Source organism: Bacillus sp. FSL H8-0516, from assembly GCF_038635285.1.
Taxonomy (GTDB): Bacteria; Bacillota; Bacilli; order Bacillales; family Bacillaceae; genus Bacillus; species Bacillus safensis.
Map to the genome: position 1 here is coordinate 1435653 of NZ_CP152051.1, position 115343 is coordinate 1550995.

Genomic DNA, 115343 nt, shown 5'->3' on the forward strand with positions numbered 1-115343 from the left:
TTTATTCACTGTTTCTCTTACTGACGCTCGTTTTGGCGGGCTGTGGTGAACCATACTTATCAACACTCAAGCCTGTTGGGGAAGTAGCAGATAAACAGTTTTTCCTAACGGTACTGAGTACACTCATTATGGTTCTTGTCGTCATTGTTGTATCGATCATTTTCTTTTACGTCATCATTAAATTCAAACGTTCTAAAGTGGGAGAAGATACGATTCCAAAGCAGGTGGAAGGGAACCGCAACCTGGAAATCACATGGACAGCGATTCCGATTCTTCTACTCATTATTCTCGTTGTACCTGTTGTGGCATACACGCTTGAACTAGGGGATACAAGCGCTATGGATAAGAAAAAACGAGATCCTGAAAAGACACTTGTTGTTAATGTAAGAGCCAGCTTATATTGGTGGGAATTTGAATACCCTGATTATGGGATTGTCACAAGTCAGGAATTGATCGTACCAACAGATCAAAAGGTATATTTTAAGCTGAAAGCGTCCGATGTCAAACACTCATTCTGGGTTCCATCGGCTGGCGGTAAAATTGATACAAACACAGATAATGAAAACAAATTTTATTTAACCTTTGACTCGAAACGAACGAAAGATGCAGGGGAATATTTCTACGGGAAATGTGCGGAGCTGTGCGGGCCGTCACATGCTTTAATGGACTTTAAAGTTAAAACGCTTTCTCAAGATGAGTTTTTAGGATGGACGAAAAAGATGGCTGATTACAAGAAGCCTGAATCCACAAAGGATCTCGCTTTAGAGGGTGAAAAGCTATTTAAAGAGAAAAATTGCTTAAGCTGTCACGCAGTAGAGCCTGGTGACGAACGGCCGGAAGCAGCAAGAACTGCACCAAACCTTGCGACCTTCGGAGAGCGGACGAAAGTAGCTGGAATTAAAGACATGAACAAAGAAAATGTGAAAGCATGGCTGAAAGATCCAGAAAGCTTTAAACCAGGTAATAAGATGACAGGAACGTACCCTAAATTAAATGACTCAGAAGCAGATGCACTTTACGAGTATTTAAAAGGTCTTAAAATCGAGTAACAACTAGAGCAGATATTCAAGAGGGTATGTGATCGATGTGAAGTTTTTGTTAAGAGCTCCCGAATATGTCTCTACAACCGAGAAGTCGTCATCTGTCAGACATAGTCTGCTTAAAGGATCGTGAAGAAAGACATCTATATGAAAAGGGGCAAATGGGAGATAAGAGGGGGATTTCATGGTGAGTACAATAGCTAAAAAGCGGGGGTTTGGCGCTGTCTTATGGGATTACTTGACAACGGTTGACCACAAAAAAATTGCCATATTATATTTAGTGGCAGGGGGATTTTTCTTTTTGGTTGGCGGCCTAGAAGCGATGTTTATCCGTATTCAGCTAGCCATCCCTGAAAATGATTTTGTCAGTGCAGGGGTTTACAATGAAATCATGACGATGCATGGAACGACAATGATTTTCCTTGCAGCTATGCCGCTGTTATTTGCATTAATGAATGCGGTAGTACCAATTCAAATTGGTGCACGTGACGTAGCATTTCCGTTTGTGAATTCACTTGGTTTTTGGTTATTCTTTTTCGGAGGAATTTTCTTAAACCTTGGATGGTTTATGGGCGGAGCACCTGATGCAGGCTGGACTGCATACGCTTCGCTCACGCTGAATTCAGAAGGTCATGGAATGGATTTCTACATTTTAGGTTTACAGATCGCGGGTATTGGTACGCTGATTGCAGGAATTAACTTTCTTGCAACGATTATTAATATGAGAGCGCCTGGTATGACGTATATGAGAATGCCGCTCTTTACTTGGACGACATTTGTCGCCTCCGCACTTATTTTATTCGCATTCCCTCCGCTGACAGCAGGGCTTGCGATGCTGATGCTTGATAGAATGTTTGACACGAGCTTTTTCAATCCAGAGCTTGGAGGAAATACAATCATCTGGGAGCATTTGTTCTGGATTTTCGGACACCCGGAAGTATATATCTTGATCCTGCCGGCATTCGGAATCTTCTCTGAGATCATTCCGGTGTTTGCAAGAAAAAGATTGTTTGGTTACTCGTCCATGGTGTTCGCTACTGTATTGATTGGTTTCCTTGGATTCATGGTGTGGGCGCATCACATGTTCACTACGGGGCTTGGACCTATCGCCAATGCGATCTTTGCTGTAGCGACCATGGCAATTGCGGTGCCAACAGGAATTAAAGTATTCAACTGGCTGCTCACGATATGGGGCGGTAATGTGAAGTTTACAACGCCGATGCTTTATTCTGTTGCCTTTATTCCGTCGTTCTTACTTGGCGGGGTAACTGGGGTCATGCTTGCAGCAGCTGCAGCGGATTATCAGTTCCATGATACGTATTTTGTTGTCGCGCATTTCCATTACGTCATTATCGGCGGGGTTGTATTCGGTATTCTAGCAGGTGTGCATTACTGGTGGCCGAAGATGTTTGGAAAAATACTGAATGAGAAGCTTGGGAAAATTGGCTTTGTGCTGTTTTTCGTCGGTTTCCATTTAACTTTCTTTATCCAGCATTTTCTCGGTTTATGGGGCATGCCGCGCCGGGTCTTTACATTCCTGCCAGGTCAGGGTCTCGAGCTTGGGAACTTAGTCAGTACGATTGGAGCACTGTTTATGTTTGTAGCTGTTGTGATCATGCTGATTAACATCATCTGGACAACAGCAAAAGGAGAGCGGGTATCGAGCGATCCTTGGGGAGATGGAAGAACACTTGAATGGGCAGTTTCTTCGCCTCCGCCAGAATACAACTTTAAACAGCTGCCGCTTGTGAGAGGACTAGATCCATTATGGATTGAAAAAATGGATGGTAAAAAAGGAATGACAGCATCTGAACCGCTCGATGATATTCACATGCCGAATAACTCCATTTTGCCTGTCATTATCTCATTCGGTCTATTTGTGTCAGCGTTTGGTTTCATGTATCGTCAAGAGCACAGCTGGGGGCTTCCGGTGATCTTCATTGGTCTTGGTATTACGTTTGCGACTATGCTCGTTAGGTCTTTGAAAGATGATCATGGATACCATATTCACAAAGAAGATTTGACTGACGACGATGATAAAGGGGTGAAAGCATAATGGAACCACAAAAAATGACGGCGGAAACCTTTCCGGCTTCTCCTGAGAAGGCCACGTTAGAAGGGAAGAATAAGTTTGTCGGGTTCTGGCTGTTTCTTGGAGGAGAAACCGTTCTGTTTGCATCGCTTTTTGCCACTTATTTGGCGCTGAAAAACTCAAATGCAGGCGGAGCAAAAACAACTGATATGTTTGACCTCACACTTGTCTTTATTGCCACAATGCTTCTATTAACGAGCAGTTTAACGAGTGTGTATGCCATGTATCATATGAAAAACTTTGCCTTTAAAAAAATGCAGCTTTGGCTTGGTATCACGGTCCTTTTAGGTGCTGGATTTTTAGGGGTTGAGATATATGAGTTTTATCACTATGTGCATGCGTATGAATTTACGATTACCAGCTCTGCTCTTGGTTCTTCCTTCTATACACTTGTAGGAACTCACGGAGCTCACGTCGCCTTCGGACTTTGCTGGATTACCGCTCTTATGATTCGAAATATGAGACGCGGACTCGATTTATACAATGCGCCGAAATATTATGTGGCTAGTCTCTATTGGCACTTCATTGATGTTGTGTGGGTCTTCATCTTTACCGTTGTATATTTAATGGGAATGGTGGGATAAGAATGGGAAATAAAAACACAAATCAGTCTAAAGTCGACCTTGTATATCGTAAAAAGAAAAATGCCGAAGAAATGAAGCATCAGCTCATTTCTTTCGGCTTGATGATTGGATTAACATTTGTTGCGTTTTTAACGATCGCCTCAGAAGACGTTGGAAATTGGTTCGCAGTACCATTTATTTTACTGCTTGCAGGCATTCAGGTGGCTTTTCAGCTTTATTATTTTATGCACATGAACCAAAAAGGGCATGAAACACCCGCCTTGTTTCTATACTCAGGTGTGTTTGTTGCGTTTATTACCGTATTAGCCTTTTTGACCATTATATGGTGGTAAACCCGCTTTGCCCTTGAAGGAGGCGCAGCAATGGAGAACTTAGAAATTTTCGGATTTCGGGCTTTATGGAGCCCTTATTATTTGACTTGTATTGTGATAGCAGCTGCTCTTTATCTGCTTCTTGTGACAAAGGGAAAGCACCGTGCGACGGTGAAAGAGAAGACGTTGTTTCTGACAGGGCTTGTTCTGTTATATGCTGTGAAAGGGAGCCCAATTGATTTAATGGGGCATATTATGTTTAGTGCACATATGGCGCAAATGGCGGTGCTGTACTTAGTCATCCCGCCTCTCCTTATTACAGGATTGCCTCCAGCCATTTGGGAGCGGATTATTCAAACACCAGGTATTCAAGCTGTTTTCCGTTTGTTTTCCAAACCTTTAATTGCACTGCTTGGGTTTAACGGCTTGTTTTCGCTGTATCACATTCCGCTTGTGTTTGATTTTGTGAAAACAGATCCGTTTTACCACGCAGTGATGACGGTGGTTATTTTTATCGCTGCCTTTTTCATGTGGTGGCCGCTTGTTCATAAAGTTCAAAGTCAGCCGCAGATCACAGGTATTTTGAAGCTTGGATATATCATGGCAGACGGGATATTGATGACACCGGCCTGTGCACTCATCATGTTTAGTGAAGCACCGATCTATGCAACCTATTCAGATGCCGGCGCATGGATACAAGCACTGCATTTATGTGTGCCAAGTGATATGCTTGCAGGCCTTGCTCTCACTGGCCCTGATATGTTCCATACCTTGCCGCTGCTAGAGGACCAGCAGCTAGGTGCGATTTTGATGAAAATTATTCAGGAGATTGTGTACGGCTCTATTCTTGCTGTTGTCTTTTTTGACTGGGCAAGAAAAGAAAGAGCAAAAGATGCCGTACCAGATGCGCTTATTCCGAAATATGAATAAAAAAAGCACAGCCATCTGGCTGTGCTTTCATCTTAGAAAAAGGGCTAAAATAAAGAATATTTCAGCCCTTTGTTTTATGCTTCAGCCGTCATGGCTTCTAGTTTTTCCTTCAGCTGTGCAAGTGTTTTTTTGCTTGATTGGATGAGAGACTTAGGGAATTCTTCGCCTTCGCCGTATTCAACGCCATGTGGATAATAGTGTTTTCCTAGTAACGGTGTTAGAAGCTGAATGTGTGCCTTTTTGGAACCGACATCTCCTTCAGTAGCGTAGCCGGAAATCCGTAAATAAAAGGTTCCCTCTACCATGCTGTACTTTCTGTCGTATGTCACACGCTCATAATCCCATTGATCGGCTCGTACAAATCCTTCACTTTCCATAATGAAATCTAATTTATTTAAGTCAGCTGATACCTTTTCAATCCCCGTACCTTCAAATTTCACCCAAAACCCCTCCTTATAAAATTTCCCTTTACTGACAATCATAGTATGAAAGCGTTAAACTTTCAACTGTGAAAGGTATGTTCTTTTATAAGCTGGTTACAGTAATAAAGAAAATAACGGATGGAGGAATCAACGTGAAAACGAAAAAAATCAAAGATATTATGACCAAAAAAGTAGTGACATGTAATCAAGATGACAATACGTATGAAGCAGCAGTCAAAATGAGAGATGCTGATATTGGTGCCATTCCAGTGGTTGACGGAGATCAGCTCGTAGGAATAGTGACAGACCGTGACCTTGTGCTTAGAGGCATTGCAGAAAAAAAGCCAAACTCACAGGAAGTAGGCTCGCTGATGACAAAGGAAGTATTAACAGCTGAAGAAGATGCAACACTTGAAGAAATTGTCCGGCTCATGTCAGAGCATCAGCTCCGCCGCATTCCCGTTGTGAAAAACGGCGCATTAACAGGGATTGTCGCTCTTGGAGATTTATCAGTCGAAGATTTATCAAATGATCGCGCGGGAGAGGCACTGACAGAAATCTCTCAACAGGATCAAGATCATGGACAAGGATTTCTTCATTAAGAGGGGCATATTTTAAATTCGTGTTAAATAGGCTGTATTGTCGTTGATAAATGGAGCAAGTTTTGTTTAAATGACAGTAGAAGGTACTTTTTGTACCTTGCCAATTTAACGGAGGTGTTTATTTGAAAACTGTGCTCAAAACACTCCTCATCCTCCTGATTATATCTGGAACGTACGTTCTGTTTATTCAATATGGATCTTCACCAGAAAAAGAAAACAGCAATGAACCGAAGGTGTCTAATGAAGAAACATCTAGCGATAAGCCGATCAACATCCCAAAAAAGGGGCTCATGTCCTTTATGGGGAAATCTTCAAACGAAGTGCTTAAACAGCTGGGAGAACCAGATCGAATTGATCCTTCCGCATATGATTATGACTGGTGGATTTACAACCAATCGAAGAAGCACTATATTCAAGTAGGGGTAAAGGATAGTAAAGTGGTGACCTTGTTTGCAACAGGAGACGGTCTGAATGTAGAACCGTTTAAAATCGGTCAAGCCACGAGTGAAGTATTTAAGAAAACACAAATTGCACCTTACATTCATGTGGAGGATGAACAAAATTCATACCGCTTTGAATTCTCAGAAGATGATATGAATACAAGACCTACTGTGAAAGTGGGAGATGATGTGTATGTTCAGCTTTACATGGATAAGTTTGAAAGCACCCTTTCAAGTATCAGGGCCTTCAACGCAGATACATTTGTGAAACAAAAGCCGTATGAGGTGGTCTACCGAGGTCAATTGGTAGAACCTGAAGCGATATCAGGCGAAAAGTGGAAAGATATCGAAGCTTCCAGTCAAAAACAAATTTTTGATATGACCAATATTATCCGCCATAAGTACAACCTGCCGATCTTAAAGTGGGATGATGAAACCTCTGAAGTGGCATTCATGCATAGTGAGGACATGAAAGAGAATCATTATTTCTCCCATGAATCTAAAAAATACGGTACGCTGAAAGATCGGTTAGAAAGAGGCGAGGTGGGCTTTCAGCTCGCAGGTGAAAACATTGCCTATAACTATGTCGATGGACCTGCAGCGGTAGAGGGCTGGCTCAATAGTGAAGGTCACAGGAAGGCGTTATTAAATAAAGATTACACGCATCTTGGCGTAGGGGTGAAAGAAAAATATTACACCCAAAATTTCATCAAGAAAACTTCTTAAACGAAAGCAGCTGCATGGTCGCAGCTGTTTTTTTGATGGTTAAAAAGAGGCTCACCAAAACAGATGCTGGTGTATATAGTATAGTAGGCATTTGTATGGGGGGTGAGGATATGACAAACAAGCATAAACAAACATCCATTGATGAATTTAAACAATTCGTCAGACGCCATCCGAAGTTAATTCAAGAAGTGCAAACGCAAGAAAAAAGCTGGCAAAGTGTATACGAGAATTGGGTCATGTTTGGTGAGGAAGATGAGATGTGGTCACCTTACCGGCAATCGAAATCAGAAGATGCGAAAGAAGAAAAAGTCTCTAAGCCAAGTGAAGCAGGAAAAGCAGATTTTATGTCTAAAATGGTTTCTGCTGTGAAAAAAATGGACGCTGATCAAATGAATGAACAGATTAACAAAATGAGCCAGTCTATTTCCTCTTTACAAAGCTTGCTCGGCCAATTTTCATCCAATGGTTCAAAGAAAGGTTCATCTGGAGGCAGTCAGCACCCATTCTCCTTCAGGAAAGATTAAGTGAAAGGGGATGCTTCTGGTGCGAAAAGAAGTACAGGAATTTGTCATGGCCGAAGAGGAGCGAATCAAATTCATAAGGCAGCGTCCTATCTGGTACAGACAGCTGACGCGACATCCTGAAAATCTAACGTCCTTTGAATTAGATAAAATGAACTTTTACGAAAAAACCATTCCTCATCGTGTGAGTCAGTTGAGCAATAGCGTCCAAATGGCTGAAATGATGATTCAAATGTTCCAAGCAATGCGCAATCAAAATGGAGCCGGTTGAGGCTTTTTTTGAGTTGATTAAGATGTCTATTTCCTGAGCATCCTATAAAAGTAGATGAAAGGAGAATCAGATGATGAAATGGATGCTGTCAATAGGCGCATTGCTTTTTCTTGTCACCGGGTGTCAAAGTCAACATGGAGAAGAGCAAGTGATTAAGCATGACCGAGCAGTACCAGTCATGCAGCAAGCCCAAAGCGAAATGAAGCAGCAAGGCTTTTTGAAATACAAAGTGCAAGGGTCGTCTGTCTATATAGAAAGTACACTTCAAGATTTTCATCTTCAGCCAGAGCGTCTGAAAAAGAACGAGAAGGCGGGATATTTTACAGTGTATGTAGACGGGAAACGTGCAGGGAATGAGTATACCGCGGCATTTGTGGTCAAGCATCTTTCAAAAGGAAAGCATAAAATGACTGTTGTGCTGAATTCCCGTCATCCAGAATATAAACAGAAAAGAGAAACATGGGATGTATTTGTCACGTAAAAGCATTTTCTGATCCATAGGTTTCGTGGTAAACTATGAATTGGAGGTGCAACATTTATGTATGCGACAATCGAATCTGTGGAGCTCCAAGAGGAAGCAAATCAATTGGCTGCCATGATTCTTCAGTCGGAGGAGGCTGAACATTACCGCAACTGCTTTAAGCGTCTCCAGCAAGACGAAGAAGCCCAACAAATTATTGCCCATTTTACAAAAGTAAAAGAGCAGTATGAGGATGTGCAGCGGTTCGGCAAATATCATCCGGACTATAGAACGATCTCAAAGGAAATGCGTGAGGTCAAAAGAAAGCTAGATCTTCACGATACAGTGGTTGATTTCAAAAAAGCAGAAACAGCGATTCAATCCATCTTAGATGAGATTAGTATTGAAATCGGTCAAGCTGTATCAGCATATATTAAAGTTCCAACAGGGAACCCATATTTTGATGGTCTATCATCATGCGGCGGTGGCTGTGGATCAGGTGGCAGCTGCGGCTGTAAAGTATCTTGACGAGACTTGAATGTCTCGTCTTTTACATAATGAATGAAAAGAATTGAAAAGCGGCAGGTGAAAAGATGGAAACCAAACGTCAAGGGATGGTCGTCTGGCTGCATTCGTTAAAGCAGTCAAAAGCGCTAAGAAAATTCGGGAATGTTCACTATATTTCAAGGAAAATGAAATATGCTGTGATCTATTGTGATATGGATGATCTTGAGCGCCATATGGCTAAACTCAGCTCGTTACCATTTGTGAAACGTGTTGAGCCTTCATATAAACCTTTTATTAAATTAGAGTACGAATCCAAATTGGACAAAGCAAAAGAGTATGATTATAAGGTGGGCTTTTAAAGACACAAAAAAATCCCCGCGGCATCACCCGCGGGGTCCTTCTATTCTTAATGATTCATTAAGGAGAAGGCAAAGGGAGAGGAGAAACCGGAGGAAGAACTTATGGGGAAACGTAAGTCTTCTCCGCGGTTGGCAACAGCACCACATCAGATGCTGTTATAAATAGTATGACCCCGGATTTCTTGATCTATACATAGAAAATGAATGAATATCAGTGCATTGTTCCTTGAGGAGTGATGTGGTAAGATAATGTTGAATTTTTTGTCATAAACAATGACGAATAGAAGCAAGTAGAAAAAGTGGTGGAAAAATGAGAGTCATCTCTGGAACGAGAAAAGGCCGCACACTTAAAGCGGTACCAGGTCAATCAACAAGACCGACGACAGATAAAGTAAAAGAATCAATATTTAATATGATCGGCCCGTATTTTGATGGCGGATGGGCTCTTGATTTATTTGCAGGAAGCGGTGGTTTAGGGATTGAAGCGCTTTCTAGAGGATTCGATCATTGCATATTTGTTGATCGAGATATAAAGGCGATTCAGACGATTAAAGGAAACCTGAATCAATTGTCGCTAATGGATCAAAGTGAAGTGTTTCGAAATGAAGCAAAGCGTGCACTTGCAGCTGTTGTGAAACGAGAGGAATCCTTTCAAGCCATTTTCCTTGATCCGCCCTATAAAGATCAACAGCTAAAAGCACTTCTTGAAATGATTGACGAGCACGCCTTGTTAACAGATGACGGCGTGATCGTGTGTGAGCATGATAAAGATGTGAAGCTGCCAGAAGAAGCAGGGCAGCTCCACATCACAAGACAGGAACTGTACGGATTGACTGGTATTACGATCTATAGAAAGCGGGGAAATTAGCATGGGGAACATAGCCGTTTGTCCGGGCAGCTTCGATCCAGTTACATTGGGGCATTTGGATATCATCAAAAGAGGTGCAAAGATTTTTGATGAAGTGTATGTATGTGTACTAAATAATTCATCTAAAAAACCATTATTTACTGTTGAAGAACGGTGTGAGCTTATTCGCCAAGCAACGAAGGAGCTGCCAAATATCAAAGTTGAATCGTTTCACGGCCTGCTTGTTGATTATGCGAAGCAAAAAGAAGCCAAAGTCATTTTACGCGGACTAAGAGCTGTGACGGACTTTGAGTATGAGATGCAAGGCACCTCAATGAACAAAGTGTTAGACGATGAAATTGAAACGTTTTTTATGATGACCAACAATCAATATTCTTTCTTAAGCTCCAGCATTGTCAAAGAAGTAGCGAAATATCATGGAGCAGTCAACGATCTTGTACCAAAAGAGGTAGAAGCAGCGCTGAAGGAAAAATTTAATGGATGAGTGCACCCGGCACTCATCCATTTTTTAATTTCCGATAGTATAGCGCGATATACACTATCATACTGCAAAGTGTGATGAAGGGACCGGCTTTCACAAGCTGATTCCAAAGCACGCTGCTGAACATGACGACCTGCTGGCTTGCATCAAAGGCACCCGCTGGGAGAGCCATGTCTGATCGAGAGACATAAAGAGGCTTGAATAATAAAAAGGCAAAAACAGCTGCATAAATTCCGTGAAGCAAACGGGCGAAGAAAAACGGTTTAAAGCGGATATCGGTTGCCGCTAAAATGCCGGCGACTTGGGCTTGAACAGAAAACCCGCTGAATCCTAAAATAAAGCTGACGACAATGGTTTTAGCGAGAAGGGTGACTTCCTGTGACCCCGTCATCTGGCTTCCTAATGTGATTTCAAATAAACCGGCAATCATGGCAAGGTCTAATTCTGGCGGAAGATGCATCGTTTGCAGCATATATCCGAGCCCGATGGATAAAAGGTCTGTCACATGGACAACTGACAGCATTTTGCTAAACACAGAAAATAAGATAATAAAGCCGCCAATCATAAAGAGTGTTTGGACTGATGACATGACTGCATCACTTAAAATTTGGCCGAGCGGTCTTTTCTCTGCGAGTCTTGCTGTATGAAGAGCATTGAATGCCTCTTTAAACGGCGGGAATAAAAACTTCTTTCGGCTTCTTAGGTGTGCATCATGCCGCGCTTTATATCCCCTCATCGTCACACCAACAGCGAGATTCCCTAAATAATGAGCGCTGGCCAATACAATGCCTAAAGCTGGATGATGAAAAAAACCAACAGCCACTGCACCGAAAATAAACAATGGATTCGATGAATTTGTAAAGGAAACGAGACGCTCTGCTTCGATCCGCGTCAGCTGCCTTTCCTGCCTCAGTCTTGTCGTTAATTTCGCACCAGAAGGAAACCCTGAAGCCATTCCCATAGCCAGTACAAATCCCCCTACACCCGGCACCCGGAAGATGGGGCGCATAAATGGCTCTAATAATACCCCGACAAATCTGACAATCCCAAAACTAATTAATAGCTCGGACAAAATAAAAAAAGGAAGCAATGATGGAAATACAACCTCCCACCACATTGCAAGTCCATTTTTCGATGCTTGCAAAGAGGCTTGTGGGTGTGTAATCACAGTGGCTGTTAAGAAAATAAAAAAAGCAGCGATGAACAGAGTGTTCCATTTTTTCATGGAGATTTCGCCCCTTGCCGTTATGATCTATTGGCGAGCTCGTGATTATAGAAAAAGAAACTAGCCGAGCCTGTCTTCTATTACTATACGAGCAGTAGGGGCATGTTTAGACCTATAGATTCGTATATATGCATAGAAAGAGGAGGGTGGATTTTCATGAAGCGACCGATCATCGGGCTTGCACTAGGCTCCGGGGGTGCGAGGGGAATGGCGCATATCGGGGTTTTGTCTAGTCTTGAGAAGCAAGGGATACAGGTAGATATGATCGCTGGAAGCAGTATTGGCGCACTTGTTGGGAGCTTTTATGCGGCAGGACAAGACGTAGAAAAAATGAAAAAACTTGCACTTGTCTTCAGAAGAAAGTATTATGCTGACTATACACTGCCAAAAATCGGTCTTTTAAAAGGAAATCGAATTTTGCAGCTGATTCACACGTTTACATATGGGAAAAAATTCGAAGAATTAAGAATGCCCCTTGCGGTGGTTGCCTGTGACCTCGAGACAGGGGAAAAGGTTGTGTTTAAAGAAGGGTCTGTCTCACAAGCAGTCAGAGCAAGCATCAGCATTCCAGGCGTGTTTGTTCCTCACGAAATGGGCGGCAGACAGCTAGTGGATGGAGCGGTTGTTGACCGCATTCCTGTGTCTGTTTTAAAAGAAATGGGCGCAGACTTTATTATCGCCTCTGATGTATCTAGGGTGAAAAAAACAGAAAAGGCGACGAGATTATCGGATGTGATTATGCAAAGTTTGGACATCCTTCAAAATGAATTGGTCCGTCATCAAACCATTCATGCAGATCTCATGATTCGGCCGAGGCTTGAAACATTCAGCTCCAGTTCATTCACACAGGTTCAGGAGATGATTGAGGCCGGTGAGCTCGCCGCAGACCAATTAGCAGGTGAACTGAAAGATGTCATTGATAAATGGGAGTGTTAATCGAATGAAAAAATTGAATATTCGCTGGCTCAGCTTTTTTATCGTTGTTCTTGTCTTATTTGGCTTAACTTTTGTTAAACTGCCATATTACGTGACAAAGCCGGGTGATGCAACAGAGATTGCCCCTCACATTCAAGTGGATGGTGGATACGGCGAGAAGGGCAGCTTCTCTCTTATGACGATAAAAGTAGGTCCAGCCAATCCGTATACGTATTTGCTTGCGAAAATGAATAAATATGACGAAATCGTCCCAGAAGAAAATATTAAAGCGGACGGAGAGTCGGATGAAGATTATATGAAAAGACAGCTTCAGCTGATGAAAAGCTCTCAAGAAAATGCCATGATTGCAGCGTATACAAAAGCAGGCAAAAAAGTAGATTATACGTTTAATGGGGTATATGCGAGCTACGTCATGAAAGGCATGCCTGCTTACGGCAAAATTGAAGTGGGCGACCGGATTAAAAGCGTTGATGGCAAGACGTATGATTCTGCTGATAAAATGGTGTCGTATATCAGCCGTCAAAAAGCTGGTACATCTGTCCGTTTTGTCCTTGAACGCAACGGCAAGGATATCACGCAGAAAGTGAAGTTGAAGCCTTTTAAAGAAGAGCCGAATCGAGTCGGAATTGGCGTATCTTTATTTACAGACCGAGATGTGAAAGTGTCGCCATCTATTAAGGTGGATATTGAAAATATCGGCGGCCCGTCGGCAGGTTTAATGATGTCACTTGAAATTTATAATCAGCTGACAAAAGAAGACGAAACACATGGCTATGCGATTGCAGGGACTGGAACGATAGACGCTGATGGTACGGTCGGGCCAATTGGCGGAATTGATCAAAAGGTTGTTGCAGCAGATAAAGCAGGAAAAGATATCTTCTTTGCACCAAACGATAAAGGTGATCCAAATTCAGACTACAAAAATGCAGTGAAAACAGCGAAAGATATTAAAAGTAATATGAAAATCGTTCCTGTGGACACAATGCAGGACGCACTGAACTATTTAAACAAGTTAAAAGAGAAATCATCTTAAGTGAAAAAAGAGCAGCCTTAGGCTGCTCTCAGCGTGTAGACAAACCCTCGCATTCGGTGTCAGGTCTCTGCGCCGGTACTCACGAATGTCAAATTCGCTCCGTTCCGGTGCTCGCCCTTCCTAGACTTCAAAGGTTTTCTATCACGCTGAAAAGAAGACAAAGGGATAAAATAAAGATCATTTTAGCCCTTTGTCAACAATCAGAGAGCAGCCTTCATCAAAGGCTGCTCTTTTTATCGAGATTGGAAGAGACCAGTCTCTTCATCATAGCGGATCGGTGAGGTTTTAAATTCTGCTTCTGTTAACTTTGTTTGCATTGGTTCGCTGATGGGAAGGCTGAAGACGCGGGAAGCGCGAATGTCAAGATCAAGGGCAGGGTGTGAAAAGGAAGACAGCTTGCTGACAAGCGGTACGTCCAATTCTTTTTTGACAAGTGATAAGTATTGCTGTCCTTTCTTTGACATACCAAGTAAACGAATGTATGGCGTGTGTTTCTTCTTTAGCAGCTCATGCATAACAGTTTTCTTCACCCTCATTAAAAGGTGTGTATTCATCCGCTGCAGCCTTGTCCACGTATATCGTTTTGTTTTCACAAGTGATAGATATTCCTCGTAGGTGGACGCATGTGTGATCGCCTTTTGCATGCGGTGTTCGATGCCTTCTTCAATTTCATAGATGCCTTCTAATTCTGCTGTATCCATGGTGTGAAACATATGTTTTAAGAAGCTGAAATAGTCTTCTTGCGTATGTAAAAGACCATAAGAAGAATAATAGTCATGCAATTGCTTAAGCGAAGCTTCCGGGAGATAAGAGGCGACAGTTTCAAATGACCCGTTCTCTTTTAAGGCTTTTCGGATGCTTGTCGCGCTTGCAATTTTCTGATGTTTAGGAAGCTCTTGATCATGATAACCGGATGCAATTCTTTGAGAGGTAAAGGGCTCTATGTGAGGAGATCTCTCTAAGATGGCTTTGACATAGTGGAAGCCTAAAATGTTATTGGGCTTAGACAGATCCAGTAAGTGTTTAGGATCAATGATCTTTTGAAACGCAGCGGCAGAGGCTGCCGGATAACTAAGCCCTTCTTTGACCTTTGCTTTTGTGAAAAGGTCAATTTCTTCTTTTTTTTCATGCCAAGCGTGCGCTGTTCGCTCAAATGCTTTAATGTCCCCATCCTCGCTTCCGAAAAAAAGGGAGCGGCATTTTAAAGCGTCTAAAATGGACACAGCGCCATTTGCAAAGGTTTCTGCCTTTTGCACTGCATAGATGTATGGAAGCTCACATACGATGTCTACACCGTTTTGCAATGCCATTTTTGTACGTGCCCATTTGGAGACGATAGCAGGTTCTCCGCGCTGGAGGAAAGATCCGCTCATGACGGCAATGGCTACATCTGAGGAGGTATGTGTTTTCGCCTGGCGAACATGATAGGCATGCCCATAATGAAATGGATTGTACTCGACAACGACTCCTGTTGCTTTCAATAGATGTTCCGCCTTTCTTGCTATGGTTAAATGGTCTATGCTACAGTAGCATAAGGGAAAAATGAAGCCCATTTTTTTCAGTGTAGGCATTCCGTGAACTGATGTCAAACAACGCTCTGACATCACAAAGGACTGTAAAGAAAAAATATTGACAAATAGCATGATGAAAGCTATAATCATGTTTGTTGCTCTTAGAGGTGATACAATTGAAATGGACAGTTTATCAGTTACATCAAAAAGCTAAAAACAGCTTCGATTTTCATGAGACGGTTGACTTAAATGAACTTACTAGCCTTCATTCAGATATACGTCGCATTTCACCAGTAGAGGTGAAAGGGACTGGAGTGATCGAATCAAAGCAAGTCGCATTTGATTTAACCATCACAGGTGAAATGACATTGCCTTGTTCAAGAACGCTTGTTGATGTAAATTATCCATTTGCGATTTCAACGAAAGAACTATTTGTACTTCATAAGACAGACGATATAGAAGATGAAGACGTATCTGTTGTAGAAGACGATATCATCGACTTAACGCCTATAGTCAAGGAAGAAATTCTTCTTGAAGTGCCGATGCAAATCTTTTGCGACCAAACAGACGTAAAAGGTGCTGCACCACAGGAAGGGAATGACTGGGCGGTCATTTCGGAAGATGCACATCAAAACCGAATTGATCCGCGTCTGGAAGGCTTGAAGAAGCTCTTAGAAGAAAATAATGAATCTTAACTCTTTAAGGAGGTGGGAATAATGGCTGTACCTTTTAGAAGAACTTCTAAAATGAAAAAAAGATTGCGTCGTACGCATTTCAAACTACAAGTACCTGGTATGGTAGCTTGCCCAGAATGCGGTGAAATGAAAATTTCTCATCGTGTCTGCAAATCTTGCGGAACATACAAAGGCAAAGACGTAAAAAGCAACTAATGCTTGATAAAAAAGCGTAAGGGAATCTTCCCTTGCGTTTTTTTATTTGTCTATTTTTTAGGTTTCTCTCCTGCAAATAGTCTATCTACTCTAGTAAGCGCATATGATGTGGTATTCAGATTCAGGGGGGATGATCAATTGACGATTACAAGGCAGGACGCATGGACGCAAGATGAAGATTTACTTTTAGCAGAAGTCGTCTTAAGACACATTCGAGATGGAGGAACGCAGCTTTCCGCATTTGAAGAAGTCGGAAAAGCGTTGTCAAGAACGGCTGCAGCATGTGGATTCAGGTGGAATTCATACGTCAGAAAACAATATCAGGCAGGCATTGAGCTGGCGAAAAAACAGCGGAAAGAACTGCGTAAAAAGATTGGGATTCATTCCTCGGGTTTACCACAAAATACGTTAACGATAGAAGAAAAGGCAACTTCAGTTCAGGCTGAATTGACCTTGCGAGAAGTGATTCAGTTCTTAGAGCAGCTTGAAAAAGAACCTGCTGGCTCTGCTGATTTACGCGAAGAACTAGCGGACACGCAGCATCAACTGAAGTCGCTCACGGAAGAAAATGAACACTTGAAGCGGCAATTAAAAATGACAGAAGAAGATTACCGGGCACTCATTGGGATTGTTGAAAGAGTCAAACAGAATATCAACTTAAAAGAATATGCTAAATAAGAAAACGCCCCTCACAGAGAAAGGAGGGGCGTTTTGCCGTCAGTATTAAGCAGATTCACCTGTATTTTTTTGGATATGGGCAGGTTCCCAGATGAGTGGATTTTCACCTTTGTCGCGTTCCATATCATATTTGACCGCTTCAAAGCCCATTTTATCCCAAAAACCGGCAGATTTGACGCGAGGATTGGTCCGGATTGGCAATCCGAAAGATTTGGCGAAATCAACAAGTGCCTCGCCGTACCCTTTACGCTGATACCCAGGAAGCACTTCCAGCTTCCACAGCTCTAAATAATCATGATTGTGGTCAAAATACGTTGTCGTCGAACCGTCCACTTGATAAAGGCTCATACGTGCGACCAGCTTATCTCCAAAATAAATCCCGTAAAATGGAGAATTGCTGTCATTTTCAATCATATTACTTTCAAGGTCTTCAAGCATGGATAGTTCTTGTATGCCATATTCTTTAAATTGTTTAAATTCCTCTAAAGTTTTGTAATTGATTAGAAGTCGTTTTACTTGTGTCATATGATCTTCCCCCTTACACACATAATGTCGACAGTGATGTCATTGAAGGCGTTTTCATCCCATCCGCCTTAAAAAGTTTTTACACTTATTATTATAGTTTTTAAATTAAAAAAATTCAATCACGGCGCGCTATCTGCTTTTTGCATCGCGGCTTGAAACTGTTAAAATGGTTGATATGATGAAGTAAACAGAAAAAGGGAAGTGCGGCAGTTGAACATTGGAATCATTGGCGGCGGTGCGATTGGTCTGCTTTGTGCCAGTTATTTATCACAGCATCATGACATCACTGTTTTGACAAGAAGAAAAGAACAAGCAGAGGAGATTCGAACATCAGGAATTAAGCGAACGGTAAAAGGAGAGACATTCCGGGCGTCTGTGGAGGCAAGGGCAGGGATTACAGGAGTATTTGATCTGCTGATTGTGACAGTGAAATATCACCATCTGCAAGAGGTGCTTGATGAACTATCAACATTACCTCGTCAGCGAATCTTATTTTTACAAAATGGCATGGCCCACTTATTAGATTTAGAAAACTGGGACACGTCGCATTCGATATATATAGGTGTCGTAGAGCACGGCGCCATGAAGGTATCAGACCATGCAGTGAACCATACAGGGATCGGTGTCATCAAGTGGGGAGCTTTTCATCCTGAGGATACAGATGATGTGAGAAATGATTTGAATGAAACGCCGGCCCATTTTCAGATGATTTATACGGATGAATGGAAAAAAGTGCTGGAGGAAAAACTGCTAGTCAATGTATGCATTAACCCGCTCACGGCTTTATTGCATGTGAAAAATGGAGAATTGATCGCAAATCCTTCATATGAATACATGATGAAATGTGCATTTGAAGAAGCAATGTCCATTTTAGGTCTGGCTGAAAAAGAGCAGCTCTGGTCACACGTCGTTTCAATTTGTAAAAAAACGGCCGCCAATCAATCGTCGATGCTTCAAGATATCGTCAAAGGCCGTGAAACCGAAAGAAAAGCCATCGTTGGCTATCTTTTAAAAAAGGCTCAAGCTCAAGAGATTCTGGCGCCACATCTTACTTTCTTCAATCGAAGCTTGGAAGTATTGGAAAAAAAGCAAACAAAATCTTTTGAGTGAGCTCATTTACATGCTATACTTTTTTCGGGAAACTAACTATTTATTGAAGAAAGGAAGTTCTAAACATGCAATTGACTGAACTTTCCATCCGAAGTCAGAATTTATTCATACGTGATTATATAGAAGAAAAAAAAGAGATGACTGCTTTTTTTGATTATGATATACATTCTGAAGGCACATGGAAAAAGAGATACGACGATCTCATGGAAATGAGCTTCCCGCGCGAGGCTTTAGCAGATTATATGAGCGCATACCACGCAAAGTTTGAATCGGCAGCGATGCGTCAGAACATTGAAAAGATCCGTGACAAGCGGAGTGTCATGGTGGTTGGAGGACAGCAGGCAGGCCTACTTTCAGGACCGCTTTATACCATACATAAAATCATATCCATTATTCAGTTCGCAAAAGAAAAAGAATCAGCGCTTGGCGTTCCTGTGATTCCAGTCTTTTGGGTAGCAGGTGAGGATCATGACGTAGATGAAATTAATTTTGTCTACACATCCGGCGAAAAAGGTCCAGTCAAGCAAAAGCTGCCATTACATAACGTCAAAAAAACTGCGGCCAAAAGAACACCTCTGCATCAAGAAAAAACAGAGAAATGGCTCCGCGATGTGTTTTCAACGTATGAAGAATCTGCGTATACTAATGACTTGCTTGGTAAGCTTCTTCGATGTTTACGCAAATCACAAACGTTTACGGATTTCTTTGAATGGATTGTATGCGACCTTTTTGAAGAAGATGGACTGCTTCTATTTAATTCAGGAGACTTAGGCGTCAAACCACTTGAGCGTACGTTATTCAAGCACATTGTCGAGACAAATGATGCAGTCACAGCTCGTTTGAATGAAACGCAGGCTGCCATGAAACGAGCGGGATATCAGCCGATCATTGAAGCTGGTGACAATCAAGCGAACCTGTTTTACGAATATGATGAAGAGCGTTTCCTTATTGAAAAAGAAAACGGCCAGTTTTCTATATCAGAAGTGGGGCTTACGTGGACAAAAGAAGAGCTTTTGCAGGAAATTGAGGAGCACCCAGAACGGTTTAGCAACAATGTGGTGACGCGTCCCTTAATGCAGGAAACCCTTCTCCCAACACTTGCTTTTATGGCAGGACACGGTGAAGTCAACTATTGGGGAGAACTGAAAGGAATCTTTGAGCATTTTGAATTAAAGATGGCACCTGTTCTTCCAAGACTGCACGTGACCATTCTTGAAAGGCACATCGATAAGAAGCTGCCGGTCAGAGAACTTTCTCTAGAAGAAGTGCTCACAAACGGAGTAAAAGAAAAGAAAGAGGCTCACTTTGAGCAAAGCCTTCCAGACAGCTTTGTTCAAGCCGTTGATCAAGCGAAACGTGAATTAGCGAATGCTCATGGTGTATTGAGGCAAGAAGCACTGAAGGTTGAACCAAACTTCGAGCAGCTGCTAGATAAAAATGCCAAATTTATCGAAGATCAGCTTCAATTTGTTTATCAAAAGGTGGCGCAGCGTGTGGAAGAAAAGGAAGGTTATATCCTTCGAGATTTTGAACGGATTGAAAACAGCTTAAAACCATTAGATGCCCCGCAAGAAAGAATTTGGAATATCATGTACTTTTTAAACAAATATGGTCCAGAATTCTTCAAAACGTTCAAAAATCTGCCATTTTCATTTCAAAACAAGCAGCAAATTGTCAAACTTTGAAATAAAGTTTTAATGAACCCTGACTAGTTCAGGGTTTTTTTTTATGTAGAAACAGTGTAAAATAAGTTTTGTGGAGAGAAGTGGTGGATAGTGGAGAGTAAGGGTGAGAAAGTGGGGCTCTGATTATCATGTTCATGGGTGAATACCAACATACGATTGATACAAAAGGGCGCATGATCATCCCTGCTAAATTTAGAGACGGTCTCGGAGAACAGTTTGTGCTGACGAGAGGGCTTGATCAATGTTTATTTGGCTACCCTATGAGTGAGTGGAAACTAATTGAAGAGAAACTCAAAGCACTGCCGCTAACGAAAAAAGATGCACGTGCGTTTACCCGGTTCTTCTTCTCCGGCGCAGTTGAATGTGATCTGGACAAGCAGGGGCGCATTAACATCGCATCAAACCTACTCCAATATGCAAAACTCGAAAAAGAATGTGTGGTCATCGGCGTTTCAAATCGAATTGAGTTGTGGAGTAAGTCGATCTGGGAACAATATACAGAAGAGCAAGAAGATTCTTTTGCTGAAATTGCTGAAAACATGATTGGGTTTGATATATAATAATCCCTTGTGCAGCAAGCTTTCTACACATTCATTTCTATTTGAAAAAGGTGGGACCATAACATCATGTTTCAACATGAGACAGTATTATTAAAAGAAACAGTTGACGGTTTAAACGTCAAAGAAGACGGTACATATGTAGACTGCACGCTGGGCGGAGCAGGTCATAGCTCATATTTACTATCTCAACTATCAGAAAAAGGTACATTGATTGGATTTGACCAAGACGATGCTGCACTGGATCATGCACGAGAGAAGCTCGCAGATTCAAAAGCGAACATTCTTTTCATAAAGAGCAACTTCCGATATTTAAAAGAACGTCTGAATGAACAAGGCATTACAAGCGTAGACGGTGTGATTTTTGATCTTGGGGTTTCATCTCCTCAGCTCGACACACCAGAGAGGGGCTTTAGTTATCACCATGATGCACCTCTTGACATGCGAATGGATCAAACAGCCGCATTGTCGGCAAAACAAGTGGTGAATGAATGGCCATTTGAAGATCTAGTTCGGATTTTCTACAAATATGGGGAAGAAAAATTCAGCAAGCAAATCGCACGCAAAATTGAAGAAGCTAGAAAAAAAGCACCAATTGAAACAACAGGTGAGCTTGTCGACATTATCAAAGAAGGAATTCCCGCACCTGCAAGACGAACTGGCGGACATCCAGCAAAAAGAGTGTTTCAAGCGATCCGAATTGCCGTCAATGATGAATTGAAAGTTTTTGAAGAAGCACTAGAACAAGCAATAGAGTTACTCAATCCGAAGGGGAGGATTTCTGTCATTACATTCCATTCACTTGAAGACCGGATTTGTAAAAGTACATTTAAAGAAATGTCTTCTCTTCCAGAACTTCCGCACGGACTACCAGTGATTCCAGAAGGACTTGAACCAAAGCTGAAGCTGATCACGAGAAAACCAATCGTTGCATCAGAACAAGAGCTGGAACATAACAACCGTGCCCGTTCAGCGAAGCTCCGAATTGCAGAAAAAAAGTAAAACGACACCATAGATGATGATAAAAAGGAGGTTTCTTATGAGTAATTTGGCTTACCAAAGAGAAGTAAAACAATATCAAACAGAGCAGCAAGGCCAATCGGTTGTTATTAAAAGAAGAGGTTCTATCACACTTGGTGAAAAAATCTTACTTGTCATGTTTGTCATGGCTCTTATGTGCAGCTCCATTCTCATCATTTCTAAAGCCTTTGCTGTCTATCACGCCAATATCGAAGTCCAGAAATTAGAGCAGCAAGTATCTTTAGAATCGAAGAAGATCACTGAGCTTCAAAAAGAAAAAGACTTGCTGAGTGAACCAGAGAGAGTCATTGATACTGCGAAAAAAGCAGGCTTAAGAATTTCGAAAGATGTTAAGAAGGTCGATTAAGATGGCGATGCCTAAAAAGAATAAAATGATGAACAGAGGCGCGGCAATTGCGAGTATTTGCTTCGCCCTGTTTTTCTTTATCATCCTTGCACGTTTTATCTATATTCAGATTACAGGAACGGTCGATGGCCAAGTGTTAGCCGCAAAGGCAAATGAACAATATCAATCGAAGAAAACACTTGAAGCGAAAAGAGGGTCTATTTTAGACCGAAATGGGAATGTGATTGCCGAGGATACGTCTGTCTATAAGCTCATTGCGATCATGAGCAAGAAAATGACGGTCGATCCAAAGCACCCAATGCATGTCGTTGACAAAGAAAAGACAGCAAAAGAGCTGTCAAAAGTCATTGATATGAGTGAAAGCGAAATTTTAAAGCGTCTGAATACTAAAGGTGCGTTCCAAGTGGAGTTTGGTAAAGCTGGGAAAGACATCAGTTTTTCAACAAAGGAAAAAATTGAAAAGCTAAAGCTTCCAGGGATCGCATTTGAAAAAGACACGAAGCGATATTATCCAAACGGCATGTTTGCATCGAATCTGATCGGTTATGCAAGATTAGATGAGGCAACGAAGGACATGTCAGGCGCGATGGGACTTGAGAAGGCGCTGAACAAATTTTTAAAAGAAAAAGACGGCTATGTGACATATAACAGTGACAGAAGCGGATGGGCTCTTCCAAATAGTAAAGAAGACATTGTCGCTCCGAAGGATGGAAAAAATGTCACGCTGACCATCGATCAAAAAATCCAAGCGTTCCTTGAAGAAAGTATGACGCAGGTTGCCAAAAAATATAAACCGAAGAAAATCATTGCCACAGTCGTTGATCCAAAAACGGGAAAGGTGCTCGCGATGGGACAGCGGCCAAGCTTTAATTTAAATGAATTAGACATTACGAATTATAACAATGATGTCATTTCATATGCGTTTGAACCAGGTTCAACGATGAAAATCTTTACACTTGCTGCGGCAATCCAAGAAGGGGTCTATCAAGGCAATGATAAATATCAATCTGGTACTTATAAAGTAGGAGGCGGCCTTGTAAGAGATCACAACAATGGAAATGGCTGGGGAAAAATTGACTTTCATGAAGGGGTTCTCCGTTCGTCTAACGTAGCTTTTGCAAAGCTGGCAAAAGAAAAATTAGGCTTCACGCGCTACGAACAATATTTGCAGAAGTTCCATTTCTATGACAAAACAGGTATTGACTTACCGAACGAAGCGTCTAGTAAAATCAATTACAGATACGAATATGACAAAGCATCGACGGCTTACGGTCAAGCGTCTGCCATTACACCGATTCAACAAATCGAAGCAGCGACAGCGATAGCAAACGGCGGAACGATGATGAAGCCATATGTCATTGATCATATTACAGACCCGAACACAAACAAAACGATTTTACAGCACGAACCAACAGTAGCTGGAAAACCAATTTCCTCTGATACAGCAAAGCAAGTCCGTGACATTTTAGGTGAGGTGGTTTCCTCGAAGATTGGAACAGGCCAGCCTTACCAAATCAAAGGATTTGATGTTGCTGGGAAAACAGGAACAGGACAAATTGGCGGTGCCGGCGGTTATCTCAAAGGAAGAAACGATTACGTCTTTTCATTTATGGGAATGGCGCCAAAAGATGATCCGAAGCTGCTCGTTTATGTAGCTGTACAGCAGCCGCAGCTGTCTGATACAGAAACTGGCTCTGCCCCAGTTGCACAAATCTTTAACCCAGTGATGAAAAATAGTCTGCTATATTTAAATATTGCACCAACAAAAACAGACGATAAAAAATCAGGCGAACAAAAAGTGAAGCAAGAAACAATGCCTTCATTCTTAGATTTAGAAGTGAAGCAGGCGGAAACAGAAGCCAAAAACAAAAACTTAACGCCTGTTGTCATCGGCGACGGCCTCTCCATTAAACGACAGTGGCCAAGTGCAGGCTCTGAATTCTCTGAAAGCCAGAAAGTTTTCTTGAAAACAGCAGGAAAAACGATAAAAATGCCTGATATGACAGGCTGGTCGAGACGGGAAGTCCTTCAATATGCATCCATTTCCGGTGTGCATATCGAAACAAAAGGACAAGGATATGCTGTCAAACAAAGTGTGAAAAATGGAGCGGAGATTTCAGATAAAGTCGTCACTGTGACATTTAAAAGCCCGAATTAACTGCAAAACCTAGCAAACGACTTGCTAGGTTTTTTCTTTTGCCGAGCCAAGCGGGATAGACGAGACGTTCTACATAAGGACGGGCCTGCATATGATGGAAACAAGCCATATGTATGTAAGGAGTGAACCGGGCGTGCGAGTATCAAGTGTAACAGTGAGAAAACGATTGCTTTTCGTGCTGCTGTTTGGGGTGATCATTTTTTTCATCATAGATACTAGATTAGGATATGTACAGTTTATTATGGGCGAGAAGCTCACAAGCTTAGCAAAAGATTCATGGAGCCGGAACCTCCCGTTCGAACCAGAAAGGGGAGATATTTTGGACCGAAATGGGGTAGAGCTTGCGACGAACAAAAGTGCCCCATCTATATTGGTCGTCCCGCGGCAAATTAAAGATCCGGCAGAAACAAGCAAAAAACTGGCGGCAGTACTGAATATGTCTGAAGAGAAAGCGTACAAGCACGTCACAAAGAAAACATCCATCGAACGAATTTCTCCAGAAGGCAGAAAAGTATCTCATGAAAAAGCAAAAGAAGTTAGAGAGCTTGATTTAGATGGCGTTTATGTTGCGGAAGACAGCATCAGACACTATCCGTTTGGCAGTTTTCTTTCTCATGTGCTGGGCTTCGCTGGAATTGATAATCAAGGGTTACTTGGACTGGAAGCCTATTATGATGATGACCTAAAAGGTGAAAAAGGCTCTGTCAAGTTCTATTCCGATGCAAAAGGGCAGAAAATGCCAGATGAAGCAGATGATTATACACCGCCTAAAGATGGTCTTGATATGAAGTTAACTGTCGATGCGAAGGTGCAAACCATTATAGAACGGGAATTAGACAATGCGCAGGCAAAATATAACCCAGATGGGATGATTGCAATTGCGATGAACCCGAAGAACGGTGAAGTGCTTGGGATGTCGAGCAGACCGGATTTTGATCCAGCGGATTATCAATCAGTTGACTCGAAAGTGTTTAACCGAAATTTACCGGTGTGGAGCACATATGAGCCAGGTTCGACGTTTAAAATTATTACGCTTGCAGCAGCACTAGAAGAGAAAAAAGTCAATTTAAAACGAGATCATTTTTTTGACAGCGGTTCTGTGACAGTTGATGGTGCAAGACTTAGGTGCTGGAAAAAAGGCGGCCACGGATCACAGTCATTTTTAGAAGTGGTTCAAAACTCCTGTAACCCCGGTTTTGTTGAACTAGGCGACCGTCTAGGAAAGGATAAATTATTTTCCTATATTAAAAATTTCGGATTTGGTCAAAAAACAGGAATCGATCTTCAAGGGGAAGGGCGAGGCATTTTGTTCCCGCTGGACCGGGTTGGCCCTGTAGAGCAGGCGACAACTGCCTTTGGTCAAGGTGTATCTGTTACGCCGATACAGCAAGTAGCTGCCGTAGCAGCTGCGGTAAATGGCGGAACACTTTACACGCCGTACATTGCAAAAGAATGGATAGATCCAATCACAAAAGAGGTAGTGAAAAAGCAATCACCGATTGCCAAAAAGAAAGTGATTTCAGCAGAAACATCCAAAGAAATCAGATATGCGCTTGAAAGTGTAGTCGCTCAAGGAACTGGCCGAAATGCATTTGTTGAAGGATATCGAGTTGGCGGAAAAACAGGGACAGCACAGAAGGTAAAAGACGGCAAGTACATGGAAAATAACCACATTGTGTCATTTATCGGGTTTGCGCCTGCTGATGATCCGAGTATCGTTGTATATGTGGCTGTAGATAATCCGAAAGGCACTATTCAATTTGGCGGGACAGTTGCTGCACCAATTGTGGGTCATATTATGCGGGACAGCCTGCCTGAGATGGGTGTGAAAAAAAGAAAAGGACAAATTGAAAAGAAGTACCAGTGGCTGGACACAAAAACCATTGAAGTACCGAATCTTGTAGGGGGATCTGTTTCAGACCTTGAATCCTTACTGATTAACCTTAAGATCGATGCTTCTGGAACTGGCAGTAAAGTGGTGAAGCAATCGCCTGCTGCCGGGACAAAAGTCAAAGAAGGCTCCACCATCAGATTATACTTAAACGATGAATAATAAAGAATGAACAGAGGGTAGCCGCACTCATTCGGCTGCCTCTTTTTGTTGAAAGAGAAGGTCTGTTTGAAAAAAAGAGCCTAAAGTGTGTTTTTTCCAAGAGAAACTTAAGGAATACGCTGGATGTATCCCTTTTTTTACGATAAAATATAGACTGTGTGTTTTTTTCACAAGACATGCACGTGAACGAATTTGAGAGGTTTGATATGAAATGAAATTACAAGAACTCCTTACATATTTTAAAAGTGAAAACAACGAACTAATAAACGAAAATCCTGATATCACTTCCATTGAAATGGATTCAAGAGAGGTGAAAAAAGGAAGCCTTTTTGTCTGTATAAAAGGCTATACAGTAGATGGACACGATTATGCTGAAAAAGCGGTGAAAAGCGGGGCTGCAGCGATTGTAGCAGAACACCCTCTTAACATATCAGATGTACCAGTCATTATTGTAAAACACTCTCAAAGAGCTCTTGCAAGAATAGCTGATGCGTTTTACGAGCAGCCAACTCATAAGCTGAATCTCATCGGGATCACAGGAACAAACGGAAAAACTTCGACAACACACATGATTGAACAAATGATGAGAAAAGCCGAAAAGAAAACTGGCTTAATCGGTACGATGTATATGAAGGTGAATGATGACATTCTCGATGTGAAAAACACCACACCTGAAAGTGTCACACTTCAGAAAACTTTTAAACAGATGCTTGACCAAGATGTAGACTCAGCCATTATGGAAGTATCATCACATGCACTGCATCTTGGCAGGGTACATGGATGTGATTATGATATTGCCGTTTTCACAAACCTTTCGCAGGACCATCTTGATTACCACAACACAATGGAAGAATATAAACATGCGAAAAGCTTGCTATTCTCACAGCTTGGCAGTGCCTTTCATCACGACAAGCCGAAGCATGCGATTTTAAATGCAGATGATGACGCTTCGAGTTATTATGAAAAAGTGACAGCTGCTGAAGTCATGACATATGGCTTAGAGCAAGAAGCAGATGTGATGGCAAAGAATATTCAAATCAAGCCGAAGGGAACTCAATTTGATTTGATCACTCCAATTGGCACAAAAAATGTGACGGTTGCCCTCATCGGTAAGTTTAATGTGTACAACATCCTAGCAGCTGTATCAGTAGGGATCGTATCTGGCTTAACATTTGAAACGATTGTAAGTGCTATTGAAGAGCTGGAGGGAGTCAAAGGCCGATTTGAACTTGTGAACTGTGATCAAGATTTCCCTGTTATCGTCGATTACGCCCATACACCTGACAGCTTAGAAAATGTCCTGACAACGTGTAGAGAATTAACAGAGGGCAAAATTTTCTGTGTGATAGGCTGCGGCGGCGACCGTGATAAAACAAAGCGTCCTCAAATGGCCCAAATCGCTGTGAAGTATGCAGATGAACCTGTATTTACTTCAGACAACCCAAGAAGCGAAGATCCTTCAGCTATTTTAAAGGATATGGAAAATGGGGTGCCAGACGCATATTATCATAGTTTTGTGAATCGCAAACAAGCTATCTTTTTTGCAATTGCCAATGCGAAAAAAGGCGATACAGTCTTAATAGCGGGTAAAGGTCATGAGACATATCAAATCGTCGGCGATCAAGTTTACGATTTTGATGATGCAAAGGTTGCTATGGACGCTATTTTAGATCTAAACAAATCTTAAAATGATGAAAAGAGTGTAATGAAATGAAGCATTTTGTACAAAAACAACATACGAAGAACGCGAATGAATACCTTATTAATGAATGTGATTTTCTGATGGAAAACGGCTTTGGAAATTCGGAAGGAGTAAAGAACGATGCTTGAACAGGTGATATTGTTTACAATCATAATGGGATTTTTAATCAGTGTTCTTTTATCCCCGATTTTTATTCCGTTTTTAAGAAGGCTTAAATTTGGTCAAAGTATTAGAGAAGAAGGACCACAGTCTCACCAAAAGAAATCAGGTACTCCGACAATGGGCGGAATTATGATTATCTTTTCTATTACCATTACAACGATTGTGATGATCAACAAATTTTCTGAGATTAGTCCAGAAATGTTTTTATTGTTATTTGTCACGCTTGGCTACGGTCTATTAGGATTTTTAGATGATTATATTAAAGTAGCGATGAAACGAAACCTAGGTTTAACATCGAAACAGAAATTAATTGGTCAAATTGTGATCGCAGTGATTTTTTATGCAGTCTTCCATTATTATCAGTTTGCAACGACGATTCGCATTCCAGGAACAGATGTGAGCTTCGATTTAGGATGGGCTTACTTTATCCTTGTCGTTTTCATGCTTGTCGGAGGTTCTAATGCCGTGAACTTAACGGATGGACTGGATGGTCTATTATCTGGAACCGCGGCTATTGCCTTTGGAGCCTTTGCTATATTGGCTTGGAATCAATCACAGTACGATGTAGCGATCTTTTCAGTAGCTGTTGCTGGAGCCGTTCTTGGGTTTCTTGTGTTTAACGCGCATCCTGCAAAAGTATTTATGGGTGATACAGGGTCGCTTGCTTTAGGCGGAGCGATTGTAGCAATTGCGATTTTAACAAAGCTTGAAATTTTGCTTGTCATTATTGGAGGAGTATTTGTTGTCGAAACGTTATCCGTTATTCTTCAAGTGATCTCCTTTAAAACAACTGGAAAAAGAATCTTTAAGATGAGTCCGCTTCACCACCACTATGAGTTAGTTGGCTGGTCTGAGTGGAGAGTAGTTGTCACCTTCTGGACAGCTGGTTTATTACTTGCTGTTTTAGGAATTTACATCGAGGTGTGGTTATAATTGAATAAGATGCAAATGTTAAAAAACGAACATGTACTAGTATTAGGTCTTGCAAAAAGCGGATATGCGGCAGCTTCAATTCTTCATGAGCATGGAGTAAATGTCACAGTAAATGACCAAAAGCCGTTTGAAGAAAATGAACCTGCTCAGCTTCTTTCTGAAAAGGGGATTGATGTCATTTGCGGCAGCCATCCTCTTCGTATGTTCGAAGATAAAGAAATTACGATTTTAATTAAAAATCCAGGAATTCCATATGAAAATGTGATGGTTCAAGAAGCGCTTCGCTGCGGAATTCCAGTTTGGACGGAAATAGAATTAGCTTATCATTTAACCTCAGCTCCTTTTATTGGGATCACTGGATCAAATGGAAAAACCACTACCACGACTTTGATTTATGAAATGTTGAAACAAGACAGTCAAAAAACTTTAGTGGCAGGTAATATTGGCACGGTTGCCAGCGAAGTCGCTGCAAAAGCAGCTGGCGATGAGTGGATCGTAACTGAACTCTCTTCTTTTCAGTTAATGGGAACAGTTGATTTCAGACCTAAAATCAGCTTAATATTAAATATTTTTGATGCACATTTAGACTATCACCACACTCGTGATGAATATGAAAAAGCAAAGCAGAAAGTATACGCACATCAACTTGAAGATGACATAGCTGTTATTAACCTCGATGATCCATCAGTCGTAAAACTGGCTGAAGCTTCAAAAGCAAAAAAAGTGTTTTTCTCAGTGAAAGAGCAAGTAGAACATGGTGCGTATATTAAAAATGGTGCGATCTACTACATGAATGAACATATCATCGATTTAAAGGATGTTGTTCTTCCTGGTGAGCATAACCAAGAAAATATTTTGGCGGCTATTTGTGTCGTGAAAAATGCAGGCTGTTCAAATGAAGCAATCGCACACGTTCTCACGACATTTAGTGGAGTGAAGCATCGTCTGCAGTTTGTAGATACAATTCAAAGCAGAAAATTCTATAACGACAGTAAAGCCACCAATATACTGGCAACAAGTAAAGCATTGTCAGCTTTTAATCAGCCGACCATTTTACTAGCTGGCGGGCTTGATCGCGGTAATGAATTTGATGAATTGAAACCTTTTATGAAAAATGTAAAAGGAATTATCACATTTGGTGAGACGGCACCTAAGTTTGTGAAGCTTGGTGAAGAACTGGGAATACATCACGTAAAACATGTCGATAATGTTGAACAAGCAGTACCTGCGGCGTTTAACATTTCTGAAGAAGAAGACGTGATTTTATTATCCCCGGCTTGTGCAAGCTGGGATCAACATAAAACATTTGAAGAACGTGGAGACATGTTTGTAAACGCCGTGCATATGCTTAAATAAGGGCTTGTCTCTCGTATGACTGACAGCCCAAATGAAATTATGCTTGGGGTGTCGGTCTCTTGACGAATAAGAAAACTTCTCCGGACTTTTTGCTTGTTGTCATTACGTTACTTTTATTGACGATTGGTTTAATTATGGTGTACAGCGCTAGTGCTGTGTGGGCATCGTATAAATTTGATGATTCGTTTTATTTTGCAAAAAGACAGCTTTTGTTTGCCGGAATCGGAGTTATCGCGATGTTTTTCATAATGCGAGTCGATTATTGGACGTGGCGGACTTGGTCAAAGATATTGATTGCTGTTTGTTTTCTCCTTTTGCTGCTTGTACTTATTCCTGGTATCGGTATGGAGAGAAATGGATCAAGAAGCTGGATCGGTGTCGGTGCGTTTAGTATTCAGCCCTCTGAATTTATGAAGCTTGCGATGATTGCGTTTCTTGCAAAATTCTTATCTGAAAAACAAAAAAATATCACATCCTTTCGTAAAGGTTTCGCACCAGCATTAGGCATTGTGTTTTCTGCATTTGCCATCATCATGCTGCAGCCAGATTTGGGAACAGGGACGGTAATGGTTGGAACCTGTATTATTATGATATTTGTTTCAGGTGCGAGAATTGCTCACTTTATATTTCTCGGTCTTTTAGGGCTCAGCGGATTTGCTGCACTAGTCTTATCAGCGCCCTACCGCATAAAACGAATTACATCGTACTTAAATCCTTGGGAAGATCCACTAGGCAGTGGGTTTCAAATTATTCAATCCTTATACGCTGTTGGTCCAGGCGGTCTGTTCGGAATGGGTCTCGGTCAAAGTAGACAAAAATTCTTTTATTTACCTGAGCCTCAAACAGACTTCATCTTTGCAATATTGTCTGAAGAGCTTGGCTTTATAGGAGGATCACTCATTTTGCTGCTCTTTAGTGTTCTATTATGGAGAGGCATACGAATAGCACTTGGAGCCCCAGACTTATATGGAAGTTTCCTAGCAGTTGGTATTATTTCAATGGTTGCCATTCAAGTGATGATTAATATCGCAGTTGTTACTGGACTTATCCCTGTGACAGGTATCACGCTCCCATTCCTAAGTTATGGCGGCTCATCACTGACATTAATGCTGATGGCAATTGGCGTACTCTTGAATGTAAGCAGGTACGCTAGATATTAGTGCTGCTAGTTCATGAAACCATGATGACATTTATTTTGCAAAAGTACAAAAAAATGATTTGAAGAGTAGAAATGACAGATTTTGTATTGGAAACATGTTTTTCGACTCTTCTTTACAGGTTTTAACGGAGCCCTGTTGTTTAAAACAGGGTTTATACTTTGTTCAGAGCAGAAAAAAATTGAGGGGAAATGGTATAATGCGTATAGTAATCAGTGGAGGCGGAACAGGCGGACATATTTATCCAGCCTTAGCTTTTATTAAAGAAGTGAAAAGACTGCATCCTGATGTAGAATTTTTATATATTGGTACTGAAAATGGACTTGAAAAGAAAATTGTAGAAAGAGAAAATATCCCTTTCAAATCCATAGAAATTTCAGGTTTTAAAAGAAAGCTTTCCTTTGATAACGTAAAAACGGTGATGAGATTTCTAAAAGGCGTTCAAAAAAGCAAATCTTACTTAAAAGAATTTAAGCCAGATGCGGTCATTGGAACAGGTGGTTATGTGTGCGGCCCTGTGGTTTATGCAGCTTCTAAGCTGAAAATCCCGACCATTATTCACGAACAGAACAGCCTGCCTGGTATCACAAATAAGTTTCTAGCAAGATATGTTGATAAGGTAGCCATCTGCTTTGAAGAAGCAAAGGCACATTTTCCTTCTGAAAAGGTTGTATTTACGGGAAACCCTAGAGCCTCTGAAGTCGTCTCTATAAAAGAGGGGAAATCTCTGAAGGAGTTTGGACTGGATGAAACGAAAAAAACGGTTCTTATTTTTGGCGGGAGCCGGGGGGCTGCGCCGATTAATAGAGCAGTTATTGACATGCAAGATGCATTAAAGGCTAAGAACTATCAGCTTTTATATATCACGGGTGAGGTACATTATGAAAAAGTGCTGAACGAACTAAGGGAAAAAGGTGCAGCACCTAATATGATCACAAAGCCTTTCTTGCATCAAATGCCGGAGTACTTGAAATCGATTGATGTGATTGTTGCAAGAGCCGGTGCCACAACGATTGCTGAAGTAACAGCCCTTGGAATTCCAACTATTTTTATTCCAAGCCCATACGTGACGGCAAATCACCAGGAAATCAATGCAAGATCACTAGAAAAGCATGACGCTGCAATCGTTTTAAGAGAATCAGAGCTTTCTGGAGAAAGCCTCCTTCATGCCATTGATGAAATTGCTGGTAATGAAGAAAAATTAAACGAAATGAGCCGTTTAACAAAAGAACTTGGAGTACCAGATGCGGCTGGACGTTTATATAATGTATTAAAAGAAATTACGACTACATGATGGAATGATATTAGGTAAGGCGGAGGGTAATATGGAGAACTTGAAGAATGAATTATTAGAAGCGCAAGTCGGTAAAGTGCTTGAAAATGAGCCGCTTGCAAATCATACGACAATGAAAATAGGCGGGCCGGCAGATCTATTGATCGTTCCTAAAGATATCGATTCAGTTAAAACGATCATGGATCAGATAAAAAAACACCACGTGGACTGGACGGTTATTGGAAGAGGGTCAAATTTACTCGTACTTGATAAAGGAATACGTGGCGTCGTCCTGAAGTTAGGCGCTGGACTTGATCACTTAACTGTAAATGATGAAGAAATTACAGTTGGCGGCGGCTATTCTGTTGTAAGGCTTGCAACGTCTCTTAGTAAGCAGGGTCTTTCAGGGCTGGAATTTGCAGCTGGTATTCCAGGGTCTATTGGCGGCGCTGTTTATATGAACGCAGGTGCGCACGGATCTGATATCAGTAAGATTCTTGTGAAAGCGAGAATCTTATTTGAAGATGGAAGCATCGAGTGGCTAACAAATGAGCAGATGAACTTTAGCTATAGAACGTCTGTCCTTCAAAAGGAACGACCAGGCATTGTTCTCGAGGCCGTGTTTAAGCTCAAACAGGATGATCGCGAGAAAATCACAAAGAAAATGCAGCAAAATAAAGACTATCGCAAGGAAACACAGCCTTATAATCGACCATGTGCCGGAAGTATTTTTCGAAATCCGCTGCCTGAATATGCAGGACAGCTTGTAGAAAAAGCGAATTTAAAAGGGTACCAAATTGGCGGAGCAAGAATCTCTGATATGCATGGCAACTTTATTGTGAACGCTGGCGGGGCTACTGCTCAAGACGTGCTGGACTTAATCCAGTACATCCAAAAGAAAATTAAAGATGACTACAATGTAGAAATGCATACAGAAGTAGAAATTATCGGTGAAGCAAATTAAAAGCAAGTTTTATGAATGATGGCATCACAGGAAAACAAACGGCATGAAAGAATGCCGTTTGTTTTCTCATCAAAAGATGACCCAAAGGTGTGGACAAGCAGCTTTGAATGGGGTGAAGAATATATATGCGGCCTGATCATGAAAATGAAAAGATCGTCAATATAGAAGAACGAATTCCTAAAATTAAAGAACAAAGGAAGCAGAAAGCGAATCGGAGACTAATTTCTTTTATTCTACTGTTTTTTATCATGGTTTTAATCATTATTTATTTGCAGACACCAATCAGTAAAATTTCTTCTTTAACTATTACGGGTAATGAGCATGTCCCTACAAAACAGCTTGTGAAACTTTCCCAGATTAAAGAAGGCGAAACAGAGTTTTGGAATTTAAATAAAGATTTAACAGCAGATCATATTAAACAAAACAAACTGATTAAAAGTGTCAGTATCAAAAAACATTTTCCAAATAAGGTTAGTATTGCTGTCAAGGAATATGCCAATATAGCGTATCTTCAAAAAGGAAATTTATACTATGAGCTTCTTGAAAATGGGACAGCATTACCAGAAGAAGTCACACCAAGTCATGCAGGACCTATTTTTGTTGATTGGGACAATAAAGAGAAGCTGAAGCAAACGGTTAGATCTTTAAATCAGCTGCCAGCCTCTATTCAGGAACTCATCTCAGAAATATATTATGTGCCAACAAGCTCAAACCAGTGGCTCGTTAAATTTTATATGAATGACGGGAACACCGTGATTGCATCAATTAAAACATTCGCTGATAAAATGAAAACCTATCCTGCCATTGTAAAAGAACTTTCGCCATCTGAAAAAGGCACAATCCATATGGAAGTCGCGACGTATTTTGAAGCGTTTAAATCTAAGAAAAAGGAAGATGAACGTTGAGAGGCAAAACAGTTATATTCTCAATTGTCATGCTTGTTCTTGGTTTTCTGATTTCTTTTTCATACCAATATACTAAGCAGCATCAGGCAGATGTCATTCGAACAGAGCAATGGAAAAAAGAATACTCCTTGAAAAGTCAGCTGACAAAGCAAGAAAAGGCGAATCAGAAACTTGAAAAAGAATTATACAGTCTTCAATCACAGGTTCAAGCCACTGAGTCCAATTTGAAAAATGAAAAAGAGCAGTATTTTAATGTATTGGAAGATGTTGAGAAATACAGGATGTTTACAGGAGAGATCGGTGTAAAAGGAAAAGGGGTAAAAGTATCCCTTGAAGATGCATCTTATATCCCGAGTGGACAAAATGTCAATAATTACATTGTTCATGAGAGCCACATTTTTCATGTGATAAACGAACTGTTTATATCAGGGGCCTCTGCCGTATCTATTAATGGACAAAGAATTACACACCAATCATACATACATTGTAACGGCCCAGTTGTCACAGTTGACGGTGTTCAGCATCCAGCGCCATTTGTTATTTCTGCTATTGGTGATCCGGCTGTGTTAATACCTGCATTAAATATTGCAGGAGGAGTGGTCGATCAGCTGACAAGTGATCACATTTCGATGACGATTGAAAAAAAGGATATTCGTATGAATCCTCTTTTAAAACACAAAGATTAAAAGTGAAAAGGTGAGTGGTGTTGAGGAAAAAGAAGCCTTTACTTAGTTTGACAGCCTTAATGGTGATATTCGGCATCATGGTCTCCATCCAATTTAATTCATTGCAAAAGCCCAAAGTTCGTGATACTCGCGATGTGTGGGAGCTAAGAGAGGATTTATCTGCATCTAAAAGTAAAGAATTGGATTTACTAAAAGAAATTGATAAATACGATGAAATGCTGAAAAAGTATGGTCATCAAGGAGATCAATCAAAAGAAGCTCAACTAACTAAAACATTAAAAGATTTAAAAGAAAAGGCTGGTTTTACAGAAGTGACAGGGGAGGGAATTGAAGTTGACATCTCTCAGCTCTTCTCCAAGGATCTGACCGGAGAAGAAGTGAAAAATATCCCGCCTGATCTTCTGAAAAAGCTAATCAACGAAGCCAATATGTATGGGGCAAAACATATTTCCATTAATGACCACCGTGTGATTAATACAAGTGTGATTCGAGATATTAATGGCACGACGAAAATGGATGGCTACAGCTTAGATGGTGATGAAGTGACCATCAAAATGATCAGCGACCAGGCCGACAAATTATACAGCCGTTTAAATGTATCAGATATTGGTGATTTGTTTGCTCAGGAAAATTTCGGCTTAAGTATTAGCCAGCCGAAGCAGCAAATTCAATTAAAAGCATATGACGGTGCAATTCAGTTAAACGAGTTGAAGCCTCTTGACGATGTAAAGGAGGGAAAATCTTAATGTGGCTTCCTGTACTTGGCTTAATCATAGGAGTTGCGATCGGTTTCTTAACAAATTTTACGATACCGAATGAGTATTCTAATTATCTTTCCCTCGCTGTACTTGCTGCGCTTGATACATTGATTGGTGGAATCAGGGCACATCTGCAAGGGGCATACGATGAACTAGTGTTTGTATCAGGCTTTTTCTTTAATATTATACTTGCAATAAGTTTAGCTTTTCTGGGCGTCCATCTTGGTGTAGACTTGTATTTAGTCGGAATGTTTGCTTTCGGCGTTAGATTGTTTCAAAATATAGCAGTTATTCGAAGAATTCTACTAACAAAATGGACAATTTCTAGAGAAAAAAAGAAAAAAAGTGAGTCATAAAAAAGGATATACATATGATGTAACGAATATTTTCAGTAATCCTAATAAAAAATGTTGATTTTTTAAGTTTTGTTACACACTTGTAAAAACACATTCATTGTATTGTTGTTCAGCAAATAATAGAATAGAAAGTATTGATATGTGAGGAGGTGCCATAGAATGAACAACAATGAAATTTACGTCAGCCTTGACATCGGTACATCCAATATAAAAGTCATCGTCGGAGAAATGGCGGATGATTCGCTTAACATTATAGGTGTTGGAAATGTCCCTTCAGAAGGGTTAAAAAAAGGATCGATTGTTGATATAGATGAGACAGTTCATTCTATTAGACAAGCATTTGAACAGGCTGAGAGAATGGTAGGTTTTCCTTTACAAAAGGCGATTGTCGGAATTAACGGAAACCACATTCATATTCAGAATACGAGCGGCGTGGTCGCAGTATCTAGTGAAAACAAAGAAATACATGCTGAAGATGTGAGACGTGTCTTAGATGCTGCACAGGTAGTATCTATTCCTCAAGAACATCTCGTCGTAGACGTCATCCCGAGACAATTTATCGTCGACGGAAGAGATGAGATCACTGATCCGAAAAAAATGCTTGGTGTTCGGCTAGAGGTGGATGGATCGTTAATTACAGGTTCTAAAACGATTCTACATAACTGGCTCCGATGTGTAGAAAGAGCTGGAATTGAAATTATGGATATTTGCTTGCAGCCGCTCGCATCGGGCTCAGCAGCATTATCGAAAGATGAAAAAAATCTAGGGGTAGCTCTCGTCGATATTGGCGGCGGATCTACAACGATTTCCGTATTTGAAAACGGGCATCTCTATTCTACTCACAGTATCCCTTTGGGCGGAGAGAACATTACAAAAGATTTGTCTATAGGACTTAGAACTTCTACTGAAGAAGCTGAACGAATTAAAAAACAATTTGGACATGCGTTTTATGATGAGGCATCGTCTGAGGAAACATTTGAAGTTTCTGTCATCGGTACCGATCAGAAACAGACGTATACACAGCTTGAGGCGGCTAATATCATCGAGGCTCGGCTGGAAGAAATCTTGCTCTTTGTGGCAGAGGAATTAAGAAATATGGGTGTCCATGATTTGCCTGGCGGATTCGTTCTAACAGGTGGACAGGCAGCTATACCAGGTATCCTTTCTCTTGCACAAACGGTCTTGCAAAACAATGTTAGAATTGCAAGTCCGAATTATATTGGGGTGAGAGAACCTCAGTATATGACAGGAGTGGGTCTGATCCACTTTGCTTATCGCAATGCAAAGATTCAGGGCAGACAAGTTGGATTCCAAATGCCGGATGAGGCGTTTCATGAAGTAGGCGCATCCATGGAGCCGGTTTCTTCTGCACCACAAGTGAAAGAAGCGCAGCCAAGACCGAAAGTAAAACAAAAAGCACAAGAAGAGACAAATAAAAAACCGGGCAAAATGAAAAAACTATTTAATATGTTCTGGGAATAGAATTAGATTTTCGACGGATTAGGAGGATTCAGCATGTTGGAGTTTGAAACAAATATAGACGGCCTAGCATCAATTAAAGTAATCGGAGTAGGTGGAGGCGGAAATAACGCAGTCAACCGAATGATCGAAAATGACGTACAAGGTGTCGATTTCATTGCAGTCAACACAGATGCACAGGCGTTAAATCTATCAAAAGCAGAAACGAAAATGCAAATCGGTGCTAAGCTGACAAGAGGGCTTGGAGCAGGTGCGAATCCTGAAGTCGGTAAAAAAGCTGCTGAGGAAAGCAAAGAACAGATTGAAGAAGTATTAAAAGGCGCAGACATGGTCTTTGTTACTGCTGGTATGGGCGGTGGAACTGGTACGGGTGCTGCACCTGTCATTGCAAAAATCGCAAAAGATTCTGGTGCATTGACAGTTGGAGTCGTGACTCGTCCTTTCACATTTGAAGGAAGAAAGCGTCAGCTTCAAGCAGTCGAAGGAATTGCTTCTATGAAAGAAGCAGTTGACACTTTAATTGTGATTCCAAACGATCGCTTGCTTGAAATTGTTGATAAAAACACGCCAATGCTTGAAGCATTCCGTGCAGCAGATAACGTGCTACGACAAGGTGTTCAAGGGATCTCAGATCTTATTGCTACACCAGGTTTAATCAACCTTGACTTTGCTGACGTGAAAACAATCATGTCCAATAAAGGTTCTGCTCTTATGGGTATCGGTGTTGCGACTGGTGAAAATCGTGCCGCTGAAGCTGCGAAGAAAGCTATTTCTTCACCACTTCTAGAAACGGCAATCGACGGTGCACAAGGTGTCATCATGAATATTACTGGTGGTACGAACCTAAGTCTTTATGAGGTACAAGAAGCAGCGGACATTGTGGCTTCTGCATCTGATGAAGATGTAAACATGATTTTCGGTTCTGTCATTAATGATAACTTGAAGGATGAAATTGTGGTAACCGTGATCGCAACTGGATTTATTGAGCAAGAGCCAGAGGTGTCAAAACCACAAAGAAATCCATTAGGGCAAGGATTAAAGCAAAATCAATCCATTCCTCAAAAACGTGAAGTAAAACGTGAGGAACATCAGCAGTCATCATCTCAGCCGAGACAAAATACACAATCAAGCGATGATACGCTGGATATCCCAACGTTCTTGCGCAACCGTAATAAACGTTAATCGAGTATCACTCATCCCCTTCCACCGGAAGGGGATTTTTTCATGTTCAATATATAAAGAAACCCGCATCACTACTAATCAAAAAGTCTTAAATGTGTCTGGATTACTTTATCCAACACATGTATTTCGACTTAGAGTGATTAAGTAAAAAGAATCATTTTTAAATCCTATTACAAAAAGCGACAAAATGATGAACTTTATTTGACTACATTAAATAGAACACCATGAATCTTGTCATGAACAAAGGAAAGGGAGGAGTTAAACCCATACACTGTTTGACCATTTGAGGAGGAGGGATTTGATTGAAAGTGAAGTTTCGCAAAACCGCCGGCTATCGTTTGATGAGTCTTTTGGTGATTGGTACTTTAACGATGACAAGCTTTGGGATGGTTCAAGCAAAATCGACTTCTACCTCATATCAAGAGGAAGCTGTTTCCTCCAAGAAAACAAAAGCAAAGATCTCATCTAGATTAATGAAACAGTTTCAACAAGAAGACAAGGTGACCTTTTTAGTCAAAATGAAGGAACAAACCAATGTCAAAAAAGTGGCGAAGGATGCTGTGTCAAAAGCCAAAAAACAAAAGTTAACAGCAGCTAAAACGCAGTACACAAAAAGATCAGCTGTCGTATCAGAACTAAGAGCGACGTCTGAAGAGACGCAGGAAGCGCTGCTTGCTTATTTACAAAAAGCCCAAAAGAAAAAGCAAGTGAAGGATATTCATTCGTACTATATTGTGAATGGTCTCGCTGTGACGGGAACGAAAGAAGTCATGGAAAAGGTAGCTTCCTTCCCAGAAGTAGAACAAGTGCTGCCAAATGAAATCCGTCAAATCCATCGTCCTGTTGATTTGAAGACTTCAATGAAAAACAAACAAATCAAAGCAGCAGATGGAATCGAGTGGAATATTTCTCAAGTTCATGCCCCAGAAGCGTGGGCTTTAGGCTATGACGGAACTGGTACCGTTGTGGCAAGTATTGATACAGGTGTGGAATGGGATCATCCTGCATTAAAAGAAAAATACCGTGGATTTGACCCTGCACGTCCGAATGAACCTTCTCATGAATTCAATTGGTACGATGCAACGACAGGTTCTAAAGCGCCATACGATGATTTAGAGCATGGTACACATGTAACGGGAACGATGGTTGGCTCTGAGCCAAATGGAGAGAATCAAATTGGAGTCGCACCAGGTGCAAAATGGATCGCGGTGAAAGCTTTCTCAGAAGATGGTGGATCAGATGCTGATCTGCTTGACGCAGGTGAATGGATTTTAGCTCCAAAAGATGAAAACGGAACCCCTCATCCAGAAAAGGCGCCAGATGTGGTCAATAATTCTTGGGGCGGTGGGCCTGGTCTTGATGATTGGTATAAAGATGTGGTCAATGCTTGGAGAGCAGCGGACATCTTCCCAGAGTTTTCAGCTGGTAATACGGATTTATTTAACCCTGGCGGTGAGGGATCTATTGCAAATCCTGCGAACTATCCCGAAGCCTTTGCGACGGGTGCAACAGATCAAAACAACAAACTGGGTTCTTTCTCTTTGCAAGGCCCCTCTCCATATGGGGTCATGAAACCAGATATTGCGGCCCCAGGGGTAAATATTCGTTCTTCTATTCCTGGGAAAGGGTATGAGGATGGCTGGAATGGAACCTCGATGGCAGGTCCGCACGTTTCAGCTGTTGTGGCTCTTCTGCGCCAAGTACAGTCAGATCTGTCTGTTGAAGAGATCGAAGAAATTCTCATTGATACTGCAAAACCGCTGACAGATCAGCAATTCCCGGAATCTCCTAACAATGGCTATGGGGCAGGATTAGTTGATGCAAAAGAAGCCATCACAGCATTAACAGATGGAATTGGCAAGATTGAAGGACAGGTAACAAAAGAAGGAGAAGATACAGAACCACCTGTTTTTTCTCATAAAGGACCGAATGAAATTTTTGCCTCTACGCCAACACCTCTAAGTATTACAGCAGAAGATGAAGTAGCTGTGACAAATGTCTCCTTGAGCTATCAAGTGGATCAAGGGAAAAGGGAGACGCTGCAAGCAAAACGAACGGATGGAAATCATTTAAAAGGGACATATGTTGTTCAGCTCCCAGAACTTGAGGGAGAAAACGTCACGTACCGATGGATTGTGAAAGATTTTGGAGAAAATGAAGCTGCATCAGAACCGTATACGCTTCCGATTAAAACATCCATCACGACTGGCTACTCGCAAGATTTTGAAGCTTGGCCAAGTGGATGGTTTAGTGGGGGAACAAAAGATCCTTGGCAGTGGGGGAAGCCGACCACCGGTCCGAAAAAGGCCTTTACTGGAGATCATGTCTACGCTACAAACCTAGACAGTCCTTATGAAAATCAAACAGATGCTCATTTATCTATGCCGATGATTGCTGTACCTGAGTCAGGCTCCTCCTTTTTACAATATCAATACTGGCATGACCTTGAAGCAAATTATGACTATGTGCATATTCATGTGCAGCCTGAGGGGGAAGATGCTGTCCAAGTGGCAGCCTACACAGGCAAAACAAGTGAATGGACAAAAGGAGAAGTAGATTTATCTGCTTACAAAGGTCAGAACGTGAGAGTTATTTTTCAGCTAAGAACGGATGGCAGTGTGACAAAAGACGGTTTTTATTTAGATGATGTGAAAATAACAGATCAAGCCTTGCCTCAAAAGGCAAAGAAACAGCTTGGCGTCATCAAAAAAGAAAAGTCAGCACAGGAGCAGAAGAAACCCGTCGATCCGAAAAGCGCAAAGCCTGCTAAAATAAAAGAAAAACATGTCCAGATGAAAAAGGAAAAAAGCTTAGATGCCCCATCTATCAAAGCTCTTCCGATGAAGGCAGAAATCAGTGTTCTTGAAAGCGGCAAGTCCACATACACAGATGAAGCGACAGGGAGATATCAGCTTTCTCATGGTGCAGGGGAATTTACAGTGAAAGCTGAAGCATATGGCTTTGAATCACGCACACAAAAAGTCAATATTTCTGCAAATGATCAAGCAGAGGCAAATTTCTCGTTACAGCCACTAGAAAAACGAACGATATCTGGCACAATTGTCAATGAAACAACGGGTGAAAAAGTAAAGGATGCTACGGTTTATCTTGTAGAGGATGCGAAAATTGAGCCGGTGAAAACAGATGAATCTGGCGAGTTTTCTCTAGAGGCATTGAGCGGTGTGTATACAGTCAAAGTATTTGCGAAAGGGTTTAAAGGATATTCGTTTACAGCCGACGTGACAGAAAAGCCGCTTGAAAAAGCAATCAATCTGGAACCTTTCATCGGTTTTGCTGGCGAAATTGGCTACGATGACGGAACAGCTGAAAATGCACGGGCGTTCTATGATCCTGGTAATGGCTGGGCGGTGAAATTTTCATTAGAAAAAGGGAAGAAACAAGCACAGGTCACAGGGGGGCTTTTCCGTTTCTGGACAACAGAGTGGCCAGCCCCTGGCGGGAATGAATTTGCGGTTGAAGTGTATGATGCTTCTGGGAAGGACGGCGCTCCAGGTGAGAAAATTGCGGGACCTTTTAAAGCGAATGCGCTGCGTAATGGTGAATGGACAAAAGTAGATTTAGAAGATCAAGCCATTACGGTGGATGGAGATTTCTATCTTGTCTATATTCAAACGAAAAAGAATACGGAATCTCCAGGCCTTGCAACAGATGAAGATGGACCGAATGCTGAAAGAAGCTGGCAGCTGACAAGCGGTGCCTTTTCTCCTTCTCCAAAAGAAGAGGGAAATTATATGATTCGTGCGCTTGTCCAATATGAAGCAGATGTGCCAGAAATAACATCTCCAAAGGCTGGAACGATCACGAACAAAGATGAACTGGAGATTGAAGGGAAAGCCTCTCCAGGGGTTGATGTAGCGATCTATCAAAACGATAAAGAGATTGCCAAAGTGAAAGCAGATCAGTCGGGTGCTTTCAAAGAGAAGGTTACAGTGTCAAGCGGAGAGCATGTATTCACAGCTGCTACTGTTACGGATAAAGGCGCAACGAAAAAATCCAAATCAGTCAAGGTGATCATTGATCAAACAGCCCCAGTGTTAACGATAGATACACCAAAAAAAGGGGAAAAGTCTAACAAAGAATCACTCACTGTAGAAGGAAAGGTAACGGATGATCATCTTGATCAAGTCACTGTGAATGGAAAAAAAGCAGCAATAAAAGATGGGAAATATTCTGCAAGAATCCTGCTTGAAAACGGGAAAAATACGATCAAAGTAACAGCAAAAGATGCAGCAGGAAACAAAACGACTAAAAAAGTCGATATCGATGTTCAATACGAAGCGCCTGAGATTTCTAAGCTGACACCAGCAGAGAATGTCAATCTATCATCAGGTGAGTCTGTTAAAATTTCATTTAACAGCAGAGAAAAGCTAGACGCAACGTTTGTCATTCACATGCCGCTGACAAACGCGAGATCAAAGCTGCAAAATACAACAGAGCTGCCGCTTCGTGAGGTAGCCAAGGGAACATATGAAGGTTACTGGACAGCTACTTCTACCGCCAAAGCAAAAGGTGCAGTCATTGAAGTGATTGTGCGGGATGATTATGGAAATGTCACACGACAAAAAGCCCCAGGCACATTAAATATCAATGAAAAATAATCCTTAAGAAAGGCACGCCTCCTTGGAGCGTGTCTTTTTCGTTTCGAATCATTGTTTAAAAGCTTGTCCGGAAGCACACTCTCTTGCTTTGCGCTCTCATTCCTCGACAAAAACAATAACAATCCACCAAAAGTTCTCTATCATCCCCAACAAGAATTGACAGACTTCCATCTCTTGGCTGTTTTATACTGGTACAAACAAGTGCAAGTACTGCTTTTGATTCTTTGTTTCAGATGAAAGGAGCAGAAGGTGGTCATTTATTTAGATGTGATTTGGCTGTTAAACTTTTGTTTTGATCTATTGCTTCTCTTACTCACTGCATTTATTCTCAAACGACAAGTAAAAAAACGGCGATATATGTTAGGAGCTCTGATTGGATCGAGCATTGTTCTCTTGCTCTTTACACCATTTGCAATGTTTGTGTCACACCCTCTAGGCAAAATGCTTTTTTCTGTCTTGATCGTGCTTGCAACTTTTGGATTTCAAAGATTTCGATTCTTTTTTCAAAACCTGTTTGCTTTTTACTTTGTCACATTTTTGATGGGAGGAGGCATGATCGGGGTTCATTCGTTTTTACAAACCAATACTGTTATTCAAGACGGGCTGCTGATTTCACAAAATGATGGCTTTGGTGATCCCATTAGCTGGCTTTTCGTTTTAACCGGCTTTCCTGCGATTTGGCTGTTTTCAAAGAAACGATTAGGAGAGGTCGGTGCGAAAAAAAGACAGTTTGATGAACAAGTCCTTGCGGAGATACACATTCAAGGAGAGACCATCCGCTTAAAGGGACTCGTCGATTCTGGCAATCAGCTGTATGATCCTATGACGAAAACACCTGTGATGATCGTTCAAGCAGATCAACTCATGTCCATTTGCGGAGAGCCATTTATAGAGCTTATGAAGCAGTCTCATCCTGTTGAAGTGATGCAAAAGCTCGATGATCGATTTCCGCTTCTTGATCGTTTAAGACTTGTTCCATATCGAGCGGTCGGTCATGATCACGGGTTTCTTCTATGCTTAAAACCAGATACGGTCATCATTTATTCAAAAACGCATATGATCCAGCCAGCCAAGTGTTTTGTAGGTATGAGTCTGAGCGGTTTATCAGCAGATCAGGAATTTCAATCCATCATTCATCCAGATATGTTAGACGGAAAAATCATCCAAGGGGTGTCTTAAGTTTTGGTGATGTCTTTTATCTTACGAGGTCAACTTGACATTTAGAAGGGAGAAGAAGATGAAAAAATTAAAATTTAAACTCACTTACTACTGGTATAAACTCCTCATGAAGCTAGGTCTTAAGAGTGATGAGATTTATTATATTGGTGGTAGTGAGGCGCTTCCGCCGCCATTATCAAAGGATGAAGAGCAGGAACTGCTTGTCAAATTACCAAAAGGTGATCAAACAGCAAGGGCTATCCTGATCGAAAGAAATTTGCGGTTGGTGGTCTACATCGCAAGAAAATTTGAAAACACAGGGATTAATATTGAGGATTTAATTAGTATTGGAACTATTGGCCTGATTAAGGCAGTCAATACATTTAACCCAGAAAAAAAGATCAAGCTTGCGACATATGCTTCGAGATGTATTGAAAATGAGATTTTGATGTATTTGCGCCGAAATAATAAAATTCGTTCAGAAGTGTCGTTTGATGAGCCGCTCAACATTGATTGGGACGGAAATGAACTGCTTTTATCAGACGTACTTGGAACAGATGATGATATTATCACACGGGATATTGAAGCAAATGTAGATAAAAAACTTTTGAAAAAAGCGCTGGAGCAATTAAATGACCGTGAAAAACAGATCATGGAGCTCAGATTCGGCTTGGTTGGCGGTGAGGAAAAAACCCAAAAAGATGTCGCTGATATGCTAGGCATTTCCCAGTCGTATATTTCAAGGCTTGAAAAAAGAATTATTAAACGATTACAAAAAGAATTTAACAAAATGGTCTAAAAAAAATTTTTGAAAAGCTCTGTCCCTTTGCTGTCAAAGGAATCAACTTCTTTTCTCATGATTCTCGTCATCACTCGTGCATATTTTTCCATCCCAAGGAGATACTGAACTTTGTACAACAGCTCCTGTAGGGAGGGAAAAAAGTGTCCAGAAATAAAGTGGAAATCTGCGGAGTCGACACCTCCAAACTGCCTGTTCTGAAAAACGAAGAGATGAGAAAATTGTTCAGACAGCTGCAAGATGAGGGTGACGATACAGCAAGAGAAAAGCTAGTCAATGGCAATTTGCGGTTGGTTTTAAGTGTGATTCAGCGTTTTAACAACAGAGGCGAGTATGTGGATGATCTCTTCCAAGTAGGCTGTATCGGATTAATGAAATCAATTGATAATTTTGATTTAAGCCACAATGTCAGATTTTCAACTTATGCGGTCCCTATGATCATAGGAGAAATCCGTCGATACTTGCGTGATAACAACCCAATTCGGGTGTCTCGTTCACTAAGAGATATTGCCTACAAAGCGCTTCAGGTTCGTGAGAGGCTGATTAGTGAGACAAGCAAGGAGCCAACGGCAGAAGACATTGCCAAAGTGCTGGAAGTGCCTCATGAGGAAATTGTCTTTGCCCTAGATGCGATTCAAGATCCTGTTTCTTTGTTTGAACCGATCTATAATGACGGAGGAGATCCGATTTATGTGATGGATCAAATTAGTGATGATCGGAACAAAGACACACAATGGGTAGAGGAATTGGCCTTAAAAGAGGGAATGCGCAGATTGAATGATCGAGAAAAAATGATTCTCCGCAAACGCTTCTTCCAAGGAAAAACGCAAATGGAAGTCGCTGAAGAGATCGGGATTTCTCAAGCACAAGTCTCAAGACTTGAAAAAGCAGCCATCAAACAAATGAATAAAAACATCTTTTAAAGCCGCCGCTTCATGTGCGGCTTTTTTCATTCTTGGAAAGAGCACGTCTCTAGTATTGACTCTGTTATTTTTTTCATTTAATCTGTTTTTAACAAATGTTATTTTAGATATCATTTGTTAGGGAACACTTAAGCGGAAAGAAGGGTTATTATGACATTCCATGATGAAAGAAGGTTGCTCATTAAGGTTGCGCATATGTATTATGAAGAAGGCGCCACTCAATCTAAAATAGCAGAAGCTGTTGGGGTTAGCCGTTCGCTCATATCGAAATATTTGGCAAAAGCACGTGAAGCAGGAATCGTGGAAATCATTATTCATGATGAAATGAATCAACAATATGGATCTTTAGAAAGAAAAATAGAGCGGAAATACGGGCTGCGAGAAGTCGTCTGTGTGGAAACGCTCAGCCAAGAAACAACAAAAAGCCGAATCGGCGCTGCGGCGGCAGGCTTTTTATTAAAAGTCATGAAGGATGGACAAGTCATCGGTTTTTCCTCAGGAACCACTTTGCATGAAATGGCGAAAGCGCTTACGTCAGTTCAGCACTACCCATCCGTGACATTTGTTCCGCTTGTCGGGGGTGTGGGAAACGAAGATGTTGATATCCATGCCAATTATATTATTGCGAGATGCACAGAGGCACTCAAATCTAAATGTGAGTTTTTACATGTGCCTGTCATGCTTGATACGAAAGAAGCGAAGGATGTACTGATACGGCAGCCGTCAATCAAAAAAGTGATTGAATTAGGAGAAACATCAAATATTGCGGTTGTCGGGATTGGCGGGGTTCCGCAGCATTCAACGATGGTGAAATCTTATATGACAAGCGGTGAGGAGGATATTCTTCAAGCGAAGGATGTAGCGGGTGACATTTGCTATAACTTTATTGATCACCAAGGGGAAGTGTATCCTCACCCATGGAACGACAGGGTAATGGGCATAAGCCCGCAAAAGTTGAAAGAAATCCCGCTAGTCATTGGTGTCGCTGGAGGAGAAGAAAAAGTTGAAGCGATCCGGGCAGCATTAGAAGGTGGATTAATTCATGTATTAATTACGGATGAACGAACAGGAGATGCCTTATTAAAGTAACTACCTAATATGATTAGGTAGTTTTTTTGAGCCTTTAGACTCAAAAAGATTGAAAATTTTATCGATTTTATCTTGACACAAAGTTGACACATCATATAAACTAAGTTCATAACAAATGATAAATAAAATAACAAATGTTACAAGAAACAGATTTTTGTTAATTTTTATAACATTTGTTAAAAGTTTCAGATTATTTTTCTAGCAATCTACCCGAGAAGCAAGAAAACCTGAAAGGATGATTTAGATGTCAATCTATCAACAGTTGTTAGCTCGAGAACGCAGTGGAGATCCAATCAAAGTGGGAATTATTGGGGCAGGCCAAATGGGCTTTGGACTTATTTCACAAATTTCTAAAATTCCAGGCATGATTGTAGCAGGTGTTTGTGATATTCACCTTAGTGCAGCAGAGAAGGCAGCGAATTTTTACAAGCAGCATGCAAAGCCGCATCAAATGGTCGTCACAAATGATTATAGAGAAGTGATTCAATCAGATTTTGTGGAAGTTGTCGTAGATGCAACAGGAGTGCCAGAGGTCGGAGCAAACATTTCTTTGGAAGCGCTTAATTCAAAGAAACATCTTGTTCTTTTAAATGTAGAAGTTGATATTACCATTGGTTTGGTGATGCATAAATTATTCACAAATGCAGGACTTGTTTATTCTGGATCAGCTGGAGACGAACCGGCAGCTACACTAGAATTATATGAATTTGCCAAAACAATGGGACTTGAGGTGCTCGTTGCTGGGAAAGGCAAGAACAACCCATTCTTCCCAGAAGCAAATCCAGATACGTGTAAAGCAGAAGCAGATAGTAAACATATGAGTGCACATATGCTCGCTGCCTTCCAAGACGGAACAAAAACAATGGCAGAAATGAACTTATTAAGTAACGCGACAGGGCTTTTGCCAGATAAAGTCGGTATGCACGGAGTCGAAGCAAATTTAGAGAATGTAGCAGATAAATTGAATCAAAAACAACAAGGCGGCGTGCTCGATAACTTCGGAGTCGTTGAATATGTAAATGGACTTGCTCCTGGCGTATTCGTTATCGTCAAGAGTGATCTAGAGCCAGTAGATGAAGAGCTTCGTTACTTAAAAGTTGGAAAAGGTCCTCACTACACGCTTTACCGTCCTTTCCACTTAGCGAGTCTTGAAACACCTGTTACCATCGCAAAAGCGGTCTTACAGCATGATTCATCGATCCACCCGATTGGTGTACCAGTGTCAGAAACAGTCGCTGTTGCGAAAAGAGATATTAAAGCAGGGGAATCACTTGACGGGATTGGCGGATACTCCGTAAGAGGTGTACTTGAAACGCATCAAGACATGAAAACGAACGGTCACATTCCAATTGGCTTAATCAGCGGAAAAGTCGTAGCGAAAAAAGACATCAAATTAGGACAGTTCCTTACTCATGATGATGTAGAGCTTGATTCAAACACAACCGTCTGGAAGCTGCGTTCATTACAAGATCACTTATTTCAATCATAAGGACGTGAAGCTATGGAAAAATTAGCAATCGTACTTTGTATCATTCTTATCGTGCAGTATGGGTTATCTTTTATTCAAATCAAGTATTACCGCAAAAGCATGGACTCACTGATTGATGACTACAGAGGGAAACAAGGCTATCACTTATTTTCAGGAATGGAACGGCGCAAAGTTGGCCCTGGGGCCATTGCGCTCATCATTGTGGATGAATCGTATATCATTCAAAAATGCCATGTGCTTGGCGGCGTGTCGATCTTATCTAAATTTAAAGAAGTCCCTGCATATGAAGGCAAGCATGTAGGGGCTGTGCTGGACGAGCACCACATGATGAAGAAAACGTTGAAAAAGCGCAAAAAAGCGCCAGCTGTCATGCAAGCACTTTCCATGGCGGCTGAGCAGGCACTTGTCTCGATTTCGAAAAAAAATATAACAAATGTGAACTAAAGAAAGGGGAGATGAAACATGGAATGGATTCAATGGTTTGGAGAGCACTTTATCGGAATGTTTGAAGCCGGCGGAAAGCAGTTCATGGGTCTGATTACAGGTATCGTTCCAACGCTTGTTGTGTTACTTACTTTCACTTATGCTGTCATGAAATTTATTGGAGAAGAGCGAGTGAATAGAGCCATTCAGTTTGCAGCGAAATATACCATTTTGCGCTACACGTTAATGCCGATCTTATCTGTTCTTATTTTGACAAACCCAATGGCTTATACGTTTGGCCGCTTCTTACCTGAAAAACAAAAACCAGCATTCTATGATTCAGCTGTTTCATTTGTTCATCCGGTGACATCACTGTTCCCGTATGCCAACGCAGGAGAACTATTTGTCTACTTAGGAATTGCGAACGGGATTAAAGAAGCTGGATATTCAATGTCAGAGCTTGCTGTTCGTTACTTCTTAGTCGGGATCGTCGTCATTTTACTTCGCGGAATCATTACTGAATGGATTACAAAATATTTAGCAGGAAAAATGAAAGCGAATTCACAATAGGGGAGGGTTAGACATGACAAACCACAAAGTATTTGTTGCAAAAGGTGCTGGCGGATGGGGAGAAGGCTTAGAGCTTGAACCAACTGGTAAAAGAAGAAAGGTTGTTTCCATTACAGGGGGAGGCATTCACCCGGTTGCACGTAAAATTGCAGAAATGACAGGGACAGAAGCATGTGATGGCTTTAAAAACTCTATACCAGAAGATGAAATGATGTGTGTTGTCATTGACTGCGGGGGAACAGCGCGAATCGGACTTTATCCAATGAAACGCATTCCAACTGTAGACGTTTTGGCATCCTCTCCTTCTGGGCCGCTTGCTAAACATATTACAGAAGATATCTTCGTATCAGGCGTAACAGAAAAAGATATTTCCTATGCAGAAGCATCTGATGGTGAGGCGAAAGCAGAAGGTCAGGAAAACAGTGAGTCAATTGACAAAGAGAATTTCAAAGAAACGTATGCAAAGCTGAAAGAGGAAAATATTGAGCGGCAGGAAAAAGGCAATTTCCTGATGAGATTCTCGCGTGGAATCGGGAAAGTCACCGGTACGTTCTACCAGGCTGGCCGTGATTCTGTTGATATGCTTTTGAAAAACATTATTCCATTCATGGCATTTGTCAGTATGTTAATTGGAATTATCAATTATACAAAAATCGGTGATCTGATTGCCCATTTTCTATCACCTTTGGCTGGATCTCTTTGGGGGCTCTTACTGCTCGTTGTGGTCTGTACACTGCCGTTCCTATCACCTGTCTTAGGACCTGGAGCAGTCATTGCCCAAGTCATCGGTGTTCTGATTGGTAGTCAAATTGCACTAGGAAACATTCCGCCTCAATTTGCACTTCCAGCACTATTTGCCATCAACGGTCAAGTTGGGTGTGATTTTATTCCAGTGGGGCTGTCACTTGGTGAAGCGAAGCCGGAAACGGTACAATATGGGGTACCAGCTGTTTTGTATAGCCGTCTTATTACAGGGGTTCTATCTGTTGTGATCGCATACGTTGCCAGCTTCGGTATGTATTAAACGTATTAAAGGAGGAATCGAGATACATGGTAACACAATCTGTCGTAAAAGAAATTGGGATCTTAGTCCCGCAATTTAAAGAAGATAAGCTGATTGTTTTATTTGGACCCGCAGCGCCGCAGGAATTAAGAGATATGTCTGTCATTCATGAGTTCGAACATCTAGAAGAAGAGCCGCTGAAGCTAGGCGGAACCATTCAAGTGGGCGATCAAACGTACACGATCACAGCCCTCGGCAATAAAGCAAATGACAACTTTAAAGAGCTCGGCCATATTTCGATCTACTTCCAAGAGCCGTTTGATGATGTATTACCAGGAGCTGTTTTTGCATCCCCGCACACGTTTCCTGATATAAAAGAAGGCGTACGAATTGAAATTTCGTAACCTTGTAAAAAAGCTGTTCCTAAATTGGAGCAGCTTTTTTATATGAGGTTTACCAGAAAGAGCATTTACGATATGCTGTAAACATTCATTATTTGTATATTCAGAATTTTTACTCAGGAGGAAGTTATGGTGTCACTTGAATTGAAGAATGTTTCATTAAAAAGAAATGGGAAATGGCTGCTGCAGTCTGTTGACTGGCAGGTAAATAAGCAGGAACACTGGGTGCTTTACGGTTTAAATGGTGCGGGAAAAACCGCTTTATTAAATATGCTCTGCTCCTATTATTTCCCCACCTCAGGCGAGATGACAGTGCTGGGGCATGTCTTTGGCAAGGAAGCTCTTGGTGAAAAGCTCAGGAGGAAAATTGGTCTCATCTCAGCGGGACTTGAAAAGAAATTGCACAGAGACGACAATGCTTTTGAAATTGTTTTGAGCGGCGCATTTGCTTCTATCGGGCTTTATGAAACCCCGACAGATGAAATGAGAGAGAAAGCCATTGATCTATTAAAAGCGTTTGGTTCATTCAAATATGCCAACAGAACATATGAAACCCTCTCACAGGGAGAGAAGCAAAAAGTCTTGATTGCGAGGGCTTTAATGAATGATCCCAAGCTCTTGATTTTAGATGAACCTGTGACGGGTCTTGATTTTTTAGCAAGAGAGCAAGTGCTGGAGACCATCTCATTGATTGCAGCTAAGCCTGATGCGCCTACTTTGCTCTATACGACCCATCATGCAGAGGAGATTCTGCCTGTTTTTCAGCACACCTTATTATTAAAAGATGGAGCTGTTTTTGATCAAGGAGAAACAAAAGAAATGATGACAAGCGGCTTGCTTTCTTCCTTTTTTGAATGTCCGGTAGATGTCATGTGGAGAAATGGCCGTCCGCATTTAAGCAAATTGTAGATAAAAGAAACTATTGGTCTGCGTCCCTGCTTTTCCATCATACATATTATAGTAGAAAACGAAAGGCGGGGAAGGACAGATGATCAGTATTTCTGAATTCCAAATCAAGGATGTCGTCGATGTATCCAGCGGGAAAAAACTAGGCACCATTGGGGACATTGATATTAATGTCACAAGCGGCAAAATCCAAGCGATTATTATTGGCGGCACAGGTAAAATGATGGGATTTTTCGGAAAAGAAGAGGAAATGATTGTCCCATGGCGAAATATAGTAAAAATTGGCGAAGATGTGATACTTGTCCGCTTGTCTTCTTAATTCGTATAATTCCTCAATGAATCATTTAATTTTTCCTTAAAACAAATTCTTCATTCTTAGCAAACAATGTCTTTTTCGGGTAAAAAGATTACGTTTTCATATCAATTTGTAAAAAAACCTGCAGAAAGGGCACATTTGAGTGTAATATTTAATGAATCCCACTAACTGTCTATGCATGTCTTGTGGTAAAATAGGAGCGAAATAAAGAGAGATGAATGAAAGGTGGGAGGCAGCTTTGACATACAAATATGACCCCTTTCAGCAGAAATCACCATATGCAATGACCATTCATGATTGGACGAACATGACATGTTCTGGTAAAGAGGTATTGGCCGGGTTTACAACAAAAAACGGCGGCTTCAGCCTACCTCCATATCAATCATTGAACACTGGACTCCATGTAGGAGATGATGCTTCTAGTGTTCAAATGAATCGTCAAGTCATAGCAGATGCTGCTGCTGTGCCGCTCTCTGATTGGGTGTTTGCAGACCAAACACACGAGGATCGCATCCTAAAAGTCACCAAGGAGCAAAGAGGAAGAGGAAGTCTTCATTATCATGAGGCACTGCCTGGTACAGACGGTTTATATACGTCTGAGACGAACATGATGCTCGCTCTTTGTTTCGCTGATTGTGTTCCGCTTTATTTTCTAGCTCCGCAAAACGGATTAATTGGAACGGCTCATGCCGGCTGGAAAGGAACCGTCAAGCAAATTGGTGCAAAGATGGTTGATGTATGGGTCAGCCAAGAAGATGCCAAGGCCGATCATATTCAAGTCGTCATTGGACCATCTATTGGCAGCTGCTGCTACATAGTCGATGACGCAGTCATGGATCAAGTGAAACAGCTTCCTTTTTCAACAGAGGATGTGTATTCCGAGATTTCACCAGGACAATATAAAATTGATTTGAAAACATTAAACAAAAACGTATTGCTTCATGCAGGAATAAAGGAAGAAAACATACATGTCAGTTCGATGTGCACAAGCTGCAATGATCAGCTTTTCTTCTCACACCGGCGTGATCAAGGGAAAACAGGACGTATGATGTCTTTTGTCGGGTTTAAGGAGGCATAAGTGCAATTGAATGTACGAGAGAATCTCAGACAAATAAATGAACAAATAAACGAAGCATGTAAAAGAGCCGGTAGACAACCAGCAGATGTATCGGTCGTCGCTGTGACAAAGTATGTCTCAATTGAACGAGCACAAGAAGCTAAAGAAGCAGGAATTATGCACTTTGGTGAAAATCGTGACCAAGGGTTACTTGAAAAGCAGGCGGCCATAACCGATGAAAACATTAGCTGGCACTTCATCGGCAGTTTACAAACACGAAAAGTGAAATCTGTCATTCAGTCAATTGACTACTTACATTCGCTCGACAGGATGTCTCTTGCGAATGAAATTGAAAAAAGAGCGGATCACACAGTTCGCTGTTTTGTACAAGTGAACACATCACTTGAGGAGTCAAAACACGGCTTGAAAAGTGAAGAAGTCATTCCATTTGTAAAGCAGCTGGCAGATTTCAAACACATTGAAGTGGCTGGACTGATGACGATGGCTCCATTTACAGATGATCACACTGTGATTCGCAACTGTTTTAAAACATTAAAAAATCTTCGAGAAGAAGTAAAACATCTTAACCAAGTAAATGCACCTTGTCAGCATTTATCGATGGGCATGTCAAATGATTTTGAAATCGCAATTGAAGAAGGTGCGACATTCGTTCGGATTGGCTCTTCACTTGTTGGAAATGAAACAGGAGGTGCGTGACATGAGCATAAAAAATAAGTTTAAAAGCTTTTTCACTCTCGACGATGAAGAGTATGAGTACGAATATATTGATGAAGAAAGAGAACCCGTTCAAGAAGAAAAAGGAACGAAGGACAAAGCAGCATTTCAAGATCGCCCGCAGACAGGAAAACAAAATGTCGTCAGCTTGCAAAGCGTGCAAAAATCCTCTAAAGTGGTGTTAAGTGAGCCGCGTGTTTATGCAGAGGCGCAGGAGATTGCAGACCATATTAAAAACAGACGTGCAGTCGTCGTGAATTTGCAGCGCATTCAGCATGATCAAGCAAAGCGAATCATTGACTTCTTAAGCGGAACCGTTTATGCAATCGGTGGAGACATCCAGCGTATTGGCTCGAATATATTCCTCTGCACACCTGATAATGTAGATGTATCTGGTACAATATCAGAGCTATTGACAGAGGAAGAACCTCAGAGGTGGTAAATCATAGTGATTCTAAATTTCATTTTTAATATTTTAGGAACGGTATTAACGATTTACTCATTCGCGATTATTATTTACATCTTTATGTCATGGGTGCCATCTGCAAGAGAAACTGTGTTTGGCCGTTTTCTGACAAATATTTGCGAACCGTATTTAGAACCATTTCGTAAAATTATTCCGCCAATCGGCATGATTGACATCTCGCCGATTGTGGCATTGCTTGTGATTCGTTTTGCATCATCATATGGACTAACTGGTCTTTACAATATGATTGTGCGCTTCATGTAAACAGGCTGCCGGGCTTGGCACTGCCAGGCTCTTTTACATAAGAGGGGAACAAAATGAGCGATATCTATCAGCATTTTAGAAAAGACGAACAGCCATTTGTCGACCAAGTGTTAGGCTGGAAAAAAATCGCACTCGACCAATATCGAATGAAATTAACAGATTTCCTTGATCCGCGTGAGCAATTTATTACTGAGTCGGTCATCCAGCATGGCGAAGAACTTGGGATCATGTTTTTTGGCGGGTATGAGGGAGCGGAGCGCAAAAGAGCCCTCATTTATCCTGATTATTTAGAACCTTCTATTCAAGATGTTGAGCTGTCATATTTTCAGGTGAACTATGCGAAAAAGTTTATTTCTTTAGAACACCCGAAGCTTCTCGGCTCATTGATTGGGACAGGCTTGAAGCGTCAAAAATTCGGAGATCTATTATTTTCAGAGGAAGATGTGCAGTTTATTTGTACAAGTGATGTCGCCGATTTTGTGCGGGCGCAGCTGACTCATGTCGGCAGAGCAGCCGTTTCATTAGAGGAAATCACGCAGGCAGAAATAAAGCCAGTGATCATGAAGACTGATATCAAAGAAGATACCATTTCTTCACTTCGGCTTGATGCTGTATGTGCTGCTGTCAGCCGTCAGTCTCGGCAAAAAGCACAGCTTTTAGTCAAAAATGGGCTTGTCAAAGTCAATTGGAAAGTCACAGAGGACCCTTCTTTTACAATCGGTGAAGGCGATCAGCTCTCTGTTCGGGGATTTGGCCGCTTTAGCCTCAAAACGATTGATGGGAAGACCAAAAAAGATAAATTCAAAGTAACATTTGAGCTTCTGACATAACGAACTTGAATCTGGAGGTGGCGAGGTTGCCATTAACACCTAATGATATTCATAATAAAACGTTCACAAAAAGCTTTCGCGGCTATGATGAAGATGAAGTAAACGAGTTTTTAAGCCAAGTACGTAAAGACTATGAGATCGTACTTCGTAAAAAGAATGAGCTTGAAGACAAAGTAAACGAGCTTGACGAAAGACTAGGTCATTTTGCAACAATTGAAGAGACATTAAACAAATCGATTCTTGTGGCGCAGGAAGCAGCAGAAGACGTAAAGCGCCATTCTGATAAAGAAGCAAAATTGATTATTCGTGAAGCAGAGAAAAATGCAGACCGTATTATCAACGAAGCGCTGTCAAAATCAAGAAAAATTGCAATGGAAATCGAAGAGCTGAAGAAACAGTCGAAGGTCTTTAGAACTCGTTTCCAAATGCTCATCGAAGCACAGCTTGATCTTCTGAAAAATGACGATTGGGATCATTTACTGGAATATGAAGTAGACGCTGTCTTTGACGAAAAAGAATAAGCGCATCATCTTGACATGACGTGCTCATGTTGCATATAATACCATCATAAATTAACAAGAGATAAACGTTTGAAAGGGACACTCGCAGCTGTCATATGCGTAATAAAGCGAATCAGGGATGGTGGAAGCCTGACATTACGAGACGCTGCAATGAGATCACCCCTTTAGTTCCTTTTCTGAAAAAAACAGTAAGAAAAGGCGTCTGATCACGTTACGATTTTAGAGTGGATAAGCGGCTCTTTCATATCGCTTGTCTAAAAGGGTGGTACCGCGAGACAAGCCTTCTCGTCCCTTATGGGATGAGAGGGCTTTTTTTATTGTTTTTTAATCAGAATTTGCATGTGGAGGAATGGGTATGAACTACAAAGACACCTTATTAATGCCGAAAACAGAATTCCCGATGAGAGGGAACTTGCCGAACAAAGAGCCTGAAATCCAAGAGGAGTGGGCAGAGAAAGACATCTATCAAATGGTTTTAGAGCGGACTAAAGGACGCCCGACGTTTATTTTGCATGATGGACCTCCATATGCGAATGGTGACATTCATATGGGGCATGCACTTAATAAAATCCTAAAAGATTTTATCGTCCGATTTAAATCAATGAACGGGTATCATGCACCGTATGTTCCGGGCTGGGATACACACGGGCTGCCAATTGAAACAGCTCTTACTAAAAATAAAAAAGTCAAACGCAAAGAAATGTCTACAGCAGAATTCCGCAAACTATGCGAGGAGTATGCTTGGAAGCAAATTGAAGGTCAGCGCAGCCAGTTTAAGCGATTAGGCGTTAGAGCAGACTGGGACAATCCATATGTCACATTAAAGCCTGAATACGAAGCTCAGCAAATCCTTGTCTTTGGTGAAATGGCGAAGAGAGGCTATATCTATAAAGGATTAAAGCCTGTTAACTGGTCTCCTTCAAGTGAATCAGCCCTCGCTGAAGCGGAAATTGAATATAAAGACAAACGTTCACCATCGATTTACGTTTCGTTTAAAGTAAAAGATGGCAAAGGCGTTCTTGAAAACGGCGAACAATTCATTATCTGGACAACAACACCTTGGACGCTTCCTGCAAACCTTGGCATTTGTGTTCATCCAAACTTAGAGTACAGTGTTCTTCAAGTCGGTGCTGAGCGTTATGTCGTTGCATCTGAACTGGTTGAACAAGTAGTAAAAACACTCGGCTTTGAAGAATACGAAGTTGTGAAAACATTAAAAGGTAAAGAATTAGATAAAATCGTTGCAGCACATCCAATTTACGATAGAGATTCTCTTGTGATGCTTGGCGATCACGTGACAACTGATGCGGGAACTGGCTGTGTTCACACAGCACCAGGCCACGGGGAAGATGACTTTATTGTCGGTATGAAATACGGTCTTGATGTGCTCTGTCCAGTAGATGAAAAAGGTGTGATGACAGATGAGGCGCCTGGTTTTGAAGGACTATTCTACGAGGATGCCAATAAAGCCATCACAGAACAGCTTGAAGCAAAAGGTGCGCTGAAAAAGCTCGACTTTATCACGCACTCCTACCCGCATGACTGGAGAACGAAAAAACCAACGATTTATCGTGCGACAGCTCAGTGGTTTGCATCCATTAAAGATTTTAGAGAAGCTTTATTAGACAATATTAAAGAAACAAAATGGGTTCCAGCATGGGGAGAAACACGCTTGTTCAATATGGTGCGTGACAGAGGTGACTGGTGTATTTCAAGACAGCGTGTATGGGGCGTTCCAATTCCGGTCTTTTATGCGGAAAATGGTGAGCCGATCATCACGGACGAAACCATTCAGCATGTATCTCAATTATTTAGAGAGCATGGCTCGAATATTTGGTTTGAAAAAGAAGCAAAAGAGCTATTGCCAGAAGGCTTTACACATCCAGGCAGCCCGAATGGTGAATTCACAAAAGAGCAGGATATCATGGATGTATGGTTTGATTCCGGTTCTTCTCACCAAGCCGTTTTAGAAGAAAGAGACGACCTAGTCCGTCCGGCAGATCTTTACCTTGAAGGCTCTGACCAATATCGCGGCTGGTTTAACTCCTCATTATCAACAGCAGTTGCTGTCACTGGAAAAGCACCTTATAAAGGGGTCCTAAGCCATGGCTTTACGCTTGATAAAGAAGGACGTAAGATGAGTAAATCATTAGGCAATACGATTGATCCAACGAAGGTTGCGAAGCAGCTTGGTGCAGAGATTCTAAGACTTTGGGTATCTTCAGTCAACTATCAAGCCGATCATCCAGTATCTGATGATATTTTGAAACAAGTAGCAGAAGTCTATCGTAAAATCCGTAACACCTTCCGCTTCCTGCATGGAAACCTATTTGACTTTGACCCAGCAGTTAATGCCGTGCCAGTAGAAGAGCTTCGCGAAGTGGATCAATACATCATGATCAAATTAAACAAATTGATTGATAAAGTGAAAAAAGCTTATGATGATTACGAATTTGCGGTCGTGTATCATGCGATTCACAATTTCTGTACGATTGAGCTCAGCTCTTTCTATCTTGATTTTGCTAAGGATGTCGTCTACATTGAGCATGCCGATCATCCAGACCGCCGCAGCATGCAGACGGTCTTCTACGAAACATTAATGGCTTTAGTGAAGCTGACTGCACCAATTCTTCCGCATACCGCAGATGAATTATGGAGCCACTTAAGCTTTGTTGAAGAGCCAAGTGTTCAGTTAACAGATATGCCAGAAGGTGTGGCAGTTCCTCAAGCTGAAGCGACAGAAGCGAAGTTTGACCGCTTTATGGAGGTACGTGATGATGTGCTAAAAGCGCTGGAGATTGCGCGTAACGAGAAAGTCATCGGACGTTCACTTGAAGCTAGTGTGACGCTTTATGCGACAGACGAAGTGAAAAACCTTCTTGCATCCATTAAAGAAGATGTGAAGCAGCTCTTTATCATCTCTGAATTAACGGTAGAAGATGAGCAGCATGCAGATACATCAGCGCCTGAATATGCATCAGGACGAATTGTGGTTCAAAAAGCAGAAGGAGAACTGTGCGAACGTTCCCGCATTATTTCAAAAGACGTTGGTGCAAATCCGAAATACCCAACATTGTCGCTGAAAAATGCTGAAATCGTGGAGAAATATTACCAAAATTAACAATGCGATATCACAAGCTGGCGCCCCGTCATATGCGGGGCGTTTTCTTTTATGAGAAAATGACAGCGTTTAGAACGAAAGGAAAAATCTTATGGCTTTAAAGTGACCAGGCGGGGCAACAATATGATTATCACGACAGGGCAGGAGTTGAAATAGCGACATGAATGGCGATCTAGAGACGATTTACACGGAACTCCTTCAAATGAAAGAAGAGCTGCAATCTAAACTGTTTGAATACGCATCATTTCGTTCACCCGCTGAGCATGTCACATTGAATGAGGTCAAAACGACCACGCTTCTTTATCACATCAAAGAAGAGCTGCAAGATGTGTCTCTCGCTATTGCAAAAATCGAACAAGGAACCTATGGCATATGTGAGGCAACAGGAGATGTGATTCCGCTTGAACAAATGAGTATTCTTCCTACCGCCCGCACGGCTGACGACTTTTTATATCATAAGCAATACGAGAAAAAAGCATTCACTCCTTATCCTTACGAATCAAATGATTCTCATTTTGAAGCCTTCCACATGTAGGGAGGTTTTTGTCTGTCAACTAAAGTTTCTTTACTCCTTCCTGTTTTCTTGATAAAATGCTTAAAGATCAAAGTATGAAGATGGAGGAACGTGTGTGTTCTATTACATAATCGCATTCGTTATCATTTGTTTAGACCAATTAACTAAATGGCTCATTGTCAAAAATATGATGCTCGGTGATTCTGTTCCAGTCATTGATGGATTCTTTTATATCACGTCTCACCGAAATTCAGGAGCCGCATGGGGAATTCTCCAAGGGCAAATGTGGTTTTTCTATGTGATCACACTCGTTGTTATTGCGGGAATTGTTTATTACTTACAAAAACATGGACAAAAGGACAAGCTGCTGGGAGTAGCGCTGGCCTTAATGCTTGGCGGAGCGATCGGAAACTTTATCGACCGTATTTTCCGTCAGGAAGTGGTTGATTTTGCTCATTTCGTATTTGGGGATTATCACTACCCAATCTTTAATATTGCAGATTCTTCTCTCTGTGTAGGGGTTATTCTGCTCTTCATTCAAATGCTGTTAGATGGAAAGAAAAATAAGGAGTCAACTACATGAATCAAGTAAATATTGCCGTTTCAGAAGAACAAACGAGTGAACGGCTAGATAAATTTCTAAGCACGACAGAACCAGAATGGTCAAGAACCCAAGTCCAGCAATGGGTAAAAGATGGGCTGATCGAAGTAAACGGGAAACAAGTAAAGGCCAATTACAAAGTACAAGCTGGAGATCAAATCAAAGTGGAGATTCCAGATCCGGAAGCCCTAGATGTAGAAGCAGAACCAATGGATCTTGATATTTATTATGAGGATGCAGATGTGTTAGTCGTAAATAAACCACGAGGAATGGTCGTTCATCCAGCGCCGGGTCATGTGTCAGGAACACTTGTAAATGGACTGATGGCACATTGCAAAGACTTATCAGGGATTAACGGTGTGATGCGTCCTGGAATTGTCCACCGAATTGATAAAGATACGTCTGGGCTGTTAATGGTCGCTAAAAACGATATGGCACATGAGTCACTCGTCAATCAGCTGGTGGCTAAAACTGTCACAAGAAAGTATACGGCTGTTGTCCACGGTATTATCCAGCATGATACAGGCACAATTGATGCACCAATTGGCAGAGATAAAAAAGACCGCCAAAGCATGACGGTCACAAAAGAAAATGCAAAACAAGCCGTTACTCACTTTGATGTGATTGAACGCTTTAAAGACTTCACAGTTGTCGAATGCCGCCTTGAAACAGGAAGAACACACCAAATTCGTGTTCATATGAAATATATCGGCTACCCTCTTGCAGGAGATCCGAAATATGGGCCGAGAAAAACAGTCGATTTTAATGGACAGCTGCTGCATGCAGGTGTTTTAGGATTTGATCATCCTAGAACAGGAGAATATATCGAGTTCACAGCACCAATTCCAGCTGATATGCAAGCCTTTATCGATTCATTAAGAAATAACGATTGACAGGCCGTTCTTTTTTTGAAATAATAAACGAAGAAATTGAGATTCTTTAAAACAGTCCAGAGAGGCTGAGAAGGATAACGGATCAATTTGTGCACGCATATGCACAAATGAACGCCCCTCTCTGCCCTTTGCAGAAGGGGCTTTTTATTTGTCAAAAAGAGGTGTAAAAGATGGAACAAAAAGCAGTCATTCTTGATGAACAAGCGATCAGACGAGCGCTTACCCGAATTGCACATGAAATGATTGAGCGCAACAAAGGGATGAAGGATGTCATCCTTGCCGGGATCAAGACAAGAGGCATACATCTTGCAAAGCGCCTTGCAGAGCGCATCGAGCAAATTGAAGGGAATCCAGTCACTGTAGGTGAACTTGATATTACGCTATACCGTGATGACCTGACAAAAAAGACAGACAACCAAGACCCGCTTGTAAAGGGTGCAGACATACCAGCTGACATTAATGACAAAACACTTATTGTTGTTGACGATGTCCTGTTTACAGGCAGAACCGTCAGAGCAGCTATGGATGCCCTTGTGGATGTAGGAAGACCATCTTCCATTCAGCTGGCTGTGCTCGTTGACCGGGGACACCGGGAGCTGCCGATCCGAGCGGATTATATCGGGAAAAACATTCCGACTTCAAAAGCAGAGACAGTCATGGTTCAGCTCAATGAAGTAGATCAAAACGACCTTGTCGCTATATATGAAAAATAACCTTTTTAAATGCATTCCAGAGAGTTTGCAAAGAGGGCAATAACAGAGAAACCGAGCACACGGCCAACATGACGTGTCCGGTTTATCTAGGCCTCTTTGCGCATACTCGCAAAGAGGCTTTTTTAATGAAAAAGGACACATCTAGGAGGAAAATCATGAGTCAGCAAAAAGCCAATTTAGGCATTCGAGATATCCCAAAACCATTCACATGGCTGTCACTTAGCCTGCAGCATTTGTTTGCGATGTTTGGTGCGACCATTCTTGTACCAAAAATCATTGATATGAGTCCAGCCGTCGCGCTCATCTCAAGCGGAGTGGGAACGATTGTTTACTTAATCATCACAAGAGGACAAATTCCTGCGTATCTTGGATCGTCCTTTGCCTTCATCGCCCCCATACTGAATGTGAAAGCAACGGGCGGCCCTGGAGCCGCAATGGTTGGCGCCTTCATGGCGGGTGTCGCTTATGCACTCATCGCCCTATTCATTAAATGGCTCGGCACAGGCTGGCTGATGAAGCTTCTGCCGCCGGTGGTCGTAGGACCAGTCATTATGGTCATCGGACTCGGACTCGCTGGAACAGCAGTCAACATGGCGATGTATGTTGATCCAAATGCAACCGAGCTTGTTTACAGCCTCAAGCACTTAATGGTCGCTGGCTTCACACTGGCTGTCACCATTATCAGTATGATTTTCCTAAGAGGATTCCTTAGCTTAATCCCAGTATTAATCGGCATCATCAGCGGCTATCTCTTTGCCTTAACACAAGGCATCGTGAACTTCCAGCCGGTCATTGACGCAAAATGGTTTGCTGTACCAGACTTCGTTGTGCCATTTGTCGACTATACACCTGCTGTGACCTTAAGCATTCTCACAGTGATGGTGCCGGTAGCCTTTGTCACAATGTCTGAGCATATCGGCCACCAAGTGGTGTTAAGTAAGGTCGTAGGACAAGATTTTATTAAAAAACCAGGTCTTCACCGTTCCATTTTAGGAGACAGTGCGGCGACGATCTTCGCTTCACTTATTGGCGGACCACCCACAACAACTTATGGAGAGAACATTGGCGTACTAGCCATCACAAGAGTGTTTAGTATCTTCGTCATCGGCGGAGCAGCCGTGTTTGCGATCTGCTTCGGTTTTGTGGGAAAAATTTCAGCATTAATCAGTACAGTGCCGTCCGCGGTGATGGGAGGCGTTTCGTTCCTGCTCTTTGGAATCATTGCTTCAAGCGGCCTGAGAATTCTGATTGATCATAAAGTGAATTTTGAAGAAAAGCGTAATCTCATTATCGCATCAGTCATCCTAGTCATTGGGATTGGCGGGGCATTCATTGAGGTGAAACAAATCAATCTCACCCTATCTGGAATGGCACTTGCTGCAATTACGGGTGTCCTGTTAAATCTGATCCTGCCGCATCAAAAAGCAGAAGATGACAACTCAAATGAATCAAATACAGAAAACCTTTTAAAAGAAGTCCAGTGAGGCTGACAAGGGTTCTAAATGGAGCAGAATGCACAAAAGTGCCGCTGCTTCTTTTGGAGAACCCTAAGCTGCCGAGGCTTAGGGTTTTTTTGAACCTGAAAGTGATGAAAAACTAGAGGGGGAAGAAAAAATGAATGATTTATCGACAATGAGCAGCTTATCAAAAGAAGAGATTTTACAGCTGATTGAAGAAGCAGCTGCACTCAAAAAGGGGAAACAAGAACATGGATTAGCCGGAGAATTTGTGGCAAACCTTTTCTTTGAACCAAGCACAAGAACACGTTTTAGCTTCGAAGTAGCCGAGAAGAAACTAGGGATGAATGTCCTGAGCTTAGATGCGGCAAGCACCTCCGTTCAAAAAGGCGAAACACTTTACGATACGGTAAAAACACTTGAATCGATCGGAGTAAAGGCTTGTGTGATCAGAGACAGCACCGATGAATATTATAACGAGCTGATTGGGAAGGTTGGAATTCCCATCATCAATGCAGGAGATGGCTGCGGACAGCATCCAACCCAATCACTGCTTGACCTCATGACCATCTTTGAAGAGTTTGGCGGCTTTGAAGGCTTAACGATTTCGATTCATGGAGACATCAAACATAGCAGGGTGGCAAGATCAAATGCTGAGGTTCTCTCAAGGCTGGGAGCGACAGTCCTCTTTTCAGGGCCTGCTTCCTTCCAGGATGAACAAAACCCTCACGGAACGTATGTCCAAGTAGATGAAGCCATCGCACAATCTGATGTGGTGATGCTGCTTAGAATCCAGCATGAACGGCACGCTGAAAAAATGGGCAGCGAAGATTACTTATCAACTTATGGATTAACAGTAGACAGAGCAAACAAAATGAAAGAACGCGCGATTATTATGCATCCAGCACCAGTAAACAGAGGTGTTGAAATAGATGATTCATTAGTAGAGTCCAAGCAGTCAAGAATTTTTAAACAAATGGAAAATGGTGTTTATATCCGAATGGCCGTATTAAAAAGAGCTTTTCAAAATAGCACACTACATCAAAAAGGGAGAGATTCTGTCTATGTCATATCTCATTAAAAACGGTTTTATCTTAACAAGCACAGGTGAAAGAGTGCAGCAGGATATTAGGGTAAAAGGAAAAGTGATTCAAGCGATCGGTCACCTAGAAAGAGAAGACGGAGAAGAGGTTATTGATGCAGCAGGGCTATTTGTGTCACCAGGCTTGATTGATCTGCATGTGCATTTAAGAGAGCCAGGCGGAGAGAAAAAGGAAACGATTGAAACAGGTTCTAAAGCAGCCGCAAGAGGCGGATATACGACGATTGCAGCGATGCCGAATACAAGGCCGGTTCCAGATACAAAAGAGCAAATGGAATGGCTGATGAATCGAATCGAAGAGACCTCATCTGTGAGAGTGCTGCCATACGCATCCATCACAACGAGACAAATTGGGGAAGAGATGACGGATTTTGCAGCACTAAAAGAAGCAGGCGCCTTTGCTTTTACAGATGACGGTGTTGGCATCCAAACAGCAGGCATGATGTACGAAGCGATGAAACAGGCAGCAAGTCTTGATCAAGCGATTGTGGCGCACTGTGAAGATAACTCGCTCATTTACGGCGGGTGCGTTCATGAAGGAGAATTTTCAAAAGCAAATGGGTTAAACGGAATACCGTCCATTTGTGAATCGGTGCATATTGCAAGAGATGTTCTTTTAGCAGAAGCAGCGAACTGTCATTATCATGTATGTCATATCAGTACGAAAGAATCTGTGCGGGTCGTACGCGATGCAAAAAAAGCAGGCATCCGTGTGACGGCTGAGGTGTCACCGCATCACCTGCTGTTGTGTGATACGGACATTCCAGGTCTTGATACAAATTATAAAATGAACCCGCCGCTCAGAGGAAAAGAGGATCGCGAGGCATTGATCGAGGGACTATTAGATGGAACGATTGATTTCATCGCAACAGACCATGCGCCGCATACAGAAGAAGAAAAGAACGAAACCATGCAGCGTGCCCCGTTTGGAATTGTGGGACTTGAAACAGCGTTCCCGCTTCTGTATACACGATTTGTCAAAACAGGCGAATGGACATTAAAAGAACTCGTTGATTATATGACAATTAAACCAGCAGAAGCATTTTCTCTTCCATACGGAAAGCTTGAAGAAGGGCACATAGCTGATATCACACTTATTGATTTAAACAAAGAAATGGCAATCGATAAAACAAGCTTCTTATCTAAAGGGCAAAATACACCGTTTGACAAATTGACTGTATCAGGATGGCCGGTCATGACACTTGCATCTGGGAAAGTCGTTTATGAAGAGGGGAGACTAGTAAAATGAAGAGACGCTTAGTGCTAGAAAACGGAACAGTATTCGAAGGAACAGGCTTTGGCAGCTTAGAACCATCAGTCGGAGAAGTCGTCTTTAATACAGGGATGACGGGCTATCAAGAAATTTTATCTGATCCATCATACTGCGGACAAATTGTCACACTGACTTACCCGCTTATCGGCAACTATGGCATTAACCGTGACGATTTTGAATCGATCACACCGTTTGTGAAAGGGCTGATTGTGAAAGAGCTTTGTGAAAAGCCCTCAAACTGGCGCTCTTCATATTCACTCGATGAATATTTAAAAATGAAAAACATTCCGGGGCTGAGCGGAATCGATACACGGAAGCTGACTAGAATGATTCGAAGTGCAGGGACTTTAAGAGGGGCATTTGCAGGACCTGATGAACAAGTGGAAGACGTTGTCCGCCGCCTTCAAACATTGCAGCTGCCAACAGATCAAGTGAGTCAAGTATCTGTGAAAAATGCGTACCCAAGCCCAGGCAGAGGAAAAAGAATTGTCCTTGTCGATTTCGGCATGAAGCATGGCATTTTGCGCGAGCTCAATAAACGTGACTGCGACGTCATTGTGGTGCCATACAACATCACTGCAGATGAAGTGCTGCAGCTAAAGCCTGATGGTATCATGCTTTCAAACGGACCTGGAGATCCTGTGGATGTACCGGAAGCCGTTGAGATGATTCAGCAATTGATTGGAAAGGTGCCGCTCTTTGGTATATGCCTCGGACATCAATTATTTGCTCTAGCATGCGGTGCAAGCACAGAAAAAATGAAATTTGGCCACAGAGGATCAAACCATCCGGTGAAAGAACTAGCAACTGGCAAGGTGACACTGACGTCTCAAAACCACGGCTACACGGTTAGCAGTATTAACGAAGACGTGCTCGAAGTCACACATATTGCCCTAAACGACAATACGATTGAAGGATTAAAACATAAAGAAGCACCAGCATTCACTGTTCAGTACCACCCAGAAGCATCACCGGGTCCAGAAGATGCAAACTACTTATTTGACCAATTCATGGAAATGATTCATACGACTGAGAAAGAAGGGGAAGAAGTATGCCAAAACGCGTAGACATCAAAAAGATTTTAGTAATCGGATCAGGTCCTATCATCATCGGTCAGGCAGCGGAGTTTGACTATGCAGGTACACAGGCTTGCTTAGCGCTAAAAGAAGAGGGCTATGAAGTCGTTCTTGTGAACTCTAACCCTGCGACCATCATGACAGATACAGAAATGGCTGATAAGGTATACATCGAACCACTGACACCAGAATTTTTAACACGAATCATTCGAAAAGAACGCCCTGATGCGATCTTGCCAACACTTGGCGGGCAAACTGGATTAAACCTTGCTGTTGAATTGTCAGACCTTGGCGTATTAGCTGAATGCGGCGTTGAAGTACTCGGTACAAAGCTGTCAGCCATCCAAAAAGCGGAGGATAGAGATTTATTCCGTAATTTAATGAATGAACTAAATGAGCCAGTACCAGAAAGTGAAATCATTCATAACCTGGAAGAAGCGATGGCGTTTACAGATCAAATCGGTTTCCCTGTCATCGTCAGACCAGCCTATACATTAGGCGGAACGGGCGGCGGAATTTGTACAAACGAGCAAGAACTGAAGGAAATCGTTGAAAACGGTCTGAAGCTAAGCCCAGTCACACAATGCTTACTTGAAAAAAGCATTGCAGGCTTTAAAGAAATTGAATATGAAGTCATGCGAGACAGCGGTGACCATGCAATCGTTGTTTGTAACATGGAAAACTTTGACCCTGTCGGCATCCATACTGGTGACAGTATTGTTGTAGCCCCAAGCCAAACGTTAAGTGACCGTGAATATCAGCTGCTTCGAAATGTGTCGCTTAAGCTGATCCGTGCACTTGGCATTGAAGGCGGCTGTAACGTTCAGCTGGCACTTGATCCAAACAGTTTTCAATACTATATCATCGAAGTAAACCCGCGTGTGAGCCGTTCATCTGCGCTTGCGTCGAAAGCGACAGGCTATCCAATAGCCAAATTGGCAGCGAAAATTGCTGTCGGCTTAACGCTTGATGAAATGATGAACCCAGTCACAGGTAAAACCTATGCAGCCTTCGAGCCGGCACTTGACTATATCGTTTCAAAAATACCGCGCTGGCCGTTCGATAAATTTGAATCTGCGAACAGACGTCTTGGTACGCAAATGAAGGCAACTGGTGAAGTCATGGCGATCGGCCGCACATTAGAAGAGTCTCTTCTAAAGGCTGTACGTTCACTTGAAGCCGATGTGCATCACATTGAATTAAAAGATGAAGCAGACATCACAAATGAAGTGCTTGAAAAACGGATTATCAAAGCGGGAGACGAACGATTATTTTATATCGCTGAGGCGCTTAGAAGAGGCTATACAGTCGAACAAATACATGAATTCTCAAAAATTGATTACTTCTTCCTTCATAAGCTGGAAGGCATCATCGCCTTTGAGAAGACATTAAAAGAAAACAAAGGCAATACAGACGTATTAAAAGAAGCGAAAGAAAAAGGCTTCTCAGATATCTACATTAGCCGCGAGTGGAAGATGAACGAAGCGGATGTCTACAAGCTAAGACAAGAAGCAGGCATTGTACCTGTCTACAAAATGGTGGATACATGTGCGGCAGAATTTGAATCAGAGACACCTTATTTCTACAGCACATATGAAGATGAAAATGAATCAGAACGTACAGACAAGAAAAGCGTTATCGTATTAGGTTCAGGTCCTATCCGAATTGGACAAGGGGTTGAATTTGATTATGCGACTGTTCACTCAGTGTGGGCAATTAAACAAGCAGGCTATGAAGCGATCATTATAAACAACAACCCTGAAACGGTCTCAACAGACTTTAGTATTTCAGATAAGCTTTACTTTGAACCACTTACTGTAGAAGATGTCATGCATATCATCGACCTTGAACAGCCTGAAGGAGTCGTCGTTCAGTTCGGCGGACAAACGGCGATCAACCTAGCAGATGAATTATCAAATAGAGGGGTTAAAATTCTTGGAACTTCTCTAGAAGACCTAGACCGCGCAGAAAACCGGGACAAGTTTGAACAAACGTTAGAAACACTCGGCGTGCCGCAGCCGAAAGGGAAAACAGCAACGTCTGTGCCTGAAGCTGTAGCGATTGCCAATCAAATCGGCTACCCAGTCCTTGTCCGTCCTTCCTATGTATTAGGCGGCCGCGCGATGGAAATTGTGTATCAAGAAGCTGAGCTTCTTCACTACATGGAGAATGCGGTGAAGGTCAACCCGCAGCATCCAGTGTTAATTGACAAGTATTTGACAGGAAAAGAAATTGAAGTAGATGCGGTGTCTGATGGAGAAACTGTCGTAATCCCAGGCATTATGGAACACATTGAAAGAGCCGGAGTTCACTCTGGTGACTCGATTGCGGTCTATCCGCCGCAAACATTGTCTGAGGACATCAAAGCAAAGATCGCAGAATACACGATCAAGCTTGCAAAAGGACTCAACATTATTGGGCTTTTGAACATTCAGTTTGTCCTATCAAAAGGTGAAGTGTATGTACTTGAAGTGAACCCGAGATCAAGCCGGACGGTTCCTTTCTTAAGTAAAATTACGGGCATTCCGATGGCAAACCTTGCGACAAAAGTCATCTTAGGAGACAAGCTCAAAAATTATGGCTACGAAGAAGGCCTTCATACAGAGCAAGAAGGAGTGTACGTCAAAGTTCCAGTCTTCTCTTTTGCAAAATTAAGAAGAGTGGATATTACACTCGGGCCTGAAATGAAATCAACAGGTGAGGTCATGGGGAAAGATGTCACGATCGAAAAAGCCCTTTATAAAGGATTGATTGCATCAGGCATTCAAATCCCTAATGACGGAACAGTTCTTCTGACAGTGGCTGATAAGGATAAAGAAGAAGGACTTGAGATCGCAAGAAGATTCCATTCGATCGGCTATCATATTTTAGCAACAGAAGGAACGGCGAATTATTTAAAACAAGCCTCCATTCCATCAAGTGTGGTCGGCAAAATTGGAGAAGAAGGCAAAAATCTTCTTGATGTCATTCGAAACGGGGAAGCCCAATTCGTGATCAACACATTAACAAAAGGAAAACAGCCGGCAAGAGACGGCTTTAGAATTAGACGTGAATCTGTTGAAAACGGAGTGGCCTGCTTAACGTCTTTAGATACTGCAGAAGCCATTTTAAGAGTGCTTGAGAGCATGACATTTAGAGCGGATGAAATGCCAGAAGTGAAAACGAATGCTGAGGTGACAGTAACGATATGAAAAAAGCATACTTGACGGTCGTCTCGAACCGAGAGATCGCTGATCATATTTACGAAATGACATTAAAAGGTGACCTTGTGGACTCCTTTCAAACGGCTGGACAATTTCTTCATCTAAAGGTCAGTGAATCGATGACACCGCTGCTGAGAAGACCGATCAGTATTGCCAACATTCATGCCGAGCAAAAAGAAGCAACCATCATTTACCGCGCAGAGGGAGAGGGCACAAAGCTCCTCTCTCAAAAGCGGGAGGGAGAATCAGTCGATGTATTAGGGCCGCTTGGAAACGGGTATGATCCTTCAGTTGTCAAGCCCGGAGAGACGGCATTACTAGTCGGCGGCGGAATTGGCGTACCGCCTCTATATGAGCTGTCCAAGCGTTTAACGAAAAAAGGTGTCATCGTAAAGCATGTCCTCGGCTTTCAGTCGAAAAAGGATGTATTTTACGAGGAAAAATTTCAAGCACTCGGCGATACGTTTATTGCAACGGTTGATGGCACATACGGTGCTAAAGGCTTTGTAACAGATGTGATAAAAGAGCAAAACCTGAGCTTTGATGTGCTGCTTTCCTGTGGTCCAACACCTATGCTAAAAGCGCTGAAAGACACGTATCCTGATAAGCCTGTCTACATTTCGATGGAAGAACGAATGGGCTGCGGGATTGGTGCCTGCTTTGCATGTGTCTGTCATACCGATCAGCTCGACAAACCTTATGTCAAAGTGTGTCTTGATGGACCTGTTTTTAAAGCAGAGGAGGTGGCATTGTCATGCTAAACGTTGAGTTACCGGGATTATCTTTAAAGAATCCAATTATCCCTGCATCAGGCTGCTTTGGATTCGGGAGAGAATTTGCATCCTTATATGACCTATCATTGCTGGGCGGTATCATGATCAAAGCCACAACCCTTGAACCGAGATTTGGCAATCCGACACCAAGGGTTGCTGAGACAGGAGCTGGTATGCTCAATGCAATCGGCCTTCAAAATCCAGGTCTAAAAGGCGTGCTTGAAAATGAATTGCCTTGGCTCGAGCAGTTTGATACGCCTATTATTGCGAATGTTGCTGGCTCACAGGTTGAAGATTATGTTGAAGTAGCCAAGCAAATCAGCCGAGCAAAAAATGTTCATGCCCTTGAACTGAATATTTCTTGTCCAAATGTTAAAACCGGCGGAATCGCCTTTGGTACAGATCCAAATATGGCAGCATCATTGACAAAAGCAGTCAAGGAAGTCTCTTCCGTACCTGTCTATGTCAAGCTGTCACCTAACGTAGCCAATATTGTAGAAATTGCTCAAGCGATTGAAGCTGCTGGAGCGGATGGACTCACCATGATTAATACATTAATTGGGATGCGTTTAGATTTAAAAACGGGGAAACCCATCCTTGCCAATAAAACAGGCGGATTATCAGGACCAGCTGTCAAACCTGTCGCTGTACGTATGGTGCATGAGGTGAGTCAAGCGGTTTCTATTCCGATTATCGGGATGGGCGGAGTGCAAAGTGCTGAAGATGTACTTGAATTTTTACTAGCAGGTGCAAGTGCAGTCGCTGTCGGTACAGCCAATTTTGTGAATCCATTTATTTGCCCGGAAATCATTGAAGAGCTGCCAAATGTGTTAGCAGCATATGGTTATTCATCTGTAGAGGAATGTATCGGAAGGAGCTGGAAACATGAAGCACTTGCCCATCATCGCGCTTGATTTTCCATCAGGGCAGGACGCGCTTGCCTTTTTAGATCCCTTTGAAGGGACACCATTATTTGTGAAGGTCGGCATGGAGCTGTTTTACCAAGAAGGACCTGCCATCCTTGAAGCGCTGAAAGAAAAAAATTGCCGCATTTTTCTCGATCTAAAATTACATGACATTCCAACAACGGTGCAAAAAGCGATGAACCGGCTTGCCACACTTGGCGTTGATTTGGTCAATGTGCATGCTGCTGGCGGGAAACGAATGATGCAGGCTGCATTAGAGGGACTTGAAAGCGGGACTCCTGCTGGACAAAGCCGTCCGGGCATTATTGCAGTGACCCAGCTGACTAGTACGTCAGAAGACATGATGAGAAGCGAGTTACTCATTGACCGTCCGCTGCAAGAGACTGTGATCCAGTACGGACAATTAGCTTATGAAAGTGGACTGGACGGTGTTGTTTGCTCTGTTCATGAATCTAAAGCACTTCATGAACATATCTCACCCTCCTTTCTCACTGTAACGCCAGGGATTCGCTTACCGAATGATCAAACCGATGACCAAAAGCGTGTGGCGACACCTGCCTATGCAAAAGAGCAAGGTGTTTCACAAATCGTTGTCGGGAGATCAATCACAAAAGCTGATAAACCAATAGAAGCCTATCATCAAATTTTGAAAGAGTGGGAGTGACTGCCAGATGAAATCAAAAATCGCGAAACATCTATTACAAATCAAAGCGGTCTCATTAAAACCAGACGAACCGTTTACATGGGCGAGCGGTATAAAATCACCGATCTATTGTGATAACCGCCTCACATTATCATATCCAGAAGTCAGACACGACATTGCGGAAGGTCTAAAAGATTTGATTCTCACTCATTTCAAGGGAGCAGAGGTTGTCGCGGGTACTGCAACAGCAGGCATTCCGCATGCGGCATTAGCAGCAGACCGCTTGAACATCCCGATGTGTTATGTCAGAAGTAAGCCGAAAGCACACGGCAAAGGAAATCAAATTGAAGGGGCCGTATCGAAAGGCCAAAAGGTTGTCGTCGTCGAAGACCTTATTTCCACAGGAGGCAGTGTACTGGAAGTGGTTGCTGCTCTTCAAGCTGAGGGCTGCGAGGTACTAGGAGTTGCCGCAATCTTCACATACGGACTGCCAAAAGCAGCGGCCGCTTTTCAAGAAAAAAATATTCCATATGTCACCCTGACAGACTATGACACATTGACAGACGTGGCACTTGAACTGAAAGCGATTGAGCCGTCTGCGATGAACAAACTAAAACGCTGGAGACAAGACCCTTCCTCTGAATCTTGGATGGAAGAAACGGTCTGAAAAGTCAAAGTCCATCGTTAACAATCTTAAAGCTGTGTCTGCCCGCACAGCTTTTTTATTTGGGTAAAAATAGTAAAATAGACTCAAATTTTAATAAAAACTAATCCTATCAATAAAGTCGGGTTGACTTTTGTTTGAATTGTGTTAATATTTAAGACAAATTGAAACTCTTATCCAGAGAGGTGGAGGGACTGGCCCGATGAAACCCGGCAACCTGCGATTTGCAAGGTGCTACTTCCTGCAAAATGATTCTATTTTGAAAGATAAGGAAATTGTGAGCTTCCTCATCTTTCTTTCGGACTGAAAGAAAGTTTTTTTATTTTAACGGTGAGGAGGAAGAGGAGATGGAAGTGAAACAAAATCAGGATGAGGACTTAGTAAAGCATATGCAAGAACTGATTGGGGATATGAAATTCGGTTCAATTACGTTAATTGTTCAGGACGGTCAAGTGATTCAAGTGGAAAAAAACGAAAAAATTAGATTAAAGTAGTGCGGAAAATAGCAATATGAGCGGTACTCCGGAAGGGGAGAAATCATGTTAACTTATGAAAATTGGCAAGAGCCGTCCATTACATTTCAAGAGGATGATTTGTATAAAGGAGCCCTGTCTGTACTGAAATGGGCGTACGGTCATTATGGTGACCAGCTTGTATATGCGTGCAGCTTTGGGATTGAGGGCATCGTTCTGATTGATCTGATTGCAAAAGTAAAAAAAGATGCGAGAATTGTCTTTTTAGATACAGGTCTGCATTTTAAAGAAACTTACGACACAATTGATGCGGTAAAGGAAAGATATCCGGGTTTAGATATTGTACTGAAAACGCCTGAGCTGACGGTTGAACAGCAAAATGAGCAGCACGGTGATCAATTATGGAAAACAGATCCTCAAAGCTGCTGTCATATGCGTAAGGTCATTCCTTTGCAAGAAGCCCTATCTGGTTATCCAGCATGGCTTTCTGGTTTAAGAAGAGAGCAGTCACCAAAACGAGCAGGGACGAATTTCTTAAATAAGGATGAAAAATTCAAATCAGTGAAAGTATGTCCGCTCATCCATTGGACGTGGAAGGACATATGGAGATATGCATCTAGAGAGGAACTTACTTATAATCCGCTGCATGACCAAGGATATCCAAGTATCGGCTGTGCACCGTGTACACAGCCAGCATTTACTGCAGATGATCTTCGTTCTGGCAGATGGTCAGGCACAGCAAAGACAGAGTGCGGATTACATGAGTAAGGGAGTATAATGTATGGAAATCGCCGCAATTTTATTTAGTCTATTCTTTGCTTTAAACATAGGCGCAAGCGGAGCAGCTGCTTCTATGGGCATTGCGTATGGATCAGGTGCCATTCAAAAGCCCATTTATGCGCTCAGTTTTTGTGCAGTTGGGATTTTAGCAGGTTCAGTGATTGGCGGCGGTGAGGTCGTCAAAACGATCAGCTCTGGTATTATGCCAGAATCAGTCATTACACTTGAAATCGTTTGTATTATCATTGCTTCTGCTGCACTATCACTTTTCATAGCAAATCTGATGGCGATTCCTTTATCAACAAGTGAGGTCACAGTAGGGGCTGTAGTTGGTGTAGCAGTCGCATATAAAGTTTTGTTTGTGAAATCCATTTTAATGATTGTGGCATTTTGGGTCATCATCCCGCTTTTCGCCTTTCTTTTTACCTTTGCTGTCGTCAAAATCATCAGAATGTTCCCTAAACGGAAGCTGTCTAAAAAAGGCACAGCTATTTTATCTGTCGTATTAATTCTCAGCGGATTTTTAGAGGCATTTTCAGCCGGTATGAACAATGTGGCAAATGCCGTCGGCCCGCTCGTCGCTTCAGGCGTTTTGTCAGTTGGGCAGGGAACACTTTATGGCGGAATCTTCGTCGCAGCAGGGGCCCTCTTGCTAGGCAGAAGAGTGCTGGAAACAAACGGAAAGAAAATTACCCGCTATCAAACAGGCGAAGGGATTTTACTTTCGAGTACCGGTGCCGGGCTTGTCATCGTCAGCTCTATTTTTGGGCTGCCCGTTCCACTTACGCAAATCACCTCCTCGTCTATTATCGGGCTTGGAATGGCAAAAGGCGGGCCTAACATTTTTCACAAACATGTTGTGAAAAAAATGCTGAAAGTATGGGTGGTCTCACCTTTCTTATCACTCAGCCTATCGTATTTGCTTGTGAGCCTTTTCTTAAAAGGAGACTATTACTCTATCTTTATCATGATGAGTGTACTGCTTGCCTCACTTGGTGCGCTGAGTCTGATGAAAGCAGTCAAAAAAGAAAGCAGCTCTATTCATGAACAGGGCGGCGGGATTTAACCATAAATCCGACTATTAACATCTAATAAATATGAACATTGAGAGGAAGATGAACAAATGAGTTTAACACCACATGGTGGCGTATTAATTAATCGAGTAAATGAAGAATATGATCTCAGCACGGCTGCGAAGGAAATTGAACTAGATGCGATTTCCTTTGCAGACCTTGAACTCATTGCAATTGGCGGATATAGTCCTATTGAAGGGTTTTTAACAAAAGCTGATTATGAAGCAGTTGTAAGCAGTATGCGGCTAGCAAGTGGTGTCGTTTGGTCTCTTCCTATTACACTGCCAGTAACAAAAGAAAAGGCGGCGGAAATCCATCAAGGCGATATCGTGCGCTTATCTTATAATGGGACTGTATATGGGGTCATTGAAGTAGAGGATCAATACACACCAGATAAGGAAAAAGAAGCGGTGAATGTCTATAAAACAGATGACCGCAATCATCCAGGCGTGAAAAAATTATTTGAACGCGGCGATACTTACATTGGCGGAAAAATTACACTGACGAAACGCAGTGAAAAACCATTCCCTCAATTTACGTATGAGCCAGAAGAAACAAGACGTCATTTTAAAGAAAACGGCTGGAAAACCATTGTTGGTTTCCAAACGAGAAACCCGGTTCATCGTGCCCATGAATATATTCAAAAAACAGCACTGGAAACAGTCGATGGTTTATTTTTAAATCCTCTTGTCGGTGAAACAAAATCTGACGACATCCCAGCAGATGTAAGAATGAAAAGCTATCAAGTGTTATTGGACGGTTATTATCCAAAAGACCGCGTCTTTTTAGGTGTTTTTCCTGCTGCAATGCGTTATGCTGGACCAAAGGAAGCCATTTTTCATGCGCTAGTACGGAAAAATTATGGCTGCACCCATTTTATTGTCGGAAGAGATCATGCAGGTGTTGGTGACTATTACGGCACATACGAGGCGCAGGAACTATTTGATCAATTTACAAGCGAAGAAATCGGCATTACTCCATTAAAATTTGAACACAGCTTCTACTGTAATACATGTGAAGCGATGGCCACTCCAAAAACGTGTCCTCACGACAAAAGCGAGCATGTCATTCTTTCAGGTACAAAGGTTCGAACAATGCTGAGAAACGGTGAATTACCACCAAGCACGTTCAGCCGAAAAGAAGTCATTGAAACATTAATCGAAGGATTAAAAACGACGGTATCTTAACGGGAGGGTATGACATGAGCAACGAACATATCGTGTGGCATGATTCATCTATTACAAAAAAAGAATATCAACAAAAAAACAATCATACGAGCGGCATTATCTGGCTTACAGGTCTAAGCGGGTCAGGTAAATCAACGATCGCGAATGCAGCTGCAAGAGAGCTGTTTGAACAAGGCTACCAAGTCACAGTTCTTGACGGCGATAACGTGCGGCACGGACTCAATAAAGATCTAGGGTTTTCAGATGATGACAGAAAAGAAAACATCCGCCGGATCGGAGAAGTGGCGAAATTATTTGTGGAGCAAGGAACGATTGTCATCACTGCTTTTATTTCTCCATTTCAGGAAGACCGCCACACTGTCAGACAGTTGGTCGAAGAGGGAGAATTTCACGAAGTGTTTGTCAAATGTGATCTGAACGTGTGTGAAGAGCGTGATCCAAAAGGGTTATATAAAAAGGCGAGAAACGGTGAAATTCCATTTTTCACTGGAATCGATTCACCGTATGAAGAGCCTGCTGCGCCTGAGCTTGTATTAGATACAGGGGAATTATCCCGTGAGGAATCTAAACAGCGTCTTGTTGATTATGTAAAAGGAACAACGAAATAATCGCCTGATGGCAGGGGGAGAAAAGCAAGATGGGGAAAGTATACATTGTGGGTGCTGGACCCGGTGACCCAGATTTAATCACATTAAAGGCCCATAAGGCGATACAGCAGGCAGATGTCATCTTATATGATCGTCTTGTCAATCAAGAAATTCTCGCCCATGCCAAACCGGAGGCGGAATTGATTTATTGCGGCAAGCTGCCAAATCATCATACAATGAGGCAGGAAGCCATCAATGATGCGCTTGTGGCTCATGCAAAGGAAGGGAACGTTGTCGTTCGGCTGAAAGGCGGCGACCCCTTTGTCTTTGGCCGCGGCGGTGAAGAAATCGAATGCTTAGCTGAGCACGGAATTCCGTATGAGGTCGTCCCAGGAATTACTTCTGGGATTGCAGCGGCTGCTTATGCGGGCATCCCTGTGACACATCGTGAATTCAGCTCAAATGTTGCTTTTGTCACGGGCCACTATCAAAAGGATGAACATTTTGAAGAAAAGTGGGAGGCGCTGGCTACAGGGATTGATACTCTTGTGATTTACATGGGTGTCAAAAACGTGGAAAGAGTGCAGCGCCTGCTTTTAAAAAATGGACGGGACCCAGAAACACCCGCTGCATTTATACACTGGGGAACCACAACAAGGCAAAAGACAACTTGCTGCACGGTTGCGACACTGTCTGAAACTGTTGAAAAAGAAGGGATCGAGCATCCAAGTTTAATTGTTGTTGGAGATGTCGTTCATTTTCATCAAAAGCTGAACTGGTTTGAACCCGCATTAATCGAGAAATGAGAATGATAGAGAAAAGACACGTGCATACATCGTGTCTTTTCGTCTGATGAAAACAAGTGAGAGGGAGGAGCCGCATGAAACAAGCTGTCCTTTATGTTGGGCATGGAAGCAGGGTGAAAGAAGCACAAGATAAGGCCATTTCTTTTATGAAAAGCTGTATGCCGTTAGTGAAAGCAGATATACAAGAAATTTGTTTTTTAGAGCTGACGGACCCTTCTATAGAAGAAGGATTTGAGGCCTGTGTGAACAAAGGAGCGACACACATTGCAATCGTCCCGCTCCTCCTATTAACTGCCATGCATGCCAAATCGGATATACCGGTCGAAATTGAGAAAGTGCGCGCGCGATTCCCGCAAGTGAAGGTCACATATGGAAAGCCAATCGGCGTGAATCAAGAAGTAACAAAAGCAGTTGCCGCAAGAATTGAAGAAGCAGGATATCAAGGCGAGCGCGCGCGGATTCTTTTAATTGGCCGAGGGAGTTCTGATCCAGATGTGAAGCGAGATGTGTTTGGCATTGCAGACGATGTCCGAAGCCTGCTTCCTCATGCAGAGGTTCTTCCGTGCTTTATTACAGCATGTGAGCCAAATTACCGAGATGTTCTCGCGCAGTTATCAGCAGATGACGATGGGCCTGTCTATCTTGTTCCTTACTTGCTGTTTACGGGGATTTTAATGAAAGAAATTGAAAGTGAAGCAGCTCAGGCGAGAAAGCGGCTCAAAGATGTCCGCGTATGTCGGTATATTGGCTTTCATCCGCATGTCAAAGCGGCTTACATTGAACGCGTGCAAGAAACCATTTTAAACAAAGACGATGTGTTTCGTTTCCAAGGAGGAGAAAGCCATGCTTCCAGTCCATCTTGATTTAACCAATAAACAAGTGGTCATCGCCGGCGGCGGATCTGTCGCGTTAAGAAGAGCAAAGGCGCTGTGCACGGAGCCTTGCCATATAACCGTTGTGAGCCCTGATATTTCTGAAGAGATGGCACGCCTCATTGATACATATGCGCTGAATTGGAAGGAAAAGAAGGTAGACCCTGAAGATTTGAAGGATGCATTTTTCATTGTAGCTGCTACAAACGACCCTTCGGTAAATGAATGGATTGCACAAACAGCGCAGCCTCACCAGCTCGTGAATTGTGTGAGCCGATCTGAGCTCGGCAATGTCATTGTGCCGAAGGTTGTCAAAGCAGGAAAAGTGACGATTTCAGTCTCTACAAGCGGTGCAAGCCCCGCCCGGACAAAACAGCTGGCTGCGGCAATTGAATCCTTGCTTGAAGAAGAGGATATTGACGCACTTGATGCCCTTTACATCGAAAGAAAAAAACGACAAAGAAAAAGCCGATAAAATCCTTACAGGAGATTTTCTCGGCATTTTTTATTTATTTTCTCAGCTTGAGCACAAGATCTTCGTCAGGCGTGACAAATAATGTTTGCTGCTGATCATACGTGACAAAGCCAGGCTTTGCTCCGTTTGGTTTTTTCACATGCCGGATTTTCGTATAATCGACAGGAACGGAGCCGGACTCTTTTGCCTTCGAGAAGTAGGCGGCAATTTGAGCCGCTTCAAGCAGCGTTTGTTCATCAGGTGCTTGGTGACGGATGACGACATGTGACCCAGGAATATCCTTTGTATGCAGCCAAATATCATCACGAGCAGCTGCCTTTGTGGTCAAATATTCGTTTTGTTTGTTGTTTTTTCCAACTAAAATTGGAATGCCTTGGGACGACTCATACGTTTCGAGCTGAATGGCCGCCGATTTTTTCTTTTTGGCATGACGCTTTTGTTTGGCGCGCAAATATTTTCCTTCAACAAGCTCTTCTCTCATTTCCTCTAAATCCTTCGGTGAAGCAGAGGACAGCTGCTGAATCAGCTCTTCAAAATAAGCAATCTCTTCATATGTCCGCTTAATTTGTTCATTTACAGCTTCTACAGCATTTTTTGCCTTTTGATATTTTGTAAAATATGCTTGTGCATTTTCAGAAGGGGTTTTGTTTGTTTTGAGCGGAATCGTGATTTCTCCGCCGTCTTCATCGTAATAATTGATGACAGTCGCTTCTTTATCCCCTTTTTTAATCGCATATAAATTGGCTGTTAACAATTCGCCATAGAGCTGATATTTGTGTGCATCTTGAGATTCTTCAAGGGTTCTTTTCAGCTTTTTAAGCTTGTTTTCATTTTTCTTTTTTTCATTTACGACAAACCGTTCAAGGTCCGCTGCCTGCTGTTTGACTCTGTCTCTCTCAGCTTTTCCAAAATAAAAGCGGTCAAGCAGCTGGCTGAGTGAGTCGAATGTCTTCATTTCGCCATGGACATGCTGAAGCTCTAATAAATAGAAATACTCTTTCCCGTCTTTTCTTGTGAGCTGCGGCGTAAAGGAATGCATGCGAATGAGCTGGAACATGTCGAGCAGTGTATTTGGAATCGTTTCTTGATTGGCAAGACCAGCCCGGTGTACTGCCTCCTTTGCAAACAGCGGGGAAACCCCGGAGAAGGTATCGACAATTTGATTCGCGATCTTTCCTTCTTGAAAGCGTAAATGCTTCAAAATATCATCCTTTGTCACGTCAAAAGGATTCAATTTTTGCTGCGCAGGCGGCAGTAGGTATTCATGACCAGGGAGCACCGTTCGATAGCTGTTCACAGATGGAGAAAGGTGTTTCAAACCATCAATGATCTGCTGCGTTCCATCCTCTACAAGAATGAAGTTACTATGACGTCCCATGATTTCAATGTAAAGCTTACGCGTCTGCTCATCGCCGATTTCGTTTCGGCTTCGCACGTGAAGCACAATGACCCGGTCAAATCCAATCTGTTCAAAACGTTCAATGAAGCCGCCCTCAAGATGCTTTCTGAGGAGCATACAAAACATTGGCGGCTCGCTTGGATTGTCGTATTGATGCTCTGTGAGCTGCACTCTCGCATAGCTCGGATGAGCCGATAAAAGGAGCTTGTGATTTTTCCCGTTTGATCGAATATGAAAAATCAACTCGTGCTTATATGGCTGATGGATTTTTGAAATTCTCCCGCCAGTTAATGTCTCTTGCAATTCATTTGTCATACCATATGTAAAAATGCCGTCAAATGACATGTTGGATACACCCTCTTCTTTCATACAAATCTACTGAAAGAACCTTCCATTTTCTCGTTCTTTAGGCAGTCTTATTATTATAGCATGATTTAGGACGAGTCTGAATAAACTGGCTTATAGAACACTGCATATGAGAGAGAACAAAAGAGGAGTGGACGAGGTCAAATGAATTGGCATGAACTGAACCAAACCGATTTATTAAAAACAATGAATACATCGATAGGTGACGGACTGTCAGAAAAAGATGTACAAAAGCGGCTTGAAAAACACGGGCCTAATGAATTACAGGAAGGAAAAAAGGCGTCGGCTCTGATCATTTTTTTAGCACAGTTTAAAGATTTCATGGTGTTAATCTTGCTTGCAGCAACAATCATTTCTGCCTTTTTAGGAGAATACATTGATGCTGTTGCGATTGTAGCCATTGTTTTGATTAATGGTGTACTCGGCTTTTATCAAGAACGCCGGGCGGAGAAATCCCTTCAAGCATTAAAAGAATTATCAACTCCGCACGTGTATGCAAGGAGAAATAATGAATGGATCAAGATCCCGTCTAAACATCTCGTGCCAGGGGATATTGTGAAATTTTCAAGCGGAGACCGGATTGGGGCAGATATTAGATTACTAGAAACAAAGAGCTTAGAAATCGAGGAGTCCGCTCTCACTGGTGAGTCCATCCCAGCGGTCAAACACGCAAGTCCGATTTCAAGCAGCCATGTCTCGCTTGGAGATTTGACGAACATGGCCTTTATGGGGACGCTTGTTACTAGAGGCAGCGGCGTAGGGGTTGTCATTGGTACAGGGATGAATACGGCGATGGGACAAATTGCCGGCATGCTGGATGCAGCAGGTAATATGGAAACGCCGCTGCAAAGGCGTCTCGAGCAGCTTGGGAAAATTCTGATTGTGGCTGCTTTATTTTTAACAGTGCTCGTTGTGGTTCTCGGTGTTGTGCAAGGACATGAATTGTATCATATGTTCCTAGCGGGAGTATCTCTTGCTGTTGCGGCGATTCCAGAAGGACTGCCGGCGATTGTCACTGTCGCACTTTCCTTAGGGGTGCAGCGGATGATCAAACAGAAATCGATTGTCAGAAAGCTCCCGGCGGTGGAAACTCTTGGCTGCGCGTCAATCATTTGCTCAGATAAAACAGGAACGATGACGCAAAATAAAATGACCGTGACTCATGTATGGGCAGAGGGGAAAACGTGGAATATTTCTGGCACAGGCTACGAGCCATCCGGTGACTTTACCTTAAACGGAGAAATCGTCCATGCCGACAAGCACCCAAGCCTGCAAAAGGTGTTATTATACGGGGCGCTTTGTAATACATCGACCATCGTTGAAAAAGATGGAGAGATGAGGCTTGATGGCGATCCGACAGAGGGGGCGCTTCTTACCGCAGCACGTAAAGCGGGTTTTACAGAGCAATTCATTGAAGCTGGATTTCATGTCATTGAGGAGTTTCCTTTTGACTCAGAAAGAAAGATGATGTCAGTCGTCGTTGAAACGAATCAAAAAGAGCGGTATGTCATTGCAAAAGGTGCGCCGGATGTACTAATGAACCGTTCAAGTCATATCATGCACGGCGGACGCACAGCTTCTTTTTCAGCAACTCATAGGCAAGAAGCAGAAGCTGCGATTCAAGGGTTAGCAAGACAGGCGCTTAGAACCATTGCCATTGCGTATAAAAAAGTCGGTCTGACAGAAAAAATCACCTCTGTAAAGCAGGCTGAAACCGATTTAACATTTATCGGGTTAGAGGGTATGATCGATCCACCGCGTCCTGAAGTCAGACGAGCGATTAAAGAGTGCCGGGATGCCGGGATTAAAACGGTCATGATTACAGGCGACCACGTAGAAACGGCCAAAGCGATCGCCAAAGACTTGAGCCTTTTACCGAAGCAAGGACAGGTGCTCGACGGGAAAGCGCTTGATCAGATGAGCGACAAAGAGCTTGAGCAAACGGCTGAAAATGTATACGTCTTTGCCCGGGTTTCCCCTGAGCATAAACTGAGAATTGTCAAAGCCTATCAAAAAAATGGGCATGTTGTGGCGATGACAGGTGATGGGGTCAATGATGCGCCTGCCATTAAACAAGCAGATATCGGTATCTCCATGGGCATCACTGGAACAGACGTAGCCAAAGAAGCGTCTTCTCTTATTTTACTTGACGACAACTTTGCGACCATAAAATCCGCCATTAAAGAGGGCCGGAATATTTATGAAAACATTCGTAAGTTTGTCCGTTATTTGCTGGCATCAAATGTCGGAGAAATTTTGGTCATGCTGTTTGCGATGCTGCTCGCGCTGCCGCTGCCGCTCGTTCCTATACAAATCTTATGGGTAAACCTTGTCACAGATGGTCTGCCGGCTATGGCACTTGGCATGGATAAGCCAGAAGGCGATGTCATGAAGAGAAAGCCGCGGAATGTGAAAGAGGGCATTTTTGCTAGAGGGCTTGGCTGGAAGGTCATTTCAAGAGGCTTCCTCATCGGACTTGCGACCCTTTTGGCATTTATATTTGTGTATCACCGCGATCCAAACAACCTGCAATATGCGCAGACTGTCGCATTTAGTACGCTTGTTTTGGCGCAGCTCATTCATGTATTTGACTGCCGCAGTGAACGGTCCATTTTTGAACGTAATCCATTTGGGAACCTTTATTTGATCGGTGCGGTTTTGTCATCACTTTTGCTCATGCTTGTGGTCATTTATTACCCGCCGCTTCAGCCGATTTTCAAAACGGTCGCGGTTGCACCGATTGATTGGCTGCTGATCATCGGGATGTCTGCACTGCCAACTTTTTTACTGGCAGGATCACTTTTGACAAGAAAAAAATAATTGATTATGGTATAATTTTGAGGTAATAGTGTCTGCTATTACCTTTTTCATTTTATTAATATGAAAGAATTGGGTGTTTTGACATGATACGCAGTATGACGGGATTCGGCCAAGCGAGTAAAACGGATGGAGAACTGACAGTGTCAGTTGAGCTAAAATCGGTCAATCACCGTTTTAAAGAGGTTCATGCCCGTTTGCCGAGGCCGCTTTTATATTTCGAAGATACATTAAAAAAGATCATTCTTCGTCACGTGCAGCGCGGTAGAATTGAGCTGTTTGTCACGATTGAAGGCGGTAAACTAGCAAGCCGGTCCTTACAGATCGACTGGCCGCTGCTTGATGAATACATGAAAGCCGCAAAAGACCTCGAGGAACGCTATCACATTTCAGGCATTCAGCATGCACATGACTTACTGGGGCTGGAGCTTGCCGTTCAGGTGGAAGAGTCATCCAGCCGAAATGAACAGTTAGAGCAGCTGCTGATGGAAGCTTGCGAGGCTGCTGTCAAGGAGCTTTGCTTCATGAGAGAGCAAGAGGGGGCATCCCTTCAAAAAGACTGTGAACTGAGGCTTTCTGAACTAGAGGCCTATACAGAAGAAATCAAAGTCTTTGCACCAGAGGTTGTGAGTCAGTACAAAGAACGATTGAATCAGCGATTGCAAGAATGGATCGGAGAGGCGCTTGACGAGAGCAGACTAACAACTGAAGCTGCCATCTTTGCTGACCGGTGTGACATTACAGAAGAGATTACGAGATTAAAAAGTCATTTTCAGCAGTTTCAGCAAATCTTGCTGCAAGGCGGTGCTGCCGGCCGAAAACTTGACTTCCTTGTACAGGAGCTCAACCGTGAAGTGAACACCATTGGATCAAAAGCGAACCATCACCATTTAACAAAGCTGGTGGTTGAAATGAAAAGTGCTATTGAAAAAATAAAAGAACAAGTGCAAAATATAGAATAGTCATTGTGTATGCTGTTTACAGTGCGTCTCTTTCGGCGAGACTAGAGACGTTTATATTACAGGGGGACGAAAGAAGATGACCATAAAGTTGATCAATATCGGATTTGGAAACATCATTTCAGCGAATCGGATGATTTCGATCGTCAGTCCGGAATCAGCACCGATTAAACGAATGATACAAGACGCAAGAGATCGAGGCATGCTCATAGATGCTACATACGGAAGAAGAACCCGTGCTGTTGTCATTATGGACAGTGACCATGTCATCTTATCTGCCGTTCAGCCTGAGACTGTCGCGCAAAGACTTTCTGTAAAAGAAGAAATCATAGATGAAGGGCAGGGGTAATACGCCATTATGAAAGAAAGAGGACTTTTAATCGTTCTCTCTGGACCTTCGGGAGTTGGAAAAGGAACGGTCAGACAAGCCATTTTCTCCCAGGAAGATACGAAATTTGAATACTCTATTTCTGTGACGACACGCAAACCGCGTGAAGGTGAAAGAAATGGTGTCGATTATTTCTTTAAAACCAGGGAAGAATTTGAACATATGATTGAAAACAAAAAGCTGTTAGAATGGGCAGAGTACGTCGGGAATTACTACGGCACTCCTGTTGACTATGTAGAACAGACATTAAGCGAAGGAAAAGATGTTTTCCTTGAAATTGAAGTGCAAGGTGCACTTCAAGTAAGAGAAGCATTCCCGGAAGGTCTTTTTATTTTCCTTGCACCGCCTAGTCTTTCAGAACTTCAAAACCGCATCATTACACGCGGTACAGAGTCTGAGGAGCTCATTCGAAACCGAATGGCCGCTGCGAAAGAAGAAATTGAAATGATGGATGCTTACGACTATGTCGTTGAAAACGATGATGTCGAGCTTGCTTGTGAAAGAATCAAAGCGATCGTCCTTGCAGAACACCTGCGCAGAGACAGAGTCGCACCAAGATATAAAAAAATGCTGGGGGTAGAATAAACCATGTTAGATCCTTCAATTGACTCATTGATGAACAAACTTGATTCAAAATATACACTTGTAACAGTGTCGGCACGCCGTGCACGTGAAATGCAGATCCATCAAGATCAGCAGATTGAAAACACAAAGTCTTACAAATTCGTAGGCAAAGCACTAGAAGAAATCGACGCTGGTCTTTTGACATTTGAAAAAGAGGATCAAGAATAACACATCGCTTCTGCTATGCAGATACGATACGTTCAAAAAAGTCAAAACTATGATTGGTTTTGACTTTTTTGAATTGTAGACGAATTTGTGAAAAAGGCCGTTAAGGGGGACAAACAAATGTTACAGTCAAAAAATATTTTGCTCGGTGTTAGCGGAGGAATTGCCGTATATAAAGCAGCAGCACTTACTAGTAAACTCGTACAAGCAGGCGCAAATGTCAGAGTGATTATGACGGAATCTGCTCGTGAGTTTGTGTCTCCGCTTACCTTCCAAGCACTGTCTCGGCATGAGGTATATATAGATACATTCAAAGAAAACAATCCAAAAGTCATTGCGCATATTGACGTAGCTGACTGGGCCGATCTCATTCTTGTTGCCCCTGCAACAGCACATACGATTGGTAAAATGGCCGCTGGACTTGCAGATGATATGCTGACGACGACTTTGCTTGCTTCAACAGCGCCTGTATGGATCGCTCCAGCGATGAATGTGCATATGTACGATCACCCCGCTGTCAAACGGAACATTCGCACATTATATGAAGACGGCTACCGGTTTATTGAGCCAAGTGAAGGTTATTTAGCCTGCGGATACATTGGAAAAGGGCGATTAGAAGAGCCTGAAAAAATTGTGGAACACATCCGGGCTTTTTTTGAAGAGCCAAAAAGCTTACCGCTCTCAGGTAAAAAAGTCGTTGTGACAGCAGGTCCTACTCGTGAAGTCATCGATCCTGTCCGGTTCTTTACAAACCGTTCTAGTGGAAAAATGGGCTATGCGATTGCAGAGGCTGCTCAGCAAATGGGGGCAGATGTGACGCTGATTTCTGGACCTGTTTCTTTAACTGAACCTGACCATGTGCATGTAGTGCACGTTGAATCAGCTGAAGAGATGTATCAAGCTGCGCTAGATGTATACGGAGAAGCTGATCTTGTTATTAAATCAGCAGCTGTCGCCGATTACACCCCTGTCACGACATATGCTCATAAAATGAAAAAACAGGACGGCACACTGGACATTGAATTCACCAGGACAAAAGATATTTTAAAAGAGCTGGGGAAAAGAAAAGAGCATCAAGTGCTGATCGGATTTGCAGCTGAAACGCAGGATGTAGAATATTATGCGAAAAAGAAAATTGAATCCAAGCATCTAGATATGATTGTGGCCAATAACGTCACTAAAGAAGGTGCAGGATTTGGCACAGATACCAATGTGGCAGCGATCATCAAAGAAGATGGAACGAAAAAAGAGCTGCCGATAATGAGCAAAAAAGACCTCGCTTTTGAAATTTTAAAGGAGGCAATACAGCTGCTTCCGGAAGAGCGTGATCGCGCATGATTGCTGAAGTCATCGTAGATGTCACAACGAAAGCCATTGACCGGCCATTTGATTACCGTGTGCCAGATCGATTCAAAGATCTCGTCAAAGCGGGAATGAGGGTGGTCGTTCCCTTTGGCCCGCGGAAGATTCAAGGGTTTGTGACAAAAGTCAAAGAGGAAACAGACATCAAGACAGGAAGCATCAAAGAGATAGTCGATTTATTTGATTTATCACCTGTTCTGACAGATGAGCTACTGGAGCTTTCCCACTGGCTGACGGAAAAAACATTGTCCTATCATATTACGGCACTTCAATCGATGCTGCCCGCAGCCATGAAGGCAAAGTATGAAAAAGAAATACAGGTGCTATCAGAGGAAGAACTTCCGCAGTCATTGAAAGAGCTTTTCGGTCAGCGAGAGAGCATTCTTTATGCTGACATCCCGGCTGAACAATTAAAACAGATTCAAAAGCATGTCCAAAAAGGTCATCTAGAGGTGAGATACCATGTCTCGCAAAAATCTGGAAAGAAAAAGGTCCGCATACTCCAGTTGGCTGTATCGAAAGAAAAACTTGAAGAAAAGCAGCAGCAGCTAAAGAAAAATGCGGTAAAACAAAAGGCACTGATTTCTTACTTGCTTCAAACGGGAGAGACAACCTTTTTAGCGAAAGACTTGCAGCAGCAAACAGGCGCGAGTTCTCAAACGCTTAAAACCTTTATTCAAGAAGGGCTGTTAACAGAAAGCTATGAAGAGGTCTACCGGGATCCTTACCGTGACCGGGAGTTTACACCATCTGCATCACTTGATCTCACGCCTGAGCAAAGAGAGGCGGCAAAACATATTCATCAAGCGGTCAGTGAGGATCAGCACGAAACCTTTTTGCTGCACGGAGTGACAGGAAGCGGCAAAACGGAGATTTACTTGCAGACAATTGATCATGTTCTTCAAAAAGGGAAAGAAGCGATCGTTTTAGTTCCTGAAATCTCGTTAACCCCTCAAATGGTGCAGCGATTTAAAGAACGATTTGGCTCAAATGTGGCTGTTCTTCACAGCGGCTTATCGACAGGAGAAAAATATGATGAATGGCGGAAAATCCATCGCAAGGAAGTCAAGCTTGTCGTTGGTGCAAGATCTGCTGTTTTCGCTCCATTTGAAAATTTAGGCATGATTATTATAGATGAAGAGCACGAATCCTCTTATAAACAAGAAGAAATGCCTCGTTACCATGCCAAGGATGTCGCCATTGAACGAGCAGTGCGGCATCAATGTCCAGTCGTATTAGGCAGTGCAACACCTTCACTTGAAACCTATGCACGTGCGAAAAAAGGCGTCTATACATTGCTGTCGCTCAAGCACCGCGTCAACCAGCAGCAGCTGCCGCACGTTTCGTTAATTGATATGAGAGAAGAACTAAGAAATGGCAACCGCTCCATGTTCTCAGAAGAATTAATGATCAGGTTAAAGGAAGTGCTTGAAAGAAAAGAACAAGCCGTTTTATTTCTGAACAAAAGAGGCTATTCATCCTTTGTGATGTGCCGTGATTGCGGATATGTGGAGCAATGTCCTCATTGCGAAATTTCTCTCACCTATCACCGCTATCAAAAACGGCTGAAGTGCCATTATTGTGGTCACGAAGCTCCAGTACCTTCTGAATGTCCAGAATGTCACAGTGAGCATATTCGCTACTTTGGGACTGGCACGCAGCGAGTAGAAGAAGAACTGACAAAGGTGTTGCCTGAGGCGCGTGTGATCCGAATGGATGTGGATACAACGTCTCGTAAAGGTTCTCACGAAAAGCTTCTTACGTCTTTTGGCAATAAAGAAGCGGACATTTTGCTCGGGACGCAGATGATTGCAAAGGGGCTGGATTTCCCAGATGTCACACTTGTTGGTGTTCTCAGTGCGGATACATCCCTTCACATCCCTGATTTTCGTTCAAGTGAAAAAACATTTCAGCTTCTCACGCAGGTCAGCGGCAGGGCAGGGCGCCATGAAAAAGCGGGCTCGGTTATTATTCAATCGTATACGCCTTCTCACTATAGTATTGAATTAACGAAGCAGCATGACTACGAAGCCTTTTATGAACAGGAGATGCTGCATCGCCGCCACCAGTCCTATCCGCCTTATTACTTTTTGGCGATGGTGACAGTGTCACACGAAGAAGTGACGAAGGCAGCACATGTCACTGATCAAATTGTCCAGTTCCTAAAAATGAACTGTGCACCGAATACTCGAATCCTTGGTCCGGCCGCATCGCCAATCGCTAAGATCAAAGATAGATATCGGTATCAATGCGTGATAAAATACAAAAGGGAAAATGAACTGGCAAGTTTACTACGGAAAATACAAGACCATTATCAAAAGGAAATGGAACAAAAACAATTGATGATTTCAATAGATATGAATCCATATATGATGATGTAAAACGGAGGGCTGTAAGTGGCAGTAAAACCAATAGTCATACATCCGGCAGAAGTGCTTGAACAAAAGACAGAGCGCGTCGAGACGTTCGATAAAAAGCTTAAAAAACTGCTGGATGATATGTATGATACAATGCTTGAGCTGGATGGAGTTGGACTAGCAGCACCACAAATCGGTATTTCAAAAAGAATCGCTGTTGTAGATATCGGAGAAGAATCTGGCAGAATTGACTTAGTGAACCCCGAGGTGCTTGAAGTAGAAGGAAGCCAGACAGATATTGAAGGCTGCCTGAGTTTTCCATCTTTATACGGCACTGTAGAAAGACCGAACTATGTGAAGGTAAAAGCCTTTGATAAGAAAGGCAAACCATTTACAATAGAAGCAGACGGATTTTTAGCAAGAGCCTTATTGCACGAAATTGATCATTTAGACGGCATTTTATTTACGTCAAAAATCATTGAAACCTATACAGAAAAAGAACTTGCGGAAATGGAAGGGTGAAGAAAATGGCACGTATCGTATTTATGGGAACCCCTGATTTCTCAGTACCTGTGCTGCAAACACTGATAACAGAAGGATACGAAGTGGTAGGGGTCGTCACACAGCCAGACCGCCCGAAAGGAAGAAAGCGAGTGCTCACACCGCCCCCTGTGAAAGTGGAAGCCTTAAAGCACGGCATTCCTGTGTTGCAGCCTGAAAAGGTGCGCCTTGATGAAGAAATTGATAAGGTGCTTGCATTACAGCCAGATTTAATCGTCACAGCGGCATTTGGACAAATTTTACCAAAGCGACTACTCGATGAACCTAAGTTTGGCTGTATCAATGTTCATGCCTCGCTCCTGCCAGAACTAAGAGGCGGCGCGCCGATTCATTATGCGATCCTTCAAGGCAAAAAGAAAACAGGCGTTACGATCATGTACATGGTGGAAAGGCTCGATGCAGGTGACATGATCAGTAAAGTAGAAGTTGAAATCGATGAATTAGACAATGTTGGAACACTGCATGACAAATTAAGTACAGCTGGTGCCGCACTGCTAAAAGATACGGTGCCAAATGTTCTGAGCGGGTCTATTTCTCCGATTCCGCAAAATGAAGAAGCGGCCACATACGCACCAAACATTAAGCGGGAGCAAGAAAGGTTAGACTGGACAAAAACCGGTGAAGAGCTTTACAACCAAGTTCGCGGGCTAAATCCATGGCCAGTTGCCTATACTGAATGGAACGGCGCTCATCTAAAAGTATGGGAAGCGAAAAAGGTTCCGCTGCAAGCGCAAGAAGAACCTGGGAAAGTGATTGAGCTTCAAAAAGAAGGTCCGGTCATTGGAACGGGGAATGAGCAAGGCCTTTTATTAACAGGTGTGCAGCCAGCTGGTAAGAAAAAAATGAGCGGCGAAGACTTCTTAAGAGGCGCAAATATCGAAATTGGACAGAAATTAGGGTTAATGAATGAAGAAAAGTAATGTGAGAGAAGTAGCGCTGGACGCTTTAATCAAACTCGAACAAAATCAAGCTTACAGTAATTTGCTTCTGCAGTCAGTCATGAAAGATAAAGACTTAGCTGATCAGGACAAACCGCTGTTAACAGAGCTTGTATATGGTACACTGCAGAATAAGCTGGCATTAGATTATATGCTGACGCCCTTTGTGAAAAAACCGCAAAAGGTCGCTCCATGGGTGATGCAGCTTTTGCGGATGTCTCTTTATCAAATGGTGTACCTTGAAAAAATACCAGATCGTGCAGCCATTCATGAAGCTGTCGAGCTAACGAAAAAGCGCGGGCACAAAGGCATTTCTTCACTTGTGAACGGTGTTCTTCGTTCCGTGCAAAGAGAAGGCGTTCCGTCATTTGATGCGATCAAAGATCCCGTAAAGCGGCTGTCCATTGAGACAAGCCACCCATTGTGGCTTGTGCAGGAGTGGGTTCAGGCGTACGGGTTTGAAGCGGCAGAAAGCATGTGCCGCATTCATTTAGTTCCGCCAAAGCAAACCCTTCGCGTCAATCGAATGAAAACTGACCGCACGGCACTGCAGCAAAAACTAATGGATGCAGGCATCGAAACGGAGCTTGGCGATTTATCTGAAGATGCACTTAAGCTCATGAAAGGGTCCATCGTCTCAACCCCTTCTTTTCAAGAAGGCTATGTGACGATACAAGACGAAAGCTCGATGCTTGTCGCAAGAGCGCTTGACCCTCAGCCAGGAGAAACGGTGCTTGACGCCTGTGCGGCTCCTGGCGGAAAATCAACACATATTGCAGAACGCATGAATGGTGAGGGCAAAATTGTTTCACTTGATTTACATGAACATAAAGTGAAACTCATTAAACAAGCAGCAAAACGTCTGAACCTTACTCACATTGAGGCAAAAGCACTTGATGCAAGGAAAGCGGCAGACTATTACAGCGAAGCTTCGTTTGACCGTATTCTCATTGATGCACCGTGTTCCGGTTTTGGCGTCATTAGACGAAAACCAGATATGAAATATACAAAGTCACAAGAAGACTCAGCAAGGCTTGCAGCTATCCAGCAGGCCATTTTAAAGGAAGCGGCCCCGCTTTTAAAACCGGGCGGAACCCTTGTATACAGTACATGTACAATGGACCCAACAGAAAATCAACAAGTGATTCATGCGTTTTTACAAGAACACCAAGACTTCGAACCCGATCTATCTCTTAATGAACGGCTGCCTGAGCAGGTTGCTCCGTTTGTTCAAAACGGAAGTGTACAAATTCTTCCTCATTATTTCGGAACAGATGGTTTCTTTATTTGCAGCATGAGAAAGAAGGGATAAAAAATGACAGAACAAAAAGTAAGAAAAGAACTGAAGACAGAAATGCCGTCGATCTACTCATTTGAGCTTCACGAAATGAAAGAATGGTTAAAAGAACAAGGCGAAAAGCCTTTCCGCGCAGCTCAAATTTTCGAGTGGCTTTATGAGAAACGTGTGACATCCTTTGACGATATGTCTAACCTTTCAAAGGATTTAAGAGAAAAATTAAAAAATCAATTTGCGATCACTACATTAAAAACCGTGATCAAACAAACGTCTCAAGACGGAACGATCAAGTTTTTATTTGAATTACATGATGGCTATACGATTGAAACAGTACTGATGCGCCACGAATACGGAAACTCTGTCTGTGTTACAACTCAGGTTGGCTGCCGAATTGGCTGTACATTCTGTGCATCTACACTTGGCGGGTTAAAACGAAACCTTGAAGCAGGAGAAATCGTTGCTCAAGTATTGAAAGTGCAGCAGGCACTTGACGAAACAGATGAGAGAGTCAGCTCGGTTGTCATCATGGGAATTGGCGAACCGTTTGATAACTTTGACGAAATGCTTGCCTTCCTTAAAATCATCAACCATGACAACGGCTTAAATATTGGCGCGCGTCATATTACAGTGTCGACAAGCGGAATCATTCCAAAGATCTATCAATTCGCTGATGAGCAAATGCAAATCAATTTTGCTGTCTCTCTGCATGCACCGAACACAGAGATCAGAAGCCGTCTGATGCCGATCAATAAAGCATATAAGCTGCCAAAATTAATGGAAGCCATTGAATACTACATTCAAAAAACGGGGAGACGTGTCAGCTTTGAATACGGCCTGTTTGGCGGAGTAAATGATCAAGTTCATCATGCAGAAGAGCTTGCAGACTTATTAAAAGGAATCAAGTGCCACGTGAACCTCATTCCGGTGAACTATGTACCGGAAAGGGATTATGTAAGAACACCGAGAGAACAAATCTTCCTATTTGAAAAAACGCTGAAAGAACGCGGCGTAAACGTAACAATTAGACGAGAGCAAGGCCATGATATTGATGCTGCTTGCGGTCAGCTAAGAGCGAAGGAGCGTCAGGAAGAGACGAGGTGACGAATGTTGATAAGGGCAGCCTTTCAAACCGATACAGGAAAAGTCCGTCAGCATAATGAAGATGATGCAGGTATTTTTGAAGCAAAAGAAGACACCCTTCTAGCTGTTGTAGCAGATGGAATGGGAGGTCATCTTGCTGGTGATGTCGCCAGCAGGATGGCCGTCTCTTCTTTAAAAGAATACTGGGAAGAAACATCTTCAATCCCAGCAAAACCAGCAGAGCAAGAAAGCTGGTTAATCTCAAAAATTAGTGACATTAATGATCAAGTATATGAACATGCGAAAAACAATGAGGAGTGCCAAGGAATGGGGACAACCATTGTTTGTGCGCTCGTTCATTTGCAAACGGTCACAATTGCCCATATTGGTGACAGCCGCTGCTACTTGCTAAGAGAAGGAGCACTGACCCAGCTAACAGATGACCATTCACTCGTAAATGAGCTTGTGAAAACAGGTGAAATTTCTAAAGAGGATGCAGAATATCATCCAAGAAAAAATGTGCTTACGAAAGCATTAGGAACAGATAAACACGTTCAAATCGATGCACATACCTTTGAAGTGGACCCAGGAGATCAAATCCTGCTTTGCTCAGATGGTTTATCAAATAAAGTAGAAGAAGAGAATTTGATTCATATTTTAAACCAAACGACCGCACCAGATGAAAAAGTAACAGCATTAATCCAAACAGCGAATGACAACGGCGGTGAAGATAACATTACAGCAGTATTGTTAGAAATCTCCTCCCAGCCAGAGGAGGGTGACAGCAAGTGTTGATCGGAAAACGGATCAGCGGCCGTTATCAGATTCTTCGCGTCATAGGCGGAGGCGGAATGGCAAACGTTTATTTGGCGGAGGATATGATTTTAGATCGCGAAGTCGCGATTAAAATTTTGCGCTTTGACTTTGCAAGCGATGATGATTTTATTAGACGTTTCCGGCGTGAGGCGCAGTCAGCCGCAAGTTTAGATCATTCAAATATTGTCAGCATCTACGATGTAGGGGAAGAAGATGACATTTATTATATTGTCATGGAATATGTCGAAGGGATGACGCTGAAAGAATACATACATGCCAATGGCCCGCTTCATCCGAAAGAAGCCGTTCGCATTATGGAGCAAGTGGTTGCGGCAATGGAAGAAGCCCATGCAAAGCAGCTCGTCCACCGGGACATTAAGCCTCACAATATATTAATAGACAACATGGGGAATATTAAAGTCACTGATTTTGGGATTGCCATTGCACTCAGCTCAGCGACCATCACCCACACAAATTCGGTTCTAGGATCCGTGCACTATTTGTCTCCAGAGCAAGCCCGCGGAGGTCTTGCGACGAAAAAGTCAGACATCTATTCACTTGGAATTGTGCTCTATGAACTCATTTCTGGACGCATGCCATTTGAAGGGGAATCAGCTGTCAGTGTTGCGCTGAAGCATTTGCAATCAGAGCCGCCATCTGTAAGAAGGTGGAATCCTTCTGTTCCACAAAGCGTGGAAAACATCATTTTAAAGGCAATGGCCAAAGATCCATTTTATCGATATGAAGATGCATCTGAAATGCAAAAAGATCTGCAAACTGCTTTCGACCCTTCAAGACTAAAAGAAAAACGCTTTGTCATTGAAGAGGATCATGAAGCAACGAAAGCGATCCCAATCATTCAAGATCATCAAGTCGATGAAGACAATGAAAAAACAGCTGTCCATCCGGTGCAAAAACAGAAGAAAAAAGAAAAACAAAAGCCGAAAAAGAAACGAAAAAAATGGCCGTGGGTTGTGGCATCCATCCTGTTTATTCTAACTGCTGCGACCATTTTAGCCATCACTGTGTTTCCCGGACTGCTCTTTCCAAAAGATGTTGAGGTCTCTGATGTATCTGGCATGACGATTGAAAAAGCAGAGGACACCTTGAAGAAAGCCGGCTTTACCGTCGCCTCTGAACCAATAGAGATCGCTGATGAGAAAATTGAAAAAGGGCTTGTCGTCAAAACAGACCCGAAAATCGGCACAAAGGTAAAAGAAGGCACCGAGATTCAGCTTTACCAAAGTTCGGGCAAGGAAAAGACCGAATTACCTGATGTAACAGGTGAAAAGGTCGATAAAGCAAAAGAATTACTAGAGAAAAAAGGGTTTAAGCAAGTTGTTGTGGAGGAAGTAAATGATAATGACACCGAATCTGGGATTGTCATGGAACAGAAACCTTCAGCGAGTACTGAGCTTGTGGCAGCAGATGAAGAAGTGACGTTGACGGTCAGCATAGGTCCTGCCGATATTACTTTGCGGGATTTAACGACATATAGTAAACAGGCTGCATCGAATTATTTAGAGGATAACGGATTAAAGCTTGATGAAAAAGAAGCGTATTCTGATGATGTACCAAAAGGTGAGGTCATGAAGCAGGAGCCAGGAGCAGGTACTGCTGTGAAACCAGGGGATACGGTTAAGATCACCTTCTCACTCGGACCGAAGAAAAAACCTGCTAAAACGGTAACTGAAAAGATTGCCATCCCGTATGAGCCAGTCACTGAAGGGCAAGAGATGACCGTTCAGATTTCCATTGACGATGCTGAGCATAGCATTTCTGATTCATATGAAACCTTTAACATCACTGCACCAACTGAACGGACCATTAAATTTAAGATTGAACCAGGTCAAAAAGGATACTATCAAGTGACGGTTGATGATAAAGTCGTAAGCTCTAAAACAATCGAATACCCTGACGATGAATAAAGGAGGGACTTTATGCCTGAGGGCAAAATTATTAAAGCATTAAGCGGATTTTATTATGTGCTCGATGAGTCTCTAGAAAGTGGAAAAGTGATTCAGTGCAGAGCGAGAGGCATTTTTCGAAAAAACAAAATCACACCTCTAGTTGGAGATTATGTCGTATATCAAGCGGATAACGATAAAGAAGGCTATTTATTAGAAGTAAAAGAGCGGACAAACGAACTTGTTCGTCCGCCTATTAGTAACGTCGATCAAGCGGTGCTCGTTTTCTCTGCGACAGAACCGACCTTTAGCACATCGCTTTTAGACAGATTTCTAGTGCTGGTGGAAGCAAATGATATTAAGCCGATTATCTGTATCACAAAAATGGACTTATTGAAAACAGATGAAGAGCGTGAAAGTATTCAAGGCTATGCAGAGGACTATCGGCAAATTGGATATGATGTTCATGTAACATCCACGATCGAGGGAGACGGAATTGAAAAGCTGACCCCGCATTTTCACAATAAAATCACTGTATTTGCCGGTCAGTCTGGTGTAGGTAAGTCCTCCCTTTTAAATGCGATGAGTCCTGATTTGGCGCTGAAAACCAATGATATTTCCTCTCATCTTGGAAGGGGGAAGCATACGACAAGACATGTCGAACTCATTCGTACAGCAGAAGGGCTCATTGCAGATACACCTGGCTTTAGCTCGCTCGAATTTACCGGCATCGAAGCGGAAGATTTAGGCCTTTACTTTTTAGAAATCAAAGAGCGGAGTGCAGATTGTAAGTTTAGAGGCTGTCTGCACGTGAAAGAGCCTGGCTGTGCGGTAAAAGGCGCGGTCGAACAAGAGCAAATCAGAGCGTATCGCTATCAGCATTATTTAGAGTTTTTAACTGAAATCAAAGACAGAAAGCCGAGGTACTAACTCATGGTTTATATTGCCCCTTCCATTTTATCAGCAGATTTCGCCAATTTGGAGAAAGATATCCGTGATGTGGAACAAGGCGGAGCGGATTACATTCATATCGACGTGATGGACGGCCATTTTGTACCGAATATTACATTTGGGCCGAATGTTGTGGAAGCAATCAGACCGAATACAAAGCTGCCGCTCGATGTTCACTTAATGATTGAGCAGCCAGACCGGTATATTCCTGCATTCGCAAAAGCAGGTGCTGACATTATTTCTGTCCATGTAGAGGCTTGTCCGCACTTGCACCGCACGATACAGCACATAAAAGAACAAGGTGTAAAAGCAGGTGTCGTCTTGAACCCGCACACACCTGTTTCCCAGATTGAGCATGTATTAGAGGATGTAGACCTTGTCTTATTCATGACGGTGAATCCTGGTTTTGGCGGACAGGCGTTCATTCCCTCTGTCCTCACGAAGGTAAAAGAAGTGAAGACCCTTAGCGAACAAAAGGGCTTATCAGACTTACTCATAGAAATAGACGGCGGTGTCAATGTAGAGACTGCAAAGAGCTGTAAAGAGGCGGGCGCTAACTTACTTGTGGCCGGCTCAGCGGTATACGGTAAAAACAACCGTGCAGCAGCCATTCAGGCCATTCGAGAAGCGTAAAAAAAGGAACCAAAGTCACTATGATCTTTGGTTCTTTTTACATGGAGAGGAGCGTATATCATGCACATACATATCGTAGCCGGCGGTCCTTTTGAATACATCCCGCCCCTTGAACAGGAAGCATCACAGGACGATATTCTCTGGGTCGGTGTAGACCGGGGGACGCTTTTTTTACTAGAGCACGGTATCATGCCTGCCAAGGCTTTTGGTGATTTTGACAGTGTGACAGAAGAAGAGCTTTGTGAGCTGAAAAAGAAATTGCCTGCCTTGAATGTATTTCAGGCTGAAAAGGATGAAACCGATTTAGAGCTTGCGCTGAACTGGGCCATGCGCCAGCACCCAGCGCATATTCACATCTACGGCATTACAGGAGGAAGGGCTGATCACTTTCTAGGAAATATTCACCTTCTATATCAAGGCATTCAGCACAAGCAGAACATCACTCTTATAGATAAGCAAAATATCATTCAAATGTTTGGACCTGGTACATACGAAATAAAAGAAGACCCGGATAAAAAATATGTGTCGTTCCTGCCCTTTGGTACATCGGTTGAAAAGCTGACATTAAAAGGTTTCAAATATCCTCTGAAAAATTGTCATATTGAGCCTGGTTCCACACTATGTATTAGTAACGAACTCATCCACTCAAATGGTACTTTTTCTTTTCATGAAGGCATATTAATAATGGTAAGAAGCAAAGATTGACCAACCTATCAATGTGGATGGCTGATTAAGCTCAATTGTGCTGCAAGCGGTACTTTTAGGAGGGGGACAAAATGAAATTTTATACAATCAAACTGCCTAGATTTCTTGGCGGCATTGTCCGTGCGATGCTTGGTTCATTTAAAAAAGATTAATGAGTAATCTCCTTTATTTCCACATAAAAACGCCTGCTACAGTTTATTGTAGCAGGCGTTTACTCTTGCTTATACACGCTCAACTTTACCAGATTTCAAAGCTCGAGCTGATACATATACTCTTTTAGGCTTACCGTCCACTAGAATACGAACTTTTTGAAGGTTCGCGCCCCATGTACGTTTTGTAGAGTTCATTGCGTGAGAACGGTTGTTCCCAGCTTTTGTTTTTCTGCCTGTAATAACGCATTTACGTGCCATTTGTTTCCCTCCTAACTGCGAAAACATCATCATATTCTTCATATACGTACTTAGAGATGCCTCAAGATACTTTAATAATTTACCACAGCTTCAAGGGGTTTGCAAGGATTGTTTACTCCTCTTTCAAGAAAAATACCTTGACATCTTGATAAAAAATCAAGGCTATAGTATAAGTAGGATTGGGTCGGATTGAATGATTTCTTTTAAAAAGAAGGGTCTTATAGTAAAATAGTGATAACTCAGGGCAATTTCTCAAAAAGGGGGAACCAATGTGTCCATTGAACTTAGAACGAAATACGGACAAATTGATATATCAAATGAAGTCATTGCAATGGTGGCAGGAGGCGCTGCGATCGATTGCTATGGTATTGTTGGCATGGCGTCCAAAAATCAAATCAAGGACGGCTTGACGGATATTCTCCGCAAAGAGAACTTCAGCCGGGGTGTTCTTGTGCGTCAAAAAGAAGACCGCATTCATATTGATATGTACATCATCGTCAGCTACGGTACAAAAATATCAGAAGTCGCACATAATGTTCAAACGAAAGTCAAATACACGATTTCTCACACAATTGGACTTTCTGTTGACTCGGTCAACATTTATGTACAAGGAGTAAAAGTTACGAACCCGTAGTAAGGAGGAAATATATTGTCTATTAGAAATCTTGATGGCCGTTCATTTGCAAAAATGATTCTTGCAGGTGCTCACCATCTTTCTCAAAACGCACAAATTGTTGATGCGTTAAATGTTTTTCCAGTGCCAGACGGAGACACGGGGACAAATATGAATTTGTCGATGACTTCAGGGGCCAAAGCAGTTGAAGAAACAAACACCGATCATATTGGGAAGGTCGGCGTGGCCCTGTCAAAAGGGTTATTGATGGGTGCAAGAGGAAACTCAGGCGTGATCCTGTCACAGCTCTTCAGAGGTTTCAGTAAACATATTGAACAAAAAGAAACGATTGATGCAAAAGAATTTGCTCTTGCCTTACAGGCGGGTGTTGATACAGCATATAAAGCCGTGATGAAACCGATTGAAGGAACGATCTTAACAGTTGCAAAGGATGCAGCAAAGAAAGCGGTTGCTGTTTCGGCAGCAGAGGATCAAATTGACCGCGTTTTAGAGTTAACGATTGAGGAAGCAAGAGCATCACTTGATCGAACGCCAGATCTGCTTCCTGTCTTAAAAGAAGTGGGTGTTGTCGATAGTGGAGGTAAAGGACTTCTATGCGTATATGAAGGTTTCCTTGCTTCATTAAGAGGAGAAGAGCTTCCTCCTAAAGCGGCTTCTTTACCTACGCTAAAAGAACTCGTTAGTGCTGAGCATCATAAAAGTGCGCAAAGCCACATGAACACAGAAGATATCGAATTTGGCTACTGTACTGAATTTATGGTGAAATTTGAAGAAGACAAACAGTCCTTTGATGAGAATGCCTTCAGAGAAGACTTAAGTGAATTCGGAGATTCACTTCTTGTGGTGTCTGACGATACACTGGCGAAAGTTCATATTCATGCAGAGCAGCCAGGAGATGTCTTATCCTATGCACAGCGCTACGGCAGCTTAATTAATATGAAAATAGAAAACATGAGAGAGCAGCATAGCTCAATCGTGAACGAAGAAAGAGAACATGTGCCTGCTGCACCAAAAGCACCTGCTGCTGAAAAACAGCGCTTTGGCGTCGTCAGTGTCGCAATGGGAGAAGGAATTGCTGACTTGTTCAAAAGCATCGGAGCTTCCGTCGTCATTGAAGGCGGACAGACGATGAATCCGAGCACAGAAGACATTGTCACAGCAATAGAAAGCGTACATGCCGAAACCGTCTTTATCTTACCTAATAATTCTAATATTGTCATGGCAGCTAAACAGGCGGCAACTGTCTCAAACCGTGAGGTCGTTGTCATTCCGACGAAGACCGTTCCTCAAGGAATGTCGGCACTTCTTTCTCTCAATGAAGCAGCTTCAAATGAAGACAACGAAAGAGCGATGCTAGAAGCGATTGACCATGTGAAAAGCGGGCAAATTACCTTTGCAGTGAGAGATACTCAAATTGATGGCATCGACATTGCGAAAGGTGACTATATGGGTCTGTTCAACGGGAAAATCACATTAACAGCGAAAAATCAATTAGATGCAGCAAAAGAACTTCTCACCAAAATGGTGACAGAAGATGATGAGATTGTCACCATCATTAAAGGGGAAGATGCATCATCTGATGAGCTGGATGCACTGCAAGCCTTTATTGAAGAAACATTTGAAGATGTAGAAGTTGAAGTCCACGATGGAAAACAGCCGCTTTATTCATATATTTTGGCGGTTGAATAACGAAAGAAGGGCAAATAAAGCCCTTCTTCTTCTTTTGCAATTTTTTACTAGCCATTCCACGGTGAAATGAGTTGCGGGAAACGAATGAATCCATTAGTCTAAAGAAAGAACCAAACCATACGCGAGTGGTGATGAGAGGGGAAGACCTATGAAATTTAGAAGTGTGTTTGATATTATTGGACCTGTCATGATTGGGCCATCAAGTTCGCACACAGCGGGTGCGGCTCGTATAGGGAGAGTAGCTCGCAGCTTATTTGGAAGAGAACCGAAACGAATTGTCGTTTCATTTTATGGTTCTTTTAAAGATACGTATAAAGGACACGGTACAGATGTCGCCATTATTGGCGGTGTTCTTGACTTTGATACATTTGATGAACGAATCAAAACAGCGATCGATATCGCAAAAAGCAAAGAGATCGACATTGAATTTAAAGAAGAAGAGGCGGTGCCGGCGCATCCGAATACAGCAAAAGTAGAGATTTCAGATGCGAACGGAAGCCTTGAATTAATCGGCATTTCCATCGGCGGAGGTAAAATTGAAATCACAGAATTAAATGGATTTGAGCTCAGGCTTTCAGGGAATCATCCTGCCATTCTTGTGGTTCATAACGATCGCTACGGGACGATTGCGGCAGTTGCCAATGTCTTAGCGAAATTCGCCATCAACATCGGTCATATGGAAGTGGCGCGTAAAGATGTCGGGCAAGAGGCACTGATGACGATTGAAGTGGATCAAAATATTGACCCAGCTGTCCTATCAGAGCTTGAAACGCTGCCAAACATTATTCAAGTCACACAAATTGCAGAGTAACAACAAGGAGGTTATGAATGATGTTTAAAAACGTCAAAGAACTCGTGCAGCTAACAGAAGAACGGAATACCTCCATTTCAGAAATTATGATTGTGCAAGAAATGGAAGTGACAGGGAAGTCACGTGAAGAAATTTTCTCCCAAATGTACCGCAACCTAGAAGTGATGGAGCAGGCCGTTGAAAACGGGCTGAAGGGTGTGAAATCATTATCAGGCTTAACAGGCGGAGATGCAGTCAAACTTCAAGCCTATATCGCATCAGGCAAAACACTGTCTGGTCATACGATATTAGATGCTGTCAGTAAGGCTGTTGCAACAAATGAAGTCAATGCCGCAATGGGCACCATTTGTGCAACGCCTACAGCAGGCTCAGCAGGTGTTGTACCAGGTACGTTATTTGCAGTAAAAGAAACATTAAAGCCAACAAAGGAACAAATGGTCAGATTCCTATTTACTTCTGGCGCATTTGGCTTTGTTGTGGCCAATAACGCCAGCATTTCCGGTGCAGCAGGCGGTTGTCAGGCAGAGGTAGGTTCTGCATCAGGTATGGCGGCAGCAGCGATTGTCGAGATGGCAGGCGGTACACCGCAGCAATCTGCAGAAGCGATGGCGATTACACTGAAAAATATGCTTGGACTTGTTTGCGATCCAGTAGCGGGACTTGTCGAGGTACCTTGCGTGAAACGAAACGCAATGGGTGCATCTAACGCCATGATCGCAGCAGACATGGCTCTTGCCGGCATCACTAGCCGCATTCCTTGTGATGAAGTCATTGATGCGATGTACAAAATCGGTCAAACGATGCCAACAGCTCTTCGCGAAACTGCACAAGGTGGTCTCGCTGCGACACCGACAGCAAGAGAGCTTGAAAAGAAGATTTTCGGAGGTGTGACCTCATCCCGTGATACAGAAACTGCAAGATAATGTCTCTGTCCTGAAGGGGATTGGAGAGGAAACCGAAAAAACACTCAATGAACTTGGAATCTACACAGTAGCCGATTTACTCGGCTACTTTCCTTATCGATATGACGACTATGAGCTTCGTAACTTAGAAGAAGTCAAACATGACGAACGTGTCACAGTTGAAGGAAAAGTACATAGTGAGCCCGTTCTCACCTATTATGGAAAAAAACGAAGCAGGCTGACATTCAGGCTGCTTGTCGGGCGTTTTCTCATTACAGCGATTTGTTTCAATCGCCCATATTTAAAACGAAGCCTTGTGTTAGGTGATACAGTTTCCGTTACAGGAAAATGGGATAAAAACCGTCAATCTATCATGGTGCAGGAATTTAAAAAAGGGACGCACGAGCAAGATGGCAGTATAGAGCCCGTTTATTCAGTAAAAGAAAATGTGACTGTGAAAATGATGAGACGCTTTGTAAAGCAGGCCTTGTCACTTTATGCAGACAAAGCTGAAGATCCATTGCCAAAACAGCTTGTCTCTGCCTATAAACTCATGTCCTATCAGGAAGCATTAAAAACCATCCATCTTCCAGAAACAAGAGACTCGCTCAAGCAAGCAAGACGCCGTTTTGTGTACGAGGAATTTCTCATTTTTCAGCTGAAGATGCAGGCGATTAGAAAGAAAGAACGAGAGAGAACATCAGGCATCCAGCATCCGTTTTCTAAAGAGGCTGTTTTTGAGTTTGTTAACAGTTTGCCATTTCCGCTGACAAAGGCACAATCAAGAGTGCTTGATGAAATCATGTCGGACATGGCGTCTCCATATCGAATGAACCGGCTGCTTCAAGGAGATGTAGGTTCAGGGAAAACAGCTGTTGCAGCCATTGCGCTTTATGCCGCTCATTTATCAGGTTTTCAAGGTGCATTAATGGTCCCAACAGAAATTTTGGCAGAGCAGCATGCCGATTCACTTTACCAGCTGTTTGAAAAATGGGGGCTGAATATTGCCCTTTTGACAAGCTCTGTGAAAGGAAAGCGACGCAGAGAATTGCTTGAACGTTTAAAAGAAGGCGAGATTGACATATTAGTCGGCACGCACGCACTCATTCAAGACGAAGTCGAATTTCAGCAGCTCGGTCTTGTCATCACAGATGAGCAGCACCGGTTTGGCGTAGAGCAGCGGAAAAAACTGCGAAGTAAAGGGCAGGACCCAGATGTCTTATTTATGACGGCCACACCTATTCCGCGAACACTTGCGATCACTGTCTTTGGAGAAATGGACGTATCCGTCATTGATGAATTGCCAGCTGGCAGAAAACAAATCGAAACGTATTGGGTGAAGCATGACATGCTTGAGAGAATTCTTGCTTTTGTGGATAAAGAGCTGAGAAAAGGAAGACAGGCATATATCATTTGTCCGCTCATTGAAGAATCAGACAAGCTGGATGTGCAAAATGCGCTTGATGTCCATAGCATGCTCACTGTGGCATACCGCGGCAAGTGGTCAATCGGCTTAATGCATGGGAAGCTGGCAAGTGATGAAAAAGATCAGGTCATGAGAGCCTTTACCGCAAATGAAGTACAAATTCTCGTTTCAACCACAGTCGTTGAAGTTGGGGTCAACGTACCGAATGCAACCATCATGGTCATTTATGATGCAGACCGCTTCGGACTGTCTCAGCTTCATCAGCTAAGAGGCCGGGTCGGACGAGGAGAACATCAATCATTTTGTATTTTAATGGCTGATCCGAAGTCAGAAACGGGGAAAGAGCGGATGCGGATCATGTCCGAAACAACCGATGGCTTTGAGCTGTCTGAAAAGGACTTAGAACTAAGAGGACCCGGCGATTTCTTCGGTAAAAAACAAAGCGGGATGCCAGAATTTAAGGTAGCAGATATGGTTCACGACTATAGAGCGCTGGAAACGGCTAGAAAAGATGCAGCAGACCTTGTCCAATCGGACGCCTTTTGGACTGATCGCGAATACAAAGAACTTCGGCAAACCCTGATAGACAGCGGTGTGCTGGGAGGAGATAAATTAAGCTGATCAAACGCTGGAGGAATTTTCTTGTCTTTTTGAAACAAGGATTGATTTATCATCTATGAGATTATATACTACTATTAGTACCTAGTCATAAATGTACGGATGGTGTCTGCATATGAAACTAAATAAAAAAGAACGTCAAAAGCTTCTCCAGCAAACGATCAGCTCGACTCCATTCATTACTGATGAAGAATTGGCAAGTAAATTCGGTGTCAGCATACAAACGGTTCGTCTTGATCGTTTAGAGCTGTCGATCCCTGAATTACGCGAAAGAATTAAGCATGTGGCCGAAAAGACATTAGAGGATGAAGTAAAGTCACTTCCACTGGATGAAGTGATTGGAGAAATGATTGATGTAGAACTTGATGACCAAGCCATTTCCATTTTAGAAGTGAGAAAAGAGCATGTATTCAGCCGAAACCAAATTGCCAGGGGACATCATCTCTTCGCCCAGGCAAATTCGCTGGCAGTTGCCGTCATTGACGATGAACTGGCTTTGACTGCAAAAGCGAATATCAGGTTTACAAGGCAGGTGAAACAAGGCGAAAGAGTCGTCTCTAAAGCCAAAGTAGCCTCACATGATAAAGAAAAAGGAAGAACCGTAGTTGAAGTAAACAGCTATGTTGGTGAGGAAGTTGTCTTCTCAGGTGACTTCGTCATGTATCGCTCAAAACAAAAGTAAAAGGTGGCACGTAATATGAGAATTGCAGTCGATGCAATGGGGGGAGATCATGCCCCTAAAGCCATTATTGACGGTGTGCAAAAAAGCTTAACAGCATTTTCAGATATCGAGATTACACTTGTCGGCGATGAAAACAAAATCAAACCATACATAACAAACAACGATCGCATCACGATTTTAGATGCAAAAGAAGTCATCGAACCGACGGATGAACCAGTGCGTGCAGTCAGACGTAAAAAGGATTCATCTATGGTGAAAATGGCGCAGGAAGTATCCGAGGGACGAGCAGATGCCTGCATCTCAGCAGGAAATACTGGCGCCCTCATGACAGCGGGACTGTTTATCGTAGGCAGAATTGACGGTATTGACAGACCAGCCCTTGCCCCAACTTTGCCAACACTGGATGGCAGCGGCTTCTTATTACTAGATGTTGGTGCCAACGTTGATGCTAAACCAGAGCATCTCGTGCAATATGCCATGATGGGATCAATCTACGCAGAGCGTGTTTTCCCAAAGAGCAATCCACGTGTTGGACTGTTAAATGTAGGAACAGAAGATAAAAAAGGCAACGATTTAACGAAAAAAACCTTTGAATTATTAAAAGCTTCCGACTTGAATTTCGTAGGAAATGTAGAGTCCCGTGACTTATTAGAAGGTGTTGCTGACGTTGTTGTCACAGATGGTTTCACAGGTAATATTGCGCTTAAAACAATTGAAGGCACAGCCCTTTCTGTTTTTAAAATGCTGAAAGAAACCTTAACATCAAGCTTCACAGCAAAAATTGCAGCAGGCATGATGAAGCCGAAATTGATGCAGATGAAATCTAAAATGGATTACTCCGAATATGGCGGTGCCGCTTTATTTGGTTTAAAGGCACCTGTTATTAAAGCGCACGGCTCCTCTGATGAAAATGCCATTTTCCATGCAATTCGTCAGGCCCGTGATATCGTAGAAAAAGATGTTTCAGCTATCATTCATCAAGAAGTCCAAAAAGAAACGACGAAAGAGTCTTAATTGGAGGTAAAGCAGCATGACTAAAATTGCATTTTTATTCCCAGGCCAAGGCTCTCAAAAAATTGGCATGGGAAAAGATTTATTTGACCAAGAAGCAGTATCTAAAGCTGTTTTTGAAGAAGCAGACAATACCCTCGGGTTTGACTTATCTTCTATGATTTTTGAAGGGGATGCAGAAGAACTGACGCTCACCTTTAACGCGCAGCCAGCTCTTTTAACGACAAGTATCGCCATTTTAAAGAAATTTGAAGAGAGCGGAATCAAAGCAGATTATGCAGCAGGACACAGTCTTGGTGAATACACTGCCCTCGTTGCAGCAGGCGCACTTTCGTTTAAAGATGCTGTTTATGCAGTCAGAAAGCGCGGAGAATTAATGAATGAAGCTGTTCCAGCAGGAGAAGGCGCCATGGCAGCAATTCTTGGCTTAGACAAGGCGGCACTTGAAGAAGTGACAAAAGAAGTGACAGAGAGCGGTCACCTTGTAGAGCTCGCTAACTTAAACTGTCCTGGTCAAATCGTGATCTCTGGTACAGCAAAAGGAGTAGAACTTGCTTCAGAGAAAGCGAAAGAAAAAGGTGCAAAACGTGCAATTGCCCTTGAAGTGAGCGGACCTTTCCATTCTGCATTAATGAAACCAGCCGCTGAAAAATTTACAGATGTTTTGTCAAAGCTGGATATTGCGGATGCCAAAACTCCGGTCATCTCAAACGTAACAGCAGACATCGTGACTTCTCGTGATGAAATTGAGACAAAGCTCATTGAACAACTGTATTCTCCAGTTCGTTTTGAAGAAAGTGTGGAACGCCTTATTGATTTAGGCGTCACAACATTTATTGAAATTGGTCCTGGCAAAGTTCTTTCAGGTCTTGTGAAAAAAGTGAATCGCCGCCTGACGACGATTTCCGTTTCAGATCAAGAAACAATTGAAGCAGCCATTCAAACACTCAAGGGGGATTCTTGATGCTTACAAATAAAACAGCCGTTGTAACAGGAGCGTCACGCGGGATTGGCCGTTCCATCGCGATTGATTTAGCGAAAAGTGGTGCAAATGTTGTCGTGAACTATTCTGGAAACGAAGCAAAAGCAAATGAAGTCGTAGATGAAATCAAAGCACTCGGCCAGCAGGCATTTGCTGTGAAAGCTGATGTCTCAAATGCTGAAGAAGTACAAGCCATGATGAAACAAGCAATTGATACCTTTGGTTCAATTGACATTCTTGTGAATAATGCAGGGATCACAAAGGACAACCTGCTCATGAGAATGAAAGAGAATGAATGGGATGATGTCATTAACATAAACTTAAAAGGTGTCTTTAACTGTACAAAAGCCGTGACACGTCAAATGATGAAGCAAAGAAGCGGAAGAATCATCAATTTGGCTTCAGTCGTTGGTGTGTGTGGAAACCCTGGACAAGCAAACTATGTTGCAGCAAAAGCTGGTGTCATCGGATTAACGAAAACAACAGCAAAAGAGCTGGCAACCCGTCATATTACTGTTAATGCAGTAGCACCAGGCTTTATTTCAACAGATATGACAGACAAGCTTGATGAAAATGTACAGACGGAAATGCTCAAGCAAATTCCGCTCGCACGCTTTGGTGCACCTGAAGATATTAGCAACGTCGTTGTCTTTTTAGCTTCAGAAGGAGCAGGTTATATTACAGGCCAAACCATCCAAGTAGATGGCGGAATGGTCATGTCCTAAGAAATATCAAAATTTCATTAGGTTTTCTCTAGTTTTTTAAAAACAATTCAACTATAATACTTTGAGGGGAGGTGAAAGGCAATGGCAGACGTATTAGAGCGTGTATCAAAAATTATTGTAGACCGCCTTGGCGTTGATGAGGCTGACGTGAAAATGGAAGCTTCATTTAAAGAAGATTTAGGCGCTGATTCCCTTGATGTAGTTGAGCTAGTTATGGAACTTGAAGATGAGTTCGATATGGAAATTTCTGACGAAGATGCTGAAAAAATTGCAACAGTCGGTGACGCTGTGAACTACATAAATAGCCAGCAATAAGCGTAACAAAGTCCCGTCTACTTTCGACGGGACTTTGAAAATTTATGTTAGTTTCAACACATTCAGCTGATCAATTGTCAGCCTTTTTCAGATGCTGGGAGCAATGTTTCCCTGCATGTAGAAAGAGAGACTCCATATAATCAGTATCCTTAAAGGCGATTACGCCTACCTGGAGGTTGCTATGCCAAAACAATATAAAGACAAACAGAAACAGAGCAAAAAACTAGAGCAATTTAGAGAATTCCAGCAGCGCATTTCTGTACACTTTAAAAATGAAAAGCTTCTATATCAAGCCTTTACCCATTCCTCTTATGTGAATGAACACCGGAAAAAGCCATACGAGGATAATGAAAGACTTGAATTTTTAGGAGATGCTGTTTTAGAATTGACCATTTCTCAATTCTTATTTGCAAAATATCCAGCGATGAGCGAGGGAGATTTAACGAAACTAAGAGCGGCGATCGTATGTGAACCGTCACTTGTATCACTGGCACACGAGCTGTCCTTCGGTGACCTTGTTCTTTTAGGAAAAGGTGAAGAAATGACAGGCGGCAGAAAACGCCCAGCACTCTTAGCGGACGTATTCGAGGCGTTTATCGGTGCACTTTATTTAGATCAAGGGCTGGAGCCAGTTGAACGCTTCCTAGAAGCGTACGTTTATCCGAAAATTAACGATGGAGCATTCTCGCACGTCATGGACTTTAAAAGCCAGCTGCAAGAATTTGTACAGCGCGATGGAAAAGGTGTGCTTGAATACCGTATCCTGCATGAAAAAGGGCCTGCACACAACCGGGAATTTGAAGCAAATGTATCCCTTCGAGGTGAAGTGCTCGGAATTGGAAATGGACGCTCTAAAAAAGAAGCAGAACAGCACGCTGCACAGGAAGCACTTGCTAAATTGCAGAAACATCATATGAACCAATAAAATCCCCCTCGTTATTCAGGGGGATTTCACTCTGTTTTCCATCATCTTTTTTCACTTCATATGGTAAGATGATAGTACTTTAAATACATAAGGAGGATCACTCTCATGTTCCTCAAACGTTTAGACGTGATAGGATTCAAATCATTTGCACAGCGAGTGACCGTAGACTTTGTTAAAGGGGTCACAGCTGTTGTTGGACCAAACGGAAGCGGCAAAAGTAATATTACCGATGCCATCCGCTGGGTACTTGGAGAACAATCAGCGAAAAGCCTCCGCGGAGGAAAAATGGAAGATATCATTTTTGCAGGAAGTGACTCAAGAAAAAGAGTCAATCTAGCAGAGGTGACTTTAACGTTAGATAACGAAGATCACTTTTTACCGATCGATTTTCACGAAGTCAGTGTGACAAGAAGGGTCTATCGCTCAGGAGAAAGTGAATTTCTCATAAACAATCAATCTGTCCGCTTAAAGGATATTATTGATCTTTTCATGGATTCAGGTCTTGGAAAGGAAGCTTTTTCAATCATCAGCCAAGGAAAGGTAGAGGAAATTCTATCAAGCAAGGCAGAAGAGAGAAGAAGTATTTTTGAAGAAGCGGCTGGCGTTTTAAAATATAAAACAAGAAAGAAAAAAGCCGAGAATAAACTGTTTGAAACGCAGGACAACTTAAACCGAGTAGAAGATATTCTGCATGAACTAGAAGATCAAGTAGAACCATTAAGAATGCAAGCATCCATTGCAAAGGACTATTTGCAAAAAAAAGAAGAGCTTGAAAATGTCGAAATTGCCCTAACTGTCCATGACATCGAAGCACTTCATGAAAAATGGACAACACTTGGTGAAGCAGTCGAGCGCTTCAAACAAGATGAAATGAAGCAGTCTACAGATATCCAAACAAAAGAAGCCAAAATTGAAGAGTCGAGAGACCGCATTCAAGCGCTTGACGAATCAATTAATGACCTGCAAGAAGTTCTTCTTTTCACAAGTGAAGAATTAGAAAAGCTTGAAGGAAAAAAAGAAGTGCTAAAAGAACGGAAAAAAAATGCGGCCGCAAACCAAGGACAGCTTGAAGAAACGCTCGTTCGCTTAACTGAAAAGCAGGCGCTGTTAACCGAAAAGATTGAGCAGCAGAAAATCACGCGGGACAGCCTGCAAAAAGAAGTGCACCAGCTAAAAGATGAAGTGAAAACAAAGCAGCATCAACTGTCGCTTCATAGTGAAGATGTGGAAGGTCAAATTGAACAGCTGAAAAGCGATTATTTTGATCTGCTCAATGAACAGGCTTCCATCCGAAATGAACGTAAATTACTAGAAGAACAGCAGCGCCAAGCAGCGATGCAGCTAGAGCGGCTGACGCAAAATAACCAAAAACATATCGAAGAACGAGTGTCTGTCAAAGAAAAGAAAACAGAAGCTGAGCAGCAGCTTTCAGCACTGGAAGAAGACATTCTGGCTCAAGTCAAACGCTTTAGAGAAGCAGAACAAAAGCTTGAGCAAATAAAACGTCAATACGAGAAAAAAGAAACGGCTCTTTACCAAGCCTATCAATACGTTCAGCAGGCAAAATCCAAAAAAGAAATGCTTGAATCCATGCAGGAAGACTTCTCAGGCTTTTTCCAAGGAGTGAAAGAGGTCTTAAAGGCAAAAGAACGGTTAGGCGGTATTCATGGTGCCATTGCAGAGCTGGTTCAAACGGATCAGCAGTATGAGACAGCGATTGAAATTGCGCTGGGTGCAGCCACGCAGCACGTCGTTACAGAAAATGAAGCAGCTGCGAGACAAGCGATTGGATATTTAAAGCAGCACTCCTTTGGACGTGCAACCTTCCTGCCAATGAACGTGATCAAAGAAAGAACCATTCAGCTCAGAGATGTTCAAACAGCAGAGCAGCATGCTGCATTTATCGGCGTCGCGAGTCACCTCGTTTCCTTTGACGAAAAGTATCAAAAGGTGATTCAGAATTTGCTTGGAACTGTGCTGATCGTTAGAGACTTAAAAGGCGCCAATGAACTGGCGAAAATGCTTGGACATCGTTACCGCATCGTGACCCTTGATGGAGATGTCGTAAACCCCGGCGGTTCAATGACTGGTGGCGGCGTAAAGAAAAAGAACAACTCTCTTCTTTCAAGAAACCGGGAGATCGAAACGTTAACAAAGCAGCTCGTTGAAATGGAAGAGAAAACAACGATCCTTGAAAAAGAAACAAAAGAAACAAAGCAATTGATCGGAGTAAACGAAAGCCAATTAAACGAACTGCGTCAGCGCGGCGAAACGCTTCGTGAAAAGCAGCAAGATCTCAAAGGGAAGCTATACGAACTGCAAGTTGCAGAAAAAAATATCAATGCTCATCTTGAACTCTATGATCAAGAAAAAGAAGAATTGCAGCAGCGTTCTACTGAACTTGCGGATAAGGACAAAAAGCAGGTCGCTCTAGAAGCCTCTATAGGTGAGAAACTGACGGCTCTTGATCAAGAAATCAATACATTAACAAAGCGTAAGCAGACGCAAAGCTCAACGAAGGAAACCATTTCAGCTGAATTAACAGAGCTGAAAATCTCGCTTGCCAAAAAAGAGCAGTCCTTAGCGAATGAACAAGAAAAGCTTTCGAGCTTAATGGCTGAATTAGAAGAAGCGGAACAGACGCTGATGGAAACAAAAGAAGATCTGTCACTCTTAACAAATGAAATGTCATCTAGTTCAAGCGGAGCCGAACAGCTGGAAGAAGCGGCGAAAGAGAAGCTGGAAAACAAAAACAAAACAACCGCACTCATTTCAGAGCGTCGTAAGCAGCGTCTCGCTCTTTCTGAAACATTAGAATTCGCTGAACGTGAGCTTAAAGAACAAAAACGTTTGTATAAGCAGCTCACCACAAGCTTAAAAGATGAAGAGATTAAGCTTGGCCGTATGGAAGTCGAGCTCGACAACCTGATCGCTTATTTGAACGAAGAATATGCCCTTTCGTTTGAAGGAGCAAAAGAGATGTATCAGTTGACGTTATCGCCAGATGAAGCAAGAAAACGAGTGAAGCTGATCAAACTAGCGATTGAAGAGCTTGGAACAGTGAACTTAGGCAGCATTGACGAGTATGAACGTGTGAATGAACGCTATCTCTTCTTAACAGAACAGCGAAATGATCTGACAGAAGCGAAAAATACATTATTCCAAGTCATCGAAGAAATGGATCAAGAGATGACAAAGCGTTTCTCTGAGACATTCTCTCAAATCCGCGGGCATTTTGAATCTGTTTTCCAAGCATTATTTGGCGGTGGGAGAGCAGATCTTAAGCTGACAGATCCAAATGATTTACTCAACTCTGGCGTTGATATTGTCGCGCAGCCGCCAGGGAAAAAACTGCAAAACTTAAGCCTTCTTTCAGGCGGAGAGAGAGCCTTAACAGCGATCGCTTTACTATTCTCTATTTTAAAAGTGAGACCTGTTCCATTCTGCGTGTTAGATGAGGTAGAAGCGGCACTTGATGAAGCAAATGTTTTCCGTTTTGCGCAATATTTAAAGAAATACAGCCAGGAAACACAGTTCATTGTCATTACGCACCGCAAGGGAACAATGGAAGAAGCCGATGTGCTCTACGGCGTGACCATGCAGGAATCAGGTGTTTCTAAGCTTGTATCTGTCAAACTAGAAGAAACGAAAGAGCTTGTCCAGTAATTAAAGGAGGTTTTTGAACCAATGAGCTTTTTTAAGAAATTAAAAGAAAAATTTACGCAGCAAACCGATTCAGTATCAGAAAAGTTTAAAGATGGACTCGAAAAAACGAGAAACTCCTTCCAAGGAAAAGTAAATGAACTGATTTCCCGCTATCGCAAGGTCGACGAAGACTTTTTTGAAGAGCTGGAAGAGGTTCTGATTGGAGCTGATGTCGGTTTCACAACTGTGATGGAACTGATTGATGAGCTGAAAAAAGAAGTGAAATTAAGAAACATTCAAGACCCAAGCGAAGTACAAGCGGTCATTTCTGAAAAACTGGTTGATATCTACAATAGCGGAGAGGAACAAATCTCTGCGCTGAACATTGAAGACGGGCGTTTGAATATCATTTTATTTGTAGGCGTCAACGGTGTTGGGAAAACAACGACGATCGGCAAGCTTGCAAACAAGCTGAAAAATGAAGGGAAATCCGTCATTTTAGCAGCAGGTGATACGTTCCGTGCCGGTGCCATCGAGCAGCTTGAAGTGTGGGGAGAGCGTTCAGGTGTTCCTGTCGTCAAACAAACGGCTGGCTCTGATCCAGCAGCGGTGATCTATGATGCCGTTCAATCAGCAAAAGCGAAAAATGCGGATGTCCTCATCTGCGATACAGCAGGAAGACTTCAAAACAAAGTCAACTTGATGAAAGAGCTGGAGAAGGTCAAGAGAGTCATTGAGCGCGAGGTTCCAGATGCACCTCATGAAGTATTGCTCGCCCTTGATGCGACAACAGGTCAAAACGCCATGGCACAAGCCAAGGAATTCTCTAAAGCGACAAATGTCACAGGAATTGCTTTAACAAAACTTGACGGTACTGCAAAAGGCGGGATCGTTCTTGCGATTCGAAATGAGCTGAACATTCCCGTGAAGCTTGTTGGTTTAGGTGAAAAGGTGGACGATCTGCAAGAGTTTGATGCAGAATCGTATGTGTATGGATTATTCTCAGACGTAATTGATCAACAAGACTAACATAAAAATGCCGGCGAAACTGCTGGCATTTTTATTTATACGCCGCTTCATGAAGTGACAAGATAAAAACTTGACACACAGAAGAGAACCGTGTAAACTTAGTTGATGTAAAGGGAATGAACTTAACAAAGGGGAGAGAGCCCATGACGCTTGAAAAA

The 115343-nt window shown here is 42.5% G+C and carries 115 protein-coding genes, 1 riboswitch and 1 other annotated feature (2 of these 117 cut by a window edge); of the genes, 109 read left to right on the forward strand and 6 right to left on the reverse strand.

Annotated features, from left to right (window positions below):
* The 5 genes from coxB to ctaG form a co-directional block, all read left to right on the forward strand.
* Positions 1 to 1049, forward strand: partial view of a cytochrome c oxidase subunit II gene (gene coxB, locus MHB67_RS07095; RefSeq protein WP_024426909.1) — the 3' portion only. The gene continues 19 nt to the left of window position 1, outside the view; only the last 1049 of its 1068 coding nucleotides appear in the window; its start codon lies off the left edge, out of view; its stop codon occupies positions 1047 to 1049.
* A gap of 175 nt (positions 1050 to 1224) precedes the next feature.
* Positions 1225 to 3096: a cytochrome c oxidase subunit I gene (gene ctaD / locus MHB67_RS07100; RefSeq protein WP_034621096.1), complete on the forward strand. Its 1872-nt coding sequence runs from the start codon at positions 1225 to 1227 to the stop codon at positions 3094 to 3096.
* Entirely contained in the window at positions 3093 to 3716 is a 624-nt protein-coding gene (ctaE, locus tag MHB67_RS07105) for a cytochrome c oxidase subunit III (RefSeq protein WP_087977219.1), read from the forward strand. The genes ctaD and ctaE overlap by 4 nt, the downstream gene beginning before the upstream one ends.
* A gap of 2 nt (positions 3717 to 3718) precedes the next feature.
* Positions 3719 to 4048: a cytochrome c oxidase subunit IVB gene (gene ctaF, locus MHB67_RS07110; RefSeq protein ID WP_024426910.1), complete on the forward strand. Its 330-nt coding sequence runs from the start codon at positions 3719 to 3721 to the stop codon at positions 4046 to 4048.
* A 30-nt stretch (positions 4049 to 4078) separates the two neighbouring features.
* Complete coding sequence (gene ctaG, locus MHB67_RS07115; protein WP_024424782.1) at positions 4079 to 4957, forward strand: cytochrome c oxidase assembly factor CtaG; 879 nt, start codon at positions 4079 to 4081, stop codon at positions 4955 to 4957.
* A 74-nt stretch (positions 4958 to 5031) separates the two neighbouring features.
* Here ctaG and MHB67_RS07120 read toward each other — a convergent pair whose 3' ends face one another.
* Positions 5032 to 5397: a YugN family protein gene (locus tag MHB67_RS07120; RefSeq protein WP_024424282.1), complete on the reverse strand. Its 366-nt coding sequence runs from the start codon at positions 5395 to 5397 to the stop codon at positions 5032 to 5034.
* Positions 5398 to 5558: 161 nt separating this feature from the next.
* On the opposite strand from MHB67_RS07120, the gene MHB67_RS07125 reads away from it, so the two are divergent.
* The 9 genes from MHB67_RS07125 to coaD all read left to right on the forward strand — a co-directional run bounded on the left by MHB67_RS07125 (position 5559) and on the right by coaD (position 10617).
* A complete protein-coding gene (locus tag MHB67_RS07125) occupies positions 5559 to 5981 on the forward strand; it encodes a CBS domain-containing protein (RefSeq protein WP_029706548.1) in 423 nt (140 codons plus the stop codon).
* A 122-nt stretch (positions 5982 to 6103) separates the two neighbouring features.
* Positions 6104 to 7147, forward strand: coding sequence for a CAP domain-containing protein (locus MHB67_RS07130; RefSeq protein WP_024424280.1), 1044 nt, complete (start codon positions 6104 to 6106; stop codon positions 7145 to 7147).
* Between the two features lie 110 nt (positions 7148 to 7257).
* Positions 7258 to 7671, forward strand: coding sequence for a YlbD family protein (locus MHB67_RS07135; RefSeq protein ID WP_025092528.1), 414 nt, complete (start codon positions 7258 to 7260; stop codon positions 7669 to 7671).
* A gap of 19 nt (positions 7672 to 7690) precedes the next feature.
* Positions 7691 to 7939: a YlbE-like family protein gene (locus MHB67_RS07140; RefSeq protein ID WP_024424278.1), complete on the forward strand. Its 249-nt coding sequence runs from the start codon at positions 7691 to 7693 to the stop codon at positions 7937 to 7939.
* 73 nt (positions 7940 to 8012) lie between these two features.
* Positions 8013 to 8420, forward strand: coding sequence for a hypothetical protein (locus tag MHB67_RS07145; protein ID WP_073205070.1), 408 nt, complete (start codon positions 8013 to 8015; stop codon positions 8418 to 8420).
* Between the two features lie 57 nt (positions 8421 to 8477).
* Positions 8478 to 8927, forward strand: a complete 450-nt coding sequence (locus MHB67_RS07150; protein WP_007499807.1) for a YlbF family regulator — start codon at positions 8478 to 8480, stop codon at positions 8925 to 8927.
* A 65-nt stretch (positions 8928 to 8992) separates the two neighbouring features.
* Positions 8993 to 9265 carry a YlbG family protein gene (locus MHB67_RS07155; RefSeq protein WP_024424276.1) on the forward strand — a complete coding sequence of 91 codons (273 nt, stop codon included), beginning with the start codon at positions 8993 to 8995 and terminating at the stop codon, positions 9263 to 9265.
* 280 nt (positions 9266 to 9545) lie between these two features.
* Positions 9546 to 10133, forward strand: a complete 588-nt coding sequence (gene rsmD, locus MHB67_RS07160) for a 16S rRNA (guanine(966)-N(2))-methyltransferase RsmD (protein WP_254967935.1) — start codon at positions 9546 to 9548, stop codon at positions 10131 to 10133.
* A 1-nt stretch (position 10134) separates the two neighbouring features.
* Positions 10135 to 10617 carry a pantetheine-phosphate adenylyltransferase gene (gene coaD, locus MHB67_RS07165; RefSeq protein ID WP_024424274.1) on the forward strand — a complete coding sequence of 161 codons (483 nt, stop codon included), beginning with the start codon at positions 10135 to 10137 and terminating at the stop codon, positions 10615 to 10617.
* A 13-nt stretch (positions 10618 to 10630) separates the two neighbouring features.
* On the opposite strand, the gene ylbJ is transcribed toward coaD, so the two are convergent.
* On the reverse strand, positions 10631 to 11839 hold the full coding sequence (gene ylbJ, locus MHB67_RS07170; protein WP_042968177.1) for a sporulation integral membrane protein YlbJ: 1209 nt from the start codon (positions 11837 to 11839) through the stop codon (positions 10631 to 10633).
* Positions 11840 to 11995: 156 nt separating this feature from the next.
* Between ylbJ and MHB67_RS07175 the strand changes: the two genes are divergently transcribed.
* Both MHB67_RS07175 and MHB67_RS07180 read left to right on the forward strand, forming a co-directional pair.
* Positions 11996 to 12775, forward strand: coding sequence for a patatin-like phospholipase family protein (locus tag MHB67_RS07175; RefSeq protein ID WP_073205073.1), 780 nt, complete (start codon positions 11996 to 11998; stop codon positions 12773 to 12775).
* A 4-nt stretch (positions 12776 to 12779) separates the two neighbouring features.
* Positions 12780 to 13808, forward strand: coding sequence for a SepM family pheromone-processing serine protease (locus MHB67_RS07180; protein WP_056766360.1), 1029 nt, complete (start codon positions 12780 to 12782; stop codon positions 13806 to 13808).
* 233 nt (positions 13809 to 14041) lie between these two features.
* Here MHB67_RS07180 and MHB67_RS07185 read toward each other — a convergent pair whose 3' ends face one another.
* Positions 14042 to 15289, reverse strand: a complete 1248-nt coding sequence (locus MHB67_RS07185; protein WP_056766874.1) for a nucleotidyltransferase — start codon at positions 15287 to 15289, stop codon at positions 14042 to 14044.
* Between the two features lie 206 nt (positions 15290 to 15495).
* Between MHB67_RS07185 and MHB67_RS07190 the strand changes: the two genes are divergently transcribed.
* The 3 genes from MHB67_RS07190 (at position 15496) to gerR (ending at position 16887) form a co-directional block, all read left to right on the forward strand.
* Positions 15496 to 16014 (forward strand): DUF177 domain-containing protein, encoded by a 519-nt coding sequence (locus tag MHB67_RS07190; RefSeq protein ID WP_019743276.1) that lies wholly within the window; start codon positions 15496 to 15498, stop codon positions 16012 to 16014.
* Between the two features lie 21 nt (positions 16015 to 16035).
* Positions 16036 to 16209, forward strand: a complete 174-nt coding sequence (gene rpmF, locus MHB67_RS07195) for a 50S ribosomal protein L32 (RefSeq protein WP_008354700.1) — start codon at positions 16036 to 16038, stop codon at positions 16207 to 16209.
* A 138-nt stretch (positions 16210 to 16347) separates the two neighbouring features.
* A complete protein-coding gene (gerR, locus tag MHB67_RS07200) occupies positions 16348 to 16887 on the forward strand; it encodes a sporulation-specific transcriptional regulator GerR (RefSeq protein WP_024426922.1) in 540 nt (179 codons plus the stop codon).
* A 45-nt stretch (positions 16888 to 16932) separates the two neighbouring features.
* Here gerR and MHB67_RS07205 read toward each other — a convergent pair whose 3' ends face one another.
* Entirely contained in the window at positions 16933 to 17412 is a 480-nt protein-coding gene (locus tag MHB67_RS07205) for an N-acetyltransferase (protein ID WP_007499784.1), read from the reverse strand.
* A 210-nt stretch (positions 17413 to 17622) separates the two neighbouring features.
* Here MHB67_RS07205 and MHB67_RS07210 point away from each other — a divergent pair, with 210 nt between their 5' ends.
* The 59 genes from MHB67_RS07210 (at position 17623) to MHB67_RS07500 (ending at position 80056) form a co-directional block, all read left to right on the forward strand.
* Positions 17623 to 18522, forward strand: coding sequence for a 2-dehydropantoate 2-reductase (locus MHB67_RS07210; protein ID WP_103132577.1), 900 nt, complete (start codon positions 17623 to 17625; stop codon positions 18520 to 18522).
* Between the two features lie 65 nt (positions 18523 to 18587).
* A complete protein-coding gene (bshC, locus tag MHB67_RS07215; protein ID WP_257802869.1) occupies positions 18588 to 20207 on the forward strand; it encodes a bacillithiol biosynthesis cysteine-adding enzyme BshC in 1620 nt (539 codons plus the stop codon).
* A 128-nt stretch (positions 20208 to 20335) separates the two neighbouring features.
* Positions 20336 to 20767, forward strand: coding sequence for a division/cell wall cluster transcriptional repressor MraZ (gene mraZ, locus MHB67_RS07220; RefSeq protein WP_003211163.1), 432 nt, complete (start codon positions 20336 to 20338; stop codon positions 20765 to 20767).
* Between the two features lie 66 nt (positions 20768 to 20833).
* On the forward strand, positions 20834 to 21766 hold the full coding sequence (gene rsmH / locus MHB67_RS07225; RefSeq protein ID WP_024426925.1) for a 16S rRNA (cytosine(1402)-N(4))-methyltransferase RsmH: 933 nt from the start codon (positions 20834 to 20836) through the stop codon (positions 21764 to 21766).
* A gap of 37 nt (positions 21767 to 21803) precedes the next feature.
* The gene (ftsL, locus tag MHB67_RS07230) at positions 21804 to 22151 is read left to right on the forward strand and encodes a cell division protein FtsL (RefSeq protein ID WP_073205092.1); all 348 of its coding nucleotides are present in this window, start codon (positions 21804 to 21806) and stop codon (positions 22149 to 22151) included.
* 7 nt (positions 22152 to 22158) lie between these two features.
* Positions 22159 to 24309, forward strand: a complete 2151-nt coding sequence (locus tag MHB67_RS07235; protein WP_056766876.1) for a penicillin-binding protein — start codon at positions 22159 to 22161, stop codon at positions 24307 to 24309.
* Between the two features lie 133 nt (positions 24310 to 24442).
* Complete coding sequence (locus MHB67_RS07240) at positions 24443 to 26362, forward strand: stage V sporulation protein D (RefSeq protein WP_024424263.1); 1920 nt, start codon at positions 24443 to 24445, stop codon at positions 26360 to 26362.
* Between the two features lie 211 nt (positions 26363 to 26573).
* The gene (locus MHB67_RS07245; protein ID WP_122631414.1) at positions 26574 to 28049 is read left to right on the forward strand and encodes a UDP-N-acetylmuramoyl-L-alanyl-D-glutamate--2,6-diaminopimelate ligase; all 1476 of its coding nucleotides are present in this window, start codon (positions 26574 to 26576) and stop codon (positions 28047 to 28049) included.
* Positions 28050 to 28184: 135 nt separating this feature from the next.
* Complete coding sequence (mraY, locus tag MHB67_RS07250) at positions 28185 to 29159, forward strand: phospho-N-acetylmuramoyl-pentapeptide-transferase (RefSeq protein WP_003211854.1); 975 nt, start codon at positions 28185 to 28187, stop codon at positions 29157 to 29159.
* Positions 29160 to 30515 (forward strand): UDP-N-acetylmuramoyl-L-alanine--D-glutamate ligase, encoded by a 1356-nt coding sequence (murD, locus tag MHB67_RS07255; RefSeq protein WP_024424260.1) that lies wholly within the window; start codon positions 29160 to 29162, stop codon positions 30513 to 30515.
* A gap of 59 nt (positions 30516 to 30574) precedes the next feature.
* Positions 30575 to 31675 carry a stage V sporulation protein E gene (spoVE, locus tag MHB67_RS07260; protein ID WP_024424259.1) on the forward strand — a complete coding sequence of 367 codons (1101 nt, stop codon included), beginning with the start codon at positions 30575 to 30577 and terminating at the stop codon, positions 31673 to 31675.
* A gap of 196 nt (positions 31676 to 31871) precedes the next feature.
* Entirely contained in the window at positions 31872 to 32966 is a 1095-nt protein-coding gene (murG, locus tag MHB67_RS07265; protein WP_342492871.1) for an undecaprenyldiphospho-muramoylpentapeptide beta-N-acetylglucosaminyltransferase, read from the forward strand.
* Positions 32967 to 32997: 31 nt separating this feature from the next.
* Entirely contained in the window at positions 32998 to 33909 is a 912-nt protein-coding gene (murB, locus tag MHB67_RS07270; protein WP_213404787.1) for a UDP-N-acetylmuramate dehydrogenase, read from the forward strand.
* A 125-nt stretch (positions 33910 to 34034) separates the two neighbouring features.
* Positions 34035 to 34814, forward strand: a complete 780-nt coding sequence (locus tag MHB67_RS07275) for a cell division protein FtsQ/DivIB (protein WP_024424256.1) — start codon at positions 34035 to 34037, stop codon at positions 34812 to 34814.
* Positions 34811 to 35500 carry a DUF881 domain-containing protein gene (locus MHB67_RS07280; RefSeq protein WP_024424255.1) on the forward strand — a complete coding sequence of 230 codons (690 nt, stop codon included), beginning with the start codon at positions 34811 to 34813 and terminating at the stop codon, positions 35498 to 35500. Before MHB67_RS07275 ends, MHB67_RS07280 begins: the two co-directional genes overlap by 4 nt.
* A gap of 20 nt (positions 35501 to 35520) precedes the next feature.
* Complete coding sequence (locus tag MHB67_RS07285) at positions 35521 to 36246, forward strand: DUF881 domain-containing protein (protein WP_024424254.1); 726 nt, start codon at positions 35521 to 35523, stop codon at positions 36244 to 36246.
* Positions 36246 to 36614 carry a small basic family protein gene (locus MHB67_RS07290; RefSeq protein ID WP_003210988.1) on the forward strand — a complete coding sequence of 123 codons (369 nt, stop codon included), beginning with the start codon at positions 36246 to 36248 and terminating at the stop codon, positions 36612 to 36614. Before MHB67_RS07285 ends, MHB67_RS07290 begins: the two co-directional genes overlap by 1 nt.
* A gap of 159 nt (positions 36615 to 36773) precedes the next feature.
* The gene (gene ftsA, locus MHB67_RS07295; RefSeq protein WP_024424253.1) at positions 36774 to 38096 is read left to right on the forward strand and encodes a cell division protein FtsA; all 1323 of its coding nucleotides are present in this window, start codon (positions 36774 to 36776) and stop codon (positions 38094 to 38096) included.
* A gap of 33 nt (positions 38097 to 38129) precedes the next feature.
* Complete coding sequence (ftsZ, locus tag MHB67_RS07300) at positions 38130 to 39275, forward strand: cell division protein FtsZ (protein ID WP_024426931.1); 1146 nt, start codon at positions 38130 to 38132, stop codon at positions 39273 to 39275.
* A gap of 308 nt (positions 39276 to 39583) precedes the next feature.
* The gene (locus MHB67_RS07305) at positions 39584 to 43894 is read left to right on the forward strand and encodes a S8 family peptidase (RefSeq protein ID WP_286099141.1); all 4311 of its coding nucleotides are present in this window, start codon (positions 39584 to 39586) and stop codon (positions 43892 to 43894) included.
* 249 nt (positions 43895 to 44143) lie between these two features.
* Entirely contained in the window at positions 44144 to 45073 is a 930-nt protein-coding gene (gene spoIIGA / locus MHB67_RS07310) for a sigma-E processing peptidase SpoIIGA (RefSeq protein WP_206533878.1), read from the forward strand.
* A 58-nt stretch (positions 45074 to 45131) separates the two neighbouring features.
* Positions 45132 to 45851 carry an RNA polymerase sporulation sigma factor SigE gene (sigE, locus tag MHB67_RS07315; protein WP_007499746.1) on the forward strand — a complete coding sequence of 240 codons (720 nt, stop codon included), beginning with the start codon at positions 45132 to 45134 and terminating at the stop codon, positions 45849 to 45851.
* A gap of 143 nt (positions 45852 to 45994) precedes the next feature.
* Complete coding sequence (sigG, locus tag MHB67_RS07320) at positions 45995 to 46774, forward strand: RNA polymerase sporulation sigma factor SigG (protein ID WP_024424250.1); 780 nt, start codon at positions 45995 to 45997, stop codon at positions 46772 to 46774.
* A gap of 150 nt (positions 46775 to 46924) precedes the next feature.
* A complete protein-coding gene (locus MHB67_RS07325) occupies positions 46925 to 47863 on the forward strand; it encodes a sugar-binding transcriptional regulator (RefSeq protein ID WP_103132569.1) in 939 nt (312 codons plus the stop codon).
* 244 nt (positions 47864 to 48107) lie between these two features.
* Complete coding sequence (locus tag MHB67_RS07330; protein ID WP_024426935.1) at positions 48108 to 49352, forward strand: SAF domain-containing protein; 1245 nt, start codon at positions 48108 to 48110, stop codon at positions 49350 to 49352.
* 12 nt (positions 49353 to 49364) lie between these two features.
* Positions 49365 to 49796 carry a transcriptional regulator GutM gene (locus tag MHB67_RS07335; RefSeq protein ID WP_024424247.1) on the forward strand — a complete coding sequence of 144 codons (432 nt, stop codon included), beginning with the start codon at positions 49365 to 49367 and terminating at the stop codon, positions 49794 to 49796.
* 18 nt (positions 49797 to 49814) lie between these two features.
* Positions 49815 to 50345 (forward strand): PTS glucitol/sorbitol transporter subunit IIC, encoded by a 531-nt coding sequence (locus MHB67_RS07340; RefSeq protein WP_024424246.1) that lies wholly within the window; start codon positions 49815 to 49817, stop codon positions 50343 to 50345.
* A 13-nt stretch (positions 50346 to 50358) separates the two neighbouring features.
* Entirely contained in the window at positions 50359 to 51369 is a 1011-nt protein-coding gene (locus MHB67_RS07345; protein ID WP_024426936.1) for a PTS glucitol/sorbitol transporter subunit IIB, read from the forward strand.
* Positions 51370 to 51395: 26 nt separating this feature from the next.
* Positions 51396 to 51752, forward strand: a complete 357-nt coding sequence (locus MHB67_RS07350; protein WP_007499733.1) for a PTS glucitol/sorbitol transporter subunit IIA — start codon at positions 51396 to 51398, stop codon at positions 51750 to 51752.
* Between the two features lie 129 nt (positions 51753 to 51881).
* Positions 51882 to 52658, forward strand: a complete 777-nt coding sequence (locus tag MHB67_RS07355; protein ID WP_180992600.1) for an ABC transporter ATP-binding protein — start codon at positions 51882 to 51884, stop codon at positions 52656 to 52658.
* A 79-nt stretch (positions 52659 to 52737) separates the two neighbouring features.
* Positions 52738 to 52974 (forward strand): YlmC/YmxH family sporulation protein, encoded by a 237-nt coding sequence (locus tag MHB67_RS07360; RefSeq protein ID WP_008344958.1) that lies wholly within the window; start codon positions 52738 to 52740, stop codon positions 52972 to 52974.
* Between the two features lie 235 nt (positions 52975 to 53209).
* Positions 53210 to 54049, forward strand: a complete 840-nt coding sequence (pgeF, locus tag MHB67_RS07365; RefSeq protein ID WP_225315493.1) for a peptidoglycan editing factor PgeF — start codon at positions 53210 to 53212, stop codon at positions 54047 to 54049.
* Between the two features lie 6 nt (positions 54050 to 54055).
* Positions 54056 to 54745: a YggS family pyridoxal phosphate-dependent enzyme gene (locus MHB67_RS07370; protein ID WP_056766881.1), complete on the forward strand. Its 690-nt coding sequence runs from the start codon at positions 54056 to 54058 to the stop codon at positions 54743 to 54745.
* A 1-nt stretch (position 54746) separates the two neighbouring features.
* Positions 54747 to 55205: a cell division protein SepF gene (gene sepF / locus MHB67_RS07375; RefSeq protein WP_024424241.1), complete on the forward strand. Its 459-nt coding sequence runs from the start codon at positions 54747 to 54749 to the stop codon at positions 55203 to 55205.
* A 6-nt stretch (positions 55206 to 55211) separates the two neighbouring features.
* Entirely contained in the window at positions 55212 to 55493 is a 282-nt protein-coding gene (locus MHB67_RS07380) for a YggT family protein (protein WP_024424240.1), read from the forward strand.
* Positions 55494 to 55546: 53 nt separating this feature from the next.
* Entirely contained in the window at positions 55547 to 56323 is a 777-nt protein-coding gene (locus tag MHB67_RS07385) for an RNA-binding protein (protein WP_056766379.1), read from the forward strand.
* 26 nt (positions 56324 to 56349) lie between these two features.
* Positions 56350 to 56844, forward strand: coding sequence for a DivIVA domain-containing protein (locus MHB67_RS07390; protein WP_008344947.1), 495 nt, complete (start codon positions 56350 to 56352; stop codon positions 56842 to 56844).
* 61 nt (positions 56845 to 56905) lie between these two features.
* Positions 56906 to 57140, forward strand: a binding site (T-box leader).
* A 59-nt stretch (positions 57141 to 57199) separates the two neighbouring features.
* Positions 57200 to 59965: an isoleucine--tRNA ligase gene (gene ileS, locus MHB67_RS07395; protein WP_024424238.1), complete on the forward strand. Its 2766-nt coding sequence runs from the start codon at positions 57200 to 57202 to the stop codon at positions 59963 to 59965.
* A 160-nt stretch (positions 59966 to 60125) separates the two neighbouring features.
* Complete coding sequence (locus tag MHB67_RS07400; RefSeq protein ID WP_024424237.1) at positions 60126 to 60500, forward strand: hypothetical protein; 375 nt, start codon at positions 60126 to 60128, stop codon at positions 60498 to 60500.
* A gap of 94 nt (positions 60501 to 60594) precedes the next feature.
* Complete coding sequence (gene lspA / locus MHB67_RS07405) at positions 60595 to 61062, forward strand: signal peptidase II (RefSeq protein WP_024424236.1); 468 nt, start codon at positions 60595 to 60597, stop codon at positions 61060 to 61062.
* Positions 61059 to 61973 carry an RluA family pseudouridine synthase gene (locus tag MHB67_RS07410; RefSeq protein WP_024426940.1) on the forward strand — a complete coding sequence of 305 codons (915 nt, stop codon included), beginning with the start codon at positions 61059 to 61061 and terminating at the stop codon, positions 61971 to 61973. The genes lspA and MHB67_RS07410 overlap by 4 nt, the downstream gene beginning before the upstream one ends.
* Before the next feature lie 170 nt (positions 61974 to 62143).
* Entirely contained in the window at positions 62144 to 62686 is a 543-nt protein-coding gene (gene pyrR / locus MHB67_RS07415; protein ID WP_024424234.1) for a bifunctional pyr operon transcriptional regulator/uracil phosphoribosyltransferase PyrR, read from the forward strand.
* A gap of 155 nt (positions 62687 to 62841) precedes the next feature.
* Positions 62842 to 64170, forward strand: a complete 1329-nt coding sequence (locus MHB67_RS07420) for a solute carrier family 23 protein (protein ID WP_025092549.1) — start codon at positions 62842 to 62844, stop codon at positions 64168 to 64170.
* Between the two features lie 130 nt (positions 64171 to 64300).
* Positions 64301 to 65224 carry an aspartate carbamoyltransferase catalytic subunit gene (locus MHB67_RS07425; protein ID WP_024424232.1) on the forward strand — a complete coding sequence of 308 codons (924 nt, stop codon included), beginning with the start codon at positions 64301 to 64303 and terminating at the stop codon, positions 65222 to 65224.
* Entirely contained in the window at positions 65208 to 66494 is a 1287-nt protein-coding gene (locus MHB67_RS07430) for a dihydroorotase (protein WP_024424231.1), read from the forward strand. Before MHB67_RS07425 ends, MHB67_RS07430 begins: the two co-directional genes overlap by 17 nt.
* Positions 66491 to 67585 (forward strand): carbamoyl phosphate synthase small subunit, encoded by a 1095-nt coding sequence (locus MHB67_RS07435; RefSeq protein WP_024424230.1) that lies wholly within the window; start codon positions 66491 to 66493, stop codon positions 67583 to 67585. The genes MHB67_RS07430 and MHB67_RS07435 overlap by 4 nt, the downstream gene beginning before the upstream one ends.
* Entirely contained in the window at positions 67570 to 70785 is a 3216-nt protein-coding gene (gene carB, locus MHB67_RS07440) for a carbamoyl-phosphate synthase (glutamine-hydrolyzing) large subunit (RefSeq protein ID WP_149125674.1), read from the forward strand. Before MHB67_RS07435 ends, carB begins: the two co-directional genes overlap by 16 nt.
* Positions 70782 to 71558: a dihydroorotate dehydrogenase electron transfer subunit gene (locus MHB67_RS07445; protein WP_041117331.1), complete on the forward strand. Its 777-nt coding sequence runs from the start codon at positions 70782 to 70784 to the stop codon at positions 71556 to 71558. Before carB ends, MHB67_RS07445 begins: the two co-directional genes overlap by 4 nt.
* A complete protein-coding gene (locus MHB67_RS07450) occupies positions 71552 to 72484 on the forward strand; it encodes a dihydroorotate dehydrogenase (protein ID WP_044330734.1) in 933 nt (310 codons plus the stop codon). Before MHB67_RS07445 ends, MHB67_RS07450 begins: the two co-directional genes overlap by 7 nt.
* On the forward strand, positions 72456 to 73160 hold the full coding sequence (pyrF, locus tag MHB67_RS07455) for an orotidine-5'-phosphate decarboxylase (RefSeq protein ID WP_342492872.1): 705 nt from the start codon (positions 72456 to 72458) through the stop codon (positions 73158 to 73160). Before MHB67_RS07450 ends, pyrF begins: the two co-directional genes overlap by 29 nt.
* A 7-nt stretch (positions 73161 to 73167) precedes the next feature.
* Entirely contained in the window at positions 73168 to 73806 is a 639-nt protein-coding gene (gene pyrE / locus MHB67_RS07460; RefSeq protein WP_024424225.1) for an orotate phosphoribosyltransferase, read from the forward strand.
* A 167-nt stretch (positions 73807 to 73973) separates the two neighbouring features.
* Positions 73974 to 74076: riboswitch (SAM riboswitch) on the forward strand.
* A gap of 74 nt (positions 74077 to 74150) precedes the next feature.
* A complete protein-coding gene (locus MHB67_RS07465; RefSeq protein ID WP_073205135.1) occupies positions 74151 to 74297 on the forward strand; it encodes a YezD family protein in 147 nt (48 codons plus the stop codon).
* Positions 74298 to 74342: 45 nt separating this feature from the next.
* Positions 74343 to 75044: a phosphoadenylyl-sulfate reductase gene (locus MHB67_RS07470; RefSeq protein ID WP_024424224.1), complete on the forward strand. Its 702-nt coding sequence runs from the start codon at positions 74343 to 74345 to the stop codon at positions 75042 to 75044.
* Between the two features lie 13 nt (positions 75045 to 75057).
* On the forward strand, positions 75058 to 76122 hold the full coding sequence (locus MHB67_RS07475) for an inorganic phosphate transporter (protein WP_342492873.1): 1065 nt from the start codon (positions 75058 to 75060) through the stop codon (positions 76120 to 76122).
* 57 nt (positions 76123 to 76179) lie between these two features.
* Positions 76180 to 77316: a sulfate adenylyltransferase gene (gene sat, locus MHB67_RS07480; RefSeq protein WP_024424222.1), complete on the forward strand. Its 1137-nt coding sequence runs from the start codon at positions 76180 to 76182 to the stop codon at positions 77314 to 77316.
* Between the two features lie 14 nt (positions 77317 to 77330).
* Entirely contained in the window at positions 77331 to 77924 is a 594-nt protein-coding gene (cysC, locus tag MHB67_RS07485) for an adenylyl-sulfate kinase (RefSeq protein WP_024424221.1), read from the forward strand.
* A 29-nt stretch (positions 77925 to 77953) separates the two neighbouring features.
* Entirely contained in the window at positions 77954 to 78709 is a 756-nt protein-coding gene (gene cobA, locus MHB67_RS07490; RefSeq protein ID WP_024424220.1) for a uroporphyrinogen-III C-methyltransferase, read from the forward strand.
* A 74-nt stretch (positions 78710 to 78783) separates the two neighbouring features.
* Positions 78784 to 79572: a sirohydrochlorin chelatase gene (locus MHB67_RS07495; protein ID WP_024424219.1), complete on the forward strand. Its 789-nt coding sequence runs from the start codon at positions 78784 to 78786 to the stop codon at positions 79570 to 79572.
* Positions 79553 to 80056, forward strand: a complete 504-nt coding sequence (locus MHB67_RS07500) for a bifunctional precorrin-2 dehydrogenase/sirohydrochlorin ferrochelatase (RefSeq protein ID WP_122631407.1) — start codon at positions 79553 to 79555, stop codon at positions 80054 to 80056. The genes MHB67_RS07495 and MHB67_RS07500 overlap by 20 nt, the downstream gene beginning before the upstream one ends.
* 34 nt (positions 80057 to 80090) lie before the next feature.
* Here the strand turns inward: MHB67_RS07500 and MHB67_RS07505 are convergent, their stop codons facing one another.
* The gene (locus MHB67_RS07505; protein ID WP_122631406.1) at positions 80091 to 81800 is read right to left on the reverse strand and encodes an NFACT RNA binding domain-containing protein; all 1710 of its coding nucleotides are present in this window, start codon (positions 81798 to 81800) and stop codon (positions 80091 to 80093) included.
* Positions 81801 to 81965: 165 nt separating this feature from the next.
* Between MHB67_RS07505 and MHB67_RS07510 the strand changes: the two genes are divergently transcribed.
* The 17 genes from MHB67_RS07510 (at position 81966) to spoVM (ending at position 99533) form a co-directional block, all read left to right on the forward strand.
* A complete protein-coding gene (locus tag MHB67_RS07510) occupies positions 81966 to 84641 on the forward strand; it encodes a calcium-translocating P-type ATPase, SERCA-type (RefSeq protein ID WP_342492874.1) in 2676 nt (891 codons plus the stop codon).
* Positions 84642 to 84724: 83 nt separating this feature from the next.
* A complete protein-coding gene (locus MHB67_RS07515; protein ID WP_252058018.1) occupies positions 84725 to 85600 on the forward strand; it encodes a YicC/YloC family endoribonuclease in 876 nt (291 codons plus the stop codon).
* 76 nt (positions 85601 to 85676) lie between these two features.
* Positions 85677 to 85946: an extracellular matrix/biofilm regulator RemA gene (gene remA / locus MHB67_RS07520; protein WP_008344898.1), complete on the forward strand. Its 270-nt coding sequence runs from the start codon at positions 85677 to 85679 to the stop codon at positions 85944 to 85946.
* A 9-nt stretch (positions 85947 to 85955) separates the two neighbouring features.
* Entirely contained in the window at positions 85956 to 86570 is a 615-nt protein-coding gene (gene gmk, locus MHB67_RS07525) for a guanylate kinase (protein ID WP_024424214.1), read from the forward strand.
* A gap of 3 nt (positions 86571 to 86573) precedes the next feature.
* Positions 86574 to 86777: a DNA-directed RNA polymerase subunit omega gene (rpoZ, locus tag MHB67_RS07530; RefSeq protein WP_003211647.1), complete on the forward strand. Its 204-nt coding sequence runs from the start codon at positions 86574 to 86576 to the stop codon at positions 86775 to 86777.
* Positions 86778 to 86894: 117 nt separating this feature from the next.
* Positions 86895 to 88112 (forward strand): bifunctional phosphopantothenoylcysteine decarboxylase/phosphopantothenate--cysteine ligase CoaBC, encoded by a 1218-nt coding sequence (gene coaBC, locus MHB67_RS07535; protein ID WP_212048378.1) that lies wholly within the window; start codon positions 86895 to 86897, stop codon positions 88110 to 88112.
* Positions 88109 to 90517 (forward strand): primosomal protein N', encoded by a 2409-nt coding sequence (priA, locus tag MHB67_RS07540; RefSeq protein ID WP_103132557.1) that lies wholly within the window; start codon positions 88109 to 88111, stop codon positions 90515 to 90517. The genes coaBC and priA overlap by 4 nt, the downstream gene beginning before the upstream one ends.
* Positions 90518 to 90532: 15 nt before the next feature.
* Positions 90533 to 91015: a peptide deformylase gene (gene def / locus MHB67_RS07545; protein ID WP_025092560.1), complete on the forward strand. Its 483-nt coding sequence runs from the start codon at positions 90533 to 90535 to the stop codon at positions 91013 to 91015.
* Positions 91016 to 91020: 5 nt separating this feature from the next.
* Positions 91021 to 91974, forward strand: a complete 954-nt coding sequence (gene fmt, locus MHB67_RS07550) for a methionyl-tRNA formyltransferase (protein WP_103132556.1) — start codon at positions 91021 to 91023, stop codon at positions 91972 to 91974.
* The gene (gene rsmB / locus MHB67_RS07555) at positions 91961 to 93304 is read left to right on the forward strand and encodes a 16S rRNA (cytosine(967)-C(5))-methyltransferase RsmB (protein ID WP_342492875.1); all 1344 of its coding nucleotides are present in this window, start codon (positions 91961 to 91963) and stop codon (positions 93302 to 93304) included. The genes fmt and rsmB overlap by 14 nt, the downstream gene beginning before the upstream one ends.
* Before the next feature lie 3 nt (positions 93305 to 93307).
* Positions 93308 to 94390: a 23S rRNA (adenine(2503)-C(2))-methyltransferase RlmN gene (gene rlmN / locus MHB67_RS07560; protein WP_024424208.1), complete on the forward strand. Its 1083-nt coding sequence runs from the start codon at positions 93308 to 93310 to the stop codon at positions 94388 to 94390.
* Between the two features lie 3 nt (positions 94391 to 94393).
* Positions 94394 to 95164, forward strand: a complete 771-nt coding sequence (locus tag MHB67_RS07565; RefSeq protein WP_029706534.1) for a Stp1/IreP family PP2C-type Ser/Thr phosphatase — start codon at positions 94394 to 94396, stop codon at positions 95162 to 95164.
* The gene (gene pknB / locus MHB67_RS07570; RefSeq protein ID WP_212048384.1) at positions 95158 to 97113 is read left to right on the forward strand and encodes a Stk1 family PASTA domain-containing Ser/Thr kinase; all 1956 of its coding nucleotides are present in this window, start codon (positions 95158 to 95160) and stop codon (positions 97111 to 97113) included. Before MHB67_RS07565 ends, pknB begins: the two co-directional genes overlap by 7 nt.
* Positions 97114 to 97125: 12 nt before the next feature.
* Positions 97126 to 98022: a ribosome small subunit-dependent GTPase A gene (gene rsgA, locus MHB67_RS07575; RefSeq protein ID WP_024424205.1), complete on the forward strand. Its 897-nt coding sequence runs from the start codon at positions 97126 to 97128 to the stop codon at positions 98020 to 98022.
* 3 nt (positions 98023 to 98025) lie between these two features.
* Complete coding sequence (gene rpe / locus MHB67_RS07580; protein WP_212048386.1) at positions 98026 to 98676, forward strand: ribulose-phosphate 3-epimerase; 651 nt, start codon at positions 98026 to 98028, stop codon at positions 98674 to 98676.
* A 60-nt stretch (positions 98677 to 98736) separates the two neighbouring features.
* Positions 98737 to 99381 (forward strand): thiamine diphosphokinase, encoded by a 645-nt coding sequence (locus tag MHB67_RS07585; RefSeq protein WP_087978873.1) that lies wholly within the window; start codon positions 98737 to 98739, stop codon positions 99379 to 99381.
* Between the two features lie 71 nt (positions 99382 to 99452).
* Positions 99453 to 99533 (forward strand): stage V sporulation protein SpoVM, encoded by an 81-nt coding sequence (spoVM, locus tag MHB67_RS07590; RefSeq protein ID WP_008354550.1) that lies wholly within the window; start codon positions 99453 to 99455, stop codon positions 99531 to 99533.
* Positions 99534 to 99602: 69 nt separating this feature from the next.
* Here spoVM and rpmB read toward each other — a convergent pair whose 3' ends face one another.
* On the reverse strand, positions 99603 to 99791 hold the full coding sequence (gene rpmB, locus MHB67_RS07595) for a 50S ribosomal protein L28 (protein WP_003212514.1): 189 nt from the start codon (positions 99789 to 99791) through the stop codon (positions 99603 to 99605).
* Between the two features lie 271 nt (positions 99792 to 100062).
* On the opposite strand from rpmB, the gene MHB67_RS07600 reads away from it, so the two are divergent.
* From MHB67_RS07600 to MHB67_RS07665, 14 genes are all read left to right on the forward strand, one after another.
* Complete coding sequence (locus tag MHB67_RS07600; RefSeq protein ID WP_048239670.1) at positions 100063 to 100425, forward strand: Asp23/Gls24 family envelope stress response protein; 363 nt, start codon at positions 100063 to 100065, stop codon at positions 100423 to 100425.
* Positions 100426 to 100440: 15 nt separating this feature from the next.
* On the forward strand, positions 100441 to 102114 hold the full coding sequence (locus MHB67_RS07605; protein WP_044330686.1) for a DAK2 domain-containing protein: 1674 nt from the start codon (positions 100441 to 100443) through the stop codon (positions 102112 to 102114).
* Positions 102115 to 102262: 148 nt separating this feature from the next.
* Entirely contained in the window at positions 102263 to 102925 is a 663-nt protein-coding gene (gene sdaAB, locus MHB67_RS07610; RefSeq protein ID WP_024424201.1) for an L-serine ammonia-lyase, iron-sulfur-dependent subunit beta, read from the forward strand.
* 20 nt (positions 102926 to 102945) lie between these two features.
* Positions 102946 to 103848, forward strand: a complete 903-nt coding sequence (sdaAA, locus tag MHB67_RS07615; RefSeq protein ID WP_024424200.1) for an L-serine ammonia-lyase, iron-sulfur-dependent, subunit alpha — start codon at positions 102946 to 102948, stop codon at positions 103846 to 103848.
* Entirely contained in the window at positions 103826 to 105874 is a 2049-nt protein-coding gene (recG, locus tag MHB67_RS07620) for an ATP-dependent DNA helicase RecG (protein WP_212048388.1), read from the forward strand. The genes sdaAA and recG overlap by 23 nt, the downstream gene beginning before the upstream one ends.
* Before the next feature lie 112 nt (positions 105875 to 105986).
* A complete protein-coding gene (gene fapR / locus MHB67_RS07625; protein ID WP_024424199.1) occupies positions 105987 to 106553 on the forward strand; it encodes a transcription factor FapR in 567 nt (188 codons plus the stop codon).
* A 15-nt stretch (positions 106554 to 106568) separates the two neighbouring features.
* Positions 106569 to 107567, forward strand: coding sequence for a phosphate acyltransferase PlsX (plsX, locus tag MHB67_RS07630; protein ID WP_024426965.1), 999 nt, complete (start codon positions 106569 to 106571; stop codon positions 107565 to 107567).
* Between the two features lie 16 nt (positions 107568 to 107583).
* Positions 107584 to 108528, forward strand: a complete 945-nt coding sequence (gene fabD / locus MHB67_RS07635) for an ACP S-malonyltransferase (protein ID WP_024424197.1) — start codon at positions 107584 to 107586, stop codon at positions 108526 to 108528.
* The gene (fabG, locus tag MHB67_RS07640; protein WP_024424196.1) at positions 108528 to 109271 is read left to right on the forward strand and encodes a 3-oxoacyl-[acyl-carrier-protein] reductase; all 744 of its coding nucleotides are present in this window, start codon (positions 108528 to 108530) and stop codon (positions 109269 to 109271) included. The genes fabD and fabG overlap by 1 nt, the downstream gene beginning before the upstream one ends.
* An 81-nt stretch (positions 109272 to 109352) precedes the next feature.
* The gene (gene acpP, locus MHB67_RS07645) at positions 109353 to 109586 is read left to right on the forward strand and encodes an acyl carrier protein (protein ID WP_003212028.1); all 234 of its coding nucleotides are present in this window, start codon (positions 109353 to 109355) and stop codon (positions 109584 to 109586) included.
* Between the two features lie 181 nt (positions 109587 to 109767).
* Entirely contained in the window at positions 109768 to 110511 is a 744-nt protein-coding gene (gene rnc, locus MHB67_RS07650; protein WP_008344850.1) for a ribonuclease III, read from the forward strand.
* 105 nt (positions 110512 to 110616) lie between these two features.
* Positions 110617 to 114177, forward strand: a complete 3561-nt coding sequence (gene smc, locus MHB67_RS07655; RefSeq protein ID WP_212048391.1) for a chromosome segregation protein SMC — start codon at positions 110617 to 110619, stop codon at positions 114175 to 114177.
* A gap of 21 nt (positions 114178 to 114198) precedes the next feature.
* Positions 114199 to 115185: a signal recognition particle-docking protein FtsY gene (gene ftsY / locus MHB67_RS07660; RefSeq protein WP_024424194.1), complete on the forward strand. Its 987-nt coding sequence runs from the start codon at positions 114199 to 114201 to the stop codon at positions 115183 to 115185.
* Positions 115186 to 115328: 143 nt separating this feature from the next.
* Positions 115329 to 115343, forward strand: partial view of a putative DNA-binding protein gene (locus MHB67_RS07665; RefSeq protein ID WP_012009935.1) — the 5' portion only. 318 nt of this gene lie beyond the right edge of the window; the window shows 15 of its 333 coding nt (coding positions 1–15); it begins with the start codon at positions 115329 to 115331; its stop codon lies beyond the right edge, outside the window.

Coding starts and splice junctions, on each gene's coding strand:
- pyrR (WP_024424234.1), top strand. CDS start 62,144: ATGGAACAAAAAGCAGTCATTCTTGATGAACAAGCGATCAGACGAGCG.
- MHB67_RS07235 (WP_056766876.1), top strand. CDS start 22,159: ATGCCTAAAAAGAATAAAATGATGAACAGAGGCGCGGCAATTGCGAGT.
- MHB67_RS07510 (WP_342492874.1), top strand. CDS start 81,966: ATGAATTGGCATGAACTGAACCAAACCGATTTATTAAAAACAATGAAT.
- rsgA (WP_024424205.1), top strand. CDS start 97,126: ATGCCTGAGGGCAAAATTATTAAAGCATTAAGCGGATTTTATTATGTG.
- MHB67_RS07340 (WP_024424246.1), top strand. CDS start 49,815: ATGGAATGGATTCAATGGTTTGGAGAGCACTTTATCGGAATGTTTGAA.
- remA (WP_008344898.1), top strand. CDS start 85,677: ATGACCATAAAGTTGATCAATATCGGATTTGGAAACATCATTTCAGCG.
- rpoZ (WP_003211647.1), top strand. CDS start 86,574: ATGTTAGATCCTTCAATTGACTCATTGATGAACAAACTTGATTCAAAA.
- MHB67_RS07400 (WP_024424237.1), top strand. CDS start 60,126: ATGAATGGCGATCTAGAGACGATTTACACGGAACTCCTTCAAATGAAA.
- sdaAB (WP_024424201.1), top strand. CDS start 102,263: ATGAAATTTAGAAGTGTGTTTGATATTATTGGACCTGTCATGATTGGG.
- MHB67_RS07435 (WP_024424230.1), top strand. CDS start 66,491: ATGAAGAGACGCTTAGTGCTAGAAAACGGAACAGTATTCGAAGGAACA.
- sigE (WP_007499746.1), top strand. CDS start 45,132: ATGAAAAAATTAAAATTTAAACTCACTTACTACTGGTATAAACTCCTC.
- ftsA (WP_024424253.1), top strand. CDS start 36,774: ATGAACAACAATGAAATTTACGTCAGCCTTGACATCGGTACATCCAAT.
- MHB67_RS07410 (WP_024426940.1), top strand. CDS start 61,059: ATGAATCAAGTAAATATTGCCGTTTCAGAAGAACAAACGAGTGAACGG.
- fabG (WP_024424196.1), top strand. CDS start 108,528: ATGCTTACAAATAAAACAGCCGTTGTAACAGGAGCGTCACGCGGGATT.
- MHB67_RS07495 (WP_024424219.1), top strand. CDS start 78,784: ATGAAACAAGCTGTCCTTTATGTTGGGCATGGAAGCAGGGTGAAAGAA.
- mraZ (WP_003211163.1), top strand. CDS start 20,336: ATGTTCATGGGTGAATACCAACATACGATTGATACAAAAGGGCGCATG.
- MHB67_RS07450 (WP_044330734.1), top strand. CDS start 71,552: ATGCTAAACGTTGAGTTACCGGGATTATCTTTAAAGAATCCAATTATC.
- spoVM (WP_008354550.1), top strand. CDS start 99,453: ATGAAATTTTATACAATCAAACTGCCTAGATTTCTTGGCGGCATTGTC.
- rsmB (WP_342492875.1), top strand. CDS start 91,961: ATGAAGAAAAGTAATGTGAGAGAAGTAGCGCTGGACGCTTTAATCAAA.
- MHB67_RS07290 (WP_003210988.1), top strand. CDS start 36,246: ATGTGGCTTCCTGTACTTGGCTTAATCATAGGAGTTGCGATCGGTTTC.
- MHB67_RS07505 (WP_122631406.1), bottom strand. CDS start 81,800: ATGTCATTTGACGGCATTTTTACATATGGTATGACAAATGAATTGCAA.
- ftsY (WP_024424194.1), top strand. CDS start 114,199: ATGAGCTTTTTTAAGAAATTAAAAGAAAAATTTACGCAGCAAACCGAT.
- MHB67_RS07470 (WP_024424224.1), top strand. CDS start 74,343: ATGTTAACTTATGAAAATTGGCAAGAGCCGTCCATTACATTTCAAGAG.
- MHB67_RS07385 (WP_056766379.1), top strand. CDS start 55,547: ATGAGCGATATCTATCAGCATTTTAGAAAAGACGAACAGCCATTTGTC.
- MHB67_RS07330 (WP_024426935.1), top strand. CDS start 48,108: ATGTCAATCTATCAACAGTTGTTAGCTCGAGAACGCAGTGGAGATCCA.
- murB (WP_213404787.1), top strand. CDS start 32,998: ATGGAGAACTTGAAGAATGAATTATTAGAAGCGCAAGTCGGTAAAGTG.
- ctaG (WP_024424782.1), top strand. CDS start 4,079: ATGGAGAACTTAGAAATTTTCGGATTTCGGGCTTTATGGAGCCCTTAT.
- sepF (WP_024424241.1), top strand. CDS start 54,747: ATGAGCATAAAAAATAAGTTTAAAAGCTTTTTCACTCTCGACGATGAA.
- MHB67_RS07345 (WP_024426936.1), top strand. CDS start 50,359: ATGACAAACCACAAAGTATTTGTTGCAAAAGGTGCTGGCGGATGGGGA.
- ylbJ (WP_042968177.1), bottom strand. CDS start 11,839: ATGAAAAAATGGAACACTCTGTTCATCGCTGCTTTTTTTATTTTCTTA.
- fmt (WP_103132556.1), top strand. CDS start 91,021: ATGGCACGTATCGTATTTATGGGAACCCCTGATTTCTCAGTACCTGTG.
- MHB67_RS07475 (WP_342492873.1), top strand. CDS start 75,058: ATGGAAATCGCCGCAATTTTATTTAGTCTATTCTTTGCTTTAAACATA.
- mraY (WP_003211854.1), top strand. CDS start 28,185: ATGCTTGAACAGGTGATATTGTTTACAATCATAATGGGATTTTTAATC.
- MHB67_RS07275 (WP_024424256.1), top strand. CDS start 34,035: ATGCGGCCTGATCATGAAAATGAAAAGATCGTCAATATAGAAGAACGA.
- MHB67_RS07335 (WP_024424247.1), top strand. CDS start 49,365: ATGGAAAAATTAGCAATCGTACTTTGTATCATTCTTATCGTGCAGTAT.
- MHB67_RS07360 (WP_008344958.1), top strand. CDS start 52,738: ATGATCAGTATTTCTGAATTCCAAATCAAGGATGTCGTCGATGTATCC.
- MHB67_RS07465 (WP_073205135.1), top strand. CDS start 74,151: ATGGAAGTGAAACAAAATCAGGATGAGGACTTAGTAAAGCATATGCAA.
- plsX (WP_024426965.1), top strand. CDS start 106,569: ATGAGAATTGCAGTCGATGCAATGGGGGGAGATCATGCCCCTAAAGCC.
- bshC (WP_257802869.1), top strand. CDS start 18,588: ATGCAATTGACTGAACTTTCCATCCGAAGTCAGAATTTATTCATACGT.
- cobA (WP_024424220.1), top strand. CDS start 77,954: ATGGGGAAAGTATACATTGTGGGTGCTGGACCCGGTGACCCAGATTTA.
- rpe (WP_212048386.1), top strand. CDS start 98,026: ATGGTTTATATTGCCCCTTCCATTTTATCAGCAGATTTCGCCAATTTG.
- MHB67_RS07325 (WP_103132569.1), top strand. CDS start 46,925: ATGACATTCCATGATGAAAGAAGGTTGCTCATTAAGGTTGCGCATATG.
- MHB67_RS07180 (WP_056766360.1), top strand. CDS start 12,780: ATGAAAAAATTGAATATTCGCTGGCTCAGCTTTTTTATCGTTGTTCTT.
- smc (WP_212048391.1), top strand. CDS start 110,617: ATGTTCCTCAAACGTTTAGACGTGATAGGATTCAAATCATTTGCACAG.
- MHB67_RS07420 (WP_025092549.1), top strand. CDS start 62,842: ATGAGTCAGCAAAAAGCCAATTTAGGCATTCGAGATATCCCAAAACCA.
- MHB67_RS07175 (WP_073205073.1), top strand. CDS start 11,996: ATGAAGCGACCGATCATCGGGCTTGCACTAGGCTCCGGGGGTGCGAGG.
- coaBC (WP_212048378.1), top strand. CDS start 86,895: ATGTTACAGTCAAAAAATATTTTGCTCGGTGTTAGCGGAGGAATTGCC.
- MHB67_RS07430 (WP_024424231.1), top strand. CDS start 65,208: ATGTCATATCTCATTAAAAACGGTTTTATCTTAACAAGCACAGGTGAA.
- murG (WP_342492871.1), top strand. CDS start 31,872: ATGCGTATAGTAATCAGTGGAGGCGGAACAGGCGGACATATTTATCCA.
- MHB67_RS07425 (WP_024424232.1), top strand. CDS start 64,301: ATGAATGATTTATCGACAATGAGCAGCTTATCAAAAGAAGAGATTTTA.
- rlmN (WP_024424208.1), top strand. CDS start 93,308: ATGACAGAACAAAAAGTAAGAAAAGAACTGAAGACAGAAATGCCGTCG.
- sat (WP_024424222.1), top strand. CDS start 76,180: ATGAGTTTAACACCACATGGTGGCGTATTAATTAATCGAGTAAATGAA.
- ftsL (WP_073205092.1), top strand. CDS start 21,804: ATGAGTAATTTGGCTTACCAAAGAGAAGTAAAACAATATCAAACAGAG.
- sdaAA (WP_024424200.1), top strand. CDS start 102,946: ATGTTTAAAAACGTCAAAGAACTCGTGCAGCTAACAGAAGAACGGAAT.
- coaD (WP_024424274.1), top strand. CDS start 10,135: ATGGGGAACATAGCCGTTTGTCCGGGCAGCTTCGATCCAGTTACATTG.
- fabD (WP_024424197.1), top strand. CDS start 107,584: ATGACTAAAATTGCATTTTTATTCCCAGGCCAAGGCTCTCAAAAAATT.
- MHB67_RS07565 (WP_029706534.1), top strand. CDS start 94,394: ATGTTGATAAGGGCAGCCTTTCAAACCGATACAGGAAAAGTCCGTCAG.
- rnc (WP_008344850.1), top strand. CDS start 109,768: ATGCCAAAACAATATAAAGACAAACAGAAACAGAGCAAAAAACTAGAG.
- rpmF (WP_008354700.1), top strand. CDS start 16,036: ATGGCTGTACCTTTTAGAAGAACTTCTAAAATGAAAAAAAGATTGCGT.
- ctaD (WP_034621096.1), top strand. CDS start 1,225: ATGGTGAGTACAATAGCTAAAAAGCGGGGGTTTGGCGCTGTCTTATGG.
- MHB67_RS07135 (WP_025092528.1), top strand. CDS start 7,258: ATGACAAACAAGCATAAACAAACATCCATTGATGAATTTAAACAATTC.
- gmk (WP_024424214.1), top strand. CDS start 85,956: ATGAAAGAAAGAGGACTTTTAATCGTTCTCTCTGGACCTTCGGGAGTT.
- MHB67_RS07585 (WP_087978873.1), top strand. CDS start 98,737: ATGCACATACATATCGTAGCCGGCGGTCCTTTTGAATACATCCCGCCC.
- cysC (WP_024424221.1), top strand. CDS start 77,331: ATGAGCAACGAACATATCGTGTGGCATGATTCATCTATTACAAAAAAA.
- carB (WP_149125674.1), top strand. CDS start 67,570: ATGCCAAAACGCGTAGACATCAAAAAGATTTTAGTAATCGGATCAGGT.
- rsmH (WP_024426925.1), top strand. CDS start 20,834: ATGTTTCAACATGAGACAGTATTATTAAAAGAAACAGTTGACGGTTTA.
- MHB67_RS07150 (WP_007499807.1), top strand. CDS start 8,478: ATGTATGCGACAATCGAATCTGTGGAGCTCCAAGAGGAAGCAAATCAA.
- priA (WP_103132557.1), top strand. CDS start 88,109: ATGATTGCTGAAGTCATCGTAGATGTCACAACGAAAGCCATTGACCGG.
- pyrE (WP_024424225.1), top strand. CDS start 73,168: ATGAAATCAAAAATCGCGAAACATCTATTACAAATCAAAGCGGTCTCA.
- MHB67_RS07350 (WP_007499733.1), top strand. CDS start 51,396: ATGGTAACACAATCTGTCGTAAAAGAAATTGGGATCTTAGTCCCGCAA.
- MHB67_RS07515 (WP_252058018.1), top strand. CDS start 84,725: ATGATACGCAGTATGACGGGATTCGGCCAAGCGAGTAAAACGGATGGA.
- ftsZ (WP_024426931.1), top strand. CDS start 38,130: ATGTTGGAGTTTGAAACAAATATAGACGGCCTAGCATCAATTAAAGTA.
- ctaF (WP_024426910.1), top strand. CDS start 3,719: ATGGGAAATAAAAACACAAATCAGTCTAAAGTCGACCTTGTATATCGT.
- MHB67_RS07145 (WP_073205070.1), top strand. CDS start 8,013: ATGAAATGGATGCTGTCAATAGGCGCATTGCTTTTTCTTGTCACCGGG.
- ileS (WP_024424238.1), top strand. CDS start 57,200: ATGAACTACAAAGACACCTTATTAATGCCGAAAACAGAATTCCCGATG.
- pyrF (WP_342492872.1), top strand. CDS start 72,456: ATGAAGCACTTGCCCATCATCGCGCTTGATTTTCCATCAGGGCAGGAC.
- rpmB (WP_003212514.1), bottom strand. CDS start 99,791: ATGGCACGTAAATGCGTTATTACAGGCAGAAAAACAAAAGCTGGGAAC.
- MHB67_RS07205 (WP_007499784.1), bottom strand. CDS start 17,412: ATGACACAAGTAAAACGACTTCTAATCAATTACAAAACTTTAGAGGAA.
- MHB67_RS07155 (WP_024424276.1), top strand. CDS start 8,993: ATGGAAACCAAACGTCAAGGGATGGTCGTCTGGCTGCATTCGTTAAAG.
- acpP (WP_003212028.1), top strand. CDS start 109,353: ATGGCAGACGTATTAGAGCGTGTATCAAAAATTATTGTAGACCGCCTT.
- fapR (WP_024424199.1), top strand. CDS start 105,987: ATGAAACTAAATAAAAAAGAACGTCAAAAGCTTCTCCAGCAAACGATC.
- MHB67_RS07445 (WP_041117331.1), top strand. CDS start 70,782: ATGAAAAAAGCATACTTGACGGTCGTCTCGAACCGAGAGATCGCTGAT.
- MHB67_RS07500 (WP_122631407.1), top strand. CDS start 79,553: ATGCTTCCAGTCCATCTTGATTTAACCAATAAACAAGTGGTCATCGCC.
- MHB67_RS07125 (WP_029706548.1), top strand. CDS start 5,559: ATGACCAAAAAAGTAGTGACATGTAATCAAGATGACAATACGTATGAA.
- MHB67_RS07245 (WP_122631414.1), top strand. CDS start 26,574: ATGAAATTACAAGAACTCCTTACATATTTTAAAAGTGAAAACAACGAA.